Consider the following 108494-nt stretch of genomic DNA (forward strand, 5'->3'; position numbering starts at 1 on the left):
CGGGCGACGTGACGACGCCCCGGCTGTCGGTGGCCGGAGCGGCGGTCGGGCATGCCCAGGCCACCTGGACGGCCCCCCGACGGCACGGCGAGGACCGGTGTCATCGAGGTCTCGCCCAGCAGACATGCGGGCGAGACGGTGCGCGACGACCGTGCCGACGCGCGGTTCCGCACGGACGAGCCCTTCCCTGCGCAGCTCGGCGAGCGCCCTCGTGGCGGTGGCGAGCGCTACCCCCCACTGCGCGGCCACCTGCCGGGTCGATGGCACCCGATCGCCGGGCGCCAGCTCGCCCTCGATGATCCTGCGCCTGAGTTCGGCGGCGATCCTCGCGTACGGCGGTGTCACGTCGACCTCCTCCCTGTACTAGGACAGAACCTAGCTGTTCTAGTACAGATACTCGCCAAAATCCCAGCTTGCACGATGTGCGCGTACAGCGTACATTCACTGCACATACGGCATCCACACCCCCAAGGGAGCTTCGATGACCAACGTGCTCGTCTCCGGCGCCGGTGTCGCGGGGATCACGCTCGCCTACTGGCTGCGCCGCCACGGCTTCGCCCCGACCGTGGTGGAGCGCGCACCCGGCCTCCGCGCGGGAGGGCAGGCGATCGACATACGCGGCGTCGCGCTGGAGGTCGCCGGCCGCACCGGCGTACTCGACGAGGCGCGCCGCCTGCGCACCACCCACCGCGGCATGTCGGTGTACGACGGCGAGGGCAACGAGATCATGCGTTCGGAGGAGACGACCTACAGCAGCGGTCGGCTCGACAACGACGACATCGAACTGCTGCGCGAGGACCTCACCCGCCTGCTGTACGAGCGGACGCGCGGGGAGGTCACGTACCTGTTCGGTGACTCGATCACCGCGCTGGAGCAGGACGAGCGGGGCGTGCTGGCCCGGTTCGAGCACGCCGAGCCGCGCCGGTACGACCTCGTGGTGGGCGCGGACGGACTGCACTCGACGGTCCGGCGGCTGGCCTTCGGGCCGGAGCAGGAGTTCGTCCACCACCTGGGGACCTACCTGGCCGTGTTCGGCATGGACAACTTCCTCGGGCTGGAGGACTGGCAGGTCTGGATGCAGGACGGCGAGCGCGGATACGGGATCTTCCCGGTCCGGGGGAACACGGAGCTGCGGGTCAGCCTCGGCTTCCAGTCCGAGCCGCTCGACCATCGGGACCCCGCCCGGCTGCGCGCGGCCCTGGCCGAGGCGTTCGCGGGTGCGGGCGGGGAGACGCCGAGGGTGTTGAAGGGCATGGAGGAGGCGGGCGACTTCTACTGCGACTCGATGGCCCAGATCACCATGGACCGGTGGTCGTCGGGACGGATCGCGCTCGTCGGCGACGCCGCCTACTGCCCCTCCCCTCTGTCCGGGCAGGGCACGAGCCTCGCCCTGGTGGGCGCGTACGTGCTGGCCGCCGAGCTGGCGGCGGCGGGAGGCACGCACGAGGCCGCCTTCGCCCGCTACGAGCGGCGGATGCGGCCCTTCGTGGCGCTCAACCAGGCGCTGGCCACGGAAAACCCCGGCCGTGGGGCCTCCGAGGAATCGGTCGATCGCGCCAAGGACGCGATCTCCCTGGACGAGTGAGGGCCTTACGGCGCTTTACCCGCCGCCTACCCGGCCAGCACCCACTACGTACGTATGCCTCGAACAGGTATCGATACGGGTGTTTTCCCCCTCCCCACCCCAAGGCGCGAGAAGGCAGTCTGAAAACGTCTCAAAGAGTGCATGAGAGTCAGGGGGACCGATCATGTGCCAGCACCACCCTCAGTGCCCGCCGGCGGACGCACCCGACCGCGACGCGGCCTGTCTGATCGCCTTCCACCCGGAGCAGGGATGGGGTCTGCTCTGCAACGGCGTGGTGCTCTTCGACGACAGCGGTGAGCTCATGCCGGACGGTCGCAGCATCCCCGCTCGCGCATCTCTGGGGTGTGCCGCATGAGTTTGATCTACTGTCCCGTCCGAGACGAATCACCGTCATCCGCGTCACCGTCATCAGCACAGGACGGCCACGCGCCCGCCGTCCCGTCGCGCCGGCACTCCGCGGTCCGTCACCGCTGGGAGACGCTGCGGCAGCGGGTCGGCGACCTCGCGATCCAGCTCGTGGACGACCCCGACGTCGAGGCGGCGTCCTGGCGGCTGCCCGCCGACGCCACCGCCGCCGGGCGGGCCAGGCGGCTGGTCGGCGAGTGTCTGAGCGCCTGGGGCATGGAGAACCTGTCCGACGTGACGCGGCTGCTGGTGAGCGAACTGGTCACGAACGTGCTGTGCCACACCTGCTGCGGCGACCTCGTCGTACGGCTGTCGGCCGTCGAGGGGCTGCTGCGCTGCGAGGTGGAGGACTGCGACGGCACGATGCCCGAGATGGCCCGGCCGTCCGCCGGCGACGAGCACGGGCGCGGACTGCGGCTGCTGGACTCGCTGGCCTGTTGCTGGGGCGCGGAGCGCACCCGGCAGGGCAAGATCACGTGGTTCGAGCTGCCGGTGTACGCCCTCCGCTGACCGGCCCGCTCGTCGGGCCGCTCGCGCCGTCCGCGGCCGGGCCGGCCGGGTTGGCCGGGTTGGCCGGGCGCTCGCTCAGCCGCTCCTTCAGCCAGGAGGCGACCTGGGCGCGCGACTTGAACCCGAGCTTGTCCAGGATGTGCTCGATGTGGCCTTCCGCGGTGCGCTGGGAGATGACGAGTCTGCCCGCGATGTCCTTGTTGCTCAGTCCCTCGGCGACAAGGTGCGCGATCTCCGTCTCCCTGCGCGTCAGCGGTGCGATCCGGCCCTCGAACGGCGCGGGCGCGCGGGCGGCGGGGGTCCGCTCGCGCAGGGCGTAGGTCAGCGCCTCCTCCCGCGTCAGGGCCGCGCCCCTGGACACCTCGGCGTGGAAGGCGGTCTCGCCCAGCGCCTCTCGGGTGACCGCCTCGCACTCGTCGTGACAGCGGCTCATGTAGCGGAACTCCGCCAGCCGCGCGCCGACGGCCCGCCAGAAGGTCCGTACGACGCCGAGCAGCCGGGCCGCCCGCTCGTACTCCTGCTCGCCGGCGGCGAACCAGGCGTGGGCCTCCAGGTTCATGCCCATGCCGAGCTGGTCGCCGACCGCCGTGTTGTAGCGCAGGCTCTCGTTGTCGATCTCGCAGGCCGCGCGCATGTCGTCCCGGTGCCAGGCGTCCATCGCGAGCGCCAGCAGCGCGTACGCCCGGTGCCAGCCCTCGCCGTACAGGTCGCACAGGGCCACGCACTCCTCGGCGAGGTCACGGGCGGCCGGGCGACCGAGGAACGCGTTGGCCAGGGCGAGCCGGTTGAGTGCGAGCGCGAGACCGATGGGGTTGCCGACGGTGCGGTGGGCGGCCGCCGCCTCCTCGTATCGCCGCATGCCCGTCTCCAGGTCGCCCCCGCACACGGCCGCCATGCCGGACAGGAACGCGATATAGCCGAGCGTCACCCGCAGCCCGAGCCGCTCGGCGATCGCCGTGGCCTCCTTCAGCCGTGCGAGCGTGGTGACGCAGTCGTCCCTCAGCAGGGCGATCCAGGCGCCCGCCCACAGGGCGTGGGCCCGCACCTCGCCGGGTTCCGTCGCGGCGGCCAGGCTCCGGTCGAACCAGCCGGCGCCCTCCGACAGGTGGTAGCCGCTCCAGTGGTAGAGCAGTTCCGCGGTCATCGCCAGGCCCGTCTCGGCCTCTCCCGGCTCGCGCAGCGACCAGTCCAGGGCCTTGCGGAGGTTGGCGTGGTCGCGCTGCAGGCGTTCCACCCACGACTGCTGGGCGGCGCTGAACAGCTCCGCCCAGGCCCGTGAGGTGATCTTCCGGTAGTAGTCGCGGTGGCGCCGGTGCAGCGTCGCCTCGTTCCCTGAGGCGGCCAGCAGCTCACGGCCGAACTGCCGCACCGTGTCGAGCAGGCAGTAGCGGACCGCCCCGTCGTACTCCCGGCGGAGCAGGACCGACTTGTCGACCAGCCCCGCGACGAGTTCGAGCACGTCCTCGCGGGCGATGCCGTCGCCCGCGCACACCTGCTCGGCCGCCTCCAGGTCCAGGCCTCCGGCGAAGACCGAGACCCGCTGCCACAGCAGCCGCTCCTGCTCGGTGCACAGGTCGTAGCTCCACTCGAACAGCGCGCGCAGCGTACGCTGCCGGGGCAGCGCGGCCCGCGATCCGCCGGTGAGCAGCCGGAACCGGTCGCCCAGCCGTTCGAGCACCTGGCTCACCGACAGGACGCGCAGCCGTACGGCGGCCATCTCGATCGCCAGGGGCAGGCCGTCGAGCCGGCGGCAGATCTCGGCCACCGCCTCCTCGTTCTCCTCGGTCACCTCGAACTCGGGGACGACCGCGGCGGCCCGCTCGGCGAACAGCCGTACCGCGTCCGACTCGGCGAGCGGCGCCGCCGGATCGCCCGGGGCGGGCATCGCCAGCGGCGCCAGCTCGACGATCTGCTCGCCGTCGATGCCGAGCGCCTGCCTGCTGGTGGTGAGGACCCGAAGGTCGGGAAGCGCCCGGACCAGCGTGTCCACGAGCACCGCGCACTCGGCGAGGACGTGCTCGCAGTTGTCGAGCACGATCAGGGTCTGGCGGCCCCGCAGGCGTTCGACCAGCGCGTCGAGCGGCGGCCGGGTGGAGTGGTCGTTGACCGACAGCACCTCGGCCACGGTCTGCACGAGCAGGGCCGGATCTTCGAGCGCGGCCAGCTCGACCAGCCGTACGCCGCCGGGGAAGCTCCGGCGGACGTCCTCGGCCGCCCGCAGCGCGAGGCGAGTCTTTCCCACCCCGCCCGCGCCGATCAGCGTGACCACGTGCGAGGTCCCCAGCAGGCGCTTGAGCTCGGCCAGCTCGTGCCGGCGCCCCACGAAGCTGGTCACCTCCGCGGGCAGACCGGCCGGTTCCCCCCTGGCAACCCTCGTTCGCATCGCGGTCATGACGCCCACGCCGCCCCCGTCGTCCGGTACGCCACCACGTCGTGGCTCATACCAGCGTACAAACGCTGTCCCGCCCGACCGGGGGACCCCGGGGCGGGCTCAGCCCTTCATCCGCCGCAGGATCTGCTCGCGCCTGACCTGCAGGTCGTCGATCAGCGCCTCCTGCTGCTCGACGTTGGTCAGCAGGGCGGACCTCTCCACCATGTCCGTGGGCGCGTCCCAGCTCTGCCCGATCTCCTCACGTATCTGCGCGGTCTCCTTGCGCAGGCGCTCGATCTGGGCGTCCACCTCGTCGAGCTCCTTCTTGAGCTCCGGCTCGTCCATGCCTCACCGTCCCGTCGCGTCACTCACGTTCGTCATGGCGCGTTCGTCCACCCCATTCCACGGGGACGGGAAACTATTCGGCGACGGCGGCAGGGAGGTAGACGGTTTCCCCGGTCGCGCGGGCCCGCTGCGCGGCCGTCAGCCGGGCCACCAGGTAGGCCGGCATGAGGGAGACGGCCTGCTCCGCCGTGAAGAACCCGTAGTCGTCCAGTTCGTCCTCCTGGAGGACCACGCCCGTCCCGTCCTCGAACGTGCCGCAGTCGAACAGGAAGTGGACCAGCGGGATCGGCCGGTCGTCCAGCGGCGGCACCCACTGGACCACGAGCAGGCGGCCCACGGGCCGGGTGAGGCCCAGCTCCTCGGCCAGCTCCCGGCCGCAGGCCGCCTCGGGCGACTCGCCCTCGTCGACGTGGCCGCCCGGCCAGCCCCAGTGGTCGCGGTAGCCCGGCTTCACGAGCAGGACCCGCCCCGAGGAGTCGGTGAGGAAACCGGCCGCCGCGGCGGCCACCTTGAACAGCCCCGCGTAGAAGGCGTCCGCCGGGATCATCGCAGCTCCGATCTCATGCCCCGAGCCTAATAAGGGATGTCCCCTAGATCGCGGGGAGGAGGGCGTACGCCCAGGGCAGTACGCGCGATCTGGTCTGCACGCCCGATGTCCCGCCCGTGATCGCTCCCTAGCGTCGAAGCAGACGTAAAAGGGGAGGTCGTGACTCCTCCGCTACCTGAAGGGAGCGGCTTCTCGCTAGGCCGCTTCCGCAGCGTCGCGAAGGGCAAGCCCTGCCCTGAGAATGTTCTCGGCCGCGTTCGCGTCGGCGTGCGCCTCGTGGCCACACGCCTGGCATCGGAACTGGGCTTGGGTGAGGCGGTTGTCCTTCGCGCAGTGCCCGCACCGCGAGCGGGTGCGGGAGGTGTTGCGGGGATCAACTGCGATCAGCTCGCGACCGGCGCTTTCAGCCTTGTACGCGAGGACCCGCAGGAACACCCCCCAACCCGCGTCCAGGATGCTCCGGTTCAGCCCGGATTTGGCCGCGACGTTCCGCCCGGGGGCGTCGATCGTGCCGGACGCGCTGCGGGTCATGTTCGCGATCCGCAGATCCTCGTGCACGATCACGTCATACGCCCGGACCAGTGCCAGGGCGGCCTTGTGCGCGCCGTCCAAGCGCTGACGCCGGACCTTCGCGTGCAGCGCCGCCACTCTCGCCACCGCCTTGCGGCGCCGCTTGGACCCCCTTCTTAAGGGTGAGGGCCCGCTGGGCCGCGGCCAGACGTCCGGCGGACGCTTTCAGGCGGCGCGGGTTGTCCAGGTGGTCGCCGTCGCTGGTGGTCACCAGCGAGGCGACGCCCATGTCGACACCGGCCGCCGCACCGGTCGAGGGAAGCGGCTGCGCGGGCACGTCATCGCACGACAGGATCACGTACCAGCGGGACGTTTCCCGTTTCACGCTGATCGTCTTCACCCGGCCCCGCACCGGGCGGTGCTGGTGCACCCGAACGTGCCCAACACCCTGCAAGCGCACGAACGTCGGGTGTCCGGGCTGGGAATCCCACCGGCACCCGTCACCATCTTTGGGCCATTCGACCGTGTCGAACCAGCCCCGGCCCTTGAAGCGGGGGAACCCGGGCGTGCTTGCACCGACATTCAGCCTCGCTCGTGGAGCTTCTGCCGCGCTGGCTCGGCTGGCTGAGCTGGCTGGGCTGGCTGGGCTGGCTGCCGCGGTTGTCGCACGGCGACGACGCGGCCGAGGAGGCGCCGGAGGAGCGGGTCCCCGCCCTCGTCTGACACTCCCGTCCTCGTGCGCCGGAACGGTGACCCTACCGTTCCGGCACACGCGTCCCAGGGGTCACGCAAGGGGCAAGAAGTGCATAACGGTAAAATGTGTCCACGTGGTGCACACGGGTGAGAACAGTCGCAAAGCCCTGATCTACTGGATTGCCGGTGTGCTCGCGTACATGGTCGCGGTCTTCCACCGCCAGTCGCTCGGCGTGACGGGGATCGACGCGGCGACGAGGTTCGGGGTCGGGTCGGCGGCGCTGTCCACCCTCGCCATGCTGCAACTGCTCGTTTACGCGGTCATGCAGATCCCCGTCGGCGTCCTGGTCGACCGCCTGGGTTCCAAGCGCATGCTGCTCATCGGCGCGGCGGTCATGGCCCTCGGCCAGCTTCTGTTCGCCGTCGCCACCGGTCTGGGGGCGGCCGTCGCCGGCAGGGTACTGGTCGGCTGCGGCGACGCGATGACGTTCATCAGCGTGATCCGGGTGGTCAACGTCTGGTTCCCGCCCCGCCGCAACCCGCTGATCGTGCAGCTCACCGGCATCCTCGGCCAGTTCGGCGCGGTCGTGTCGGCCGTGCCGTTGATCACCTCGCTGCACGCGTACGGCTGGACGCCGACCTTCCTGTGGGCGGCGGGCCTGGGGGTGGTGGCGCTGGCCGCCGTCGGCCTCTTCCTGCGCGACCGGCGGCCGGAACGCGCGCCCGCGGCGCTCGGCGTGCGGGCGGCCTGGGCGGAGCCGGGCACCCGCCTCGGGATGTGGACCCACGCCGCCACCCAGTGCTCGTCCGCGGCCTTCACGATCCTGTGGGGCTATCCCTTCCTCGTGCAGGGCCAGGGCCTGTCCCCGCGTACGGCCGGCGTGCTGCTGACCACGCTCACGCTGCTGGCGATGGGCTGCGGGCCGCTGCTCGGCCACCTCGCGGGGCGTTTCCCGCTGCGCCGCTCGTGGATGGTGCTCACGATCATCGGCGCCACGGCCGGCGCGTGGACGCTCGTCCTCCTGTGGCCCGGCCCCGCCCCGTTGTGGACGCTCGGGCTGCTCATGCTGGCCCTCGCCACGAACGGCCCGGGCTCGATGGTCGGCTTCGACTACGCCCGCACGTTCAACCCGGCCGAGCGCATCGGCGTCGCGACCGGCATCGTCAACGGCGGCGGCTTCGCCGCCTCGATGTCCCTGATCGCGCTCGTCGGGGTCGTCATGGACCTGCAGAACGACTTCCGCTGGGCGTTCGCCGTGCAGTATCCGATCTGGCTGCTCGGAGCCGTACAGGTGATCCGTTACCGGACTCGTGCCCGCCGCCGCGCCACCCTTCACCCCGCCCCCGCCCCGGCCCCCGCCTGACCACGAGCCCCGCCTGCGTCGGAGCAGGTTCAGCGCCGGCTGTCGCGGCTGCTCTCCACGTCCACCGGGAGGGCCCTCCGCAGGTCCTTCATCAGCAGGAGGAGGTGCAGAGGATCGCTCGGGCTCTGCTCGAACGCGGCGAGCCGCAGGTAGAAGGCCCGCGCCGTCTCGCTCTCACAGTGGATGAGCACGGCTCGAACACCGATCTGGTCGGCCACCCGTGCCACTCTGCGGAAGGCGTCCACCACGAGTGCCCGTCCCAGCCCGATGCCCTGCGCGCCTTTGTCCACGCCCAACCGGGCAAGGATGACCACCAGCTGATCGTGACGCCCGGCCCCCTTGAGCAGCCGCGCGGGAGCCACGGCCGGGCCGACGCTTCCGGCCGCGAGTGCGTAGTAACCCACAACCCTGCCGGCCTCGATGTCACGCACGACGTAGACGCGACATCCTCCACTCGCGTGCGCTTGCAGCGCATGGCGCGTCAGCCACTCGCTCTGGGCCGGAGAACCGCAGTCGAAGCCGTCGAGGTCGTCACCCCTGGTTACGGGGGACACCGAAGACAGCTTCACGGGTTTTCGTCCAAGATCGTCGGGGTCCTCATGAGCTCGGCAAGCCCCGGCACGTCACGAGACTCCCGGGACAGGGCCGCGTCGAAGGCCTGCCATTGCTCCTCGGCAAGCCGGAAAACCGTTCGATCAGCCAGCAACTCGCGGGCGGCCGTGGTAGCCGCACCGAGAACGAACGATGAGACGGTGCCCCCGGCCAGCTCGCTCGCGTTCTCCAGCAGCCGCTTGGTCTCCGTGTCCACGCGCAGGTTGATGCGCTCCTCCTTGGCACCCACGACCAGAGCGTACGTACGTTGTGCACCTATAGCCAAGAGCTTAACAAGGAGATGAGCGAAGAGCGACCGATCGATTACTTGATGTGCACGAAGGGGTCGGGGAAGTGGGAGGGGGCGAGGACGGCGGCCCGGGCGAGGATGTCCTCGCGCGTCCGTACGGCGAGGTCGGGGTCCTCGTCGTACACGTAGGGGATCGAGGGATCGGCGACTTGGACGGGGTGGAGCACGGCGTCGCCGCTCATCACCAGATCTCCCACCTCGACGCACTGGTGGCCGGGCGTGTGGCCGGGCGTGTGCAGCACCCGGACCCCGGGCACGGGTTCGGCGTCGCCGTCGACGACGTCGAGCAGGTCCCGCAGAGGGTCGAGGATCAGCGCGCGCACCGGCTCGGCGGCCCACTCGGTCTCCGCCCGCTGCACGACGTATCGGGCGTTCGGGAAGGCGGGAGCGCCGTCCGCGACCGCGCCACCGGCGTGGTCGCTGTGCAGGTGGGTCAGCACGACGACGTCCACGTCGGCCGGGGCGGCCCCGGCGGCGGTCAGTTCCCCGCCGAGGCGGCCGGGCAGGGGCGCCCAGGTCGCGGGCGAGCCGGCGCCGCCGATCCCGGTGTCCACCAGGACCGTACGGCCCGCCGCCCGCAGCAGGTAGCAGTGGAAGTGCAGCACCCACTCCTCGCCGGGCTCGAACACCGCACCGGCGAACATCTCGGGCAGCGGCTTGCGGACCGGTTCCTTCATGGGACCCACGGCATCGCAAAGCGGGATGATCTCGACACCGGCCACGATTCTCGGCTCATGCGGCATCGCACCACGATAGAAGAGACCCGGGTTTCAGCGGGCGCCGGCCTGGACGGGCGTGTAGTCGACGTCGAGGTCGGCCGCGTAGACGGCGCGCTCGCAGTGGGCGCAGCGGTAGAGGATCGGGCCCTCGTCAAGCTCGGTACGGCAGCGCGGGCAGCGGCGGCGGGTGCGGGTCATCGCGATCTCCCCCTTCGAAAAGCTCCTTGCGCGTCCATGGAACCTCCGCCGGCTTGCCGTACTCCTGCAGCCGACTTGCCGACGGTTCGCAGTCCCGCACGGGGTGGATGATGGACGGGTGCTCGCCGACGTCATCGACCACCTCGTCTGCCCGGCCTGCCGTACGGCGGTCCACCTGGCCGGCGGGTCGGTCAGGTGCGTGCACGGCCACTCCTACGACGTGGCGCGGCAGGGGTACGTGAACATGCTCACCCGCCCGGCCGGCACGGCCGACACGCCCGCCATGGTGGCCGCGCGGGCCCGCTTCCTGGAGGCGGGCCACTACGGCCCGCTGGCCCGCCGCCTCGCCCGGATGTGCGAGGGCGCCGCCGTGGTCGCCGACGCCGGCGCGGGCACCGGTTACTACCTGGCCGCGGCACTCGGCGACGACGCGGTGGGCATCGCGATCGACGTGTCCAAGCACGCGCTGAAACGGGCCGCCCGCGCGCACCCCCGCATCGGCGCCCTGGTGGCGGACGTGTGGCGGCCGATCCCCGTCGGCGACGACCGCGTGGACGTGCTGCTCAACGTCTTCGCGCCGCGCAACGCGGAGGAGTTCGCCCGGGTGCTGCGGCCCGGCGGCTCCCTGGTCGTCGTCACGCCCGGCCCCGGCCATCTCAGCCCGCTCGTCGAGCGTCTCGGCCTGCTGAGCGTGGACGAGGACAAGGACCGCCGCCTGGAAGACACCCTGGGCGGCCACTTCACCCGCGCCGCGGAGGAGACCGAGGAGATCGCGCTCTCCCTCGGCCACGACGAGGTCGAGGCGGTGGTCGGCATGGGCCCGAGCGCCTGGCACACGCGCCCGGAGGAACTGGCCGCGAAGATCGCCGCACTGCCCGACCTCGTGCCGGTGACCGCGTCCTTCCACGTCACCCGCTGGACCGCTTCGGCTTGACACGCCCGCGTAGCGCGGTTCACGAGCGCGGGATCGCCGCGCCCCCGGTGCGGATGGTGCGGATCGCGGGGGCGACCGCCGCGACCGCCCCCAGCAGGAAGCAGATCCCGATCACCAAGGCGACCGGCCGCCATGGCGCCTCGAAGGCGAACAGCCCGGCCAGGCGCAGCAGGGCCGCCTCCAGCCCCAGCAGGCCGAGCGCCGTGGCCGCGAACCCCAGCACCACTCCGACCGCCACCACCGCCAGCGCCTCGGCCACGACGTATCGCAGCACCTGCGCCCGCGTCGCTCCCAGCAGCCGCAGACCGCCCCGCTCGGCCGCCCGGTCGGAGGCCGCCATCAACAGCGTGTTGACCAGCGCGATCACGGTGTAGCAGAGCATGATCCCCAGCACGGCCAGCAGGCCGAGCCGGCTGGCCGAGGCCTGCCTGTCGCCGGACTCCCGCACCCACTCGGCCCTGCTCACCGCGCGGGCGTTGTGGCCGCGTACGGCCTGTTCGAGCGCGGCGCGTACGTCCGGGGCCGCCGCCCCCGAGCGCGCCGTCACGTACGCGACGGAGGGCAGGGCGGAGAAGGCGTGGGCGGTCGTGACGTAGGAGTCGGCGGGCGAATCGTCCCCGAGCACGCCTGTAACCGTCAGCGTGACCGGGCTGCCGTCGGCACGCCACATGCGCACCCGCTGCCCCAGGCTCAGCTCCCACGTCCGGGAGGCGACGATCGTGTCGTCGCGCAGCCCGGCCGTCGATCCGGCGACCAGCGGGACCGACAACGCCGTGGACAGCGTGCCCGGCTCGACGGCCTGGGCGGGCCTCCGGATGAGCTGGGTGTCGCCTTCGAGCGTGTACACGCTGGTCTCGGTCTCGGTGGCGACGTCCGCGCCGGGGATGGCCCGCAGCCGCTGGACGAGTTGCCTGTCCAGTCCGGCATCCCCGTCGGGGAGCACCAGATAGTCGGCGCGTACCGGCCGGGTCCGCAGCGCCGACTTGGCGGCGTCGGTCATCGCGGCCCCGCCCAGCAGCGAGGCCGCCAGCGCCACGGTGACCAGGACAGGCGCCGCCGCGGCGGCGGTGCGCGCGGCCGAGGCCGCCGTCCCGCCCGCCACCACGACGCCGCCGGCGCCGCGCAGCCGCTCCAGCGGCGCGACGAGCAGGCGGGTGACGGGCCGCACGAAGACCGGCGCGAGCAGGCCCAGTGCGGCGATGAGCAGCATGACGATCGGCATGAAGGTCTTGTTGTTCGTGGCCGACGCAGGATCGCCGATGGCGTTCACCGCCATGCCGACCACCGCCGTGCCCAGCAGGCCCAGCCCGGCGATCCACCGGCCCCAGGTCATCGCACGGGGTTCCACCGCCGCCTCGCGCAGCGCCTCGGCGGGCCGCACCCGCCCGGCCCGCCGCGCGGCCACGGCCACGCCGGCCAGGGCGACCAGTACTCCGGTGCCGAAGGCCACCCAGGCGGGCACGGGCGACTGCGACGGTGTCAGCCACTCCGGCGCCATCCCGAGCGCGGCCAGCCGGTCGAGGATCGACGGGGTCGCCAGGGGGCCGAGGAACGCGCCCACCGCGGAGGCGGCCACCGCGACGAGGGCCGCCTCGCCGTACATCATCCGCCTTACCTGGCGCGCCGTCGCGCCGATGGTCCGCAGCAGGGCGAACTCGCGCCGCCGCTGCCCCACCGCGAACGCGAACGTGGACGAGACCACGAAGATCGCGATGAACGCCGCGAACCCGGCGGCGATGCCGACGATCGTGTTGGCGTTGTTGCGCGCCCGCTCGTCGGCCTCGCGGGACGGATCGGCCAGCGCCCGGTCCTGCCCGCTCAGCACCCGCGCCGCCCCCGCCACCGCCTTCGTCACCTCGGCGGCGGGCCGCCACAACGCGAGCGCGTCCACGCGTGGCGACAGCCGGGCGGCACGCGCGTCGGCGAAGAACACCGTGGGCTGCGGTCCCGCCGTCGTGACGCCCACGACCCGGTACGTCTCGATCCCGGTCGCGGTGACCACGGGCACCCGCGTCCCCAGCAGCGCCCGCGCCCTGGCGAGCGCGGGCTTCCGAGGCTGGGTCCCGGCACTGATCGCGATCTCGCCGTCCCCCGAGGGCGCGTGGCCCGCGACGAGCGCCTGCGGGGCCGTACGAGCGGCCGACCAGGGCCTGCCCACCGCCGCCGGCCCGTCCGAGAGCCGCGCGGGGAAGACCCGGTCCACCACCGCGCCGGGGAAGCCGGGCGACCAGGTCGTCCCCGAGGCCGCGCGGCTCGGCCAGGGGCGCGCTGCTGCCGCCCCGCCAGGTGTCCACGGTGAGCCTCTCGTCGGGCACGACCACGACGGGCGCGGCGGCGTACCGCTGCGGCCCCCGCGCCGGTGACGTGATGCTGGAGGCCAGCACCTGCCCGAGCGCGGCGATCAAGGCGGCGCCCAGCGCCAGCGCGGTGAACGTGCCCGCGAAAGAGATCCAGCGCGTACGCAGCGTGGACCAGGCGATCCTCAGCACGACGCCTCCAACTGCAGCATCCGGGTGGCGACCAGTTCGGCGGTGGGCTCGTACAGCTCGCCGTACACCCGGCCGTCGGCCAGGAACACGACCCGGTCGGCGTACGATGCCGCCACGGGGTCGTGGGTGACCATGACGATGGTCTGGGCCTGCCGGTCCACCAGCGTGCGCAGCAGGCGCAGCACGTCGCGGCTGGTGTTGGCGTCAAGGGCGCCGGTCGGTTCGTCGGCGAAGAGCACGGCGGGGCGGGTGACCAGCGCCCGCGCGATGGCCACCCGCTGCTGCTGCCCGCCCGACATCTCGGCGGGCCGGTGCCCGGCGCGCTCGGCCAGGCCCACGGCGCCCAGGCTCTGCCGCACCAGCTCACGGTCGGGGCGCCGCCCGGCGAGCCGCAGCGGCAGGCCCACGTTCTGCTCCGCGGTGAGCGAGGGCAGCAGATTGAACGACTGGAACACGAAGCCGATCCGGTCCCTGCGCAGCAACGTCAGCTTCCGGTCGCCGAGTGCGGCCAGGTCGCGGCCGTCCACGACCACCTGCCCCGCACTGGGCCGGTCCAGCCCGGCAGCGCACTGCAGCAACGTCGACTTGCCCGACCCCGAGGGCCCCATCACGGCCGTGAACGTGCCGGCGCCGAAGGCGATCGTGACGTCGTCCAGCGCCGTTACGCCGTGTGCGTAGTGTTTGGTGACCCCGATGAGATCGACCGCTTGCGTGTTGTTCACCCGGAAAACGCTAGAAACGCCGATGTCCGGGCGGTATCGGACACATGACCAGTGCTGTCACCGGACGGGTTCACCGAGTCCCTCCGGCACCGCTCACCGCCTCGGAGCACCGATGGGGCCCCGATCGCCTGATCACGGCGACCGCGTACGTGGCACACTTGCGATCCGTGTCGGTTCAGGACAGCACGGAAGCCCAGGAAAGCCGCTTCAGATCGCATCCGGCACGATGATCAAGGATGCCGGGGTGCTGTGGGGGCGTGCGGCCGATCAAGCGGTGATCGACGGCGCACTCGACCGGGCGCGTGCCGGACGCTCCGGCGTGCTCGTGGTCGAGGGCGATCCGGGCATCGGCAAGACGTCCCTGCTGGCGTACGCCGCAGAACGCGCCCAGGACATGCGCGTGCTGCGCGGCGTCGGTGTCGAGACCGAGGCGGAGATCCCGTTCGCCTCGCTCCACCTGCTGCTCGGGCACGGGCTCGACCGGCTGGACGCGCTGCCCGAGCCGCAGGCTGCCGCCCTGCGCGGCGCCTTCGGCCTGGCCTCGGTGACCAACCGGCTCCTGGTGGGCCTCGCCGTGCTGTCGCTGCTGGCCGAGCTTGCCGAGGGCGGGCCGCTGCTGTGCCTGGTCGACGACGCGCAGTGGCTCGACCAGGAGTCGGCGCAGGCGCTGCGGTTCGCGGCGCATCGGCTGCACGCCGAGGGCATCGTCATGATCTTCGCCGCGCGCGCCGGCTTCGACCCCGCCGGCCTGCCCGAGCACCGGCTGTCGGGCATCGACCAGGGCAGCGCCGCCGCGCTGCTCGCCCGCGCGGCCCCCGGGCTCGCCCCCGGCACGCGCGACCGCGTCATCGAGGAGAGCTGCGGCAACCCGCTCGCCCTGCTCGAACTCCCGCGTACGGACCTGCCCGCCTACGACCGGAGCCCGCTGCCGTTGCCCGCCCGCATCCAGCGGGCGTACGAGGCCCGCATCGCCGAACTGCCCCCGGACGCCCAGAAGGCGCTGCTGGTCACCGCGCTGACCGACGGCGGCGACCTGGACGTGATCGTACAGGCGGGTAGGGAGCTGGGGATCGCGCCCGCCGCCCTGGGCGTGGCCGAGAGGTCCGGCCTGGTCAGGATCGACGGCGGACGGGTGACCTTCACCCATCCCCTCATGCGCGCGGCGGCCTTCCGGCACGGCACCTACGATCTGCGGCTGGAGGTCCACGCGATCCTGGCGAGGCTGCTCGAACACCAGCCGGACCGGCGGGCCTGGCACCTGGCCGCCGCCGCCACCGGCCCCGACGAGACGGCGGCGCTGGCGCTGGAGCAGGTCGCGCGGCGCGCCCGGGAGCGCGACGGCAACGCCGGGGCCTGCGCCGCACTGGAACGGGCCGCCGAGCTCACCGAGGACCACGCGCTCAGGGCGGGGCGGCTGACCGAGGCCGCCGTCGCCGCCGCGGACGCGGGCCAGGCCGGCCGGGCCAAGGAGTTGGTCGAGCGCGCCGCCGCGCTGGTCACCGACCCCCGTTCCCGCGCGCGGCTCTGCGACCTGCGCGCCAGGATCGCGTTCGACGAGGGCGCCCCGCACCTGGCCCACGACCTGCTGATGGCCGGCGCGGAGGAGCTGACCGCGCTCACGACCGGGGAGGGTTCCGACGGGCAGGCGCGGCAGGACCGGATCGCGGCCGGGCTGATGCTGACCGACGCCGCGCGCAACGCCTGGCAGCTCAGCGACCCGGCCAGGGTCGCCGAGGCGGCCGAACGCCTCCACAAACTCGGCCTGCGTCCGGAGGACGGCCTCGATCCCGCCGTCCAGGCCGTGACCGGCGCGTCGGTGCTGCTGCGGCAGGGACCGGCGGAGGGGATCCCCATCATGCGCGACTTGGTCGCCAGGGGTGGCCGGATCGCCTCCGGCGCGCACACCTTCCGGATCAACGCGGCTTTCGTCGCCCCGCTCGTCGGCGACTTCAGGACCGGGCACGACATCTCGGCCGCCATGGCGGCGGAGTGCCGGACCGCGGGCGACATCGGCAAACTCCCCCTGGTCCACGTCACGCTCGCCGCCGCCGAGCTGTACCTGGGCAGGTTCAGGGACGCCGAGGCCACCGCGGTCGAGGGCCTGCGGCTCACCTCCGGCACCGGGCAGCGCAACCGGGCGGGCTACCTGGAGGGCACGCTGGCGTGGCTGGCCGCCGTACGCGGAGAGGCGGACCGGTGCGCCGAACTGGCCGCCCGCTCGCGCGACCGCTTCGACGCCAACCACATCGTCAACGGCCTGGCGTGGGCCGAGTGGGCGCTGGCCCTGCTCGACCTCGGGCAGGGCCGGTTCGCCGAGGCTCTTGACCGGCTCGACGCCGCCATGACCGGCCCGGTGCGCCACCAGATCCAGGCCGTCTACTTCGCCCCCGACCAGATCGAGGCGGCCGTACGGCTCGGGCTGCCCGCGCGCGAGCCGTTGCGCCGGTTCGAGGAGTGGGCGACGGCGTCGGGACAGGACTGGGCGCTGGCCGTCCTGCACCGCTGCCGCGCCCTGCTCGAAAGCGACTGGGAGCGGGCGCACGAGGACTTCATCGCCGCCGTACGGCTCCACGCCGGCAGCGGCCGCCCCTGGGAGGCGGCCCGCACCAGGCTCGCCTTCGGGGAGCGCCTGCGCAGGGAGCGCGACAAGGGCAGCGCCCGGCCGCACCTGCGGGCCGCGTGGGAGACCTTCGAGCGGCTGGGCGCCCGTCCGTGGGCCGAGCGCGCCCGCACCGAGCTGCGTGCCACCGGTGACACCAGCTCCCCGGCCGCCCGTACGGAAGCGCTGTCCGCGCTGTCCCCGCAGGAGCTGCAGATCGTGCGGCTGGCCGCCAGGGGTCTGACCAACCGGGAGATCGGCGCGCAGTTGTTCCTCAGCCCGAAGACCGTCAGCTACCACCTCTATCGGGCGTTTCCGAAGCTCAACGTGGCCAGCCGTGCCCAGCTCGCCGGCCTGGACCTGTCCTGACCGGCGCACCGCCCGAACTCGTGGCCCGACATCGCCTGTTTGTCAGGCATTGTCGCGTCTGGCGGGACATACTGAACCCGACCCCGTAGGAGCGCAGGGGAGGGCCGGCATGAAGGCCGAGGAACGCTGGCAGGCCAGGTTCCGGGCACCGCGGGTGACCCTGCCGACCTGGGCGCGCCAGGCGCCGCACCGCGCCGTCTACCGCGGCACCGCCTCGGGCTGCTGGGAGATCTACGCCTGGGACCGGTCGAGCGGCCAGACCCGCCAGGTCACCGACCGCCCCCACGGCACCCGGTATGGCGCGATCGACCCCACCGGCCAGTGGATCTGGTGGTTCGGCGACATACACGGCGACACGGACGGCGACGGGCACGGCGTGTGGTCGCGCCAGCCGTTCCACGGCGGCCCGGACGTGCCCCTGGCCATGCCGCCCGGCCACCCCTGCGGGCTCGCGCTCGCCTCGGACGGCACCGCGGCCGTCGGCCGCTCCTCCCGGGACGGCTTCGAGATCCTGCTGGCCAGGCCCGGAAACGAGCCGGTCACGGTGTATCGCCACGACGAGTACGCCGCGGTCGCCGACATGTCGCTCGACGGCTCGCTCATCGCCGTCAACCACAGCGAGCACGGCGACGTCCTGCACCCGGCCGTACGGGTCGTCAGGGCGAACGGCTCGACCGTCGCCGAGCTGAACGACGGACCGGGCAGGGGCGTGACCGGCGGCAGATTCGCCCCCCTCCCCGGCGACCGGCGCCTGCTCGTCCTGCACGAGCGCCGGGGCCGCCGCGAACCGCTCGTGTGGGACCCGGTGACCGGCGAGCAGCGGGAGATCTGGCTGCGGGTGCGCGGCGAGATCTCCGCGGACTGGTACGACGACGGCCGGGCGCTGCTCATCATCCACAACCAGCGGGGACGCACGGAACTGCTGCGCTACGACCTCGCCGGAGGCGGCCTCACCCCGATCGAGAGCCCGCACGGGGTGATCGAGGCGGCCGCGCCGCGCCCCGACGGCACCGTCGAGTACGCCTGGTCGAGCGCCGCCCACCCGCCGGTCGTCAAGTCGAGCAACGGCCACGTGGTCTTCAGCCCCGGGCGCACGCCGCCGCCGTCCGTGCCGCTGGAGGACATCGACGTGGAGGGCCCGGGAGGACGCATCCACGCCCTCGTCTCCCGGCCGGAGCGGGTGGCCGCGCCCTACCCGACGGTGTTCCTCCTGCGCAGCGGTCTCCCGGGGTTCGGCGGCGGCCAGGACGACGACTCGTTCCAGCCGCAGGTCGCGGCGTGGGTCGACAGCGGTTTCGCGGTGATCCGGGTGAACCACCGGGGCTCGGCCGGGTACGGCTCGGCCTGGCGCGACGCCCTGCGCGGCGAGGTCGGCCACATCGAGCTGGCCGACGTGGCGGCGGTGCGCGACTGGGCGGTGGAGCGCGGCATCGCCGACCCCGACCGCCTCGTGCTCGCCGGCACGGCGTGGGGCGGTTACCTGACCCTGCTGGCGCTCGGCACCCAGCCGAAGTCGTGGGCGGCGGGGATCGCCGCCGTGCCCATCGCCGACCACGCGGCGGCGTACGTGGACGAGGCAGAAAGCCTGCGCGCGGCGCACCGGGCGCTGCTGGGCGGCTCCCCGGCCGAGGTGCCCGAGCGGTACGCCGCGTCCTCCCCGATCACCTACGCCGACATGGTGGAGGCCCCGCTGCTGATCCTCACGGGGGCGAACGACCCACGCTGCCCGGCGCGGCAGGTCGAGCACTACGTGCGGGCCCTGGCGGACCACGGCAGGGAGGCCTCCGTCTACCGGTACGACACCGGACCGGGCACGCCGATGGTGGAGGAGCGGGTGCACCAGATGGCCGCGGCCATCGACTTCGCCGTCCGGGCCATAGGGGGTGTCTAGGGCGCGCGCAGGACGAGGATGGCCAGGTCGTCCGCGCTCGGCTCGGGCGCGAAGTCCTGCACGGCGCGGCGGATGCGCTCGGCCACCGCGCGGGCGGACAGATCCACGCACTCCTCCAGCAGCTTGGCCAGGCCGCCGTCGTCGTCGAGCAGCCGGTCGCCCGACCGCCGCTCGGTGACCCCGTCGGTCACGCCCAGCAGCACGTCGCCGGGGGCGAGCCGCAGGCTGTCCTCCTGGAACTTCGCCTCGGGGAACACACCGAGCAGCGACTGCGGCGAGGCGACGACCTCGACGAGGCCGTTCGGCCGCAGCCGCAGCGCCTCCGGGTGCCCGGCCGAGACGAGGCGGATGTCGAGGCCCTCCGGCACCACCGTGATCTGGCCGTGCAGCAGCGTCAGGAAGCGGGCGCGCTCCCCCTCCTCCAGGATGGCCTGGTTGAGCCGGCCCACGACGGCGGCCACGCCGTACCCCTCGCGGGCGAGCAGCCGGAGCGTGTGACGGGCCAGTCCGGTGACCGCGGCGGCCTCGGGCCCGGTGCCGCAGACGTCGCCGATCGCGAAGCGCCAGACCCCGTCCGCGATCGGGAACAGGTCGTAGAAGTCGCCGCCGACCTCGTTGTTCTCCCCGGCCGGCTCGTAGATGACATGGAAGTCGAGCCCGGGGGTCGTGGGCTCGTCCGGCGGCAGGAGGCTGCGCTGCAGCGCCCGGTTGGCCGCCGCCTGCTGCGCGTACAGGCGGGCGTTGTCGAGCGCGAGCGCCGCGCGCCTGCTGAGGTCCTCGGCGATCTGCATGGCCTCGTCGGGGAAGCGGTCGCGCCGGCCCAGGCACATCACGCCGAGCCGCCGCCCCCGCGCGGTCAGCGGGTAGGCCAGCGCCTGCCAGTCGCTCATCGGCAGCACGGCGGGGTCGTCGTCCCCCGGCAGCGCGATCTCCTCCAGCTCGTCGCGCATGGCGTCGATCTGCGTCTCGTCCGCGTGCCAGAGGTAGGCGGGCCGCAGCTCCCCCAGCCCGTCCTGGTCGGTGTAGACGGCGCACCAGCTCGCCAGGCGCGGCACCACGATCTGCGCGATGATCGCCGGCACCATCTCCGGGTTGAGCGTGCCCGCGAGCAGGTCGCTCGCGTCCGCGAGGAAGCCCAGCCAGCCGGGGCCGTGCGCGGCCTCGAGCAGCCATTCGTCGCTCTGCACCGGCTCCCCGCCCGGCAGTTCCAGCCGGGCCCAGCGGGTGCGCAGCGACGACGTGAACGTGACGCCCCACGTGATGGCGTCGGCCGGCGGCCCGAAGTCCTGGCCGTCCGTCTTCTCCCGCACCTCCACCTGGATGGACTCGCCGTGGTGCAGCCACACGACCTCGAAGGGCGCGTCGACGGCCTCCGCGACCAGTTCGCCCACCAGGCGTTCGGCCTCGGGGTACACCGACAGCGCGGCCCACGCCGTCATCACCTCGCGCGTGAACCGCTGCACTTCGGGTACGGCCGTCTCACCCGGCGTGAAGGACGCCGCCAGGACGGCTCGAGGGGTAGTTGTCACCACCATTGTGCTTACCACACTTTCGCCTGACCTCGGGTCAAGCAAGGGGGCCCCGCACCCCACGGAACGTGACAGACTGGCATGGAGTCCACGGCTGGACAGGCCGTATGAGGCCCAACGCCTTGGTCGCGTCAGCCCCGTCGGGGTAAAGGAGGCTAAATGTCGCCCGCCAACGCCGAGCTGGCCGGGACCGAACGGGTCTATCGCGAATCCGATCTCGTGCCCTTCCTGGAGACGCTCATCACATGGCGAGACGGCGACTTCCGCCGCCGCGTCTCGCACGCCCCGCCGGGAATCCTCAGCGAGATCCGGCTGCTGCTCAACGAAGTGGCCGACCGGCGCGAACACCTGGCCAACGAGCTGGCCCGGGTGCGCCGCGAGATCGTCAAGGAGGGCCGTTTCACCGAACGGCTGAGCCCCGGGCCGGGCGTCGGCGCGTGGGCGGAGAGCGTGGGCTCGGTCAACGACCTCATCGACGCCATCGTGACACCGGTCAGCGGCGCCGCCGACGTCATCGACGCGGTGGCCAAGGGCGACCTGTCCCGCCGGATCGACGTGGACCGCGCGGCCCGGGGCGAGGTACGCCGCCTGGGCAAGGCCATCAACGGCATGGTCGACCAGCTCTCGCTGTTCACCTCGGAGGTGACGCGGGTCACCCGCGACCTCGGCACCGAGGGCAAGCTGGGCGGCCGGGCCAACCTGCGGGGCATGTCGGGTAGCTGGCGCGACCTCACCGAGGCCGTCAACACGATGTCCGACCGCGTCTCCGCGCAGGTCCGCGACATCGCCGAGGTGACGACGGGGGTCGCGCGAGGCGACCTGAGCCGCAAGGTCACCGTCGACGCCGTCGGCGAGATGCTGGAGCTGAAGCACACCGTCAACACGATGGTCGACCAGCTCTCGGCGTTCGCCGAGGAGGTCACCCGGGTGGCCCGCGAGGTCGGCACCGAGGGCAAGCTGGGCGGCCAGGCGCAGGTGCGCGGCGTGTCGGGGGTCTGGAAGGACCTCACCGACAACGTCAACTTCATGGCCAACAACCTGACCTCGCAGGTGCGGCAGATCGCCGTCGTCTCCACCGCCGTGGCCAAGGGCGATCTGTCCAGGAAGATCACGGTGGACGCCCAGGGCGAGATCCTGGAGCTCAAGGAGACCCTCAACACGATGGTCGACCAGCTCTCGGCGTTCGCCGACGAGGTGACCCGGGTGGCCCGCGAGGTCGGCACCGAGGGCAAGCTGGGCGGCCGCGCCGAGGTGAAGGGCGTGTCGGGCGTCTGGAAGGACCTCACCGACAACGTCAACTCGATGGCCAACAACCTGACCTACCAGGTGCGCAACATCGCCCAGGTCACCACCGCCGTCGCCAACGGCGACTTCACCCGCAAGATCGACGTCGACGCCCAGGGCGAGATGCTCGAACTCAAGAGCACCATGAACACCATGGTCGACCAGCTGTCGTCCTTCGCCTCCGAGGTCACCCGCGTCGCCCGCGAGGTCGGCACCGAGGACGGCTGGGCGGCCAGGCGCAGGTGCGCGGCGTGTCGGGCATCTGGAAGGACCTCACCGACAACGTCAACTTCATGGCGAACAACCTGACGTCGCAGATCCGTCAGATCGCCGTCGTCTCCACCGCCGTGGCGCAGGGCAACCTGTCCAAGAAGATCACCGTGGACGCCCAGGGCGAGATCCTGGAGCTCAAGGACACGATGAACACGATGGTGGACCAGCTGTCCGCCTTCGCCGACGAGGTGACCCGCGTCGCCCGCGAGGTCGGCACCGAGGGACGGCTGGGCGGCCAGGCGCGCGTCCCCGGCGTGTCGGGCGTCTGGAAGGACCTCACCGACAACGTCAACTCGATGGCCAACAACTTCACCTACCAGGTGCGCAACATCGCCCAGGTCACCACCGCCGTCGCCAACGGCGACCTGACGCGCAAGATCGACGTCGACGCCCAGGGCGAGATCCTCGAGCTCAAGAGCACCATGAACACCATGGTCGACCAGCTGTCGTCCTTCGCCTCCGAGGTCACCCGCGTCGCCCGCGAGGTCGGCTCCGAGGGCCAGCTCGGCGGCCAGGCCCGCGTCGAGGGCGTCGAGGGCACCTGGAAGCGGCTCACCGAGAGCGTGAACGAACTGGCCGGCAACCTGACCACGCAGGTGCGCGCGATCGCCGAGGTGACCAGCGCGGTCGCCAGGGGCGACCTCACCCGGTCGATCACGGTGGAGGCGCCGGGCGAGCTGGCCCAGCTCAAGGACAACATCAACACGATGGTCGCCACCCTGCGCGAGACGACCAAGACCAACCAGGAGCAGGACTGGCTCAAGTCCAACCTGGCCCGGATCTCCCGCCTGATGCAGGGCCACCGCGACCTGATGGAGGTCGCCCGGCTGATCATGAGCGAGCTCACCCCGCTCGTCTCGGCCAGCCACGGCGCCTGCTACCTCTACGACGACGGCCGGCTCAACCTCATCGCCGGGTACGGCATCCAGCCGGGCTCGTCCCCCAAGCCGAACTTCGAGCTGGGCGAGGGGATCATCGGCCAGGCCGCCCTGGAGGCCAAGCAGATCATCCTGGAGAACGTGCCGGTCGACTCGATCACGGTCGAGACCGGGCTCAGCCGGTCGAACCCGGCGCAGATCGTCGTGCTGCCGATCCTCTTCGAGAACAAGGTGCTCGGCGTCCTGGAGATGGCCTCGTTCAGGCAGTTCAGCGAGGTGCACCTGGCGTTCCTCACCCAGCTCGTCGAGACCATCGGCGTCACGATCAACACGATCATGGCCAACTCCCGGACCGAGGACCTGCTCACCGAGTCGCAGCGGCTCGCGATCGAGCTGCAGGAGCGCTCCGACGAGCTCCAGCGCCAGCAGGAGGAGCTGCGCCGGTCCAACGCCGAGCTGGAGGACAAGGCGGCGCTGCTGGCCAAGCAGAACCGCGCCATCGAGATCCAGAACTTCCAGATCGAGCAGGCCCGGCGGACGCTGGAGGAGCGGGCCGAGCAGCTCGCGGTGTCCTCGCGCTACAAGTCCGAGTTCCTGGCGAACATGTCCCACGAGCTGCGCACCCCGCTGAACAGCCTGCTCGTGCTCGCGAAGCTGCTGACGGAGAACGCCGAGGGCAACCTGACGTCGCAGCAGGTCGAGTTCGCCCGGACGATCCACGACGCCGGATCGGCGCTGCTGCAGCTGATCAACGACATCCTCGACCTGTCCAAGGTCGAGGCCGGCCGCATGGACATCCACCCGCAGGCGATGTCGCTGTCCGCGCTGGTCGACTACATGGAGGCCACCTTCGCGCCGCTCGCACAGGACAAGGGCCTGTCGTTCACGGTCCAGGTCGATCCCTCCGTGCCGAACGAGCTGCGCAGCGACGAGCAGCGGCTCCAGCAGGTGCTGCGCAACCTGCTGTCCAACGCGGTGAAGTTCACCCACGAGGGCGAGGTCAGGCTGGAGGTCACCCACGCGCCGGCCGACGTGCCGTACGTGGACGAGAAGCTGCAGGGCTCCCAGGAGGACATGCTGGCCTTCAGGGTCGTGGACACCGGCATCGGCATCGCGCCGGACAAGCTCGAAGTGATCTTCGAGCAGTTCCGCCAGGCCGATGGCACGACCAGCCGCAAGTACGGCGGCACCGGCCTCGGCCTGTCGATCTGCCGGGAGATCGCCCGCCTCCTCGGCGGTGAGATCCACGTGCAGAGCGCCCCCGGAGAGGGCAGCACCTTTACGCTGTACCTGCCCCCGAACTACTCCGGGCCGCTCGCCGCGCCCGACGGCGGCGCGATCGCCACACCCCTGGAGCCGGAGGGCCGGGACGCCGAGGTGCCCGACCTGCACATCAAGGACATCCTCCCGGAGATCCCCCTCCCGACCGACCTGCCGGTCCCCCAGTACGCGCCGCTCGTGGACGGCCACGACTGGCAGGGGGACGACCCGCTGTCCGGAGCCAAGATCCTCATCGTGGACGACGACATCCGCAACGTCTTCGCGCTGACCAGCGTGCTGGAGCGGCACGGCTCGACCGTCGTGTACGCCGAGAACGGCCGCGAGGGCATCGAGCAGCTCGAACGCAACGAGGACGTGGCGCTCGTGCTGATGGACATCATGATGCCCGAGATGGACGGCTGGGCCACGACCTCGGCGATCCGCACGATGCCGCAGTTCGCCGACCTGCCGATCATCGCGCTGACGGCGAAGGTCATGCGGGGAGACCGCGAGAAGAGCATCGCGTCGGGCGCCTCCGACTACGTGCCCAAGCCCGTCGACGTCGACCGCCTGCTCGAACGGCTGCGCGGATGGCTCATGCGCGGCCGCAACGGGGGCACAGAACGAACGAGGGGCGTGCCGTCCCCAGAGTCCCGAGACTCCCAGGAGGCATGATCGATGCCTGACCGCGCCAGGGTCCTGCTGGTCGACGACCGCGAGGAGAACCTGATCGCCTTGGAGGCGATCCTCAGCTCGCTCGACGTCGTGCCCGTACGGGCCCGGTCCGGAGAGGAGGCGCTGAAGGCCCTCCTGTCGACCGACTTCGCGCTGATCCTGCTCGACGTGCGCATGCCGGGCATGGACGGCTTCGAGACCGCCGCGCACATCAAACGGAGAGAGCGCACCAGGAACATCCCGATCATCTTCCTGACCGTGGTCGACAGCGCCCCCGACTACGCCTTCCGGGGGTACGCCGCCGGGGCGGTGGACTACCTCACCAAACCGTTCGACCCCTGGGTGCTGCGCGCCAAGGTCGCCGTGTTCGTGGAGCTGTACACGATGAACCGGCGGCTCACCGAGCAGGCGGCGCTGCTGCGCGATCGCCTGTCGAACGAGTTGCCGCGCGGCGGCGACCACGCCTCCGTACTGGCCGAACTGGCCGGTCGCGTCACCGCCGTCGAGGACGAGCTACGGCGAGTGCGGGAGCTGGCGGACAAGTCCGGCGACCGGCCCCTGAACGGCGCCGTCGCCGAGCTGAGCGAGCGCGTCTCCCATCTGCGGGCCGGCTTCGACGCCCTCGGCTGACACCACGCGCCGCGACCGGCTCAGGCGCGGCCGGTCGCGGGTGGTGGGAGGACGGGTCAGCGGCGGGCGCGCTCCAGGGCGTCCCAGAAGCCGCGGCGCAGGGCGTGCCTGACCTCGTCGTGCAGCAGGAAGTCGATCGGCAGCGAGGACCCCTGCAGCAGGCGGGCCTCCAGGTCGGACGGCATCCGGGGCTTGCGGGCGAGCACGGCCTCCAGCCACAGCGCGGGGGCGTCCCGGGCGACCGACTCGCCGAAGTCGTGGCCCTCCTTGTGCGCGGCCGTCACCGCCTCGGCGAGCGTCGTGGTGCCTCCTGTCTGGATCGGCACAGGCGCGGGCTGTGGACCGGTGTACGGCCCCAGCTGGGAGGGCGAGTAGCCGGCGGGGCCGGAGCCGTACTGGCTCTGCGCCGGGCTGCTCGGCGGCGTCTGGACTCCCGAGGAGGGCGGTGAGGGCGGCGACGGCGGCGGAGTGGCGCCGGCGGGGCCGGCAGCGGACGCTCGCGGGCGGCTGAGCCTGCCGCTGCGGCAGAGACGGCTGGCCGGGCGGCTGCTGGGACTCCGGGGAGTAGCCGTTGTAGACCGGTGGAGACGGCTGCGCGGGAAGGGCCGGACGTGCGTGGGCGGCGGACGACCGCCCGCCGCTGTGTGCCCCAGTACCGTGTGAGCCCGTGCCGTGTGAGCCGGTACCGAGCGAGCCAGGGCCGTGTGAGCTCGTGTCTTGGGCGCCGCTTGCGGGGGTGCCGCCTCCTGAGGTGCCCGTGCCGTGCGATCCGCCGCTGTGGATGCCCGCGCCGGGTGTCCCCGTGGCGTGCGGTTGGGTGACGTTCGACGCCGCACCGGATGCGCCCAGGTCGTGCGACGCGCTCTGCGACGGGCTGCCGTGTGGTCCCGTCACCGGGGTCGCCCCGCCGTGGAGGCCGGTGGCGTGGCTCCCCTGCGACTGGGTGCCGTTCTGCTGCGTTCCGTTCTGCTGGGAGCCGTTGAAGTGCGTCCCGTTGGACAGCGAGCCGTTTCCGTGGGGGACGAGGCCGTTGCCGTGGGACTGGCCGTTGCCGAGGCCCGGGCCCGGGTCCGCCCCGGTGAGCATCGTGACGTACGGCCGGAGATGGCCGCTCGCGATCTCGACGAGGTCGTCGCACTCCTGCCGCAGGGTGCGCGCCGACGACCAGGCGCCGTCGGTGGCGATCTGCATGACGGTCACGCGGATGCCGAGGTCCTGCGCGTCGCTCACCACCTGGGCGAGGTCCTCGTCGCCGCTGACCACGACCGCGTCGCAGACCGCGTTGTTGCGCGCCAGGGTCATGAGGTCGCGGTGGACCTGGGCGTCCACGCCCTCACGCCGGCCCGGCCGGATCCGGCCGAGACGGAGCTTGAGCCCGGGGATGTCCGCCAGCACGTCGTGCTCGGGCGTACGGCGGCCCTCGACGGTCGCCTCGTACCAGTAGCAGCGCAGGAGCGGCAGGCCCGTGCGCTCTCTTGACAGGTTCGTCAGGAGCTGCAGCAGGCCCGGATAGTCCCAGGAGACGGCCTCGCGATGGCGGGTCCCATGGACGGCCATCGCGCCGTCTGCCAGCAAGTAGCCGGCGTCAACGAACAGCGCGCAGCGATCCACGCGACACCGCCCTTCCTACGTGGCTCTCTCAGGGTAGTCAAGGGTGTCTTCCCGCGAGGGTGATTCCCGGCGATTCAGCCCTCGCCCGCCTGGTGGGGGATCGGGACGCCCACGACCCTGGGACCGGAAGCGTTCATGCCGACCGTACCAGTTTGTCCAGGTATCGCCTCCCACCAATTTGTTATGGGGAACGTACGGGGGACATCCGCTTTCCGGCGAGACAGCAAGGGAGGATGTCAAGACCACGTTCTGGCGCTCACCACCGCGACGCCGAAGAACACGGGGTCGCGCCGGGTGGCGAGCTGGAGTGCGGGGTGGGGTCCCAGGAGGGCGTGGAGCGTGTCGACCGCGACACCTCCGGCGTCTCCCTGGCCCAGGACATCCGCCCGGCTCCGGTCCTCCCGGCCCCCGCGATCATTCATCGTGATGACCCCCGCCCTGACCCCCTCGCCGTTCCACACCATCAGGTCGATCCGCGCGGGTGCGCCGCCCGGAGCGAGGCCGTCGAGGGGGAGCCGCAGGGCCTTGTCCTCGCTCCCGACGACCGCCGCGGCGTCCAGGACCACGGCCCGTGTGTACGGCTGCCGCGCGTCCTCGGCCATCACCACCAGGCCCCAGGCCGCGTGCCGGACCGTTCCCGTACGCGCCGGGGCACCCGCGACCCACCAACGACCTCCACCCGCCGTACGGACGAAAGAGGTCACGTCGGCGAACGCCTGATAACCGGACCCGGTGGGCAGATTTCGCCGGGCGACCTCGGCGGCGTGCAGCGTCGTGTATCCCGGCATCCCCGGAGCGCGCACCCGGATGTCCTCCGCGGGAACCGCTCCCTGGCCGCCGCCGGACCAGTAGAGGCCCGCCCACAACACCTTGCCGCCGGCGGGCAGGTCGAGATCGGCACAACTGGACGTACGCGTCGAGGGGTCCCTGTCGAGGTCGACCGGCACGCTCACGCCCGAGTCCCGCTCCCGGTCGCCCGCTGCCGCTCCGCAGGGAGCGGCCGGCGCGGCGGAACTCACGAGCGCGTTGCCGACGACCCGCGCGGCGAGGCGACCGTCGGCGGCGAAGCGGGCCGCCGCGCCCGAGGCGCGCACCCCCACGGACGATTTGGCGGTGGTCTCCAGCCGCCCCGACCGTACCCGTACCGTGAAGGGCCGTCCCGCGGGCGCGTCCGCGGCCACGGCCACCTTGAGGAAGATCGCCGTCACCTCACCGGCGGCGAGCGGTCCCCGGACGCACCGCACCGCGCTCGTTGACACCCCGCTGGTTGACCCCCGGCTACTCGGCGCCTGACTGCTCGGCGCCTGACTGCTGGATACCTGGCGACCCGACGCCGCACACGACCAGCCGTCGCCGCGCCGCTTCCCGGCCGTGCGCGGTCCGCGCGCCGCCCGCCGCATGGCCCCGGCCTCCGTGCCCGCCCTGATCCAGGTAGCGGACGCCGGGCGGGAGGGTCACCGTCGCGGTGACGTCGCCGGTGGCGGCGTCGCCCGCGTTGCGCAGCCGTACGGCGACGAGCCCGGACTGACCGCGCAGCAGGGCGCCCAGCGGATCGACGGCGGCGACGAGGGCCTCCTTCGCCTTCTTCCCGTTCCTTCCGGCCTTCGGGGCTCCACTGCTGTCGCTCTGGCCCGATCGGGCATGCTCACGGGCCTCACGGCCACGTTCCCCGGCCTGCGGGCGGCCCTGTACGTCCCCGGGCCGCACAACCGGGGTGCGACCGGTGGCCGGACGGTGGGGGCTGTGGCTCGCGCCGGTCACGAGCCCGCTCCGGCGCCTGCCGCATCCCGCCCTGCGCACGGGTCTGGCCGCTCTCCTGGGTACTGCCCTGCGCGCGGGCCTGGGCGCGGGTCTGACCGCTGCCCTGGGCACTGCCCTGAGCACGGGCCTCGGCGCCGTCCTGGGCACTGCCCTGGGCGCGGGTCTGGGGGCGATGGTCCTGGTAGGGATGCCGGGAGATCTGGCCGCGCACCGGTTGCCGTTCGGGAGCCGAGCCTCCGGAGGCGTTCGTGTGGCGGGAGCCCTGACCGCGTTCGGCGAGGACGGTAGTCGTATCCGGCTCGCTCACCGGGCGTCTGTCCGCCTGCCCGTTGCTGTCCTGCCCCCCGCTGTCCTGCCCCGCACCGGTGAGACGGCCGCTCTCGCGGCCGGCGCCCGGGCGCTCTCCGCCTCCACGGCCTTGGGCGCCGGAGATCGCCGGTCGTCCGTCGTGACGTGCGGCCGGATGATCCTCGCCCGCCCTGCCGGCGCCGGGCAGCGACCCCGTGGCCTCCTGCGCCGTGTCTTCCTGCGCGGTGTCTTCCTGTGCCCTGGGCTCCTCGCGTGGCGACTGCCGATCGCCACCAGGCGTGACCCTGCCGGTGATCCCGGGCATGCCGAGCGCGATGCCCGCGCTCGGCTCGTCGGTATCGCCCCCGGCCGCCGGATCGTCCGCGGTCTCCGGCGTGGGGGAACCCACGGCCGCCCGGGACGTGTGGCCGGTGGCGGCCCGCGAACGCGAGGCCGCGCTGTCCGCGGGCTGCGGGCGGTCCAGGGCCCGCGTCCCGCCCTGTCCCCCCGAGCCGCCGGTGAAGAGCATTCCCGTCGGCTGGGCGACGAGCAGGAAGGCGGCCGTCGCGAGGGCGGCGACGGCGATGCCTCCCAGCACCGCCCGATGCGGCGTCGGCACGCTCCGCACCAGTGCGGACAACCACGCCAGCGCCGCCCGCGCCCGGACGAACGCCGCCCGCGGCAGCGCACTCACCTTCGGGCCCACCTTCGCGTACACACGCCTGGTCGCCATCCGCGCGCGGCCGTACATCGCTCTCGGCGCCGCGCCGACCTTCGCGCACGCGCGCCGGGTCGTCGTCCGGGCCCGGCCGTACGCCCCGCGGAGCAGGGCGTCCGCCCGCCCGCGTGCACGCCCCGCCGGGCCGTCCCGTCCTGGCCGGCCCGAACGGCTCCCCTCATGCGGCGGTCCGCGCGGCTCGTCAATCCCCCCATGTGATGGCGAACGGCTTCCAGTCGCGCCCGCGCCCTGCCGCTCACCCCGCCGCTCACCCTGCCGTCCGGCCCGCGTCCGCTGGTGCCGCTCGTCATGCCGCCGCCGTACGACCGTGAGCCCGCGGCGGTCGTGGTGGCGAGGTCGGCGAGATAGTCGTCCACGGCCGGGCCGGCGATGAGCTGGCCGACGACGGCCCGCAGTTCCTGCGTGAGATCGACCATCTGGAGGAAGACCGACCGGCAGTCGATGCACTCGGCCACATGGGCGTCGACCGCGCCGGCCTCCTGCTTGGGCAGGCCGTTCTCGACGTAGCGGAGGATCATGGAGAGGATCGGCCGGCACTCGGCACGGGGACCGTTCTCCAGGTGCAGCCGCACGTACGCCTCCCGCAGGCCCTGACGGGCCCTCCGGGTGAGAAGGGCCGCGGCCCTGCCCGACAGGCCGAGCAGCGGGCCCGCGTCGGCGGGCCTGCCGCCCTCGACCTCCACGTGCCACAGCAGCATGCGCCAGCGTTCCGGCAGCGAGCGGTACGCCCGGGCGAGCGGCGAGCGCTCCAGCCCGGCGAGTTCGGGGTCCACGTAGAGCGAGTCGCCGTCGGCCAGATCGGCCACTCCGGCGGCGGCGTAGCGGCGCAGCGACGCGAGGAGATAGGGCCGGAACGCGGAGGCGGGGCCGCCGCCCCGCCGCACCACCTCGAGCACTCGGGCGAAGGTCTCGACGAGGAGGTCCTCGACCGCGTCCTCGCTCTGCACGACCTGCCGGGCCAGCGACCGCGCGGCGGGCGAGTGCCGCCGGTAGAGCGTCCCGAAGGCCGCCGTGTCGCCTCCCCGCACGGCCTCAAGCAGTTCCATGTCGGTATGCCGGACTTCTCTACGCATTGCGACCTCGCGATTACGATGAGTTGCACGGCGATACATTCCGCAGTCCATGTCCTGGCTAAACCGCTGGAGCCTCTTTACTCTCAGTAGTCTTCGCACGCCACGCGCGGCCCCCGGGCCCGTACGGCCCGCACCACGGGACCGGCCGTACGCTGAGCCTCATGAGTGACCGCGAGAGACTGCTGGACGAGATCAAGAACAAGGGCATCGTGCACGGCCGGGTCGTACTGTCCTCCGGCAAGGAGGCCGACTGGTACGTCGACCTGCGCCGCATCACCCTGGACGGCGTGGCGGCGCCGCTGGTGGGCCGCGTGATGCTGGACCTCACCGAGGACCTGGACTACGAGGCGGTCGGCGGTCTCACGCTGGGCGCCGACCCGGTGGCGACGTCGATGCTGCACGCCGCGGCGGCCCGTGGCCGCACGCTCGACGCGTTCGTGGTGCGCAAGGCGGGCAAGGCCCACGGCCTGCAGCGCAGGATCGAGGGTCCGGACGTCGCCGGACGCCGGGTGCTCGCGGTGGAGGACACCACGACGACGGGCGGGTCCGTGCTCACCGCCGTGGAGGCGTTGCGCGAGGCCGGTGCCCAGGTCGTCGGCATCGCGACGATCGTGCACCGGGGCGGCGACGAGGCGCTGGCCGCGACCGGCGTGCCGTACCGCTCCGCCTTTTCGCTCACTGATCTGGGGATCGCCTCACACTGAACGCCTGCCGCTCGCCGGCCGGCCCGGGGGACCTGGCGGTTCCGTTCTCGAAGACCTGGACCGTGCTCGCGTCGTCGAGGACGACGTCGAGTTCGGGCTGGAAGTAGGACGCCTCCTCGCCCCGGGCCAGGTCCCGGTCGATGAGCACGTCGCCGCCGGGCACCCGGACGAACACGGGACACCGGTCGGCCCGGCAGACCACGCGGACGGTGGGCACGCGGGGCGTGGCGGACGCGGCGGAAGGCTCGGCGGAGGGCCGCGCCGACGGGGCGGAGGACGCGCCCGCGGCGGCCTCCTCCGAGCCGAACGTGGACAGCAGCGCTCTCGCGCCGACCACGATGACGGCGAGCAGCAGCACGACCACCAGACCGACCAGCGCCAGCCTGGCGATGCCGAGGGGATCAGACCTGTGGCGTCCCACATTCGGGAGAGTAGCGGGTGTGAGGCATATCTCAGTACTGACCGGTCACTTCTTGTGCGGCAGCACTTTCCCGCAGGTCATCCGCCGACTCCCCGTAGGCACTCGCCCACGGCCGGAGCGTCCCACCGTCGGCTTACCGGGGGGCGTGGTGGCGTCCCTTGGGGACGGCGGAGGCGGCCCGGCGGTTCTTCATGACCTCGCGCACGATCGGGATCACCGACAGAAGGACCACGACGAAGACTCCGGGAAGGATGTACTTGTCGATGCCCTCGACCTTGCTGCCGAGGAAATAGCCGAGCAGGAGCAGGGCCTCGACCCAGACGACACCGCCGAGGACGTTCCAGACGAAGAAGCGGCGCGCGTCCATCTCCAGCACGCCGGCGACAGGGTTCATGAAGGTGCGGACGATCGGCATGAACCGCGCGGCGACCACGGCCTTCGCCGGGCCGAACTTCTCGAAGTAGAACTCCGCCTTCTCGACGTGCTCCCTCTTGAACAGCCGGGAGTCCGGCTTGTCGAACATCTTCCTGCCGACCTTCGCCCCCAGGAAGTGGCCCAGCTGCGCCCCCGCGATCGCCGCCAGCGGCGCTCCGATCAACAGGGTGGGCAGTGACAGAGGCGCGATCCCGAATCCCTGTGCGGCGGCGGCGGTGCTGAAAATTCCAGCGGTCACCAACAGCGAGTCACCGGGCAGGAAGAACCCGACGAGCAGCCCCGTCTCGGCGAATACGATGGCGATGACGCCGATCGTCGCGAAGGCGCCGAGCATGCTCAGCCACCACTTCGGGTCAAGAAGGTCCAAGAGCACGTCCACGGGGCGAGCCTACCTGTCCCGGATGAGATGAGACTGAGAAGCGGCAGGGCTGTGGAAAACCGTGAATCGCGGAATCACCGCGTCTTTCCCGGCGGCCCCACATACCCGGCTTTCCCGATCGGCCCGGCCTTCGGGATACTTGCCACGCCGCATACCGTCAGAAGGAGATGACTTCGCATGCCTATCGCGACTCCAGAGGTCTACGCCGAGATGCTCGACCGCGCCAAAGCGGGCGGCTTCGCGTACCCGGCGATCAACGTGACCTCGTCGCAGACCCTGCACGCCGCGCTGCGCGGCTTCGCGGAGGCGGAAAGTGACGGGATCATCCAGGTGTCGACCGGTGGCGCGGAGTTCCTCTCCGGCACCACCGTGAAGGACATGGTCACCGGGTCGGTGGCGTTCGCCGAGTTCGCCCGTGTGGTCGCCGAGAAGTACCCGGTGACGGTGGCGCTGCACACCGACCACTGCCCGAAGGACAAGCTCGGCTCGTTCGTCCGCCCGCTGCTGGAGATCTCCGCCGAGCGCGTCGCGCGCGGCCAGGACCCGCTGTTCCAGTCGCACATGTGGGACGGCTCCGCCGTGCCGCTCGACGAGAACCTCCAGATCGCCAGCGAGCTGCTCGACAAGACCGCCGCCGCCAAGGTCGTCCTCGAGATCGAGATCGGCGTGGTCGGCGGTGAGGAGGACGGCATCGTCGGCGAGATCAACGAGAAGCTCTACACGACGCCGGAGGACGCGCTGGCCGTCGCCGAGACCCTCGGCCTGGGCGAGCGCGGCCGCTACATCGTCGCCGCCACCTTCGGCAACGTCCACGGCGTCTACAAGCCGGGCCACGTCAAGCTGCGCCCGAGCGTGCTCAAGGAGATCCAGGACGCCGTCGGCGCCAAGTACGGCAAGGAGAAGCCGTTCTCGCTGGTCTTCCACGGCGGCTCCGGCTCCGCCCTTGAGGAGATCCACGAGTCGATCTCGTACGGCGTGGTGAAGATGAACATCGACACCGACACGCAGTACGCCTTCACCCGCCCGATCGTGGACCACGTGTTCCGCAACTACGACGGCGTGCTGAAGGTCGACGGCGAGGTCGGCAACAAGAAGGCCTACGACCCGCGTGCGTACGGCAAGGCGGCCGAGGCCGGCATGGCCGCGCGCGTGGCCGAGGCCTGCCAGCAGCTCAAGTCCGCGGGCACCAAGATCAAGTAAGGGAACGGCCCGGCGGGAAATCGGAAGATCCATTCTTGTATCGATCTTCTGTTCCCGCCGGGACGCCCATACCCCTGCGGCTCCTGGACAGGTAAGACTGTGGCCATGGAATCGCACGAGAACCTCCTTGCCGGCCCGCCGCCCACCTTGCTGCCGGACAACCCCGAGGCGCGGCAGATGCTCGAGTCGGGCGCCAAGGCGGCAGACGTGGCCGCCCGCTTCCCCGCCTACTCGGCGGCCTGGGCCGCTCTCGCCGACGACTACTTCGCCGCGGGTCACGCCGTCACCTCGTACGCGTTCGCGCGCACCGGTTACCACCGGGGTCTCGACCAGCTGCGCCGCGCGGGCTGGAAGGGGCACGGGCCGATCCCGTGGGAGCACGAGCCGAACCAGGGGTTCCTGCGCTGCCTGAACGCCCTCGCCCGGGCGGCCCAGGCGATCGGCGAGAAGGACGAGGCCGAGCGCTGCGCCCAGTTCCTGCGCGACAGCAGCCAGGCCGCCGCGGAGGCGCTCACCGCGAACTCCTGAACGACCTCCTGAACGACCTCCAGGACGAACTGCCTGAACGGAGCCGTTACACACGGAGCCGTTACACGGGGTCGTACGCGGACGGCCGGGCCCGTCTCGGGACTTAAGACTCCGTTCACCGTCGGCATGCCCCTCAGGTAGTCTCTGTGTGCAAGAGGCCCCTGCCGCGCTTGCGTCAGGGGCTTTCGTCTTGGTGCAGGAGTTGAACCATGCCGGCTGTCGTTCTCGTTGGCGCCCAGTGGGGCGATGAGGGCAAGGGGAAGGCCACCGACCTGCTGGGCGGTGACGTCGACTACGTCGTGCGTTACCAGGGCGGCAACAACGCGGGCCACACCGTCGTCATCGGCGACCAGAAGTACGCGTTGCACCTGCTGCCGACCGGTGTGCTCTCACCCGACGTGGTGCCGGTGATCGGCAACGGCGTGGTCATCGACCCGGGCGTGCTGCTCAGCGAGATCGACGGGCTGGCCGAGCGCGGCATCTCCTGCGACCGGCTGCTGATCTCGGCCAACGCGCACCTGATCATGCCCCAGCACAAGGCCATCGACAAGGTCAGCGAGCGTTTCCTCGGCAAGGCCAAGATCGGCACGACCGGCCGCGGCATCGGCCCGGCGTACGGCGACAAGATCTACCGCATGGGCATCCGGGTCCAGGACCTGCTCGACCCCGGCATCCTCGGCAAGAAGATCGAGGCCGCGGTGGGCGAGAAGAACCAGATCCTCACCAAGATCTACAATCGCCGAGGGCTCGACCCGGCGAAGGTGCTGGAGGAGTACCTCGGCTACGCCGAGCGGCTGCGCCCCCACATCGCCGACACCTCACTGGTGCTCTCGCAGGCGCTCGACCAGGACAAGGTCGTGCTGCTCGAGGGCGGGCAGGGCACGCTGCTCGACATCGACCACGGCACCTACCCCTTCGTGACCTCCAGCTCCCCCACCTCGGGCGGCGCCTGCGCCGGTTCCGGCATCCCGCCGACCCGCCTGACCAGGATCATCGGCATCCTGAAGGCGTACACCACGCGCGTGGGGTCGGGGCCGTTCCCGACCGAGCTGCTGGACGAGCAGGGCGACTGGCTGCGCCAGACCGGCGGCGAGTACGGCGTGACCACCGGCCGCAACCGCCGCTGCGGCTGGTTCGACGCGGTCATCGCGCGGTACGCCACGCGGATCAACGGCGTGACCGACTTCTTCCTGACCAAGCTCGACGTGCTGTCCGGCCTGGAGCGGATCCCGGTCTGCGTGGCGTACGACGTGGACGGCGTCCGCCACGACGAGATCCCGATGACGCAGACCGACTTCCACCACGCCACGCCGATCTACGAGGAGCTGCCGGGCTGGCAGGAGGACATCACCAGCGCCAAGACGTTCGAGGACCTGCCGCCGAACGCGCAGGCGTACGTCAGGGCGCTGGAGGAGATGAGCGGCGCCCCGATCTCCGCCATCGGCGTCGGCCCGGGCCGCACGCAGACCATTCAGATTCGCTCCCTCATCTGAGGACCATCCAGATCCGTCCCCTCATCTGATGATTCGTGGCGTACGCGCCCGGAACCGGAGGGTTCCGGGCCGCGGACGGGCGAGGCGGTAAGGTACGCCGCTGTGCATGGATACGTTGAGCTGCACGGACACCGTGGAGCGCGGGGCCTGAGGCCCGAGAACACCCTGCCCGGCCTGGCCTTCGCGCTGGAGCTGGGGGTCGACGCACTCGAGTTCGACGTCGCCATGTCCGCGGACGGGCAGCTCGTGCTCACTCACGACCTGCACGTGTCCGCGGTGACCAGCGCCGACACGGGCATGGCCGTTCCCGGGGACGAGATGTTCCCCTACGTCGGCAAGCCGATCATCGCGCTCACGCTGCCGCAACTGCGCACCCTCGACGTCGGCGTACGGCTGCCCGAGCGGCCGGACGACCGCTTCGCGCTCACGCAGGTGCCGCTGCCGGACACCCGGATGCCGACGCTCGGCGCGGTGCTCGGCCTGATCGGCGCCCTCGGCGCCGACCACGTGCGCCTCCACGTCGAGCTGAAGTCCGATCCCACCCGTCCCGACCTGTGCGCCGACCCCCGCCGCTTCGTGGAGGAGGTCGTCAACGAGCTCGACCGGCACGACCGGTTGTCGAGGGCGGCCCTGCTCAGCTTCGACTGGCGGATCCTGGAGATCGCCAGGCCTCTGATCGAACGGCGGTACGCCCTGGTCGAGCGCGACACGATGACCCCCGCCTGGATGAACGGCATCCGGCTCGGCGAGGCCGGCGGCGACCTCGCGGCGGCGGCAGCGGCGGTGGGGGCGACGACGCTGTCCCCCGACCGCGTGCTCGTCGACGAGGCGCTGATGACCGGGGCGGCCCGGCAGGGCCTGCCGGTCGTGGTGTGGACGGTCAACGAGCCCGACGAGGCAGCCCGGCTGATCGACATGGGCGTGGCCGGCATCGTCACCGACTACCCCGACCGCATGCGCCGTCTCTGGAAGGCCCGCGGCCTGCCGCTGCCCGACCCGGTGACCCCGCTCCGGCCGGTCGGAGCCTGACGCACATGGGAGGAGCCCCGCCTGCGGCAAGAGGCGGGGCTCCAGGGTCACCCACAAGAATGGCTTTCACAGCCGATTACCAGCCAAGCCCATCGGACCGTGCCCGTCAAGTAGCTGAGCGTCACCCGGCCCAGCGTGTCGCCGTCACACGGCCCGTACGGGCTCACTCCTCCACGGACAGCGCGCCGGACGGACAGAGCTGCACGGCCCTGTTCACGGCGGGCGCGAGGTCGGACGAGGGCTCGGCGTCGAGCACCACGACCGTCCCGTCGTCCTCGCTCTGATCGAACACCTGGGGCAGCGTGAGCACGCACATCCCCGCGCCGATACACCGTCCGGTGTCCGCCTTGATCTTCATCGTTCCCCCAGCGACTTTCCTCACCACAGCACCGGCAGGCGGTGCACACCGTAGATCGCCATATTGGACCGCAACGGTACCTCCCGCGCGGGCACGGCCAGGCGCAGGTTGGGGAAGCGGCGCAGCAGCGCGGGATAGGCGATGCGCATCTCGATCCGGGCGAGCTGCTGGCCCAGGCACTGGTGGATGCCGTGCCCGAAGCTCAGGTGCCCGTGCGCCGGCCGGGTCACGTCGAGGGCGTCGCCGCCCTCGAACCGCTCGGGATCCCGGTTCGCCGCCCCGACGGACATCGTCACCGACTCGCCGGCCCTGATCAGGGCGCCGCCGACCTCCACGTCCTCCAGGGCCGTACGGGTCGGCCCGATGTGCACGATGCTGAGGTAGCGCAGCAGTTCCTCCACCGCGTTCTCGACGGCGGCCGGGTCGTCCCGCACGACGGCGAGCTGGTCCGGGTTCGTCAGCAGCGCGAACGTGCCGAGGCCGAGCATGTTGGCGGTCGTCTCGTGCCCCGCGATGAGCAGCAGCAGCCCGATGCCGCCGATCTCCTCGGTCGTCAGCTCCCCGCCCGCGACCAGGCCGCTCAGTATGTCGTCGGCGGGTTCCTCCGCCTTCATCGTGACGAGACCGTGCAGGTAGGAGTACAGGTCCTGCACCGCCGCCCGGACGTCCTCGATGGAGGAGTCCAGGTTCAGCAGCACCGCCGAGTCGCGCTGGAACTTCTCCCGGTCCTCGTACGGCACGCCCAGCAGTTCGCAGATCACCAGGGAGGGGATGGGCAGCGCGAAGGACTCGACGAGGTCGGCGGGGGCGCCCTCGCGCTCCATGGCGTCGAGGCGGCTCTCGGTGATCTCCTGGATCCTCGGTTCGAGCGTCTTCATCCGCCGTACGGTGAACTGCCCGGTCAGGAGGCGGCGGTAGCGGGTGTGCGCGGGGGGATCCATGCGGATGAAGAACCCCGGTGTCAGCGGCTCACGGCGGAACTCCCCGCGCTGGGGGATCGGCGAGTGCAGCAGTTCGGGGCGGCTGCTGAAGCGGTTGTCGGCCAGGATGGCGCGCGACTCCGCGTACCCCGTCACCAGCCAGCCCTCGTGCCCGTCCGCGTACGTCATCCGCTGGATCGGCGCCTCGGCGCGGCGGCGTGCCAGTTCGTCCGGCGGATCGAAGGCACGTTCCCGAGTGAGAGGATAAGTCGCCAGCCGGGGTGTCGCCTCTGTCATGACACGCTCCTGCGAGAGTGGAAACGGTCGATGTGTCGAGCGGCCCGCTCCCCCCACCTAACAACATCATCTGACATATCGCAATGACTGATTGCTCATGATTGCGGTCACGAAGCGTACGCATCCGGATCCCGCCGGCCGAACGGATGCCACGGTTGTCAGCCCGTCGTCCAAGGCCGGAGCTTGTCGGGGTTGAGTACCGCCCAGATGTGCGTGATCCGGTCGCCTGCGACGTCGAACGCCATCACCGACACGGTGACGCCGTCCTGCCGGCCCACCAGACCGGGCTGGCCGTTGACCGTGCACTCCAGAATCGTCACGCCGGGCACCGCCCTGGCCCGGTCCGCGAAGAAGCGCGCGATCTGCTCGGCGCCTTCGACCGGACGGAGCGCGGCGCCGACGAGTCCGCCGCCGTCGCCGGTCGCCGTGGCGTCGGGGGCGAGGAGGCCGATGAGGGCGTCGATGTCCTTGGCTTCCCACGCCTGTTTGAATTCCCTCACGATGCCGGCACGCCGGGCCGCCGGGGTCGCGGGGACCTGTGAGTCGCGGATGCGGCGGCGGGCCGATGAGGCCAGCTGGCGGCATGCCGCCGGGGTGCGGCCGACGATCTCGGCCACCTCGGCGAAGGAGTAGCGGAAGACGTCGTGCAGGATGAACGCGACGCGCTCGGCCGGGGTCATCGAGTCGAGCACGACGAGGAAGGCCATGTTGACGGACTCGTCGAGGGTGACCCGGTCGGCCGGATCGACCGTGGCACCGCCCGGCCGCCCGTCGATCCACTCCGCGGGCTCGGGCAGCGGCTCCGGGATCCATTCGCCCACGTAGCGCTCCCGCCGGGCCCGCGCAGAGCCGAGCATGTCCAGGCAGATGCGACTGGCGACCGTGGTCAGCCAGCCGCCGGGGGACTCGACGGCATCCTGCCGCTGCCGCGGCATGGCGTACCAGCGGGCGTAGGTCTCCTGCACGACGTCCTCGGCATCGGCCAGGGAGCCGAGGAGCCGGTACGCGAGGTTGATCAACCGGCGCCGCTCGCTCATGATCACGCTCAGGCTGGGGTCGGCCGGCCGCGTCCCGGCCCGGATGGGTTGGTCATGGTGTCGCCGACTCCCTTGGTCGCATCCGTCCTCACTCGGTTCGACGAGACATCCCGCCGAAGTGTGAGGTCGCGGCGTCGCCTCACATTCCGACGGGGTGTGTCGTCCTACCGCTGAGACCGACCCTGAGGAAGGAAACCGATCATGGAACCCGTCAACGTCGCGATCGTCTACTACAGTGCCACCGGCACCGTGCACGCCTTGGCGCAGGCCGCCGTCGAGGGCGCGGAGAAGGCCGGCGCACACGTGAGACTGCGCAAGGTCGCGGAGACGGCCCCGCCGGAAGTCGTCGGCTCCAGGCCGGAGTGGGCCGCGCACCTCCGGGACACCGCCGACGTCGCCGTGGCCGGCCTCGACGACCTGGAGTGGGCCGACGCGGTGCTGTTCGGCACCCCCAGCCGCTTCGGCAACCCGGCCGGTCAGCTCAGGGCGTTCATCGACACCACCGGCCCCCTGTGGTATCAGGGCAAGCTCGCGGACAAGGTGTACTCGGCTTTCACCGCCTCCAACACCGCCCACGGCGGACAGGAATCCACCCTCCTGGCGCTGGGGAACACGTTCTACCACTGGGGCGGCATCATCGTGCCCCCCGGCTACACCGACCCCATCCAGTTCCAGTCAGGCAATCCGTACGGCACCTCGCACGTGGCCGGTGACGGTGCACCCGGCGAGGTGTCCCTGCAGGCGGCCCGTCATCAGGCCCGCCGCGTCGTCGACACCGCGGCCTTGCTGAAGGCCGGTCGCGCCGCCTGATCGGGCACACGCGCGTCCTGGCGAGCAGGAGACGCCCGCCGACGCACGTGGGGCGGCGTCCCGGGGGGAAGGGCGGTCAGGTCAGAGCCAGCCGTTGCGGCGGAAGGCGCGGTGCAGGAGCGTGCAGGCGACGACCATGACGCCGATCACGACGGGGTAGCCGTAAACGGACTTGAGCTCGGGCATGTGGTCGAAGTTCATGCCGTAGATGCCGGCGATCATCGTGGGGACCGAGATGATCGCCACCCAGGAGGAGATCTTGCGCATGTCCTCGTTCGCGAGGGCGTTGGAGCGGGCCAGCGCGGCCTGGAGGATCGAGTCGGACAGCTCGTTGGACGCCTGGACCTGCTCGCACACGCGGGACAGGTGGTCGCCGACGTCGCGGAAGTACTCACGCATCTCGGAGGGGATGCTGCGCCGCTGGGGAAGGGCGTTGAAGGGGGTCTGGAGCGGTCCGACGGCCCGCTTGAGCTCCAGCATCTCGCGCTTGAGCTGGTAGATCCTGTTGATGTCGCGGGAGCTGACCTCGGCGAAGACGGCCGCCTCGACCTCTTCGAGCTCGGCCTGCATGAGGTCGGCGACCTGCAGGTACTTGTCCACGACGTGGTCGGCGATGGCGTGGAGGACACCCGTGGGGCCGCGGCCGATCAGCTTCGGCTTCGACTCCAGCTTCTCGCGGACGTCGCCGAGCGGACAGTGCCGCCCGTGCCGTACGGTCACGACGAAGTCGGGCCCGACGAACACCATGATCTCGCCGGTGCCGATGATCTCGCTACTCGCCGCCGACACCTCGTGGTCGAGGAACGCGACGGTCTTGAGCACCACGAACAGCGAGTCGCCGTAGCGCTCGACCTTGGGCCGCTGGTGGGCCTTGATGGCGTCCTCGACGGCGAGGGGGTGCAGGCCGAACACGTCGGCGAGCCACTCGACCTCGGGCGCGGCGGGCTCGTGCAGCCCGACCCAGACGTACGCGTCGGGCACCTCGTTGGCCTCGTTGTGCTCCCGGACCAGGCGCACGGCCTCGGGAATGCCGGCGGCGTCGACCTTCTTGCCGCCGATGTACGCGCCGAACTCGACGAGGGAGTTGCTCGGCGGCACGCAGCGGACGACCGGATCGGCGTTCACCGGCGCGGCGCCGAGGTGCGTGGACATGACGCGGGTGTGCCTGTTGATGCGGGGAAAGAGCAGAGAGGAGCGCATGGCGGTCCCTTCCCGCCCGAGCCGGCACGCTCTACGCGCGACGTGATGTCACCCCTTCATACAGGCGTGAGCTGCCCCTCGGGCTTCAGTTTCGGAGTGGTCGGGAATGCGCACGACGTACGTGCGCGAGCACGTACTGACGGGATCACCAGAATTCATCCCAGACCACCTCCAATCGCCACGAGACAGCGCGAAGCCTATCCAACCTACCACACGGCCGTTGGACACCTGTTCCAGGGTACCCGCGTCAAGTCCCACCGATCATGCACTTCTTGCCAAAAACAGCCCGAACAAACTGGCCATCGGTGTGTATCCACCCGCAAAACGGGGCATCCCCGCACGCCAGCCGTCGGGCGCCGGGCGTTACGTCGGCGTCCGTCAACCGGCGGAAGCCGCGCCGCCGTGCGGATAGGGACTCCTCATCACGCCGGAATAGGCCTCGACCGTGCCGTCGATGTGCTCGGGCAGTTCGGCCATGAAGGCGCGCAGCAGCGGGGTCGCGTTGTGCCTGGCGAGGTCCTCCTGGGAGCGCCAGACCTCGTAGAGGAAGAACCTACCGTCGTCCTGCTCGTGGAGGTGGTACTGAAGGTTGCCCACGTGCCCGCGGGACGGCTCGACCAGGTCCAGCAGGAGCTTCCGGAGAGCGTCGGCGTGTCCGGGCCGGGGAGTCAGGAATCCGTAGAGCGAAACGGGGATCTGTGGCGTCGATGTCGTCGTCATGCCCTCGACCGTAGAATGTCACATCCATGTGAGATTCAAGTCTCTCGCGTATGAGGTGCGTCACATGAAGATCGGAGAACTGTCCCGTGAGACCGGCGTGCCCGTGCGCCTTCTCCGTTACTACGAGGACCAGGGGCTGCTCGCCTCCCACCGCACCGAGGGCGGCCACCGCCAGTACGCTCCCGAGGCCCCCGCCGTCGTCGCCCGCATCCGCACCCTGCTCGCCGCCGGACTCCCCACCAGGGTCATCCGCGACCTCATGCCCTGCTTCGCCGGCGACGGCATCGAGCTCCAGGCGTGCGTTCTCGACCACCTCACCACCCAGTTGGCCGAGCTGGACTCCCGCATAGCCGACCTCACCCAGGCCCGCACCGCTCTCGGCGACATCCTCGACGCCTCCGTCCGGGCGCTCGCCCGCACCTGAGGACGTGCGACGGCCGACCGCTGCGACAATGGTCGGGTGCGCGTACTTGTCATCGGTTCCGGGGGTCGCGAGCACGCTCTGTGCCGGGCCCTGCGGCTCGACCCCGCCGTCGAAGAAGTCCACTGCGCCCCCGGCAACGCCGGGATCGCGGAAGTGGCCACTCTGCACCAGGTCACACCGACCGACGGCGCGGCGGTTACGGCGCTCGCCGAGCGGCTGGGCGCCGGCCTCGTCGTGATCGGCCCCGAGGCGCCGCTGGTCGCCGGCGTCGCCGACGCCGTCAGGGCCGCCGGGATCGCCTGCTTCGGCCCGTCGGCGGAGGCGGCGCGGATCGAGGGGTCCAAGGCCTTCGCGAAGGACGTGATGACCGCCGCCGGGGTGCCGACCGCGCGCGCGTACACCTGCACGACGGAGGAAGAGGCCGCGGCGGCGCTCGACGCGTTCGGCCCGCCGTACGTCGTGAAGGACGACGGCCTGGCCGCGGGCAAGGGCGTGGTCGTGACCGACAGCCGCGAGGAGGCCCTGGAGCACGCCGGGGCGTGCGGGCGGGTCGTCATCGAGGAGTACCTCGCCGGTCCCGAGGTGTCGCTGTTCGCGCTGTGCGACGGGACGGACGCGGTGGCGCTGCAGCCGGCCCAGGACTTCAAGCGGGCCTACGACGGCGACAAGGGCCCCAACACCGGCGGCATGGGGGCCTACACCCCGCTGCCGTGGGCGCCGGAGGACCTGTCCGAGCGGGTGATGGCCGAGATCGTGCGCCCGACCGTGGCGGAGATGGCGCGGCGCGGCACGCCGTACACGGGAGTGCTGTACGCCGGGCTGGCGCTGACCGCGGACGGCCCCCGGGTGATCGAGTTCAACGCGCGGTTCGGCGACCCGGAGACCCAGGTCGTGCTCGACCGGCTGGAGACCCCCCTGGGAGAACTGCTGCTCGCGTGCGCGACCGGCACGCTCGCCGGGCACCCGCCGCTGCGGTGGCGTGACGGGGCCGCCGTGACCGTGGTGCTCGCCGCGGAGAACTACCCGGCCGACCCGGTGAAGGGCGACCCGATCGCGGGGCTCCCGGTGACGGTCGAGGGCGCGTACGTGCTGCACGCGGGCACGACGCTGGACGAGGACAACCGGCTCGTGTCGAACGGCGGGCGGGTGCTCAACGTGGTCGGCACGGGCGCCGACGTCGCCCAGGCCAGGGCCCGGGCCTACGAGGCGCTGGAGCAGATCACCCTGCGCGGCTCCCACCACCGCTCCGACATCGCCCTGACCGCCGCCTCCTCCTGACACCTCCTGACGCTCGGCTGTCCCCGTGCGCTCCCCCTGCTTCGGGCGCACGGGAGAGCTGGGAAGATGGAACGGTGAAGCACCTGCACTCCGGTAAGGTACGCGACCTCTACGAGACCCCCGACGGGCTGCTGCTGATGGTCGCGTCCGACCGCATCTCGGCCTTCGACTACGTGCTCGAACCCGGCATCCCCGACAAGGGGGAGATCCTCACCCGGCTGTCGCTGTGGTGGTTCGAGCAGCTCAAGGACGTCGTCCCCAACCACGTGGTCTCGACCGACGTCCCGGCGGAGTTCGCCGGTCGCGGAGTGCTGTGCCGCAGGCTGCGGATGGTGCCGGTGGAGTGCGTGGCCCGCGGCTACCTCACCGGCTCCGGGCTCGTGGACTACCGCAGGGAGGGCGTCGTCTCCGGCGTACGGCTCCCTGAAGGGCTCACCGACGGGTCCCGACTGCCCGAGCCGATCTTCACCCCGTCGTCCAAGGCCCCCATGGGCGAGCACGACGAGCCCATGACGTACGAGGAGGTCGCGGCGGAGGTGGGCGAGGACGTGGCCGAGCGGCTGCGCCGGATCACCCTCGACGTCTACAGCCGCGGGGCCGAGATCGCTTTGGAACGTGGCATCATCCTGGCCGACACGAAGATCGAGCTGGGCTGGGACGCCGACGGCGTGCTGACGCTCGGCGACGAGGTGCTGACGCCCGACTCCTCCCGCTTCTGGCCGCTGGACCAATGGGAGCCGGGCCGCTCCCAGCCATCGTTCGACAAGCAGTTCGTCAGGGACTGGCTGCTGTCCCCCGAGTCGGGCTGGGACAGGTCGTCGGGTGAGGCGCCCCCGCCGCTGCCCGACGAGATCGTCGAGCGCACCCGCAGCCGCTACGTCGAGGCGTACGAGCGGCTCACCGGCGAGCGCTTCCGCGGCTGAATCACACAGGTCACACAAGTAGCCTCAAGTGACCCGTTCCCCCATCCGTTCTGGGGTAGTTCCTCCCCGAAGCTCCCGGGACAGCGGCTACTCTAGGCCGATCGTCCTCGCCGACGACTCGGCTGCCGGCTGACGGGAGTCCCCCACCCTTCCCCCGAAATAGGAGTCGAATTCATGGTCCGTTACCGCGTGCGCGGTGGCAACGTACTGCGTGGAACCGCCTTCATCCAGGGCGCGAAGAACGCCGTACTGCCCATGATCGGGGCGGCGCTGCTCGCGGCCGAGGGCCGCACGGTGCTCCGCAACGTGCCCGTCATCGAGGACGTGCGCCGGGCGGTGGAACTCGCCCAGGCCGTCGGCGCGAAGGTGGAGTTCCACGAGAGCGAGCGGACGCTCGTCATCGACGCCTCCCGCCTGACCAGCCCGGTCCTGCCCGCGGAGATCGCCCGCCGGTTCCGGGGATCGGTGCTGTTCGTCCCCGCGCTGCTCCACCGCCTCGGTGAGGCGATCATCGAGGGCATCGGCGGATGCAACCTCGGCAGCCGCAACCTCGACTTCCACTACCTGGGCTACAAGCGCCTGGGCGCGATGGTGGACGAGGGCGAGGCCGTCATCCACATCAAGGCCGGCGGCCTTGTCGGCGCTCCGCTGTACCTCGACACCCCGTCGCACACCGGCACCGAGAACCTGATCATGGCGGCCTCGCTGGCGCGGGGCACCACCGTCATCGAGAACGCCGCCCTCGAACCCGAGGTGCTCGACGTCATCACGATGCTGACCCGGATGGGCGCGCGCATTCGCGGCGGCGGCACGGGCTTCATCACGGTCGAGGGCGTGGACGAGCTGACCGCGGTCGAGCACACGGTCATGCCCGACCGGCTCGACGCGGGCGTGTTCGCCATGGCCGCGGCGATCACCGGAGGCGAGGTCAGCCTGGTCGGCGCCTCCCTGGAGCACCTCGGGGTGGTCCGGTGGAAGCTGGAGCAGATGGGCGTCGAGTTCGAGAACCACGGCGCGGTGCTCCAGGTCCGTCGCAACCGCCCGCTGCGCCCGATCAACGTCATCACCGACACCTACCCCGGCTTCGCGACCGACCTGCAGTCGCCGCTGATGACCGTGGCCTGCCTCGCGGAGGGCTCCAGCTACATCCACGAGCGCATCTTCGACGGCCGCTTCGCGCTCGCGGGCGAGCTGAACAAGATGGGGGCGAACGTCGAGGTCGAGGGCAGCCGGGCGGTCGTGCACGGTCCGACGCCGCTGCACGGCACCGAGGTGACGGCGCACGACCTGCGGTCGGGAATCGCACTCGTGCTCGCCGGTCTCGCGGCGGAGGGCGAGACCACGATCGGGTCCGGATATCTCATCGACCGCGGTCACGCCGCGCTCGCACAGCGTATGCAGGCCCTTGGTGCAGATGTGGTGCGTGAAATTTCCACTTCGGACGAGGGCTGAGTCCGGAAACCTTTACTAATGCCCTGACCAGCGGGGACCGTCCGATTTACGGAACCGCCGAGACCACCCAGAATGGTATTCCGGCAAATCTGGGCGTGACATTACGGCCTTAACCAGCGATCGTTCCAAAGAGAAGCCACAACAACGAGGGCGACGTGGGATGGGACGAACATTGGTCGAGCGCACGGAAGACACTCCGCGCGGGTCACGTCTGGGCACGGTGACACCCGACCTCACTATCGGAGTGGTGGGGTCGCACGATCTGGTCGAGCGGGTGATGCTCATGGGGCACTCGGCTGCCCCGGTGCCCTGCCGGCTGGTCGCCGCCGCGTACCGGGACGAGCAGGAGGCGGCGGACAAGGTGACCCGGCTCGGTCCGGGTGTGGACGCGTGCCTGTTCGCGAGTCCGGTGCCTTTCGAGCTCGCCCGGCGGGCCGGCGTGCTGACGATGCCCGCCACGCACGTGCAGCTCGGCGGGGCCGCGCTCGTGGCGGCGATCGCGCGGGCAGCGCTGGACGAGCGGATCGATCCGCGCCGGGTGAGCCTCGACGTGCTCGGCCGGCCGGACATCGACGAGGCGTACAGCGACCTCAACCTCTCCTCGGGCGAGGTGCACAGCCGTGACGAGCCGGGCCCGGTCGGTACGATCACGGCCTTCCACGAGCGGCTGTTCCGCCAGGGGGCCACGACGGGCGCGCTCACGTGCGTCCAGGGCGTGGCCGACCGGCTGAGCGCCGCCGGGGTGCCGGTGGTGCCGATCCGGCCGACCTCCGCGGCCGTCCGTACGGCACTGCACACGGCGGCGCTGCTCGGCGCCCGGCACCGGCTGGAGGAGTCGCAGCTCACGGTCGTGCTGGTCGAGGTGCCGACGCTGCGCGAGCCGGTACGGCGGGCCGCGCCGCGTTACTGGCGCGACGAGCTGCGGCTGTCGCTGCACCGCCTGCTGGTGCAGGAGGCCAACCGGATCAACGCGAGCGTGTGGCCGATCGACGACCACAGCTACCTCGTGGTGGCGACGAAGGGCTCGATCGCGACGGCCACGGACGGGTTCCGGGTGCTGCCGTTCGCCGCGCGGATCCGCGAGGAGCTGGGCCTGGCCGTCGAGGTGGGTGTGGGGATGGGCCGCACCACGCACGAGGCCGAGACGCACGCGAGGGGCGCGCTCGCCCGCACTCAGGGCGGCAAGCAGCCGCAGGGCTTCGCGGTGGACCGGGAGGGCCGCGCACTGGTGCCGCCGCCCCGGATGCCGCCCCAGCCGGGCGGGCCGGTGAAGCCCAAGGGGGTCGAGGTGCTGGCGCGCCTGGCCGCCAAGCTGGAGGGCGGGGACACGGTCGTGGACGCGGAGGGCGCCGGGCGCATGCTCGGAGTGACCCCGCGCACGGCCAGGCGGTTGCTGCGCACGCTGGTTGACGAGGGACTCGCGTGGCCGCTCCCGCCCAACCGCACCCCCCAGCCCGGCCGGCCGCGACAGCTCTACCGGCTGATCGTGGAGAAGCTGAACCGGTAATCACCGTCCATAAGCGACAGGTCTATTGTCATGACCTATGGAACGAAACGGTCATGACGTACGGGTGTGGCTGGCGCTGGCGGCCGTGTACGTGGTGTGGGGCTCGACGTACCTCGGCATCGCGATCGCCATCCGGACCCTTCCGCCGATGACGAGCGGCGGGCTCCGTTTCGTCGCGGCGGCGCTGGTCCTCGGCACGGTCCTGCTCGTCAGGGCCGTGCCGTTCCGGATGACGTGGCGGCAGTTCGGCGGCGCCGCGCTGGTCGGACTCCTGCTTCTCGCCGGAGGCAACGGCATGGTCGCCGTGGCCGAGCAGCACATCTCCAGCGGCCTGGCCGCGCTGCTCGTCGCCTCCACCCCGCTGTGGCTGATCGTGCTCAGGACGGTCTTCAGGGACCGGCCGCACGTGCTGACGCTGGCCGGCGTGCTGGTGGGCTTCGCCGGAGTCGCCTTCCTCTCGCTCCGGGGCGGCGGCGCGTCCGGCAGCGGGGTGGGCATCACCGTGGTGCTGCTGGGCTCGCTGTCGTGGTCGGTGGGGTCGTTCATCTCCCCGCGGATCCCGATGCCGGCCAACCCCTTCGTGGCCAGCACGGTCGAGATGGCGGTGGGCGGCGGCGCACTGCTGGTCATGGGCCTCGTGCAGGGCGAGCGGCTGCACGTCGGCGCGGTGAGCGGGCAGTCGTGGGCGGCCCTGGCCTACCTGGTGCTGGTGGGTTCCCTGGTGGGCTTCACCTCGTACATCTGGCTGCTCGGCCACGCGCCGATCTCGCTCGTGTCCACCTACGCGTACGTGAACCCGGTGGTGGCGGTGATCCTCGGGATGGCGGTCCTGTCCGAGCCGGTCACCGCGGCCATGCTCGTGGCGGGAGCCCTGATCGTCGTGGGGGTCGCGCTGGTGGTCTCCACCGAGCGCCGTGGCCGGACCGCGACGCCGGCGGCGGAGGCAACCCCCGCGGATTCCGGACGCGTCGCGGCGTCCCGGCCGACCACCGAATCGTGAAACCGAACCGGCTCGATGAAGCGCGAGAGCGAGACCGGTAATTCGAGGCCGTGACCGAATCGGCCGATTGATTTCGCTGCGATCCGCCGATTATCCCGCGATATTCGCATTGGTAAATCCACGGGCCCCGCGCGCCTCGCGGAGCCGGCAGCGGTCGGCCGAAGCGGCAGAGATCTACCGTCAACCACAATCCACTCACGACAGCAGAAACCACGTAGACAACTATCCATCGGACCCGGATGGGTTCACTGACCGCTTTGCGAGGAGCCGCGGATGTTCGAGAAGCTCACCGACCGAGCTCGACGTGTCGTCGCCCTGTCCCAAACCGAGGCCAGGATGCTCGACCACGACTCCATCGGCACCGAGCACATCCTCCTCGGTCTGATCCACGAGGGTGAGGGCGTGGCCGCCCAGGTTCTCCTGGGCCTGGGCCTGACCCTCGAGGACGCGCGCCTCCAGGTCAAGGAGATCGTCGGACACCGCCGGCACGCCACGCCGGAGCCCCTTCCGTTCACCCCGTCGGCCGGCGAGGTCCTCCGGATGTCGAACCAGGAGTCCGAGCAGCGCGGCCTCGACTACATCGGCACCGAGCACATCCTGCTCGCGCTCGTCCGCGATCGCGAGAGCGTGGCGGCCCAGGTCCTGGTCAAGCGTGGCGCCGACCTCGACCAGGTGAGGCGGATCACGGACGAGCTCGTCCAGCAGTACCTGGCCCGTTAGGACGCCTGCCGGAACGCCTCGGCGGCGGCGAGGAAGACGTCGTTGGCCTCGCGGTCGCCGATGGAGATCCGGGCGCCCTCCCCGTCGAACGGGCGCACGGCGACGCCCACGGCCGCGCACTTCGCGGCGAACTCCATCGTCCGCTCGCCGAGGCGCAGCCAGACGAAGTTGGCCTCGGTGGGCGGGACGGTCCAGCCCTGCGACAGCAGTGCCTCCCTGACGCGGGTGCGCTCCTTGATCACGGTCTCGACCCGCTCCTGCAACTCGTCCTCGGCGTGCAAGGACGCGATCGCGGCGGCCTGGGCGAGGTGGTTGACCGCGAAGGGCAGCAGCGTCTTGCGGACGGCGGCGGCCACCGGCTCGTGCCCGATGAGGTAGCCGACCCGCAGCCCCGCCAGGCCGTACGCCTTGGAGAACGTGCGCAGGACGGCGACGTTGGGGCGCTCGCGGTAGAGCGTGAGGCCGTCCGGCACGTCCGCGTCCCTGACGTACTCCCGGTAGGCCTCGTCGAGGACGACGGTGACGTTCTCGGGCACGCGGTCGAGGAACCGCACGAGCTCGTCGGCCCGGTTCACCGTGCCGGTCGGGTTGTTGGGGTTGCACACGAAGACCAGGCGCGTCTCCGGCGTGATGGCGTCGGCCATGGCGTCGAGGTCGTGCGTCTCGTCGCGCAGCGGCACCTCGACCGCGTTGGCGCCCGAGAGGCCGACCAGCAGCGGGTAGGCCTCGAACGAGCGCCAGGCGTACACCACGTCGGCGCCGGGCTCGCCGACCGCCTCCAGGATCTGCTGGGCGACCGCCACAGATCCGGCGCCCAGCGCGACATGGTCGTACGGCACGCCGAACCGCTCGGCGAGCGTCTCGGTGAGCCGGACCGCGCCGGGGTCGGGGTAGCGGTGGACCTCCGTGGCCGCCCGCGCGATCGCCTCCACCACCGACGGCAGGGGTCCGAAGGGGCTCTCGTTGGAGGACAGCTTGTAGGACCGGCCGTCCGGGGAGACCACGGCCTTGCCCGGCTTGTAGGCCGGCATGGTGTCGAGGATCGAGCGGAATCGAGGCATGTCCTAACGATAGGAGATCCGCCTGTTCGCGCGGCACCCCGCACACCCCCTGTGGATGACGCGCCGGCCCTACTTGTAGTAGGCGTAGAGCGTCTTCCAGGTGCCGGCGTACTGGCAGTTGAGGGACGGCTTGGCGGCCTTGGTCTCGGAGCAGGTCTTGAGCTCGACCTCGCCGACGTTCCTGACGGTGAAGGCGAAGGTCTTCTTCGCGCCGTACGAGCAGGTGCGGTAGTTGCGGTAGGCCAGGTGCGGCTGGTTGGCGGCGTCGAAGTAGCTGACGCGGAACAGGGCCCAGCCGCAGGTGGACGCTTTGTGGGTCAGGCTGGTGACACTGCCGGTGACCTTGACGTACGGCGCGGGCCTGCTCGGGTCGTCCTTGGCCGCGGCGGTCAGCGAGCCGCTCACCTTGGCCGTCGACCCGGCCGCGTAGTAAGGGCCCCAGGGCTTGGGCGCGGCGGCCTGGGCCGCCGTGGCGGTGGCGAGCGGGGCGAGGGCGAGGATGCCGGCCGCGAGCGGGATGCCTGCCAGGGAGCGGGTGAGGGTCATGGCTGGGGTCCTTTCTTCGTTGTTGCCCGCAGTTTGTCCCGGGGTGCTTTCAACGCCCTTGACGCTCGCTGTACCTCGCTGGTGGGCCGGGGATCGCGTGGTTAGGATCACGCGGTAACCGGCGAGCGGGGAGAGCATGACGAGCGGCGCGGAGGACGACGGACCGCGGGACGGCGATCCCCTGCGGATCGGGCCGTTCCGCATCCTCGGCAGGCTCGGCCAGGGCGGCATGGGCACGGTCTACCTCGGCCGGGACGACGAGGGCCGTGACGCGGCGGTCAAGGTGATCCACCCGCAGTGGGCGGCCGACCCCGACTTCCGGCGCAGGTTCCAGCGCGAGGTCGCCGCCGCGCAGCGGGTCGCCCGCTTCTGCACCGCCGCCGTCCTCGGCGCGGGGCTGGACGGCGACGTCGCCTACCTCGCCACCGAGTACGTCCCCGGGCCCACCCTGCAGGAGGTCGTGCGGGAGCGCGGGCCGCTGTCGGGGTCGAGCCTGGAGGCGGTGGCGGTCAACGTGGCCGTGGCCTTACAGGCGATCCACAGCGCGGGGGTGATCCACCGCGACCTCAAGCCGTCGAACGTGCTGCTGTCGCCGGTCGGTCCCAAGGTCATCGACTTCGGCATCGCCCATGTCGCCGACGCCACCGCGGACATCAGCGGCATCGTCGCGGGAACCCCGTCCTTCATGTCGCCCGAGCAGGCGAAGGGCGACCGGCTGACCCCGGCGTCCGACATCTTCGCCTGGGGCGCCCTGGTGGCGTACACCGCCTCGGGCCGGGCGCCGTTCAGCGGCGGGTCGATTCCGAGCATCCTCTATCGGGTGCTGCACGAGCCTCCGCACATCTCGGGCCTCGACCCCCGGCTGCGGTCGATCGTCGACCTGGCGCTGGCGAAGGACCCTGCCCGGCGCCCCACCGCGCAGCGGCTGATCGAGATGCTGACCGGCCACGAGCCCATCGAGCCCGCGCCGGAGAGCGTACGGCAGGACGTCACGCAGCACCGGGCGGACATCGCGGCACCGGCGACGACGGCGGCGGGAGGGACGGGCCGCCGGTCGCGCCTGGGCGTCGGAATCGCCGCCGCCACCACCGCCGTCGTGGTCACGGCGGGCGTGGTCGTCGCCGTCCGGGCGGCGTCGTCCGGGGACCCCGGGCCGTCTCCCCAGCCGCTGGTCGGTCACCACCGCGAGCGCTCCGCGGCAATCCCCTGCGCGGGCGGGCCGTACGGCTCTACGCGAGCCCGACCGGCGACGAGGCGCACCAGGCGGACGTCTGGCAGGCGGCGGGCCGGGCCGGTGACGCCGCGCTGATGCGGAAGCTGGCCGCGGTGCCCAGGGCCGTGTGGCTCGGCCAGACGGACGCGGCCGAGGCCGCCCGTACGGCGAGCGCCGCTCTTGAGGCCGCGGCGCGGCAGGACGCGGTTCCGGTCTTCGTCACCGACCACATCCCGCTGCGGGCGTGCAACGAGGACGGCGGCGCGGCGGACTCGGCGGACTACCTCGCCTGGATCGACGCGCTCGCGTCGGCGGTCGGCGACCGCAGGGCGGTGTTCGTGCTGGAACCGAACAGCCTGGCGGAGTTGCCCGGCTCGCCGGACTGCTCGCTGGGCGACGCCGCCGACCAGCGCGCCAGGCTGCGCATGCTCGCCTCGGCCGTCAAGCGGCTCGGCGCGCTGCCGAACACCGCCGTGTACCTCGACGGCAGCCTGGACGGCTGGCCGTCGCCTGAGGTCACCGCGACTCGGCTGGTCGATGCCGGGATCGCCGGCGCGGACGGCTTCTACCTCAACGTGTCCGGATATCAGAAGACCGACCAGCTCGTCGCGTACGGCACCCGCCTCGCCGCCTGTGTCACGACCAAGTCGTCGGCCCGCGGCCGCGCCTGCGCCGACGCAGGGACGGACGCGGGGACGGCCGGGCTCCCCCACTTCGTGATCGACACGAGCAGGAACGGCAAGGGCGAGTGGACCCCGCCCGCGGGCAGATACAAGGACCCCCAGGACTGGTGCAACCCGCCGGGACGCGGCGCCGGCGTACGGCCGACCACCCACACCGGCAGCGCGCTCGTGGACGCGTACCTGTGGGTGCGGCCGGCCGGCATGTCCGACGACCGGTGCGACCGCGGCGAGGGCGGCCCCACGGACCCGGTGTACGGCGTCGTCCCGCCCTATGGAGGCACGTGGTGGCCCGAACTCGCCCTCCAGCGGGCCAAGAACGCCGTTCCGCCGCTTTGACGAGCGGTTCGGCAAATTTCGGATTCGAAGACAAGCAGTAAGATCCAGCGGCATGTGGCGGAAAGCGAGAATCGTGATGGCCGGCGCCTGCGCAGCCGGCGTGTGCGTCGTCCCTACCGCGGCCGGACCCGCGACCGCCGCGACCACCGAGGTGGCGGCCGTGACCGCGAAGGCCGCGACCCCGGCCGAGGTGAAGAAGGCCGAGGTGGAGAAGAAGGACGAGCCGTACTGCGCCCGGTACAAGTGCATCGCCCTCACCTTCGACGACGGCCCGTGGCCCTACACCCCGGCGCTGCTCGACACGCTGAAGAAGCACAAGGCGAAGGCCACCTTCTTCCTGCTCGGCAGGAAGGTCGCCTACCGTCCCGAGCTCACCCGGCGGATCTACGAGGAGGGGCACGACATCGGCAACCACACGTGGACCCACCCCTCGCTCACCAAGCTGTCCGACAGTGAGGTGCTCGAAGAGGTCTCGAGCACCTCGAACATCATCAATCAGACGATCGGCAAGATGCCGGATTACATGCGCCCGCCGAACGGCGCGACGGACTCCAGGATCGCGAGTCTCATGGCCGATCTCGGGCTGCCGCAGATCCTGTGGACGGGGTCCACGCTCGACTGGCAGGCCCGCGACACCAAGGTGATCGCCAAGCGCACGCTGAAGCTCGCCAAGCGCAACGGCGTGATCCTGCTGCACGACATCGTCCCCGAGACGGTCAAGGCCATGCCGGGCGTGCTCACCGCGCTGGAGAAGCAGCACTACAAGTTCGTCACGCTGACGACCCTGCTGCAGGGCCGCACGCTGCGCCCCGGCGAGGTCTACCCGCCCCGCGGCAAATAGGAGGCTCCGGGCGTCGTCTCCGCGTACGGCGCCGGCGGGGAGACCGCCGCGGGCACCGCTGTGGGCACCGCTGTGGGCACCGCCGCGGGTACCGGCGCGGGTATCGAGGACACGGGAGAGACGGCCGCCGTCTCCATCAGGGGGACGCGGCGGCGTCGGCCGTGAGCGAGCGGTCGAGGGCCGCGCGCATCCGGGGCTGCAGGGGCCGCTCGACCAGCCGGTGCACGCCGTACGCGACCAGGAGCGCGGCGGCCACGGCCAGCGGGAGCGTGAGGCGGTTGCCCAGCGCCGGGTGAAGCCACTGGATCAGCAGGAATCCGACGTGGTGGTGGAAGAGGTACAGCGGGTAGGTCAGCGCGCCGAGGAAGGTGAGCCACCGCCAGTCGATGCGGTCGAACGCGCCGAGTGCCACGAGGATCATCACCAGGAAGATCAGTGAGATCACGCCCACCACGAGCGCCGAGCCCAGCGCCTGCCCGTATTTCCGGACCGCCGTGGGCTCCCCGTCCAGCGCCGTGTAGAGCCCGAGCGTCCAGCCCACGCCCACGAACAGCCAGGGGAACAGCGACCCGCCGAAGCGGTGGACGAGATAGAGGGCCATCCCCGCGATGAAGTACGGCGCGCCGAACGGGACGAGCACCGCCTGCAGCAGGTCGGCGTTCACCCGGTCGGCGATCGCCAGCAGCAGCACCCACGCCCCCATGAACGCCAGGCACCGGCGGTAGGTGATCCCCACGGCCGCGAGGCAGGCGATGAGGGCGTAGAAGACCAGTTCCTGCCACAGCGTCCAGTAGACGATCTCCAGGTCGCGTACGCCGAAGCCGTGCTGGAGCATCGTGATGTTTGCCAGCAGTTCGGTGAGGCTCGGCCGGTGATCGGTGATCAGCCCGCCGACGGCCAGGCCGCCCAGGGCCAGCACGCTCGCCCAGTACGCCGGGAACAGCCGGGCGATCCGCGACGCCGCGAAGTGGCCGGGCGTGCGGCCCCAGGCGCTCATGAGGATCACGAATCCGCTGATCAGGAAGAACAGGCGCACGCCGTACACGCCGAACATGGTCACGGCGCTCAGCGCGGGGAAGGCGTTGGGCGTGCCCCAGGCGCGCGTCTCGCCGAAATGGAAAAGGACGACGCCGAGGGCCGCGCAGAACCGCAGCAGGTCGAGCACGCGCAGCCGGGACGGTCCGGGGGGAATGGCCTGCGCATCGGAGATGCGGGGGGCCGCAGCCAGCATAGGCCGGAATATATCCTGAAAGATCCCTGTGAGTCGGACCATTCATCATCGACTGTCCGGGTCTCCCGGTCCGGATGCTCAGGAAACCTGAGGACGGTCACGGGCAGAACGGCGCCTGGTCACCGCCTGCAAGGAGCGTCTGCCTGCCAAGTCGACCAGAGGGGCGGGGCGGAGCGGCTGGGAGCGAGGACCGCAGCGAAGGTCCAACCCGGGCCCCGCGGAAATTCCGAGCTTGCGAAGGAATTTTCGTGGGTGGAGCGGAGCGGACTTCGCGAGGACCGGAGCTTCCAGGCGGCGCAGTCCCGCGAACCCGCCCATGAAGCACGTCCACCCGCCCGGCCAGGCGGCCGGTCCGGCGGCCGGTCAGGTGCGCAGCATGGGCGGGTGCAGCAGCACGGCGGGGCCCCGGCGGTAGAGCATGGCGGGACGGCCGCCGTCCCGGGTCGTGGTACGCCCGGTGGGCACGAGGAAGCCCTCCGTCTTGGTGACCTTCCGGTGGAAGTTGCGCGGGTCGAGCGGTCGTCCCCAGACGATCTCGTAGACGCGGCGCAGCTCCGCGACGGTGAACTCGGGCGGGCAGAAGGCGGCGCCGAGCGAGGTGTATTCGAGCTTGCCTCTGGCCCGCTCCACGCCGTCGAGCATGATCCTGCGGTGGTCGAAGGCCATCTCCGTCAGCTCGGCCACCGGCTGCCAGCTCATGTGGGCCTCCGTGGACGCGGGCAGGTCGGGGGCGAGGCCGAGGTAGGCCACGCTGACGACCCGCTGGCGCGGATCGCGGTCCGGATAGCCGTAGGTCTGGAGCTGCTCCAGGTGGACCGGCGCCCCGGGAAGGCCGGCCCGTTCGGCCAGCACGCGGGCCGCCGCGGCGGGAAGATCCTCCTCCAGCTTGATGAAGCCGCCGGAAAGCGCCCACCGGCCCTCGTACGGCGGCCGGTCGCGCCGCCAGACGAGGGCGCTGAGCTGCTGGGACCTGACGGTGAGCACGACCAGATCCACGCTGACCGGGATGCGTGGGATCATGTCCAGCACGCTACAGGACGCGGGCCGCGACTCGGGCCGTCCGGAGCCAGCCGCCCCGGCCCCGCGCGGGAGCTTCATCACCGCTCCACATCCCCGTAACCCGAATGCGCGCCCCCGGACGTCGCCCGGCCCAGCACGATCGATACAGCGCGATCGATACAGCGCGGCCGATGCCGGGCGACGCATCGCCGGGAACGTCAGAGCGCCTGCGTGGGCTTGACGTAGGTCACCCGGAGGTTCAGGTAGGCCGCCACGCCGGCGTCGTGGCCGCGTACGGCGAGCAGGTTGCAGCAGTCGAGGTAGGTCGCGGGCACCACGACGTCGATCGCCCCGGCGGCGCACTTGCCGCTCTTGACGCTCTGCACGAGCTGGCCGTTGAAGTAGACCTGCGCGTCGTTGTCCACCGTGCCCTGGATGCGCACCGCCTGCGCGTCCCGCGGCAGGTGCAGCCAGTGGCGCACCAGGATGTCGGTGTCGACCGCCCACGGGGTCTTGACGTTGGTCTGGTTGTTCCACGGGCAGGTCCCGTTGGTGGTGCCGAAGCCCGCCTGCCCCGTCGGCCACGCGCTGTCGTCGAATCCCCGCTGGGCGAAGCCCGGCACCTGGGTCGTGGGGGGCACCTGCAGGTAGGTCCAGCCCGTGCTGTAGTAGTCGAGCGCGGTGACGACGGTCGCGCGCCCGCTCGCGGCCTGGGCGGCGGTGGCCGCCGGGGCGGCCAGGGCCGTCGCGGCCACCAGCGCGCCTGCCGCGAGACCTGCGGGCAGGAGGTGACGAAGTCGGTTCATGTGCGGTCTCCTTGTCGATCGTCGGACGCCCTGTGGACGACGCCGTGCGGCGGGCATCTCGAAGCCGGCGTGGACGGGCCGGACGTCGCGCCGCCATCGGCGGCGGCGCAGGCAAAGGAGATCAGCGGGCGGAGCCGGGCCAAGGCGAGCCCCGCCGCGGCATTGTCCGTTCCTTGCGCGGACATTGCCCGGCCCAGGGGGACGGATTCGGGAACGCGCGTCCGGCTGGGCCCGCGGCAGGAGGCGGCTCCGGAGGGAGACCCTCCCGGTCAGCCGGTGTTGTGGTAGTAGACCGGCTCGGCGGACTTCCTGCCGTCGGCGGAGGTGACCTCCACCCGGATCCAGACGCCGTCGGGGACCGTGGCCCAGTCGACCGGGATCCAGATCTTCTCCGTGCCCGCAGGCAGCCCCTGGATCGGCGTGGTGTCGTGCCAGCCCACCGTGGCCGAGTCGACGACCCGCGGCGTGTCCAGGCCCGGCCAGCTCAGCGTGACGTTGGCCCCGCCGAGGTGGTAGCCGCGGATCTCCAGGCCGTCCTGGATCTGCCGCGCGCGCCGCTGCGCCTCGATCGGGATCGGGCGGTCCCAGTCCGCGGCGATCTCCTCCGACAGCGACGGCGAGCCGCAGGTGAAGAAGTCGCTCCACATGTACGAGATGATCTTCGACACGTACGGCGCGGCGAGCGTCACCTGCGTGTCCAGCCTGGGCTTGTCGGTGCGCCCGCGGGTGCCCTGACGGCCGCACGCCTCGGTGGAGGTGGACGGCTCGAACGCCTCGACGTTGGCCCACAGCTCCACCTGGACGCCCTCCTGGACCAGTTCCTGCCGGGCCAGCGACATCGCGCGGTAGTAGTCGCGTGTGCTGCCGTAGTAGGCCGTGGCGTACGTGCTCTCCCCGACGACCGGCTTGAGGCTGTCGTCCACCGGCTTGTTCTTCCAGTTGGGCCAGAACAGGCCGACCTTGCCCGTGCCCCGGCCGTCCTGCGGGGCGATGATCTCCACCCCGGTGCGCGCGAGGGCCTTGAAGCCCTGGGCCACCTGGGTGGGCGTGGAGGTGTACTTCACCCGCCTGCGGCTGTCGATGTACGGGCTCACCAGGATCGGCTTGTCCGGCAGTTCCTGTTCGACGATCAGGTGCTGCTCGGCGTACACCTGGAGCGTCTGGACCTTGCTCGGGTCGGGCCAGTCCCGCAACTGCAGCTCGAACGGCTGGTAGACGCCGCCCAGCGACTCGCGGCCCTTGAAGCGGTCGCCGTAGTCCTGGAGGACCCGCCGGGTCAGCGTGGTGAGCGTGCCGATGTGCCGGGGGTCGGCCCGGGTGGACTCCTCGGGGTCGCGCGGCGCGAGCGGCAGGGCGGGGAAGACCTTGATGCCGAACCGGTCGCCGAGGTCGAGCAGTTCGCTGAGGCTGTCCTTGACGCCCGCCGAGACGAGGATCAGGTGGTAGCCGCGCCCCTCGCGGGCGAAGTCGCAGGTGGGGTCGTCCGAGCCGTCCTCGGGCGCGAGGAGCCGGAAGAAGACGGCGTCCCCCACGACGACCTCGTGTTCCATCTGGGGACAGCGGAAGATGCCGGGGCCGAACCGCTCGTCGGTGCGGTAGACGTACGTCCCCGTGATGCGATTTCCCGGGTTGGCCGCCTGAAGGTCCTTTTCCGCCGCCTTCATGCAGGACAGCCCGTTCTCCACGCAGCGGGCGTACCTGGCGTCGGGCTTGGGGTCCTTCCCCTCGGGTGTCGACGCCTCCAGGATCTGGCCCGCGTCGTCGGTCTCGCGCGGCGACAGGCCGAAGCCGAGGCGCACGACCGTGTCCCCGCCGAGGCGGTGGATGGCCTCCAGCTGGCGCCGCCAGGTGCAGGGGTCGGAAGCCGGGATCAGCCAGTAGCCGCTCACGGCGTACGGCGTGGTCGCCGCGGTCTCGAACGTCCCGCAGGGGTCGGTGAACTCGCTGTGCGCGGGCGACCCGATCAGGGGGGTCGAGGGGGCGGTCTGCCCGGCGCTGGCGGTGCCGGAACCGGTGCTCCCGTCACGAAGAACGATCACCACTGATGCGACACCGGCGAGAATCGCCACGCCCAGGATCAGAGTGAGCCAGCGCACTTTCAGGACACTACCGCCCGTCGTTCAAATGATCTTGCCGCGCCCAGACTACCCGGAGGTTCGCACTGCGCGACCGGCGTCGTGGGCCGCCGCGGCAGTGTTCACCCCGCGTTCAGCTCTTGACGCCCGCCCACGCCTCCAACTGCGTGACGAACCGGCGTGCGGAGTTGGGCCAGTGGTGGTTCGCGCGTGCGGCGGCGTAGCCGCGCCCACCGGTCCCGATCCGTTCGAAGGGGTTGTCCCTGAGCTGGAGCACCGCCCGCGCCACCGCCTGGGGGTCCTGCCAGGGGACGACCAGGCCGCACTGGTAGCGCTCCACCAGCTCCACGGCCCGCGGCGAGGGGGTGGTGATGACCGGGATGCCGTGCGCCATGTACTCCACGATCTTCGTGGGCATCGAGTGGCGGTAGTTGGGCTCGTCGTGCAGCAGCGAGAGCCCGGCGAGCGCGCCGTCGAGCCGCTTGAGCGCCTCGTCGTTCGGCATGAAGTCGCGCCACTCGAGCACGCCCTCGGCGACGGCCTCGTTCAGCAGGGGGCGGCTCTGCGGGTCGGCGTAGCCGATGAGCTCCACGGCCACCCGGTGCGGCTGGAGCAGGCGGGCCACCTCGACGGCCTCCTGGACGCCCCGGGCCTCCGACAGCCAGCCGAGGTAGACGACGCGGTCGTCGCCGGGCTGGCTGACCCGGTCGGGCACCCATGTCTCGTTCGGCACCACGAGGTGCTGCTGTTTGAACCGGCCCGCGTACGCCGCTCGGCCAGCAGCAGGTGCAGCCGGCGCTCGGCGGTGGTCTCGAGGAGCCGGGCGAGGAAGCGCATCGGCGGGCGCAGGAACGCCGGCAGCCACGGCTTGAGCGACAGCGTCGCGGGGGTGTCCTCGTGGACGTCCCAGACGACCGGCGGGCGACCGCGCACCCCGGCGACCGCGAACAGCAGCTCGGGGTCGTGGATGAGGGCCAGGTCGACCTTGCCGCGCATGCTCTTGAAAAGCTTGCGGGCCGCCCGCACCGCCGCCAGGCGGCGCCGCTCGGCGGCCCTCGGCAGGTCCACACCCGTCACCCACGAACGCGGCACGACTCCCCGCGCGGTGTACGGCGCGGCGTACGTGACCTCATGACCGGCGTCGACGAGCGCCCGGATCTGCCGGTGCAGGATCCGGGCGTCCTCGGGGTGATGCACCACGGTCATGACGAGCACGTGCACGCGCGAAACCCTTCCTACAACCGCTCGACGCGTTCGCTCGTGGCCAGCACGCCGCGAGTGTCCAGGACGAGAGAGGCTCGTTCCTCCACGACGTCGAGGTCGAAGGCCGAGTGCTGCTGGAGCAGCACCACCACGTCGGCGGCGGCCACGGCCTCGGCCAGGTCCTCCTCGCGGGGGATCGCCCTGCCCTCGACCGACCACTCCTTCACGTACGGGTCGCAGAAGGACAGGTCGGCGCCCAGCTCCAGGAGCGCCTCGGCCACGGGAATGGCCGGGGTCTCCCGCTCGTCGGCGATGTCCGGCTTGTACGTCACGCCGAGGAGCAGCACGCGCGAGCCGTTCACGGGCTTGCGGGCTCGGTTGAGCAGCCGCTGCACGCGGGCCACCACGTACGACGGCATCCGCTCGTTGATCTCCTGGGCCAGTTCGACGAACCGGAAGGGATAGCCGAGCTTGCGCACCGTGTAGGACAGGTACGACGGGTCGACGGGGATGCAGTGCCCGCCGACGCCGGGGCCCGGCAGGAACTTCTGGAAGCCGAACGGCTTGGTGGAGGCGGCCTCGATGGCCTCCCACAGGTTCACGCCGAGTTCGTCGCAGAAGATCGCCATCTCGTTGACGAGGGCGATGTTGACGTGCCGGTAGGTGTTCTCCAGCAGCTTGGCCATCTCGGCCTCGCGGGTGCCGCTGACCGGCACGACCCGCTCGACGAACTGGGCGTAGAACGCGGCGGCCCGCTCCTTGCAGGCGAGAGTGAAGCCGCCGACGACCTTGGGGGTGTTGCGCAGGCCGAACTTGGGGTTGCCCGGGTCGATCCGCTCCGGCGAGAACGCCAGGTGGAAGTCCTTGCCGGCCACCAGGCCGGACTGCTCCAGGATCGGCCGCGCCAGTTCGTCGGTGGTGCCAGGCCACGTGGTGGACTCCAGCACGACGAGCGTGCCCGGCTGAAGGTGCTCTGCGACGGACCTGGTGGCGCCCTCGACGGCCGACAGGTCCGGACGGTGGTCCTCGTCCAGCGGCGTCGGGACGCAGATGACGATCGTGCGCGACCGCGACAGCACGGACGCGTCCAGCGTGGCCGTGAATCCGCCGGTGAGCATCGCGTCGAGGTCGGCGTCCGTCAGGTCGTCGATGTAGGAGCGACCGGCGTTCAGGGCCTCGACCTTGCGGGGGTCGACGTCCAGACCGGCCACTCGCAGGCCCGCCGCCGTGGCCTCCTTGGCCAGCGGCATGCCCACGTATCCCAGCCCGATGATCGTGAGATCGAAGGCTGTCACGACGAGGCCTTGGGGGGAACCTGGGGGCGGAAACAACACTTCATGGTGGCAAAGGTTATCTCAACTCGGAACCAAGCATGCCTGATGCAACACATCCGACTTTCTGCTGTTTATCGACTTTCGGTCAAGGACTGGTAGATCCCTTGGTAGGTGCGGGCCAGGCTGCTCCAGGTCCGGTGCGCGGCGACCTCGGCCTTACCGGCCTCGCCCATGACGCGCCGGCGCTCCGGATCGTCGCGCAGCGCGGCGAGCGCCTTCGCCAGCGCGGCCGGATCGCCGGGCGGCACGAGCAGACCGGCGCCCTCGCCGCCGACGAGTTCCGACAGCGCGGGCAGGTCGCTCAGCACGACGGGCTTGCCGAGCGCCATCGCCTCGACCGGCTTCAGCGGGGTGACGAGGCGGCACACGCGCAGGTCCTCGCGTGGGCAGACGAAGATGTCGATCGCCGCCTGCGCCTGCAAGGCCTCGTCCGGGCCCACCCGGCCGGGCAGGATCGCCTCCTTCAGCCCGAGCCGTTCGACCTGTTCGAGCAGCGCGGGCCGCTCGGCCCCGTCTCCGACCAGCAGGACCTTCACCGGCGTACCCGCGTCGCGCAGCAGCGCAGCGGCGCTCAGCAGCGTGGCGAAGCCCTCGTAGGCGACGATGCTCGACACCGAACCCACGACGATCTCGTCCCGGCCGATCCCGAACCGGTCGCGGAACGCCTCACCGTCGTAGTCGGCCGTCAGCAGGGAGTCGTCCACGGCGTTGGGCGCGAGGAAGATGCGCTCCCTGGGCACGCCGCGCTCCACGATCTCGGCGGCCATCGTCTCGGCGAGCGTGACGACCGCGTCGGCCTCGCGCATGATCTGCGCCTCACGCTCACGCTGCAGCTTGTGCCGCTCGCTGCCGACCCTGGCGGGGTCGCGGGAGACCCAGGTCTCCTCCAGGAAGCCGCGCACCTCGTACACGAAGGGCGTGTTCGTCCGCTCGCGCACGGCGAGCGCGACCGAGCCGTTGCGGTGGTCGGTCGCCGCGTGCAGGACCTGCGGGCGGAGGGTCCGCACCAGCTCCGAGACGTCCGCGGCGCCGCGGATCATCCGCCCCTGGCTCTCGAACGGCACCTCGTCCTTGGGCAGCAGCCGGTAGTAGGGGATGCCGTCGATCTCCTCGTACGGCTCGGCGTCGGTGTGCCCCTGGAGCATGGGCCAGCCCCAGCTCGTCACGACGTGAGGGTCGAGCCCGGCCGCCTTCTGGGCGGTGACGATGCGGTGGGTGCGCACGGTGTAGCCCGCCTGCGTGTACGGCAGGGCGTTGGTGACCATGTGCAGCACCCGGCCGGGCATCCGCTCGCCCATGATGATCTTCGGCTTGGGCGGGATCGGGTTCGGTCCGAGCGCGGCCTTCTCGCCCTCGTAGTAGGCCATCCTCCGGCGGACGAACGGCCAGCGGGCATGCGGCTGGAGCACCCCGACCGCGTCGGACATCCGGCCGGCGTCGAAGTGGGCCTTGGCGTCCCGCAGCGGGCCCTTGGCCGCGCGCTGCAGGATCTTGCGGGTCCTGACCTTGACGAACCGGGCCGCGGGCCAGGCGACGCGGCCGACGACCGGGCGTACCCCGGCGGGCATGGCGTCGGCGGCGGCCTGCGCGACCCGCATGGGGTCGGACTTGACCTTGCTCACGAAGATCCGGGAGACGAGAACCGGGTTCTTCGCGAACCCCCGGAGGAAGCCGCCGAGGCCGGCCTTCGCGGACGCGGCGGACACGGCCTTTGCGGGCTTGTTGGCCTCGGTTTCCACGGCGCGACCGTACCATAGGCAACGTTTGTCCCAGCCCGGAGAGAAGACGAAAGGCGAGGTAGATGAGAGACAACCCCCTCGTCCTGCACGTACTGGGCGCCCGGCCCAACTTCGTCAAGGCGGCCCCGGTCGTCAGGGGGTTGGCCGAGCTCGGAATCCGGCAGGGCATCATCCACACCGGCCAGCACTACGACGCGCTGATGTCGGACGTGTTCTTCGCCGATCTGGGGCTGCCCGAGCCGGTCGCGAACCTCGGCGTCGGCAGCGGCACCCACGCCCGGCAGACGGCCGCCCTGCTCACCGGGCTGGAGGACGTCGTGCTCGAACACCGCCCGGCGCTCGTGGTGGTGTACGGCGACGTGAACTCGACGCTCGCGGCGATCCTCGTGTGCGCCAAGCTGCACGTGCCGACCGCGCACGTCGAGGCGGGCCTGCGCTCCTTCGACCGGGCGATGCCGGAGGAGGTCAACCGGGTCGTCACCGACGCGCTGTCGGACCTGCTGTTCGCCACCTCGCCCGAGGCGCTGTCGCACCTGGCCAACGAGGGCGTGGACCCGGCGAAGGTGCACCTCGTCGGCAACCCGATGATCGACAGCCTGTTCGCCGCGCTGCCGAAGCTCGACCCGGCGCCCGTCCAGGAGCGACTGGGCATCGACGGCAGGTACGCGGTGGCCACGCTGCACCGCCCGGCGAACGTGGACGATCCGGAGGCGGCCCGCGAACTGGTCGACGCCGTGCTCGGGGTGGCCGAGCAGGTGCCGGTCGTCGTCCCCCTGCACCCGCGCGGCCGTCAGCGGCTGGCGGAGGCCGGGCTCGTGGACCGGCCGAATCTGAAGATCGTGGACCCGCTCGGCTACGTGGACTTCCTGTCCCTGGTGCGCGGCGCCGCCCTGGTGGTGACCGACTCCGGCGGCGTCCAGGAGGAGACGACCATGCTGGGCGTGCCCTGCCTGACCGTCCGGCCCAACACCGAGCGGCCGATCACCGTGACCCACGGCACCAACCGGCTCGTCACCCCCGCCTCGCTCCCCGCCGCGGCGTCCAAGGCGCTCGGGGACGGCGCGGCCACACCGAGCGGCGAACTGCCGCCGCTGTGGGACGGCGCGGCCGGGCCGCGGATCGCCCCGCGTCATCGAAGCCTGGCTCCGCGACGACAACCTCTCCCCCGCCGCCAAGGGCCGGGCGCGCTAGCGACCAGCCCTGAATCTCCCTATATAGGCATAAAGGCCGCGTTGACCCCCGTACGATGACCCTTCCGTAAAGGGGAGAGGTATGGCTGAGACCGAAGAGACTCCTGAAGAGCCCCGCTTCCAGCGGCTGGGGCCGGTGAACTGGCTGCCCGAGGAGCGCAAGCACGTCGAGCAGTACGAGCAGCGGATCCGCGACCTGGAGAACCGGCTCGCCTACCAGGAGGCCCGTGCCGACTACGCCCTCTGGAGGCTTCAGGCCACCCAGACCCAGAAGCCCTACCGGGTCGCGCAGGTCCTGACGAACGCGGCGAAGCCCAAGAAGATCGTCCGGCTGCCGCGCGACCTCAGCAAGGCGATGAAGGACGGCAAGAAGGCCCCCAAGGCGCCGCCCTCCGCCATCGAGGTCGCCGCCGCCGCCGAGGCGCGGGGTCCCGAGGTCAAGATCCCGAGCCTCAAGTGGCCGGACGGCCCGGTCGTACGGCCGGACCTGCGGGTCGCGGTGATCCTCGACGACTTCTCCCGCATGGCGTTCAAGTACGAGTGGGACCAGATCGAGTTCGGCCTGAACGACTGGCGCGAGGTCTTCGCAGAGAAGCGTCCCGAGATGCTGTTCTGCGAGTCGGCCTGGCACGGCAACCAGGGCCGCTGGCGCTACCAGATGACCGGGACCAACGCGCCGAAGCAGGAGCTGCGCGACCTGATCGCCTGGTGCCGCGAGGAGGGCATCCCCACGGTCTTCTGGAACAAGGAGGACCCGCCCAACTTCGACTTCTTCATCGACACGGCCAAGCTGTTCGACTACGTGTACACGTGCGACGGCGACATGATCCCGAAATATCGCGAGATGCTGGGTCATGACCGTGTCGGCGTGCTGCAGTTCGCCGCCCAGCCCCGGATCCACAACCCGATCCAGACCAAGCAGGGCCGGCCGTACGACGTCGTCTTCGCGGGCATGTACTTCCGCGACAAGCACCCCGAGCGGCGCGAGCAGATGGAGACGATCCTCGCGCCCGTGCGCCCGCTCGGCCTGCACATCTACGCCAGGAACGCCTCGGTGGCCGACAAGTACGCCTGGCCGGAGGAGTACCGCCCCCACATCGTGGGCGAGCTGCCGTACGAGCAGATGCTGGCCGCGTACAAGATGTACAAGGTCTTCCTGAACGTGAACTCGGTGATCGACTCGCCGACCATGTGCGCGCGCCGGGTCTTCGAGCTGTCGGCCTGCTCGACCACCGTGCTGTCGGGGTGGTCGCGGGCCATCGAGGAGACGTTCGGCCCGCTCATCCCGGTCGCGCACTCCCAGGAGGAGGCGTACAACCGGGCGATCTACCTGATCAACAGCCCCGAGCTGCGGGCGCGTCAGGGCCACCTGGCGATGCGCGAGGTGTTCGACAAGCACCTGTTCTCCCACCGCGTCGACCAGATCCTCACCGACCTCGGCCTGCCGGTCGTCTCGCGCTCGCGGTCGATCTCCGTGGTGCTGCCGACCAACCGGGCCGGCCAGCTCGAACACGCGATCAGCCAGGTGGCGCGGCAGCGGCACCGCAACCTGGAGCTCGTGCTGGTCATGCACGGCCTGTCGGAGGACCCCGCGGTCGTGCGCGACAAGGCCCTCGCGGCGGGCATCCCGGCCGTTAAGGTGCTGACCGCCGACCCGTCCTGGACGCTCGGCGAGGTGCTCAACCACGGCATCGCCCACGCCGAGGGCGAGCTGATCTCCAAGATGGACGACGACAACATCTACGGCGAGCACTACCTGTCGGACCTGGTCCGCGCCTTCGACTACGCCGACGCCGAGATGGTCGGCAAGGGCGCCCACTACACGTACTTCCCGGACCAGAACGTCACGATCTTCCGCCTGCCCGGGCTGGAGCACCGCTACGCCCACCTCATCCAGGGGGCGACGATCCTGGCCAGGACCGACCTGCTGCGGGCGTTCCCGTTCGAGGCGGTCAACGCGGGTGAGGACACCCGGCTCGTGCGGCGCTGCAAGGAGGAGGGCGTCCGCATCTACTCGGCCGACCGGTACAACTTCATCTACATGCGCGGCTCGGACGCCACCGCCCACACCTGGCAGGCGGCGGACTACAAGCTGACGCGCAACGCCCAGTTCTGCTTCGCCGGCAACCCCGAGCCGCACGTGCTCATCTGAGTGGAAGATCGTCGAGGGCTCGTCGTGGTCCTCGGCGGTTCGCCTCCGGCCTGCTCCGCAGTCCTCTCACCGTCTCCTGGCCCGCTGCTCTGACCTGGTCGTTCTCTCCTTGGTACCCCTGGCTGTACCGCCATTGGGGTGCACGCGGGAGCGACCGGGAGGGCCCGCGGCTGATGTGCTGATTGCTGTCAGTCGAGCGATCCCGCAGGAGAAGGTGAAATGGCAGTCGACAGCCAGCCGGAGGCCGGGCACCACACGAGTCGGACCGGGATCCGGGGCTTCATCCGCCGCCGTCCGCTGATCGGTTTCTTCGCCCTGGCCAACCTCATGAGCTGGGCGGCCTGGTTACCCTACGTCCTCTCGAACAACGGCCTGGGGGTCTGGGACTTCGACTTCCCCTCGCTGCTCGGCACGACCCAGTTCGCCGGCGTTCTCCCCGGCGCCTACCTCGGCCCGATCTTCGCCGCGTACATCGTGACCAGGGTGGCGGACGGCAAGGAAGGCGTACGCCGGTGGGTCGGGCGGATGACCAAGTGGCGGGTCGGCTGGGCCTGGTATCTCGTGACCGCCCTCGGCGTCCCCGCCGTCCTCATCGCCACCGGTCTCGCGCTCTCCGGCGAAGACGTCCACATGCCGCCCGTCGCCGCGCTGGTCGCCTACGTGCCCGGCCTGCTGCTCCAGATGGTCACCACCGGTCTGGCCGAAGAGCCCGGCTGGCGTGACTTCGCCCTGCCCCGCATGCAGCGGAAGTTCGGCCCGCTGGGCGCCACCGTCATCCTCGGCCCGCTGTGGGGCGTCTGGCACCTGCCGCTGTTCCTGAGCCAGTGGGGCGGGTGGCCGGACGTCACCTGGACGAGGGTCGGCGAGTTCATCGCCTTCGCCTCCATCTTCAGCGTGGTCGTCACCTGGGTGTTCAACCGGACCGGCCAGAGCCTGCCGCTGATCATGCTGCTGCACGTCAGCGTCAACAACTTCATGTCGATCGTCTACTCGGACATGTTCCCGTCCATCGGCACCCCCGAGCATGCGAGCCATGTCACCCTGCTCGCGGCCACCACGGCGGCGGTCGTGGTGCTCGTCGCGACCCGCGGCCGCCTCGGCTACCGCCCGTCCGAGGAACCCGCGCCGGAGCTCACCCCGCAGCGCTGAACCAGCTCCGTGGAAAGACCTCAGTTGGGATCTTTGTTCTAAGCTCGTCAGCCCGAGGGGGTGCATGGTGGCGGCGCGCCAGCGGAAGCAGGCCGACATCCGGCGAGACGGCCGGAGGGGTGTCGCCGCGCGTGCCCGTGGCGTCCTCGGCGCGTTCGGACACCTCGTCGGCGGCCTCAGCACGGCGCTGCCGGCGTTCGCCGCCCTGTTGTGGATCGTCGTGGCCGGACTCACCTGTGTGATCGGTGTGGGCCTGCTCCTGGTGCCCACCGTGCCGCGGGTCGTACGGTCCGTCGCCGACCGGGAGCGTGACCGGTTGTCCCGCTGGGGGCCGGAGATCGTCGGCTTGGGGCCCGCGCCGGCCGGCGTACGCGCCGCGCTCGCCGATCCGGCCATGCGGCGGGAGCTGCGCTGGCTCCTCGTGCACGGCACGCTGGGCCTGTTCCTCGGCGTGGCCGGAGTGACCCTGGTGGCAGACGCCGTGCAGAACATCACATACCCACTGTGGTGGCGGACGCTGCCCGCGGAGGATTCCACCCCGACCCTGGTGTTCTGGGACGTGCACGACGACGCTGACGCCCTGGCGGTCGCGATCCTCGGCGTGGGGATGGCCGTCTGCTTCCTGGCACTCGGGACGGGAATGGCCCGGTTGCAGGCATGGCCGGGACGCCGGCTTCTGGCGCCCGCCGCCGACGCCGACCTGTCCCTGCGGATCGCACAGCTGTCGGCCACCCGCGCGGCGGCGCTGGACGCCCACGCCGCGGAGTTGCGGCGGATCGAACGCTCGCTGCACGACGGGGCGCAGAACCGGCTGGTCGCGGTCACCGTGCTGCTCGGCGCGGCCCGCCGCGCGCTGGCCCGTGACCGGGCGGACGCGGAGGACATGCTCGAACGCGCCCAGGAGACCGCCGAGCAGGCACTGGCCGAGCTGCGTACGGTCGTCCGCGGCATCCTGCCGCCCGTGCTGGCCGACCGGGGGCTCGCCGGTGCGCTCACCGGGCTCGCGGCGAACTGCGGCGTGCCCTGCCGGGTCGACGTCGACGCGCTCGGCAGGTGCCCCGCCTCCATCGAGGCCACCGCCTACTTCGTGACCGCCGAGGCACTCACCAACATCTCCAGGCACAGCCGGGCCCGGCACGCCACCGTGACCGTACGGCGCGCAGGCGACCGGTTGTCCCTGCGGATCGAGGACGACGGCGTCGGCGGCGCGGACGAACGGCACGGCTCCGGGCTCACCGGCATTCGCAGCCGGGTCGAGGCGCACGACGGCCGTCTCACCCTGACCAGCCCGCCCGGCGGGCCGACCGCTCTCGACGTGGAGTTGCCATGCGGATCGTGATAGCCGAGGACGACCCGCTGCTGCGCGAAGGGGTCGCGCTGCTGCTGCGCGCGGAGTCCTTGGACGTGGTGGCCACGACCGACTCCCCGGACGCCTTCCTGGCGGCCGTCGCCACCCACCGGCCCGACGTGGCCATCGTCGACGTCCGGATGCCTCCGACCCACACCGACGAGGGCATCACCGCGGCCGTCGAGGCCAGGCGCCTTCACCCCGGCCTGGCGGTGCTCGTGCTGTCCGCCTACGTCGAGCAGGCGTTCGCCACCGAACTGCTCGCCGGCGGAACCGACGGGCTCGGATACCTGCTCAAGGAGAGAGTCGGCCGCGTCGACCAGTTCCTCGACGCCCTGCACCGGGTAGCCGCAGGAGGCACGGCCATCGACCCCGAGGTCGTCACACAACTGCTCACCCGCACCCGCACCGACAGCGGGCTGGAACGGCTGACCGCCCGGGAACACGACGTGCTCGCCCTGATGGCCGAGGGACTGGGCAACACCGCCATCTCCGAACGGCTCTTCGTCTCCGAAGGCGCCGTCCACAAGCACATCCGCAGCATCTTCGCCAAGCTCGACCTGGCCCCCACCGACCGGGCGGACCGGAGGGTCACGGCCGTCCTGCGCTACCTGGAGGAGACCCAGCGGCGTGCCTGACGCCTGCACCTGCTGTACGGGCGACAGGAATGCCGGAGAGTTTGCGATGGTTGCCCTGTTCCGGGATCTTCCCGCCCACCGGCGGGAGGGTCCCGTGTACGTGCACGCCGGACAGGGGAGCCTCACACGTGACCACGACGACCACATCGAAAGGCATCGGGCTACGGTCGGAGCGCGGTCCCGTGCTCGCCGCCATCATGCTCTGCACCGCTCTGGTGGCGCTGGACAGCACGATCATCGCCACCGCGGTGCCGTCGGTCGTCACCGACCTCGGCGGGTTCTCCCAGTTCCCCTGGCTGTTCTCGATCTACCTGCTCACCCAGGCCGTGACCGTGCCCATCTACGGCAAGCTCGCCGACGTGTTCGGGCGCAAGCCGGTGATGTTCTTCGGCATCGCGGCGTTCCTGCTCGGGTCGGTGCTGTGCGGGGTGGCCTGGAGCATGCCCGCGCTGATCGCCTTCCGGGCGATCCAGGGCATCGGGGCCGGCGCGGTGCAGCCGATCAGCATGACGATGGCGGGCGACCTCTACACGGTCGAGGAGCGGGCCCGTGTCCAGGGCTACCTCGCCAGCGTGTGGGGCATCTCGGCGGTGGTCGGCCCGACGCTCGGCGGCGTGTTCTCCGAGTACGTCTCCTGGCGCTGGATCTTCTTCATCAACCTGCCGCTCGGCGCGGTGGCCGCCTGGATGCTCGCGCGGCGCTTCAAGGAGCAGGTGAAGCGGGGCTCCCACCGGATCGACTACCTGGGCGCCGTGCTGCTCACCGCCGGCTCCTCGCTGCTCATCCTCGGCCTCCTGGAGGGCGGCGTCGCCTGGGACTGGAACTCGGCGCCCAGCTTGCTGATCTTCGCGGCGGGCCTCCTCCTGATCGTCGGCTTCGTGCTCGTGGAGCGCCGCGCGGCCGAGCCGGTGCTGCCGCTGTGGGTGTTCCGCCGCCGCACGCTGACCGGAGGCAACCTGACCTCTCTCGGCATCGGCGCCCTCACCATCGGGCTCACCTCGTACGTCCCGACGTACGCGCAGGGGGTGCTGGGCACCGGCGCGCTGGTGGCGGGCTTCGCCCTGGCCGCCCTCACCGTCGGCTGGCCACTCGCGGCGACGTTCTCCGGGCGCTTCTACATGCGCATCGGGTTCCGCGACACCGCGCTGATCGGCATCGTCGTGGTGGTGGCCGGCACCGTGCTGTGCGCGCTGCTCGGGCAGAACGCGATGATCTGGCAGGTCGCGGCCGCCTGTTTCGTCGTCGGCGTCGGCCTCGGACTGTCGGCCAGCCCCACGATGGTCGCCGTGCAGTCCGTCGTCGGCTGGGAACGCCGCGGCGTGGTCACGGCGACCAACATGTTCTGCCGCTCGATCGGCAGCACGGTCGGGGCCGCCGTGCTCGGCGCCATCTCCAACGCGACGCTGTCGGACCGCTTCGCCCACCCGCCCGCCGACGTCGCGGGACGGCTGCCCGACAGCCTCGACGCCACGAGCCTGGTGCTGAACGCCCAGGACGCGGCGGCCCACTCGGCCACCGCGTCCTTCGTCCGGGGCGCGCTGTACGACGCCGTCCACCACATCTTCATCGCGCTCGTCGTCGTGGCCGTGCTCAGCGTCGCCGCGCTGCTGCTCATGCCCCGCCGTACGACCGAGCTCTCGTTCGACTGACGGCCCGCGTGCGGCGCCGCCATGCCGTACGGGCGGCGGCGGCGCTCAGCGCCCCGGCCACGAGCAGCGCGGCGACGACCGCCAGGGTGAAGCCGGGACCGGTGCTCAGGTAGAGGCCGCCGAGCCCGGCCACGGCGCTGACGGAGGCCAGCACCGGCCCGGTCGAGTTCAACGCCGACAACGCCGACGCGCGGTCAGGACCCACGATGGCGGCCACCTGCGCCACCAGCGGGCTGTAGCCGGCGGCGTGCCCCGCGCCCGCCAGGAACAACACCGGGAGCGTGAGCGCCGGGGCCCATCCGTCACCGGCGAACACGGCCACGACCAGGGCTCCCGCGGCGAAGACGGCCGGTCCGGCGACCGGGAGGTCCGACTGGACCCTCTCCGGCAGCCGGGCCCAGGTCAGGCTCAGTGCGGCGAACCCGATCGCGTACGGCACGAAGGCGAGCCCGGCGGCGAGCGGGCCGAAGCCGAGATCGCCCTGGAGATGCAGGGTCAGCACGAACAGGAACACGCTGTAACAGCCCATCACCATGACACAGGCGATGAGGGCGGCGCGCACGCCTGCGGGCCGCAGCACGGAGAGATCGAGGAGCGGCAGGCCGCCGCCGCGGACGACCCGGCCTTCGAATCGCACGAAGACCACCAGCAGGACCAGGCCGGCGAGCAGTGAGGCCCAGGCCCACCCCGGCCAGCCGTACTGCCTGCCGAAGATCAGCGGAACGATCAGGGCGGTCATCGCCGCGGTCAGCAGCGCGACCCCGCCCAGGTCGAGCCTGCGCGCCACCGGCGGGCTCTCCGGGAGGGCGCGCAGGCCGACGACCATCAGCAGGGCTCCCACCGGGACGTTGACCAGGAAGACCGGCCGCCAGGTCAGCCCGAACAGATCGGCCCCGACCACCAGTCCGCCGATCACCTGGCCGAGGGCGACGCCCAGGGCGAGCACCATCGAGTACAGGCCGATGGCCTGCTTCCGGGCGGCGCGTCGAAGCGAAGCTGGATCAGCGAGAAGACCTGCGGCACCATCAGCGCGGCCGCCGCCGCCTGGGCGACCCGGGCCGCCACCAGCACCGGCGCGGCCGGGGCGAGCCCGCACAGCAGCGACGCCAGGGTGAAGGCCGCGAGCCCTCCGAGGAAGGCCCGCCGGTGGCCGATCAGGTCGCCCGTACGGGCGCCGGTCACGTTGAGCAGCCCGAGCGTGAGCAGGTACGCCGACGGAACCAGTTGCAGGACGACTCCGCCGCCGCCCAGATCGTGCTGTATCGACGGCAGGGCGACCGTGACGATCGAACCGTCCATCGACGCCATGGTCTGCCCGGTCAGGAGCACGGCGAGCACCGTCCCCGGCCGCGGCCTCGTCAAGGGAGACATGGCCCTCAGGCTCCGCGATCGCGGGCCCCGAGGTCTTGAAGATATTTGCTCGTACAGTGGACCGGTGCGGACATCGAGGACAGTGGTCGAGACGCCGGATTTCTCCGTCCACCTGGTTTCCTGCACGGCCCGGCATCGCACGTGGTCGACGCCGGAGCCAGGCGGGTCGTACGGCGTCGTCCTCGTACGCCGTGGAATGTTCGGTGTGCGTAGTGACGGCCACCGTGTGGTCGCCGACCCCACGATGGGCTATGTGCAGAGGCCGGGCGGCGAGTACGCGTTCGCGCATCCCGCCGGCGGGGACGTCTGCACGTTCGTCCTGGTGCGGCCCTCGCTGTGGCACGCCGTGGTGGGGGACGAGCCGCCGCACCCGCGGGTGGCGGTCGACGGCCGGGTCGAGCTCGCGCACCGGCTTCTCCTGCGTACCGGGCACGACTCGGCGGACCCCGCCGAACGGCTGGTGCACACGCTCGCGGCGGCGGTCCGTCCGCAAACCGACCGGCGTAACCCGGACCGCGGCGGCGGCCTGGCGGATCGGGCGCGGGAGGCCATCGTGGCGGACGACCCCGAAGCGGTCGATCTCGTACGGCTGGCCCGGGCGCTGGGGGTCTCACCCTCCCACCTGAGCCGGACCTTCCGTCGGCACGTCGGCATGACGGTCAGCCGCTACCGCAACCGGGTCCGGGTCAGCCGCGCCCTCGCCGGCATCGAGGAGGGGGAGCGGGATCTGGCGGGCCTGGCCACCGCACTCGGCTTCGCCGACCAGGCGCACCTCACCCGTACCATGCGAGCCGAACTCGGCCGTCCTCCCGGCCACCTGCGGCGGCTGCTGTCCGAGTAGAGCGGCTGTCGTCCGAGCAGAACGGGCCGCGGGGCCGGCCGGCGGCGTGCGCGGGCCGGCCCGGTGGCCGTCAGGAGGCGGCGTCGATGGCGTTCTTCGTGGTGGGCTCGGCGCCGTTGACGCTCGCGCCGTCCTTGGTGGCCGCCGCGGGGGTGCCGCCGGCCAGCAGGGAGCGGGCCAGGCCCAGCCCGGTGCCGCCCAGCGTGAGCGCCTTCGCCAGCATCTCCTCGATGCCCTGGGCGCCGTTGAGCACCACCATGTGGTCGACGTTGCCGAACGCCTTGGAAGCGGCCTCCACGATCTGCGGCCAGTTCTCGGCGAGCTGCTGGGCGATGACGGCCTCCTGGTTCTCCCGCAGCGCCTCCGAGCGGGCCCTGATCGCCTCGGCCTCGGCCAGACCCTTGGCCTTGGCCGCCTCGGCCTCCGCGAGACCCTTCGCCCTGGCCGCCTCGGCCTCCGCGAGACCCCGCGCCTTGGCCGCCTCGGCCTCGCCCAGACCGGTCGCCTTGGTCGCCGCGGCGGCGGCCTCACCGCGCACCCGCACCGACTCGGCGTCGGCCGCCGCCGCCTGCTTGACCTGGGACGCCTGGGCGGCCGCGCGCAGCTCGGTCTCCTTGGCCTCCGCCTCGGCCTGCGCGATGCGCGCGTCGCGCTCGGCCTGGGACAGCGTGACGGTCTCGTACGCCTTGGCGTCGGCGGGCTTGCGGACCTGCGACTGGAGCCGCTGCTCGGCGAGCTGGGCCTCCAGCTCCGCGGCCCTGGTCTCCTGGACGACGACCTCCTGGCGCGCGGTGGCCTCCGACAGCGGGCCGGCCTGCCGGGCCTTGGCCGCCGCCTGGTCCACCTCCGCCTGGTAGCCGGCCTGCTGGATCTGCGACTCGCGGATGGCCGAGGCCTTCTTGGCGGCCGCGACCTGCTCGGCCTCGGTGGCCTCCTGGTCGCGCTGCGCCTCGGCGATGCGGGCCGCGGCGGCGATCTTCGCGGCGTGCGGCTTGCCGAGGTTGGTGATGTAGCCGGTCTCGTCCTCGATCTCCTGGATCTGCAGCGAGTCGACCACCAGGCCGAGCTTGCTCATCTCGTCGGCCGCGGAGCTGCGGGTCTCGCTGGTGAGCCGCTCGCGGTTGAGGATGAGGTCCTCGACGGTCAGGTTGCCGATGATCGAGCGCAGGTGACCGGTGAACAGCTCGTGGATTGCCCCGTTCATCGAGTCCTGCTGGTCGAGGAAGCGGCGGGCGGCGTTCGCGATGCTGGTGAAGTCGTCGCCCACCTTATAGATGATCACACCACGTACCTGGACCGGGATGCCCTGCTGGGTCACGCAGTTGACCTGGAGATTCGTCGCCCGGCTGTCGAGCCGCAGCCGCCGGGCGGTCTGGAAGCCGGGCAGCACGGCGGTGCCCTTGCCGGTCACGATCTTGAAGCCGAGGCTGTCGGCCAGCTCGTTCTTCGTGTGGGCGCCGAGGCCCGAGATGATGAGCGCCTCGTTGGGCTCGGCCACCCGCCAGATGGCCTTGAACAGGAGGATGAGGACGATGAGGGCGACGACGGCCACACCGCCCACGACCAGGATCTCCGGGGACATGGGAGCCTCCGCGTAGTGGGGGGACAGGAGGAGGGAGCGAGTCAGACGACCGCGCGAGCGACGTAGACAGTGCGCGGGGGCGAATACTCCACGACGACGACGATCGACCCCACCGGGATCTCCTCGTCCGGAATGCTTGGATAGGCGTAGAACGCCTCGACACCCCCGCGGATGGGCACCATCACCTCGCCGACAAGGCCCGGGCCGATCCTGCCCGTGACCCTGCCCTGTCTGCCGACCACCCGCGTCACCCCGTCGTTCGCACCGCTCCTGGCTGCACCGCGAATGCGCAGGTTACCCCGTATCACCCTGCCGTGACAGAGCCGGTTTCCGTACCCAGCCCCGCTGGCCGCGCGATTCGCCCTACTCTGCACCATCACCCTGCAGAACGGGGAGGTAATGACAGAAGTTCCGCATTCCGCAATGCCGTACGCGACCGCCGGGCCGGGGCCGGAATCGGCCCCGGCGGCGGCGACCCGGAGTGGCGGCGGAGGTCAGTAGCAGACCTGCATGCCCTGGGAGATCCAGTCGTAGTAGCCGCCACCGCAGCCCAGGTGGTAGAGGTGCCGTGGGCGGGCGTTCTGTCCGCCGTACACCCCGCCCGCGGCGGTGATGGAGGCGTTCTTCATCAGAGAGAAGTGCAGGTGGGCCTCGGACGTGCCGGTGGCCCCGACCGCGCCGATGATCGTGTCGTTCGTGATGGTCTGACCTGCCTTGACGTAGACGGCGCTGAGGTGACACACGACGCTCCACCACCCGCCGCCGTGGTCCACGATGATGTACTGGCCGCAGCTCTCCCACCCGGAAGGCGCCCACCCGGCGTACTTGACCGTGCCGGCGCCGCCGGGGGACAGCACCGGGTCACCCGCACGCATGCCCAGGTCGACCGCGTAGTACTGGTTCATGTGATCGGTGGTGTTGCAGTTGACGTGGTAGTCGGTGCCGTAGTGCGGATTGGCGACGACGGATCCGGTTCCCCCGTTGGCCGCCGAGGTCAGCGGGGTCTGCAGGAACTTCGAGCTCGGCCAGTCCACGCAGCCGCTCGCCAGCGCCGGCAGCGATCCCGCGTCGCAATGCGGGATCCCCGGTGAGTAGCCGTCGGTGGCCACCGTCGGGGTGTCCATGTACCAGTCGTACACCCAGGTTCCGTCCGCGAGCCGGTCCCAGGTGCGGAACGGCCTGCCGTACTGGACCCGTCCGTCGACCTGGTCCCCGTTGTTGACCTGGCAGCTCACGTTCAGAGCGGTGCCGTTGGGCACGTAGCGGATCACATGGTTGACGTGGGGCTCGCTCTGGATGGCGAGGCCCTGAGCATCGGCACCCGTCACGTGGTAGGTGGCCGCCTGTGCGGGACCGGCGACCCCGAGCACGCCTACGACCAACGCGGCGAGCAGGATCAGGCTTCTCACCGCTGTCGACGAAGCTTTCATCGCTGTCCTTTCTGCTTCCCGTGCGCCTCCTGTGGACTGAGTTCCGGTTGTAGGAGCGGGATCGTTGGTGCGCACCCGCCGCGGCGCGAATCGCACCAACGAAACAATCCCGGGGCGCCGCCGATCGGTCCGGCAGTGCGTCGTGTGTCCTTCGCGCGTATCGCTATCGCGCCGGCGCGGCCGGCTCCTTCTTCCCCGGCCGGCGGAGTCTCGTGAAGGCCCAGGAGACGTCGGGCTCCACCGCCCAGCGGAACGCCCTGCGTACCGGGGACGTGCAGAGCAGAGCCGCGAGCACGGCTCCGAGGACCGCCATGGCGGCCACGCCGAGCGGGTTGACGAGGGCGTCGTGGAAGCGCTCGGCGACCTTCACGACGAACCCGTGCAGCAGGTAGGCGTACATCGTGGCGGCGCCCAGGCCGGTGAACCAGGTGCGGCGGCCTGGAGTGACCGCGAGGAACGCCATCACCAGCAGGGCGCCGACCGCCAGCATGGCGAGCCGGATCAGCGTGCCGGTCAGGTCGTCCACGCCGATCTGGTGGTTGGAGTGCCGCCAGCGGATCCACTCCGTCGGCACGAGGGAGTGCACGGCGAACGCCGCGGCGAGCGCCGCCGCCAGCACGGCCCCGCCCGCGATCCTCGCCCGGCGTCCGCGCAGGAGGTCGAGGTGCTCTGGCGTGAGCATGAGTCCGAGCACGTAGAACGGCAGCAGGCCGAACGTGCGGTTCATCGACAACTCGTCGGGCAGGGCGCTCGTGCCCGACAGCAGGCACAGCCCGACCGCGATCACCAGGGGATGGCGCAACTGCTGCCAGACCGGCGTGGACAGCCGCCAGAGGAACAGCGACATCAGGAACCAGGTCAGGTAGTACGGGTCGAGCAGGCTGATTTCGAGCTTGCCGTACAGGAGGAAGCGGGGCAGCGAATAGGCCACCTCGAAGAGGACGTACGGCACCGCGAGACCACTGATGAGCTTGCGCGCCTTACCCGGAGAAAACGTGAAATTTCGAGACAAATAGCCGCTGACGACGATGAAGAGCGGCATGTGGAAGAGGTAGACGAAGAAGTAGAGCGCATGCGCCGCGGGGACGTCCCGCAGGTCCTCGACGAGATGCCCGGAAACGACGAGCACGATGGCCAGGAACTTGGCGTTGTCCAGCAGCGGGTCGCGGGCGACGGCCCTGCCGGACGGGTGGGCGGGAGCGGTCACGATCATGCGGCCGGACCCTAGTCACCCGTCCGTGAGCACCGGCGCAACCGCGGGCGAACAGTGCCCGAACTCTTCCCCCCGGCCCCGGCCCTGCCGCCGCGTACGCGGCGACCCGAGCTCAGACGGCCCGGTAGCGCGTGGCGAGCCGCGGGCTCTGGCCTCCGAAGGCGGCGAGTTCGGCCCGGAAGACCGCGTCCAGGAGTCCGGCGTCCTCGACGCCCGGGGCGCAGACGGTCTCGCCCAGCTCCAGGCCGCGCAGGCTGGCCGTGACGACGTCGTCGGCGCTCATGCGGGGCACGGCGCTCATATCGAGGCCCTGACGCTCGTGGAACTCGGTGGCCACCACGCCGGGGCACAGCACCTGCACGGTGACTCCCGTGCCCTCGAGTTCCGCGCTCAGGGTCTGGGACATCGCGACGAGGTGGGCCAGGGTGCCGGCGTAGACGGCCCGGCGGGGCATCTGGGCGTGCGGCGCGGGGCCGCTGAAGGCGATCATCCCGGCCACGTTGACGATCGTGCCCTCGCCCGCGCCTGCATGCCCGCGACGGCGGCGCGGGTGAGCATCGTCGGGGCGACGACCTTGACGTGCACGAGTTCCCTGGCCTTGGCGGCGGGAAGCTCGGCGAGCGGCATGTAGTGGGACACGCCGGCGTTGTTCACGAGCATGGTCAGCGGCTCGGCCGCGCAGATCTCGGCGACCGTGTCGATGCCCTCGTCGGTCGACAGGTCGGCGGCCACGGTCCGCACCACGACCTCGGGGTGGGAGGCGGCGAACTCCTCCAGGCGCTCCTTCCGCCGGCCCACGATCACCAGGTCGTGGCCGCCTGCGGCCAGGCGCTCGGCGAAGGCCCTGCCGATCCCGGAGGTGGCGCCGGTGACCAGTGCGAGCGTGCTCATGACTGCTGTTCCCTTTCCTCGAACGGCCGCGAGGGCCGGAGTGCGGCTCTCGTGGAGCCGGGTCGTGTTCCGCATCCGTGACTCCAGGATGCGGAGGCGACCGGGTGAGCAGCCAGATGACCCGTCTTCCTGGGACTGGCGATACCAGGCCGGCGCTCCTTCAGGCGGACAGCCCCGTGGCGGCCAGGCTCGCGTCCCACAGGGCGGCGGCGAGGGCGGGGTCGGACATCCGCTCCGGCACTCGTACGGGAGCGTTCTTGACGAAGTATCGGCCCGGGTGATCGACCCCGTCGGCGTGGGTGGCGAGGTGGACGATGCGCTCGGCCCCGGCCTCCGGCGGCTCGCCCATGCCGGGGAGGAGCCACACCAGCTTCATGAAGAACGTGCCCTCGGCGAACGAGGTCTTGAGCACCCCGGGATGGAGGCATGTGGCGGCCAGGCCTCGCTCGGCGAGTGACACGGTGAACAGCGCGTTGGCCTGCTTGGAGTCGCCGTACTGCAGCCAGCCGTTCCAGCGCCGCCGCTCCCTGGACAGGTCGGCGGGGTCGAGGCGGCCCGTCTTCCCGGCCCGCGACGAGGTGGTGACGACCCGGGCGGACGACGCCGTGAGCCGGTCGAGGAGCAGGTTCGTCAGCAGGAACGGCGCCAGGTGGTTGACCTGCATCATCCACTCGTTGCCGTCCTCGGTGGTCCGGCGGTCGGGCGTCATCACCCCGGCGTTGTTGATCAGCACGTCGATGCGCTCGTACCGCGCCAGCAACTCCGCCGCCAGCCGGCGCACCTGATCGAGGGAGGAGAAGTCCGCGAGGAGCGTGTCCGGGCGGCTGCCCCCGGCCTGTTCCGCGCGGTCCGCGACCGCGCGCAGCTTCTCCGGGGTACGTCCGACGAGCACGATTTGGTGACCTCGCCGGGCGAGATCAAGGGCAGAAGCTGCACCGATTCCGGCACCAGCCCCAGTGATCACTGTAATCATCAGTTCCTCCCACTGCGCCAGAACTGTATCGGTGCTAGCCTTCTGTGCGATCTTCCGGAGGTGCATTCCCCCATAAATGCGGCGCGAGCCTCCAGCAATGCAGGAGTGGGCTATGGGTTCAAGAAACCGGTCGATTCGGTTCAAGATCTTCTTGTTGCTGCTCCTACCATTGCTCATGTTGAGCGCTATGTGGGGATTTGCCCTAAAGCTCACGGTCGGGGACGGTCTCGTCCTCCTGCGCTCCAAGACGCTGTACGACACCATCGGCGTGACCTCCACCGACCTGGGCACCCAGATCCAGGCCGAGCGCGCGCTGACCGCCGGCGTCCTGAGCAGCGGCCAGAACACCTCCGCCGCGCTCACCGCCCAGCAGGCCAAGACCACCGCCGCCGCGGACAACTTCAAGCGGTCCGCCAACGACAGCGCGACCCGCGACGCCATGAGCGACGAGCTCGTGGCGCCCCTGGAGTCCCTGCTGTCCTCCCTCGAACGCCTGCCCTCGATCCGTGAGGGCGTCTCGCTCGGCAGGTCCGACCGGCTGACCGCGATCACCGCGTACAACTCGATCATGGACGACCTGTTCGCGCTCTACGAGCGGCTCGTCTCGGTGCCCGACCTGGCCACCTTCCAGCAGGCCAGCGCCATGCAGGGGATGGGCAACGCGCACGAGATGATCACTCGTGAGGACGCCCTCGTGCGCGGGGCGCTCGCCAGCGGCACGATGACGGCCGACGAGCAGAACGCCTTCAGCGAGTGGGTCGCCACCCGGCGGTTCCTCTACGGCAAGAACCGGCCGGTCCTCAGCGGTGAGATGCGGGCGCCGTACGAGCAGGTGCTCACCTCGCCGCTGTTCGACCGGTTCACCGCCCTGGAGAACCAGATCGTCAACCAGGTGCGCGCCGGCGGCCCGCTCCCCGCGGACGCCGAGAAGTGGTCGCCGACCATCGACCAGCTGATCCTCCGGCTCGACTCGGCCCGGGTGAAGGCCTCGGACGCGCTCAGCGTCTCCGCCACCTCGGTCGCCACCGGCATCATGCTCCGCATCCTGGTCGCAGGCGGCCTGGGTCTCGTGGTGATCATCGCCACGATCGTCTTCTCCGTCCGGTTCGGCCGCCGTCTCGCCCGCGACCTCGCCGGCCTGCGCGACGCCGCGCTCGAACTGGCCGACGTACGGCTGCCGCAGGTCGTCGAGAAGCTGCGGCGGGGCGAGGACGTGGACGTCGAGGCCGAGGCGCCCCCGATCAAGGCGACGGGCTCCAACGAGGTCGAGGACGTCGCGCACGCGTTCAGCTCCGTCCAGCGCACGGCCGTGGAGGCCGCCGTCGGCCAGGCCGCCCTTCGCCGCGGCGTCAGCCAGGTCTTCCTCAACCTGGCCCGCCGCAAGCAGACCCTGCTGCACCGCCAGCTCACGCTGCTCGACACGATGCAGCGCCGCGCCGAGGACCCGGAGAGCCTGGAGGACCTGTTCCGGCTCGACCACCTGACCACCCGCATGCGCCGCCACGCGGAGAGCCTGATCATCCTGTCCGGCTCCGCGCCCGGACGGTCGTGGCGCAAGCCGGTGCCGCTCATCGACGTGGTCCGCGCGGCGATCTCCGAGGTCGAGGACTACACCCGCGTCTCGATGGCCCCGATGCCGAACGCCGCCATCGTCGGCGCGACCGTGGCCGACGTGGTGCACCTGATCGCCGAGCTGGTGGAGAACGCGACGATCTTCTCTCCTCCGCAGACGAAGGTGGCGGTGCGTGGGGAGGTCGTCGCCAACGGGCTCGCGGTGGAGATCGAGGACCGCGGTCTCGGCCTCACGCCCGAGGAGTACGACGAGATCAACACGCGGCTGGCCGACCCGCCGGAGTTCGACCTGGCGGACAGCGACCGGCTCGGGCTCTTCGTCGTCGGCCAGCTCGCCGCCCGGCACGAGATCAGTGTGGTCCTGCGGAGCTCGCCGTACGGTGGCACGACCGCGATCGTGCTCATCCCGCGGACCCTGGTGGTGGATGAGGGCTCGCCCGCGGCGCTCGCGGGCCCGGCCCCCGCGCGGCGCCCACGCGAAGCCCGCGCTGGCCGCAGGCGGCAACGACACCGACATCTCGCTCAGCGACACGCTCCATGCCGACCTCGGACTGGGCGGCCCCGCCCCGGCCGGTGGGCGCCGGGAGGTCCGTACGCTCGCCGGGGAGGTCGCGGAGGACGTTCCGGACGGCGTCCACGGCTCTGCTCTCCGGGAGGTTCCCAGGGAGGTTGTCAGCGAGGTTCCCGGAGAGACGGAGGAGGAGCGTGCGGGCGCGTCCGAGCCGTCCCCGTTCTTCACGCCGGCCTCCCTGCGGACCGAGGCCGTGCCCTCCGCCACGCGCGACGACCTCTCCCCGCGGCCCCTCGGCTCCGGCTTCGAGAGCCCGCGCCCGGCCGCGCCCTCCGCTTCTCCGGCCGTCTCGCCGTCCGTTTCGCCCTCCCCCGCACCGTCGTCCGAGCCGGCGCCCGCCAGCGCGGGGGTGGCGGCGAACGGCCTGGCGCAGCGGACGAGCAAACAGCGGGCCACGAGGCCCCGTCTCCAACGGAACTCACGCCGGCCTGCCGCGCAGGGTTCGCCAGGCCAACATCGCTCCGCAGCTTCGCGCCCAGTCCCCGGAGACGGCGCCGCAGACACCGCCCCTGTCCGCCCCGACCGTGGAAGAGCGGTCGCCGGAGGAGGCCAGGGCGATGTTCAGCGCCTTCCAGCGCGGCGCGCTGCGGGGCCGGGAGGACTCCGATCAGCCGGGTGGGGCCGCACCCGGCGACCACGTACACAACACGCACGGCGAGAAGGGTGACGAATGACCGGCAAAGCGACGTCGACCGGCGAACTGAACTGGCTGCTCGACGATCTCATCAGCAGGGTCGCCGCCGTCCGCCAGGCAGTGATCCTCTCCACCGACGGCCTCGTCGTCGGGGCTTCCCAGGGGCTGAGCCGGGAGGACGCGGAGCACCTGTCCGCGGTCGCGGCCGGTTTCCAGAGCCTGGCGCGGGGCGCGGGGCGGCACTTCGGCGGGGGGCGAGGTCAGGCAGACCATCGTGGAGATGGAGGCCGCGTTCCTGTTCGTCACGGCCGCAGGCCAGGGCACCTGTCTCGCCGTCCTGGCCGCATCCGACGCCGACGTCGGGCACATCGCGTACGAGATGGCGATGCTGGTCAAGCGGGTGGGCCAGCACATCTCCACCAACCCGCGGCGGATCTCCCCATGAGATGGGCGGCCACATGACGGGACCCCAGTGGATGGACGAGGAGGCCGGGCCGTTGGTCCGGCCCTACGCGCTGACGGGGGGCCGGGCGCGGCACTCCGGGGCCAAGCTCGATCTGATCACCATGGTGACCACCACGGGCTCACCGAGGGACGTCCCCGGCATTGGCCCCGAGCAGCGGCGGATCCTCGAGATCGCGCGCCGCGGCGCGTCGGTGGCGGACATCGCGTCCGACATCGACCTGCCGCTGGGCGTGGTCCGCGTCCTGATCGGGGATCTGCACGACCTCGGGCTCGTCGACGTACGGGCTCCGGGCAAGGTGGCGCCGCTGCCAAGCGAGCGCATTCTCAAGGAAGTGATCAATGGCCTTCGCGCCCTCTGAGGAGCCGGTCGCCCTCAAGATATTGGTGGCCGGCGGCTTCGGCGTCGGCAAGACCACGCTGGTCGGCGCGATCAGCGAGATTCGCCCCCTGCGCACCGAGGAGGTGCTGTCCGACCGCGGCGTCGGCGTCGACGACACCGACGGCGTGGAAGGCAAGACGACCACGACGGTGGCCATGGACTTCGGCCGCATCACCATCAGGGAAGGGCTCGTGGTCTACCTGTTCGGCACCCCCGGACAGGAGCGCTTCTGGTTCATGTGGGACGAACTGTCCTACGGCGCGCTCGGGGCCGTCGTGCTGGCCGACACCCGCAGGCTGACCGACTGCTTTCCGTCGATCGACTACTTCGAGCAGCGCGGCACGCCGTTCATCGTCGCGGTCAACTGCTTCGACGGCGCCGACCGGCACGAGCCCGAGGACGTGCGGATCGCCCTCGACCTCGACCCGGACGTCCCCGTCCTGCTCTGCGACGTACGGCGCCGCGCCTCGGCCAAGGTCGTGCTCGTCACGCTCGTGGAGCACGCGCTCAAGATGCTGACCGCCGCCCAGCGCTGACCTGCCCACGCTGATTCGGCTCGGGGACCGGGGCCCGGCTCGGCCGCCCCGGTCGCCGACGATCGGCGACCGACGCGGACGGACAGGGGGCGTACATGATCGACGGATGGGCGGCCGAGGCCGTCGCGCGCCTGGACCGGGAGCGCGAGAACGCGGGCACGACGCCGCTTCGCGAGTTTCCGCTGCCCGGGGCGTGGGGTGTCCGTCTGCGGCTGAAGGACGAGTCGGCGCAGCCCACCGGTGGTCTCAAGCACCGGCTGGCCCGCGCCCTGTTCGCCCAGGCGATCACCTCCGGGCGGATCACCGAGGGGACGACCGTGGTCGACGCCACCGGTGGTCCCATGGCCGTCGCCGAGGCCTACTTCGCCCGGCTGCTCGGCCTGCCGTACATCGCGGTGATGCCGAAGAAGTCCTCCGGGGCCGGCGTCGAGCGGCTGGGCGGCACGTGCCGGTACGTCCATCCTCCGCTCGCCGTGTACGAGGAGGCCGCCCGTCTGTCCGAGGAGATCGGCGGCCACTACCTCGACCACTACCGCACGGCGGCGGAGGTCGACTGGCGTGGCGCGAGCCTGGCCGACGAGCTGTTCGGGCAGCTCGGCGAGTGTCCGCGCTGGATCGTGGTCGGGGCGGGCACCGGCGCGACGTCCGCCGCGATCGGCCGGCGCCTGCGGGCCGACGGCCTCCCGGGAAGGCTGGCCGTCGCCGATCCGGAGAACTCCGCCTACTTCCCCGGCTGGGCCACCGGCGCTCCCGACTACGCCACCGGCATGCCCAGCCGGATCGAGGGCGTCGGCCGGCCGCGGATGGAGCCCGCCTTCGACTCCGCGGTCGTCGACCTGGTCGTCCCCGTGCCCGACGCCGCGAGCGTGGCCGCCGCCCGGTACGTACGGCAGGTGACCGGGCTCGCGGTCGGCGCCGCCACGGGGACGAACCTGTGGGCCGCCCTCGAACTCGTCACCCGGATGCGCGACCGGGGCGAACGGGGCGAGGTGGTCAGCGTGATCGGCGACGCGGGCGAGCGCCATCTCGCCACCTGCCACGACGACGCCTGGGCGGAGGGCAGGGGCCTCGACTGGCGGCCGTACGCCGAGCGCCTGCGCGACCTGCTCGGCGAACCCTGACCCCGCGCTCCGCACACCGCGCCTCTGGGGCCGCACCACCTGCGGATGCGGCCCCTGTCCCCTCTCCGGCCGGCCTTCGGGAGGTTCAGACCACGGTGCAGGGGACGCCGTTGAGGGTGAAGGCGGTGGGTTCGGCGGTGTTGCCGGTATGGGTCGCCTGGAATCCGATGTCGATGGTGGCGCCGGGGGCGATCGTGGCGTTGTAGCTGACGTTGCGGGCGCTCACCTGGCCGCTGGAGGGCGAGTAGGTGGCGTTCCAGCCCGAGGTGATGGACTGCCCGGAGGGCAGGGTGAAGGCCAGCGTCCAGCCGTCGATCGTCGAGGTTCCGGTGTTGGTGATGTTGATGCTCGCGGTGAAGCCGTTGTTCCAGGTGCTCATCGTGTAGGCGACCCGAGGCCCGGTCCCGGTGCCGCCACTCGGCGAGGGGGTCGGCGACGGGGAGGGCGACAGGACGGGCGACGGGGAGGGCGAGGAGCCGCCGCTCAGACTGGTCACGAAGGTCGTCATGCTGCGAGCGGGGAGCGTGACGGTGAGGGAGCCGTTCGACATGCTGGTCGCCGCCTGGGGTGCGACGTTCCTGCTCGCGTCGGTCAGCCAGGACGAGACACCGGCCGAGCCGGCGTTCGCCACGGTGAACTGCTGGCTCACCGCGGAGGTCCCCTTGTTGATGGCGACGATGACGACGGTGTTACCACTCCGGTACGCCGAGACGTAGACGTTCGACGCGGGGTTCGCCGTCGCGTCGATCCGCACGTATCCGGGGCGGACGAACCTGGCGAACTGCGCCATGATGGCGCCGCGCTTGCTGATCTGGCCGTCCTCGCGCATGGGGCCATAGCTGCGCCGGATGTACCACCAGACGTACGTCTGGAACTCGGCGTCCACCATGGCGCGGTGCATGTGCTCGCCCACGTCGAGCGCCTGGGGCCAGGTGTCCGCCGAGTCGGTGCTGTTGGGGTAGTAGACCTCGGTCATCCAGAGTTCCTTGCCCGCGCCCTTCTGTTTGAAGAGGGGGTAGGGGAAGTTCGAGTACGGCGTGCCGTAGAGGTGCGCCCCGATGATGTCCACGTTGGCGAGCGCCGTGGAGTCGTTGAGGATCGGGTCCGACATGCTCTTGACGTACTGGAAGGACTCCGGCGCGATGACCCTGGTGCCGATCGAGCCGGCGTTCTCCCGCAGGAACCGGACGATTTCGGCGGAGGTCCACCACGTCCAGTCCTGCGCGTAGTCGGGCTCGTTCTGCACGGATATGGCGTACAGGTTCACCCCGTTGTTCCGCATGTAGGTGGTGAAGTCGTTCAGGTGCTGGGCGTAGGCGGCGTACGAGCTGTACTTGAGGCGTCTCGCGTTGGTCTGGCTGCCGCGGGTGAAGGTCTCGACCATGCCGGCGGGGGGATTCCACGGCGAGGCGAAGACCGTCGCTCCGAGCTCGACCGCCCGCTTCGCCGTCGCCAGGTCACGACTCCAGTCCGACTGGTTCTCGCCGACGGGGATCCGCAGTATCGAGAACCCCAGCTTGCCGTCGCCGTTGCCGAACGCCGTGTCCCGCTGGGCGGCCGTCAGGTCGCCGGCCCAGGCCGCGTGGGTCATGCCGCCGAAGCCCCGGATCGTCTGCCGCTGCGCCGACGGATTGATGGTCGCGGTGGCCGCCGCGGCCTCCGTGGCCCCCAGAACCGACGTCGCGGCCGTGATGACCGGCAGGGCGCCCATCGTCGCCAGGACGGATCTCCGGCTCAGCAGTCTCCGCTCGCCGCTCACCGGCTCGTTCTGGTCTTGCGCCATGTCTCCTCCTCTTGGCCGTCGGCGCCGATCCGGCGCCTTCTCGGTCCCACCGGCCCGGTCGGCGCCGGTCTCCGGCGTCGCCATTGGAACGGACCTCGGTCGTGTTATCGCTAACACGCTCTGGCCTGATCGACTCCTGTGTATGTTTGCGCTAACAACTCTCCGTGTGGACCTGCACACGAGTGCGACGGGGAATGCGGACCGCTCAGGTGGTCGCGCGAAGGGGTGATACTCCAGCGGAGTGTTGTTGCGCCCCCGACAGGGGTCAAGCCCGAGGCGGCCCCGCGAGCAGGCGAACTGTACGGATGTCTCGCCGAACCTGAAAGTTTCACTTCGGGCCGTGCGGCGCCCCCGCGCCCGCACGACCCGGCCTGCTCCGCACGGTCAGCGGTGGACCATGAAGCCGGCGTGCCGGCCGATCCGCTCCCTGAGCGACGGCCCCCAGGTGAGCTGCGCGAGCCGTACGGCCAGCACTCCGAGGACGGCCACCTCGGCGGTCAGCAGCAGCCGTTCCACCAGGCCGATCATGACGCCGTGGCCGGGCAGCGCGACGTACGTGATGGCCGCGAGGCCGAGACCGGAGGCGAGCGTCAGCCACTCCAGCGGCCGGACGGCGGCCTTCCAGCGCTCGTCCTGTCCCAGGCGGCCCACCAGCTGGATGGCGGCGGCGGGCACGCTCACGAAGGCCGCAACCGACAGGACACCGTGGAGCTCCCCCTGCCAGGCCGTGCTCGACGGGACTACGGCCGCGCCGATGAGCGAGACGCTCCACACGCCGATCAGGCGGGCGGGCCAGCCGTGCACCGGCGCGTCGAGCGCGCGCATCCCGGCCAGCAGCGCGAGCGAGGCCAGGCCGAGGACGGCCATGGCCGTCTCGATGGCCCCGCCCCCGTCATGGGCGGCGTACTGGCTGATCGTCATGGAGACGGGGTCCAGGGAGGCATCCCCGCCCACCTGCGCCGCCACCACGGTGACGACCGCGAGCAGGATGCCGCCGCCGGCGAGCAGGGGATAGAACCTCTTGACCATATGGTGAGAATCCCGCGAATGGCCCCTTCCTAACATCCGGGACAACGCGTAGATCCCCCCGAGAAGGGGTCAGGGTCGTCTCAGGGTGGGGCCCAGGCCGTCGGGGACGCCGCGCCTTCGGGGCGCGGTTCGCGGGCCCCACCCCGGACGTCACTCCTGCGCGGCCTCCTGGTAGCGCTCGCGCAGGCCGGGGGTGGGATCGGCCTCGTAGCGCTCGGCCGCGCCCGTGTCCCACAGCGGCGGTTCCGGCTCCCCCGACAGCAGCCAGGCGGCCTGCTTGGCCGCGCCGTCCGCGACGTACTCCCCGGGGGTGGGCACGAGCACCGGCCGTCCGAAGACGGTCGGCGCGATGCGCCGCACCGCCTCCGAGCGCGCGCCGCCGCCGATGAGCAGCACGCGCTGCGGCTCGACCCCGAGGGCGTCCAGCGCGTCGGCGAGGCCGCAGAGCATGCCCTCGACCACCGCCCTGGCCAGGTGCTCGGGGGTGGACGTGGCCAGCCTGAGACCGTGCAGCGACCCCGTGGCGTCGGGACGGTTCGGGGTGCGCTCCCCCTCCAGGTAGGGCACGAGCACCAGTCCGTCCGCACCCGCCGGCGCCCGCAGGGCGAGGTCGCTCAGCCCCTCGGGGCCGACCCCGAGCATCCGGGCGGCGGCGTCCAGCACCCGTGCCGCGTTCAGCGTGCAGACCAGCGGGAGGTAGCGGCCGGTGGCGTCGGCGAACCCGGCGACCGCCCCGGACGGGTCGGCGGACGGCGCCTCGGAGACGGCGAACGCCGTGCCCGAGGTGCCGATGGACACCACCACGTCACCGGGCCGCATGCCGACGCCGAGCGACGCCGCCATGTTGTCGCCGGTGCCGGGGGCGAGCAGCGCGCCGCCCTGCTCGGCCGTTCCCGCCTGCTCGGCGGGACCGAGCACGCGGGGCAGGTCCGGCACCCTGCCCATGGCCAGTTCGAGCAGGTCCGTACGGTAGTCGCCGGTGGCGGGCGACCAGTAACCGGTGCCGGAGGCGTCGCCCCGGTCGGTCGTGATCACGCCGGGCCGGCCCGCGAGCCGCCAGGTGAGCCAGTCGTGCGGCAGGCAGACCGACCGCGTACGGCGGGCGTTGTCCGGCTCGTTGCGGGCGAGCCAGCGGAGCTTGGTCACCGTGAAAGAGGCCACCGGGACGCTGCCGACGGCCTCGGCCCACGCCTTCGGGCCGCCCAGCTCGGCGACCAGGTCGCCGCCGCCCCGGCCGAGCGGGTGTCGTTCCACAGCAGGGCCGGCCGGACCACCTCGCCGTCCTCGTCGAGGCAGACCATGCCGTGCTGCTGGGCCGCCACGCTCACCGCCGCGACGTCCGCCAGCCCTCCCGCCTGCTCGATCGCGCTCTGCAGCGCGGTCCACCAGTGCTCGGGATGGACCTCGGTGCCGTCGGGGTGGGAGGCGCGGCCCTCGCGCACGAGGGCCCCGCTCTCCGCGTCCCGGATGACGACCTTGCAGCTCTGGGTCGACGAGTCGACCCCCGCGACCAGCGTCACAGTCGTCGTCCCTCCACTCTCACCTGGTCGTTCAGCCGCGCACGCCGAGGAGGTGCTCCAGCGCGAGCTGGTTGAGCCGGGTGAAGTGGAAGCCGCGGGCGGCCACCTCGTCCACGTCGATCGACTCGGCCAGGATGTCCTCGTACGTCTCGCCCTCGGCCAGGGTCGGCTGGGCCAGCTCGGTGAGCTTGCTGGCGGCCAGCGCGTCCTGCACCTCGGGGTCGGCGCGGAAGGCCTTCGACTTCTCCTTGAGGATGAGGTAGGTCCGCATGTTCGCGGCCGCCGAGTCCCAGACGTCTTCCTTGTCCTCGGTGCGCAGCGGCTTGTAGTCGAAGTGGCGGGGGCCGTCGTAGCCGCCGTTCTCCAGCAGGTCGACCAGGAAGAACGCGCTCTTCACGTCGCCGTGGCCGAAGACGAGATCCTGGTCGAACCTCGGGCCGTGCTGGCCGTTGAGGTCGAGGTGGAACAGCTTGCCGTGCCACAGCGCCTGCGCGATGCCGTGCACGAAGTTCATCCCGGCCATCTGCTCGTGGCCGACCTCGGGGTTGAGGCCCACCATCTCGGGGTGCTCCAGCGAGTTGATGAAGGCCAGGGCGTGGCCGATCGTCGGCAGCAGGATGTCGCCGCGCGGCTCGTTCGGCTTGGGCTCGACGGCGAACCGGATGTCGTAGCCCTTGTCGATCACGTACTGGCACAGGAGGTCGAAGCCCTCCTTGTAGCGGTCGAGCGCGACCCGCACGTCCTTGGCGGCGTCGGACTCGGCGCCCTCACGGCCGCCCCAGCACACGTACGTCTTGGCGCCGAGCTCGGCGGCGAGGTCGATGTTGCGCATGACCTTGCGCAGGGCGTACCGCCGGACTTCGCGGTCGTTGCTGGTGAAACCGCCGTCCTTGAAGATCGGGTGGGTGAAAAGGTTGGTCGTGGCCATCGGCACCTTCATGCCGGTGTCGGCCAGGGCCTTCTTGAAGCTCTCGATGGCCTTGGCGCGGTCCTGCTCCACCGCGAGGAGGTCGTCGTCGTGGAAGGTCACACCGTACGCGCCGAGCTCGGCCAGGCGATGGACGCTCTCGACCGGGTCCAGCGGGGCCCGGGACGCGTCACCGAACTGGTCGCGCGCCTGCCAGCCGACGGTCCACAGCCCGAACGTGAAACGGTCCTCGGGAGTGGGGGTGTACATGAGTCGCCTCCGAATTAGTCTATGTTGTGGACTAAATATCCGACGTGATGAGCCGCAGGGTCAAGAGGGTGTGTCCGTGTTCTCAACGCCGGCAGTGGAGGATGTGATGGCGCAGCCCGTACGGCGTGATGCGGCTGGCGCGTGGAGGTGCGGATGACGGGGGCCGTTCGGCGTGAGGCGGGACTCGCGCGGAGGGTGCGATGACGCGGGCCGTCCGGCGTGAGGCGGGACCCGCGCGGAGGGTGCGATGACGCAGGCCCTGCGGCATGACGCGATGCGCGCCCGGAACCTGGCGCTCGTCCTCGGCGCGGTCGGCGCCCGGGGATCGGTGACCCGGGCCGCCCTCGCCGAGATGACCGGCCTGACCAAGACGACCGTCTCCAAGCTCGTCGGCGACCTCATCGAGGGCGGTCTCGTGGTGGAGACCGGCGCCGTCCGGGACGGCGAGCGCGGCAGGCCCGGCGTCGAGATCAGGATCAGCGGGCAGCACGTCGCCGCCCTCGGGCTGGAGATCAACGTCGACTACCTCGCGGTGTGCGTGGTCGACCTCGCCCGGACGGTACGGCTGCGCCGTACACAGGCTGTGGACAACCGGTCCGCGCCCCCTGTGGACGTGATCGCGCGACTTGGGGATTTGGCCGCCGCGGTTGTGGACGAAGCTGTGGAGAAGGGTCTGCGGGTGGTCGCCGGCGTGCTGGCCGTCCCCGGCCCTGTGGACATGACCAGCGGGGTCGTCCACAACGCGCCGAACCTCGGCTGGCGCGACGTGCCGCTGGCGTCGCTTCTGCGGTTCCCCTTCCCCGTACGTGTGGAGAACGAGGCCAACCTGGCCGCGCTCGGCGAGCTGTGGTTCGGGTCGGGACTGCCCGACTTCCTGCACGTGTCGGGAGAGATCGGCATCGGAGCGGGCCTCGTGGTCCGCGGCCGGCTGTTCCGGGGCGCACACGGCTTCGCCGGGGAACTCGGGCACGTCGTCGTCTCCCCCGACGGCCCGCCGTGCCGCTGCGGCGGGCGCGGCTGCCTCGAACAGTACGCAGGCCAGGACGCACTCCTGACCGCCGCCCGCACCACCGCCGCAGCCCGCTCCGCCGCCACAGGCCGCCTCGCCGCCGATGCGCCCCCGGCCAGAACGTCCGGGAACGCGCCAGCCGGGGCATCCGGGAACGCGCCGGCCGGCCCGCCGCACAAAGCGGCCGACGCGGCGCGCCCATCGCACTCGCCCGGGATGCTCCTGCCCGCGCAGCAGGGTGTGTCGTGGATGCTCTCCCGGCTGCGGGAGGGCGACGAGAACGCGCGTGCCGCCTGTGAGCGGGCGGCCTGGGCACTCGGCGTGGCCCTGTCGTCGGCGGTCAACCTCGTGGATCCCGACGCGATCGTCCTCGGCGGTATCTACGCGCCGCTCTTCCCCTGGATCGGCGACATGGTCGCCGACACGCTGAAGGCCCGCCTCGGTCAGATGCGCGGCGCCGTGCCACCCGTGGTCGTGTCACGGCTCGGCGCCGAGGCGGCCGCCCTCGGCGCGGCCGGACAGGTGATCGAGCAGGTCATGGCCGACCCCGCCGCTCACCTGCACGGCTAGATCGACGCACGGGCTCACCGTTCAAAGCGCCGCACCGCCGCCGATCCTTTCGATGATCAGGGAGATGCCGACGGCGATCATCCCGGCACCCGCCAGGCGGCTCACGGTCCGCGCCGCCGCGGGGCGGGAATTCAGGACGGTTCGCGTCACCGAGCCGAGGGCGAGGTAGAAGGCCGCACAGGTGATCGTGAAGACCAGGCCCAGGGCGCCCATCTGGACGGGTAAGGGCCAGTCCCGGTCGGGGCTGGTGAACTGCGGAAGCAGCGCGATGAAGATCAGCAGGCCCTTGGGGTTGAGTCCGCTGACTCCGGCGCCCTGGCGATGGTCGCCCAGCCCGTCCTCGCCTGCGCCTCGGCCGCGGCGTCACCGGTCGCGGTGAGGGGCGCGGAAGGCGAGGCGAGTGTCCGTACGCCGTGCAGCACGAGGTAACCGCCGCCGAGGACGGTCAGCGTCGTGAGCGCTGCGGGATTTTCCGCGACGAAGGCACCGACACCGGCCGCGACGACGACGGTCATGCCCCCGTAGCCGAGCACGAGCCCGCCCACGGCCGGGACCACGGACCGGTCGCGCAGCCCCGCGCTGAGCGTGAACGCCCAGTCCGCTCCCGGCACGACGATCAGCAGCAGGGCGACACCCCAGAAGGCGACGGTGACTCCTCCGCTTCCTGAAGGGAGCGGCTTCTCGCTAAGCCGCTTCCGCAGCGTCGCGAAGGGCAAGCCCTGCCCTGAGAATGTTCTTGGCCGCGTTCACGTCGGCGTGCGCGGTGTGCCCGCACGCCCTACAGGCGAACTCGGCTTGGCTGGGGCGGTTCTCCTTCGCGCAATGCCCGCAACGCGAGCAGGTGCGGGAGGTGTTGGCAGGGTTCACCGCGATCAGCTTACGACCGGCGCTTTCAGCCTTGTGCGCGAGCACACGCAGGAACACCCCCCAACCCGCGTCCAGGATGCTCCGGTTGAGGCCGGACTTGGCCGCGACGTAACGGCCGGGGTTGTCGATTGTGCCCGAAGCCGAGCGGGTCATGTTCGCGATCCGCAGGTCCTCGTGCACGATCACGTCATACGCGCGGACCAGGGTGAGCGCCGCCTTGTGTGCGGTATCAAGACGTTGGCGGCGGACCTTCGCATGCAGCGCCGTCACCCTCGCCACCGCCTTACGCCGCCGCCTGGACCCCCGCTTCTTTCGGGCCAGAGCCCGCTGGGCCGCGCCAGACGGCCGGCGGACGCCTTCAGGTGGCGCGGGTTGGCCAGCGGATCCCCGTCGCTGGTGGTGACCAGCGATGCCACGCCCATGTCCACGCCCACGACCGCGCCCGTCGCGGGCAAGGTCTCGGCGAGGACGTCATCGCACGACAGGATCACATACCAGCGGGTGCCTTCCCGCTTGACGCTGATCGTCTTCACCCTGCCGCGCACCGGGCGGTGCTGGTGCACCCGCACGTGCCCGATGCCCTGCAAACGGACGAACGTCACAGTCGGGTGCTCGGGTTGGGAGTCCCACCGGCAGCCGTCGCCGTCCTTGGGCCAGGTCACGGTGTCGAACCAGCCGCGCCCCTTGAACCTGGGGAACCCGGGTGTGCGCCCCTCACGGACCCGCGTGAAGAACGCACGGAACGCCTTGTCCAACCGCCGCAGCGTGGCCTGCTGGGAGGAGAACGACCACCGGCCCTGACCGGCGGGGTCATCGGCACGAATGTCCTTCAACTCTGCGGACTGGTCACCGTAGCGAACCGTGACCCCAGCCTCGCGGTAGGCCGTCCGCCGGTGCTCCAAGGCAGCGTTGTAGAGCTGCCGGTGATCCTCAAGGCACGCGGCGAGCGAGGCGCCCTGCTTTTCGGTGGGACGCAGCAGGAACGTGAACGACCGGCGCACACCCACCTCCCACGTTCCTCTCACGTTCAGTAATCAGATCACCACGCTATCGGAAGGTGCCGTCAAAACCCGGAGGAGGAAGCGTGGAATCACCGGTCAGCCAAAGCAGGCCGCGGATCAGCTCCTCAAGGCGGGCCTTCACCCGGCCAGCCAGAACGGGACGGCGGTCTTCGGACACCACACCACGTGGTATCCGAGGTCCTGCGCCGCATCGGGGGAGGCGCGCACCTGACGAGTCACACGATCACCATGAAAGAACCGCCCATCGCATCCAGCAGTGAGAGGAACTCGCGATGAGCCCGGAGAGAAACCAGTCAGGGACGGCATTCCCCCGTCGCCTGAAGGCGACGGTCCCCTGCCGAGGTTCTGATGGTGCCGACTTCTTGCCCGTAGGGCCGTTTGAATAGAAAGCTCCACCCCATGGACGCCATCGACCGGAAAATCCTTGCCCTGCTGCAGGAGAACGGTCGCCTCACTGTCACCGAGCTCGCCTCACGGGTCGGGCTGAGCGTGTCCCCCTGCCATCGCCGGCTCCGTGAGCTGGAGCGCAGCAAGACCATCCGCGGCTATCGGGCCATCGTCGACCCGAAGCCGTCGGACTGCCCTTCCAAGCGCTCGTCTTCGTGACCATGCGGCAGGAGGACCGCGACACCCTGCTGAGCTTCGAGGCGGCCGTCGCCGAGATCCCCCAGGTCGTCCAGGCCCAACGCCTGTTCGGCGATCCCGACTACCTCCTGCGCGTCCTCACCGCCGACCTCACCGCCTACCAACGACTGGAAGACGATCACCTCGCCACGCTCCCCGGCATCCAGCGGCTGACATCCACTCTCGTCATGAAGCAGGTCGTCGACAGTCGCCCGGTGCTCGGCCCCGCGCACCGAACCCCGTACAGGTCCTGAAGAGTGCCGTCTCCGCTGTCACCGGCGTCCATGGCAGGAACGGGCGGCCATCGCGGGGGCCGGGCACGCCAAGGGCCGGTAAGGACCTGTGCCGATCTTGTCCAGCTCGGGTCAGCGCCCTGCTCCGGCGGGGTATGAGGCCGCCGTTCCACAGAACCGGACGGGCGACGGTCACCGTCGGCCGTCCAGCGGAAAGGCGAGTACCGAGATGTCCCGCTACTGGACGCGGCCCACCGGCGACACCGTGGTCCGCACGGCCCGGCGGCTGGCCCTGGCCGCGCTCGTGATCCCGGCGACGGGAATCTGCGCCGCGCAGCCGGTGGCGGCGCGTGTCACCCCGCCCGTACGGGAGGGGCTCGCGGCCTTCCGCGTCCACGGGCCGGGTGGAGGCGGAGGTCAGGTGATCGAAGGAGGACGCGCGAGCGGCAGCCAGAGCCGGTCCGGTGCGGGCAGGTTCAACCAGAGCCTCACCGGGGCCGTCTCCCCCACCTTCGTCATGGGACAGACGCAGCTACCGGTCACCAACACCCGCTCGCTCGACCTGCAGGCCGCCTTCTGCGGATCGCAGCCCACTACCTGCGCCATGGGACAGAACATGCCGATCCGCTGGAAGTCCTGACACTCCGCCGTTCGCGCCCCCACCGTTTCGGCGGGGACCGGCTCCACTTCCACCGCGTGCGACCCGAGAGGCCGGGACGGTCCCGCTCAGGCGCTCAGCGGCTCACAGGCCCGAGGGGTCGCGGCCGAGGCTGATCTCCTCGGCGATGCGGCGCAGTTCGTCGGCGGCCAGCCGGGGTGTGCCGGGCAGGCCGGCGGCCAGCGCCGAGATCACCTGGTGGAACGGCGCGCCGGCATGGCGGACCGCGACCTCGTGCACCGCCCGGAACAGGACCAGGTTGTCCTCGTGCTCCCGCGTCGCCCTGTCCACGATCATGACGTCCCCCTCCGCCGGCCTCGTCGCCGGCACGCTACCCGACCCCCTGCTTCCGGCGCCGTGTGTGGCGCGGTGGGCGGTGCGCCACCCCCTGGCGGCTCCGCCCGGTGGCCACCGTACGACCTGCCACCGACAGTTTCCGGGAAACCCACCGAGGTACAATTACTTGAGAGTTCAAGTTTCCAGGAGGGCGTCATGCCGGTCCAGCGACTCAACCACGCCGTGCTGTACGTGCGGGACGTCTCCCGCAGCGTGGCCTTCTACCAGGAGGCCCTGGGGTTCCGCGTCGTACAGGCGTTCCCCGGGGCGGCGTTCCTGCAGGCCGAGGGGTCCTCGAACGACCACGACCTCGGGCTGTTCCAGATCGGGGCGCAGGCGGGGCCATCGTCCGCCGGGCGCGCGACGGTCGGCCTCTATCACCTCGCCTGGGAGGTCGACACGCTCGCCGAGCTGCACCGGATCGCCACCAGGCTGACGGAGATGAACGCCCTGGTCGGCGCGTCCGACCACTCCACCACCAAGGCCCTGTACGCGAAGGATCCGGACGGGCTGGAGTTCGAGGTGTCCTGGCTGGTGCCCGCCGACCTGCTCACCGACGAGGTCCTGAACGGACGCGCCCAGATCAAGCCGCTCGACCTCGCGAAGGAACTGGAGCGGTACGGCGCGCAGACGCGCGGCGGGGTCGGTGTCAGCGTCTGATCCCGGCGACCACGGACGGCCACCCGAGGCAGGGCCGCGAGACGGCCACCCCAGGCACGCGCGTAGCGACGGCCACCCGCCCGTCGCCGCTGTCGGCTCCGCTTCGGGGGCAAGATCACACCCGGCGCCGGCTGTACCAGGCGCAACGCGACCACGACCAGCAAGTACAAGACGCCGCCCGGGAACGCACACCGCGCCTGTCGTGTTCAGGCGTGCTGACGCTCCTCCCGCTGCCGGATCAGCTCCTCGACCGCGCTTGGCAGGGTCGTCTCGAAGTCGATCAGCTTCGCCCACGTCGGGGTCACGACGATCCGGACCATGCCGTCGCGGTAGAGGGAACGCACCTCCGCCTCCCACTCGACTCGTTGCTCGGGCGTCATCTCGTAGGTGCTGGTCTGCTGGAGGTACTCATCCGGGATGCCATCGACGTAGTCCAGCTCGGCCCGGCCGCGGATGAGCAGGATCTTGGGCGGGTGCACCTCGGTGTCGATTGTCAGGGCGACCATAGGGTTCTCGCTCAAGGACCGAAGCTTCGGAGCGTTCTTCGGAGTGGACATGACGATCTCCGTGCCGTTCCAGGCAAAGATGATCGGGATGTTGCGGGGTGTGCCGTCCTTGGCGACGTAGGCCAGGCGGGCCACGTCGCGCGCCAGCAGCTCCTGGCTGATCGGCCGGTTCAGTATCTCGGTGATCTCGTTCGGTCGCACAGTCGCTCCTCCGGTTGTCGTTGGATCGTTGGGGGTGGTCTCGGCCGGCCGCGGCGGGCCGTCAGGCGAGCTCTTCTGCGAGGGCGACGACGATCCCCTCGGGGCCGCGGAGGTAGCAGAGCCGGTAGCTGTCCTCGTACCGGACCACCTCGCCCATGAGTTCGGCGCCGTGGGGGCGCAGGCGGGCGATGACGTCGTCGATGTCGTCGACGGCGAACATGATGCGGCGAATGCCCAGCGTGTTCGCCGGGGCGTCCTCCGGCACGCCGCTGATCGCCGTCGGCGTGTGGTACTTCGCCAGCTCGATCCGCCCGTGGCCGTCCGGGGTCCGCATCATCGCGATGTCGACTCGCTGGTCGTCGAGCCCGACGAGACGTGCCGCCCAAGGCCCCTCGATCAGCCCCTTGCCCTCCAGCTCCATCCCGAGTTCCACGAAGAACGCGATGACCGCGTCGAGGTCGTCGACGATGATGCCGATGTTGTCCATCCGCTTGATCGTCATGCTGGGTCTCCTTCGTCACGCGGCCGGTTCGTGGCCGCTGGTATGCCTGGGACGGGGCCGGAACCGCGTTCTCGACATCCTCGACGGCTCAGTCCCGAATTTTTCGTCAGCGATCGTGGCGCTGTTCGTAGGTGCGGCGCACGCTGGTGCCGTTGCTGAGGTCCGCGCCGTACACGTGCAGCGTGATCGCGATCGTGTCACCGGTGTTGCGGACCCGGTGGATGTCGTCGGGCGGGGCGACGCCGCTGACCGAGCCGGCGGGCCGGTGCCGTTCGCCGATCTCGACCAGGCGGTCGCCGTCGATGTCGTAGAGGGTCTCGGTCTCGGCGCCCTGGAGCACCACGAACGAGCACCACACCAGGTGGTCGTGGATCTCCGTCACCTGGCCCGGCCGCCACACCACCGCGGACACCGAGAACGCCGCCTCGGTGTGCAGCGTGTGCCGGGTGTAGCCATCGGGCGAGCCGGCCCGTTCGGCCACGGTGAGGAGGTCCACGTCCGGTTCGCTCTCTGCCAGGACGTCGGCCACCTGTTCGGCGATGGTGCGCGGGTCCGCCTGGCGGCAGGCGCGCGACCGGATGCGTGCGACCAGCTCGGTCAGGCCGGGCCTGGGCGGCGAGCCGGTGGAGGTGGTGTCGGTGGGGGCAGTGCCGGCGGGGGTGGACATCTGCTCGGTCATGGCAACGATGCTTGCCCATCGGCGGTCATGACGTCTAATGCCAAAGGCGCCGACGTCCCATAGATAAACTTGATACGTGATGAACCTGACACACCTGCGGGTTCTCGAGGCCGTCGCCCGTCACGGGTCGGTGACCGAGGCGGCCAGGGAGCTGCACTACTCCCAGCCCTCGATCAGCCACCACCTCGGGCGGCTGGAGTCCTCGATCGGTGCCCGGCTCATCCAGCGCGTGGGCCGCGGCATCCGGCTCACCCCCGAAGGCGAGGTTCTGGCACAGCGGGCCAGGGAGATCGTCGGGCGGGTGGAGGCGGCCTCCGCCGAGATGGCCGCCCACGTCGGGCTCCGGGCCGGGCGGGTCCGGGTCGCCGGTTTCCAGACGGTCCTCAGCACGATCGTCCCCAAGGCGGCGGCCGAGCTGTCCGCGTCGTACCCCGGCATCGAACTGAACCTGGTCGACGTGCACCCGGTCGAGGGGCTGCGGATGTTGCGCGCCGGGCACGTCGACCTCGCCCTGGTGTTCCGGCACTCCGACACCCCGGATGAGGAGGAGGGCTTCCGGCTGACCCATCTGCTGGACGACCCGCTCTACCTGATCAGCCGCGAGCCAGGCCAGCGTCTGGAGGACCACCGCGACTCAGCCTGGGTCGGCGGGTGCGAGCGGTGCCGCGCGACGATGGTCGCCGCCTGCCGGCAAGCGGGCTTCACGCCGCGGATCGCGTACAGCAGTGACGACATGGTCGTGGTCCAGGCGCTCGTGGCGGCCGGCATGGGGGTCGCCACCCTGCCCGGGCTCGCACTCCAGGCGCACCGCACGCCGGGGGTGCACGCCACCGAGATCCCGGGCAACGCCCGGCACATCTTCGCCGTCACCTATGGCGAGCCGCCGGACCCGCCCGCGACCACCGCGCTGCTCAAGATCCTCAGGACGACCACATAGAGCATGATGACGACCCCCCGGGCCGCACTCTTGGCCCGCGATCCGTACCCACCTCAAGACCCCAGCCGGACCAGGGTTGGGCGGTGTCCGTCGTGTCTTGTCGCGCCCGACACCCCGACCGCAGACATCCGCATCGGCTATGCCCGCTGCTTGCGGGCGGATTGGCCGCGCTGATCTCCGCGTCGGCCGCCATCCACGCGGCGTGCCGCGCCCCGTCGTCGACCCGGATCGTCTCCGCCCGGCGTTCGGCCCGGCGGAGACGACCCGATGCGGCTGGTCTTATCCGTTGACCGACCCGTTCGTGCCACTTATCGCAAACATCCTTCTCCCGGCCCCCGCGGGCCTTACCATGATCGCGATCTGAACCCGTACAGCGAGGGACAGGACGGATCATGGCCGACAACGACCAGCACGCGGGCGACGCCATTGCCGGGCACGACCGGGAGAACGCCAGGATCGACACGAGCAAGCCGAGCATCGCCCGTGTCTACGACTTCTTCCTCGGCGGCAAGGACAACTTCGCCATCGACCGGCAGGTGGGCGAGGCGACGCTGCGGATCGCGCCGGACGCCCCCGCGGCAGGCCGGGCGAACCGCGCCTTCCTCCGGCGCGTCGTCCGCCACCTGGCGGCCGAGGCGGGCATCCGGCAGTTCCTCGACATCGGCTCGGGCCTGCCCACGCAGGGCAACGTGCACGAGGTGGCCCAGGCGGTCGCCCCGCGGGCTCGCGTCGTCTACGTCGACAACGACCCCATCGTGCTCGTGCACGGCCGGGCGCTGCTCGCCACGAACGGGAGCACCACGGTCGTCGAGGCCGACATCCGCGACCCGGAGGCGATCCTGGGGCACCCCGGGATCCGCGCGCTCATCGACTTCGACCAGCCGGTAGCCCTGCTGCTGTTCGCGATCCTCCACCACCTCAACGACCACGAGGACCCCCAGGGGATCGCCGCGCGCTTCCGCGACGCCCTGCCCTCCGGCAGCTATCTGGCGCTGTCCCACTTCCACAACCCGGGGCCGGGCATGCCCGAGGTGTCGGCGCAGGCGGCCTCGGCCGAGAAGCTGTTCAACGAGCACCTGGGCACGGGCCGGTGGCGCACCCGCGAGGAGATCCTCGCCTTCTTCGGCGACCTGCCGCTTCTCGAACCGGGCCTGGTGCCGCTCGCCGAGTGGCGGCCGGACCCCGACGAGTTCGTCGAACGCGGCATCACTTACCACACGTTCGTCGGCGGCGTGGCGCGCAAACCCTGAAACGTTCTTCGTGCGATAAACGTGACTTACGTCACTGCACAGCCGTACGGCCGAGAGGACGTCGTCGCAGGCAGCGGGCCATCCGGCGACGGAGCGGTGATCGGCCGTACGGTCACCCGGGCGGCGGTTCGGTTGACACCGGCGAGCAGCGACGGTGATGCTCGGAGATGGCTGCCCCTCTACAGGAAGGCGGCACCGACATGATGACCGTCAATGGGTCGTTCGAATCCGTGCTGGACAAGAAGAACCTGCTCTACCTCGACAAGCAACTGGTCGTACGCGCCTCCGGAGACGGCTCCGTACGGCTGATCGGGCAGATCGACCTCACCAACGGCGACGCGTTCGCCGACACCCTGCACAAGGAGTGGACGAGGCCGGGGACGGGAACCGTGGACGTCGCCGAGCTCCAGTTCATCGACCTCTACGGCCTGCGCGCCCTGGCCCTGCTGTCCGACATGCCCCTGGGCCGGCCGATCCGGCTGCACAACGTCAAGCCCGGCCTTCGCAAGCTGCTCACCCTGCTCGACTGGCCCGCCTTCACCATCGGGTGACTTCGCGGCCCGACGCGGGCCGCCCACCGCGCCGATCGCGGGCGGCGCGTTTCTCGCACTCCCGCGTTTCTCCTGCTCCGGATGGAGGAAAGGTATCCGAGGACGGTCGTAACGACCGTTATGACCAGCGCCTGAGCCTTCGTTCGGGTTCAGGCGAAATTCATCCGTGAGTTCCCCCCGACTCTCGCGAGGAGGGGTGATGAGGGATTTCCGGGCTCCCGTCTGCTGGAGAGCCGAATGTTCCTGAACCAGGTGCTCACGACGTCCGCGGCCCTGCTGCGCGGCGTGCTGCCCGAGCCGTTCCGGGACCTGCTGCCGAGCCCTCGCGAGGTGCACCTCTGCCCCGGCGGGTTGCGCATCGACCTGCGCGGGATCGGCCGGCCCGGCTCCGAGGCGGCGGCCGGCCGGCTGGAGGAGCGGCTTGAGTCCGTGCCCGGCGTCGAGCGCGCGGAGGTCAACGGCCGCATCGGCGGCGTCTTCGTCGCCTGCGACCCCGACCGGGTCGACCAGGACAAGCTGCTGGCCGTCACCGCGGAGCTCGACGAGCAGGAGGAGCACGCCCACGAGAGCCCCGTCCACCTCGTGGAGGAGCACCTGCGGGCGACCGTGCGGCTGACGGCCGGCGTCACCGGAATCGGGCTGATCTTCCTGGGCAAGGCGATCCGGGCCCCTCAGCTCCCGGCGGTCGTGCCCGCGTTGCTGCAACTGGCCCACGCCACGCCCGCGATCCGCGAGCAGCTCGACCACCGGCTGGGGCGCCGTCCCACCGACGCCCTGTTCACCACGGCCAGCCTCGTCACCCAGACCCTCACGCTCCGCCCCACCGCGCTGTTCGTGCAGGCCGTGGCGAACGTGGGGCGCTACATCGAGACCAGGGCCAGCCGGTACGCCTGGGAGGAGCTGGAGGAGCGGCTGGCCACGCGTCCGGGCGCCTACCACCACATCAGGGCGGAGGCCCGGCCGCGGCCAACCCACCTGCCGCACGGGCCGATCGAGCGCTACGCCGACGTGGTCGCCCCGATCAGCGCCGCCGCGTACGCCGTGACCCGGGTGCTCACGCGGGGCGAACGGGCCGTGTCCATCCTCATCTCCGCCACCCCCAGGGTCGCCGACCTCAGCCGGGAGGCGTTCGCGGGCGCCGTCAGCCGCGCGCTCGGCAAGCACGACACGGTCGTCTTCGACGCCGACTGCCTGCGCAAGATGGACCGCGTCGACACCGTCGTCCTGCACGCCGACGCGCTGACGACCGGCTCGTGGACGATCGACCGCGTCGAACCGCTGCGCGCGGGAGAGGACACCGACGAGCTGTACTCCCGGCTCTACTCCCTCATCGACTTCTCCGACCCCGGCCGCAGCCGGACCGTGGAGGGCTGGTCGGTCCGCCCGCTGCCGGACCCCGATTCCCTGCTCTCGGACGCCGCCCTCTGGCGATCGCGCGGGCTGCGGGCGGTGGAGGTGTCCAGGGACGGAACCCGGGTCGCGGTCGCCGGTCTCGCCCCGGAGATCGACGCCCTGGCCGTACCCGTCGTCGGCGCGGCCAAGGCGGCCGGAAGGGTCTTCCTGGCGGGCGGCGACGAGGGCGGCTACGAGGGCTTGGCGCAGCGCCTCGCGATCGGCCGGACGCTGCCCGGAGGCCCGGAACTCGCCGGGCACGTGCACGACCTGCAGGCGGCGGGCCACTGCGTGGCCGTCGTGTCCAGGGGGGCCCGGCAGGCGCTCGCCCAGGCCGACGTCGGTCTCGGGGTGGTCGATCCCGAGGCCGTCGAGCCAGGACGCATGGTGCCGTGGGACGCCGACATCGCCGGCGAGCTGCACGGCGTCCACCTGTTCCTGCGCTGCCTGCCCCGGGCGCGCGGCAACAGCGGGAACGCCGTACGGCTCGGCGCGGCCGGCGCGTGCGTCGGCACCCTGCTGGCCGTCGCGGGCCCGGGCGGCACCGCCCTGCGCCGGGCGCAGCTCGCCGGCGCCGCCGTCTCGCTGGCCGCCATCGTGCTCGGCGAGTGGGACGGGCGGAGCGCCGGCCGCATCCCCACCCCGCCCCGCGCCGACGCCACGCCGTGGCACGCCATGTCCGCGCGGGAAGTGCTCTCCCGGCTGCGTTCCTCCCCGGAGGGCATCGCCGAGCAGGAGGCGGGCAGGCGCCGCGCGGAGGCCGCGCCCGAGGTGGCGGAGGGGCCGCACTCGCTGGCCCAGGCCACGCTGGAGGAGCTGGCCAACCCGCTCACGCCCGCCCTCGCCACCGGCGCGGGCATCTCGGCCCTCGTCGGCTCGGCCCTCGACGCCGTGCTGATCAGCGGCGTCATGGTCATCAACGCGTTCCTCGGCGGCGTGCAGCGGTTCAAGGCCGACCGGGCGCTGCACCGCCTGACCGAGTCCACCGAGGTCCTCGTACGGCTGCGCCGCCCCGAGGGCGTCGTCGAGACGACGAAGGACGAGCTCGCGCCCGGCGACGTCATCGAGCTGCGCGCCGGGGACGCCGTGCCCGCGGACGCCCGCGTCATCAAGGCCGTGGGCCTGGAGGTGGACGAGTCCACGCTCACCGGCGAGTCCCAGCTCGTCGCCAAGACGGCCGCGCCCACCGTGGCGGCGGCCATCGCCGACCGCAGCTCGATGGTCTACCAGGGCACCTCGATCGCGGCGGGCAGCGGCCGTGCGGTGGTCGTCGCGACCGGTGAGATGACCGAGTCGGGGCGCAGCGCCAGGCTCGCGGGCGAGCCGGGCCCGCCGACCGGTGTCGAGCTGCGCCTGCGGGAGCTGAGCCGCCGAATCCTGCCGCTGTCGATCGCCTCGGGTGTGGTGCTGCTCCTCACCGACCTCCTGCGCGGACGGCCGCTGGCCGCGGCGCTCACGCCGGCCGTCAGCCTGACGGTCGCCGCCGTGCCCGAGGGGCTCCCGTTCGTCGCCACCGTGGCGGAGCTGGCCGCCGCACGGCGGCTGTCCAGGCGCGCCGCCCTGGTGCGCAACCCGTCCACGATCGAGGCCCTGGGGCGGGTCAACGTGCTGTGCTTCGACAAGACGGGCACGCTGACCGAGGGCCGCATCAGCCTGCGGCACCTGTCGGACGGGCGGGCGGGACGCCCCGTCGAGGAGGCCGACACCGGGCTGCGGCGCGTCCTCGCCGCAGCCGTCCGGGCCAGCCCCATGTCCGGCGGGGGACGGGTGATCGCCCACCCGACCGACCGCGCCGTGCTTGACGGCGCGCACCGGCTGGGCGTCACGCCCCAGGAAGGGTTCGAGAGCTGGGAACGTGTGGACGAGATGCCGTTCGAGCCGGGCCGGGGCTACCACGCCGTGCTCGGCCGCACCGAGCACGGGCACCTGCTCAGCGTGAAGGGCGCCCCCGAGATCGTGCTCACCCACTGCACCACCGTGCACCGCGACACCGGTCCGGTCGCCTGCGACGAGTCCGTACGCATGGAGCTGGAGCGCGAGGTGGAGCGGCTGGCCCGGCAGGGCTACCGCGTGCTCGCCGTCGCGCAGCGGCCCGCCTCCGACCGGCGCGACCTCGACGAGTCGCGCATCGAGGAGCTGTGCTTCCTCGGCTTCCTCGGCCTGGCCGACCCGGTCAGGTCGACGGCGGCGGAGAGCGTCAGGCGCCTCATCCGGGCCGGGGTGCGGATCGTCATGGTCACCGGCGACCACCCCAGCACCGCCGAGGCGATCGCGGTCGAGCTGAACGCGCTGAACGGCCAGCGCGTCATGACCGGCCCGGAGCTGGACGAGCTCGACGACGAGACGCTGACCAAGGTGCTGCCCGACGTCGCGGTCTTCGCCCGCACCACGCCCGCGCACAAGGCCAGGATCGTCACCTGCCTGCGCCGGGCCGGGGAGGTCGTCGCCGTCACCGGCGACGGCGCCAACGACGCACCCGCCATCCGCACCGCCGACGTGGGCATCGCCCTGGGGTCCCGCGCGACGCCCGCCGCGCGGGCCGCCGCCGACCTCGTCGTGACCGACGACCGCATCGAGACGATCGTGGACGCCATCGTCGAGGGCAGGGCGATGTGGACCTCGGTGCGCGACTCGCTGAGCATCCTCCTCGGCGGCAACGTCGGCGAGATCGCGTTCACCGTGGGGACCAACCTGCTGGCCGGCGGCAGCGCGCTCAACGCCCGGCAGCTCCTGCTGGTCAACCTCCTCACCGACATGGTGCCGGCCATGGCGGTCGCCGTACGGCCGCCCGCCTCGACCGATCCGGACAAGCTGCTCGCCGAGGGACCCGAGGCGTCGCTGGGCGCGTCGCTGACCCGCGACATCTACCTGCGCGCCGCGGTCACGACGGCGGCGGCGACGGCCGCGTGGATCCTGGGACGCATGACCGGCACCCGCGGGCGGGCGAACACCATCGGCCTGGTCGCGCTCGTGTCCGCGCAGCTCCTGCAGACGCTCGCGGGCGGCGGCCGGGACAGGATCGTCGTGCTCGCGTCGCTGTCGTCGCTGGCCGTCCTGTGGCTCATCGTCACGGTGCCGGGAGTCAGCGCGGTCTTCGGCTGCCGCCCGCTCGGCCCCGCGGGCTGGGTCATCGGGCTGGGCAGCGCGGCCGCCGCCACTCTGGTGGGGATGCTCGTGCAGCGCCCGGTCAGGGAGGCGACGACCCGCGCCGAGGCCGAACGCCGCAGGACCGCGGCCCACCTGCCCGTACCGGCCTGACCGCGCCACCCCCGGCCACGGCTTCCGTCACCCGCCGGCCCCGGCGTGTCTCCGGGAGCCCCGCGCCGCATGGACGTGCCGGTTGAAAATCCGTCAAGTTCGGGAATTGACAGAAGAATGCCAGCGGCGGACATCTTGCTGAGCCGCCTCCGCCTGGTTGCCCCGTCTTTCTTTTCGCACTGTTGAGGGTGGGAGGAAACCACGAGGAGGAAGTCAGGAAAATGACACACACAGTCACGCCAACGGCACGCCCCAACGTCGCCGAGGAACTTTCCATCGTCCCTTCTCCACGGCAGGGCGGGCGGCCCGGGCGGCAGCACACCAATCACCGCGGGTCCACCCGGCCCTTTATCGCCCTCGCCACCGACGAGCCGGGAGTTCGCGGCCTTTTCCGGTTCCGCCCGGAGGCCGCGCTGCCGTTGAACCAACTGGTGGACGTCCTGTTACGCGGGGACAGCACGCTCGGCCGCGGAGAACGAGAATTGATCGCCGCCTACGTTTCCGCGCTGAACCGCTGCCGATTCTGTTTCCACACGCACGCCGCGTTCGCCGCCGTACGACTGCCCGAGGGGATGGACCTGGTCGATCGGGTGCTCGCCGACCTCGACACGGCGCCGGTGACGCCGAAGATACGGGCGCTGCTGCGCATCGCGGCCTCCGTACAGCGCGGTGGCAGGGAGGTGACCGAGGAACAGGTCGCCACCGCCCGCGCCGAAGGCGCCACCGACCTGGAGATCCACGACACCGTCCTCATCGCCGCCGCCTTCTGCATGTTCAACCGGTACGTCGACGGCCTCGGCACGGTGGCCTCCGACGACCCGGAGCACTACCTCGAACGCGCCAGGCTCACCCAGGGATACGTGGCGGTGCTGGCCGAGGCCCTGGCGGCGGGTTGAGGGTGGGGCGGCCGGGCCGGTTCCGCCCGGCCCGGCCGCCCCGCCACCAGACGACGTCAGGCGGAGAACTCGTCGAAGAGATAGGGGTCGTAGGGGTAGCTCCAGCGTTCGGTGATCTTCCCGTCGGCCACGCGGAACACCTGGACGCCGTGGTCGTCGAGGCGGCGGTCGCCGCGCTCGCCGCGGACGCGGACCAGCGCGGCGACCCTGTCGTCTCCGACGAGGAATGATTCCGGCTCGTATGCCAGCGTGTTTTCGGACAATTCACCGAGCCGGGTGAGATAGTTCACCACCTCGTCCTTACCGCGATACGCGCCGGCCAGAGCGCCGCGGCCCGGGACGTGAAATACCACATCGTCGGCGAGCAGGGTACCCCTGAGGTAATCGAGGTCTCCCTTGGCCAGGGCGTCGTAGCTCTCCCGCACCACGATCACATTGGGGTGTTCCGACATTACGCACCCTCCGTATTGGGGTCGTCTTATTCGGGTGATTGCGCCGGCGCCGCGCCTCGATCAGTGTCAGCGAACATCGCGGCGAGAACGGACTAACCACAAGGTTAGATTGCGCTAACCCCACCAGGAAAACGGCCCGGACCTGGCGATTCTTCGACACACCCGAATCGCCCGTTGACATGGAAGCACGAGGGTAAGGATCATGTGTATTCGGCGGGCGTTTCATCCGCAAGACCGCCGGAAATCGTCATTCGACCGGCCCGGAATGGTCCTGATCCCCGCCGTCCCTGTCTGTCACTTCCCGCCCGCCAGTACGAGGAGTGAGGATGCCCCATATCACCCTGCCCACCGACGAGCCCGGCATCGTCGGCCTGTTCGGCTACCGGCCGGAGACCGCCGGGCCGTTGAACGCGCTGGCGGAGGTGCTGCTGCGCGCGGACAGCACGCTGACCAGGGGGGAGCGCGAGCTGATCGCGACCTACGTCTCGTCGCTCAACCAGTGCCGGTTCTGCGCCTCCTCTCACGCCGCGTTCGCCGCCGCGCAGCTGCCCGAGGGGATGGACCTGGTCGATCGGGTGCTCGCCGACCTCGACACGGCGCCGGTGACGCCGAAGATACGGGC

100 protein-coding genes and 7 pseudogenes are annotated in these 108494 nt (G+C 71.4%); 50 read left to right on the forward strand and 57 right to left on the reverse strand.

Annotated elements, in window-relative coordinates:
- Positions 1-345 (reverse strand): GntR family transcriptional regulator (locus tag B1L11_RS45100; RefSeq protein ID WP_143737206.1); only part of this gene is annotated, 345 nt, incomplete at its 3' end.
- 136 nt (positions 346-481) lie between these two features.
- Here B1L11_RS45100 and B1L11_RS12140 point away from each other — a divergent pair.
- The 3 genes from B1L11_RS12140 (at position 482) to B1L11_RS12150 (ending at position 2500) form a co-directional block, all read left to right on the forward strand.
- Positions 482-1585: an FAD-dependent monooxygenase gene (locus tag B1L11_RS12140; protein WP_079314568.1), complete on the forward strand. Its 1104-nt coding sequence runs from the start codon at positions 482-484 to the stop codon at positions 1583-1585.
- Positions 1586-1748: 163 nt separating this feature from the next.
- Positions 1749-1940, forward strand: coding sequence for a DUF5999 family protein (locus tag B1L11_RS50500; protein ID WP_079314569.1), 192 nt, complete (start codon positions 1749-1751; stop codon positions 1938-1940).
- Positions 1937-2500, forward strand: a complete 564-nt coding sequence (locus B1L11_RS12150; protein WP_143737207.1) for an ATP-binding protein — start codon at positions 1937-1939, stop codon at positions 2498-2500. The genes B1L11_RS50500 and B1L11_RS12150 overlap by 4 nt, the downstream gene beginning before the upstream one ends.
- On the opposite strand, the gene B1L11_RS12155 is transcribed toward B1L11_RS12150, so the two are convergent.
- The 5 genes from B1L11_RS12155 to B1L11_RS50510 form a co-directional block, all read right to left on the reverse strand.
- A complete protein-coding gene (locus B1L11_RS12155; RefSeq protein WP_143737208.1) occupies positions 2463-4883 on the reverse strand; it encodes a LuxR C-terminal-related transcriptional regulator in 2421 nt (806 codons plus the stop codon). The genes B1L11_RS12150 and B1L11_RS12155 overlap by 38 nt on opposite strands.
- A gap of 108 nt (positions 4884-4991) precedes the next feature.
- A complete protein-coding gene (locus B1L11_RS12160; protein ID WP_079314571.1) occupies positions 4992-5216 on the reverse strand; it encodes a hypothetical protein in 225 nt (74 codons plus the stop codon).
- A gap of 73 nt (positions 5217-5289) precedes the next feature.
- Positions 5290-5763 (reverse strand): NUDIX hydrolase, encoded by a 474-nt coding sequence (locus tag B1L11_RS12165; RefSeq protein WP_079314572.1) that lies wholly within the window; start codon positions 5761-5763, stop codon positions 5290-5292.
- A 195-nt stretch (positions 5764-5958) separates the two neighbouring features.
- The gene (locus B1L11_RS50505) at positions 5959-6411 is read right to left on the reverse strand and encodes an RNA-guided endonuclease TnpB family protein (protein WP_256862459.1); all 453 of its coding nucleotides are present in this window, start codon (positions 6409-6411) and stop codon (positions 5959-5961) included.
- The gene (locus B1L11_RS50510) at positions 6329-6562 is read right to left on the reverse strand and encodes a hypothetical protein (RefSeq protein WP_256862472.1); all 234 of its coding nucleotides are present in this window, start codon (positions 6560-6562) and stop codon (positions 6329-6331) included. The genes B1L11_RS50505 and B1L11_RS50510 overlap by 83 nt, the downstream gene beginning before the upstream one ends.
- Before the next feature lie 305 nt (positions 6563-6867).
- On the opposite strand from B1L11_RS50510, the gene B1L11_RS50515 reads away from it, so the two are divergent.
- Positions 6868-6996, forward strand: coding sequence for a hypothetical protein (locus B1L11_RS50515; RefSeq protein ID WP_256862460.1), 129 nt, complete (start codon positions 6868-6870; stop codon positions 6994-6996).
- A 104-nt stretch (positions 6997-7100) separates the two neighbouring features.
- On the forward strand, positions 7101-8330 hold the full coding sequence (locus B1L11_RS12175; RefSeq protein WP_256862461.1) for a nitrate/nitrite transporter: 1230 nt from the start codon (positions 7101-7103) through the stop codon (positions 8328-8330).
- A 29-nt stretch (positions 8331-8359) separates the two neighbouring features.
- Here the strand turns inward: B1L11_RS12175 and B1L11_RS12180 are convergent, their stop codons facing one another.
- From B1L11_RS12180 to B1L11_RS46735, 4 genes are all read right to left on the reverse strand, one after another.
- On the reverse strand, positions 8360-8899 hold the full coding sequence (locus tag B1L11_RS12180; RefSeq protein ID WP_079314573.1) for a GNAT family N-acetyltransferase: 540 nt from the start codon (positions 8897-8899) through the stop codon (positions 8360-8362).
- Positions 8896-9171 carry a DUF1778 domain-containing protein gene (locus tag B1L11_RS12185; protein ID WP_256862462.1) on the reverse strand — a complete coding sequence of 92 codons (276 nt, stop codon included), beginning with the start codon at positions 9169-9171 and terminating at the stop codon, positions 8896-8898. Before B1L11_RS12185 ends, B1L11_RS12180 begins: the two co-directional genes overlap by 4 nt.
- Before the next feature lie 74 nt (positions 9172-9245).
- Positions 9246-9908 carry an MBL fold metallo-hydrolase gene (locus B1L11_RS12190; RefSeq protein ID WP_256862463.1) on the reverse strand — a complete coding sequence of 221 codons (663 nt, stop codon included), beginning with the start codon at positions 9906-9908 and terminating at the stop codon, positions 9246-9248.
- Positions 9909-10001: 93 nt separating this feature from the next.
- Entirely contained in the window at positions 10002-10148 is a 147-nt protein-coding gene (locus tag B1L11_RS46735) for a hypothetical protein (protein ID WP_179155103.1), read from the reverse strand.
- Positions 10149-10266: 118 nt separating this feature from the next.
- Between B1L11_RS46735 and B1L11_RS12195 the strand changes: the two genes are divergently transcribed.
- A complete protein-coding gene (locus B1L11_RS12195; protein ID WP_079314575.1) occupies positions 10267-11082 on the forward strand; it encodes a putative RNA methyltransferase in 816 nt (271 codons plus the stop codon).
- A 19-nt stretch (positions 11083-11101) separates the two neighbouring features.
- Here the strand turns inward: B1L11_RS12195 and B1L11_RS12200 are convergent, their stop codons facing one another.
- A complete protein-coding gene (locus B1L11_RS12200; protein WP_143737209.1) occupies positions 11102-13084 on the reverse strand; it encodes an FtsX-like permease family protein in 1983 nt (660 codons plus the stop codon).
- On the opposite strand from B1L11_RS12200, the gene B1L11_RS45105 reads away from it, so the two are divergent.
- Positions 13077-13445, forward strand: a complete 369-nt coding sequence (locus tag B1L11_RS45105) for a hypothetical protein (protein ID WP_143737210.1) — start codon at positions 13077-13079, stop codon at positions 13443-13445. The genes B1L11_RS12200 and B1L11_RS45105 overlap by 8 nt on opposite strands.
- A gap of 119 nt (positions 13446-13564) precedes the next feature.
- Here the strand turns inward: B1L11_RS45105 and B1L11_RS12205 are convergent, their stop codons facing one another.
- Positions 13565-14293: an ABC transporter ATP-binding protein gene (locus B1L11_RS12205; protein ID WP_218671057.1), complete on the reverse strand. Its 729-nt coding sequence runs from the start codon at positions 14291-14293 to the stop codon at positions 13565-13567.
- Positions 14294-14519: 226 nt separating this feature from the next.
- Between B1L11_RS12205 and B1L11_RS12210 the strand changes: the two genes are divergently transcribed.
- Positions 14520-17261, forward strand: a complete 2742-nt coding sequence (locus B1L11_RS12210) for an AAA family ATPase (RefSeq protein ID WP_256862464.1) — start codon at positions 14520-14522, stop codon at positions 17259-17261.
- 109 nt (positions 17262-17370) lie between these two features.
- Complete coding sequence (locus B1L11_RS12215; RefSeq protein ID WP_079314578.1) at positions 17371-19152, forward strand: prolyl oligopeptidase family serine peptidase; 1782 nt, start codon at positions 17371-17373, stop codon at positions 19150-19152.
- Here B1L11_RS12215 and B1L11_RS12220 read toward each other — a convergent pair.
- Positions 19149-20687, reverse strand: a complete 1539-nt coding sequence (locus tag B1L11_RS12220) for a PP2C family protein-serine/threonine phosphatase (RefSeq protein ID WP_079314579.1) — start codon at positions 20685-20687, stop codon at positions 19149-19151. The genes B1L11_RS12215 and B1L11_RS12220 overlap by 4 nt on opposite strands.
- A gap of 153 nt (positions 20688-20840) precedes the next feature.
- Between B1L11_RS12220 and B1L11_RS12225 the strand changes: the two are divergent.
- Both B1L11_RS12225 and B1L11_RS12230 read left to right on the forward strand, forming a co-directional pair.
- Positions 20841-25051, forward strand: a pseudogene (locus B1L11_RS12225) (HAMP domain-containing protein).
- A 3-nt stretch (positions 25052-25054) separates the two neighbouring features.
- Positions 25055-25681, forward strand: a complete 627-nt coding sequence (locus B1L11_RS12230; RefSeq protein WP_079314580.1) for a two-component system response regulator — start codon at positions 25055-25057, stop codon at positions 25679-25681.
- A 56-nt stretch (positions 25682-25737) separates the two neighbouring features.
- Here B1L11_RS12230 and B1L11_RS53885 read toward each other — a convergent pair whose 3' ends face one another.
- From B1L11_RS53885 to B1L11_RS12255, 6 genes and pseudogenes are all read right to left on the reverse strand, one after another.
- On the reverse strand, positions 25738-26007 hold the full coding sequence (locus B1L11_RS53885; protein WP_306291641.1) for a hypothetical protein: 270 nt from the start codon (positions 26005-26007) through the stop codon (positions 25738-25740).
- 853 nt (positions 26008-26860) lie between these two features.
- Positions 26861-27238, reverse strand: a pseudogene (locus tag B1L11_RS53890) (NYN domain-containing protein); the annotation flags it as partial.
- 290 nt (positions 27239-27528) lie between these two features.
- Complete coding sequence (locus B1L11_RS12240; RefSeq protein WP_143737211.1) at positions 27529-28551, reverse strand: hypothetical protein; 1023 nt, start codon at positions 28549-28551, stop codon at positions 27529-27531.
- Positions 28552-28570: 19 nt separating this feature from the next.
- Positions 28571-28999, reverse strand: coding sequence for a hypothetical protein (locus tag B1L11_RS12245; RefSeq protein WP_079314582.1), 429 nt, complete (start codon positions 28997-28999; stop codon positions 28571-28573).
- The gene (locus tag B1L11_RS46740; protein WP_179155104.1) at positions 28947-30035 is read right to left on the reverse strand and encodes a hypothetical protein; all 1089 of its coding nucleotides are present in this window, start codon (positions 30033-30035) and stop codon (positions 28947-28949) included. Before B1L11_RS46740 ends, B1L11_RS12245 begins: the two co-directional genes overlap by 53 nt.
- Positions 30032-31126 (reverse strand): sigma-70 family RNA polymerase sigma factor, encoded by a 1095-nt coding sequence (locus B1L11_RS12255; protein WP_179155105.1) that lies wholly within the window; start codon positions 31124-31126, stop codon positions 30032-30034. Before B1L11_RS12255 ends, B1L11_RS46740 begins: the two co-directional genes overlap by 4 nt.
- Positions 31127-31314: 188 nt before the next feature.
- Between B1L11_RS12255 and pyrE the strand changes: the two genes are divergently transcribed.
- A complete protein-coding gene (gene pyrE / locus B1L11_RS12260) occupies positions 31315-31857 on the forward strand; it encodes an orotate phosphoribosyltransferase (protein ID WP_079314585.1) in 543 nt (180 codons plus the stop codon).
- Here the strand turns inward: pyrE and B1L11_RS12265 are convergent.
- Both B1L11_RS12265 and B1L11_RS12270 read right to left on the reverse strand, forming a co-directional pair.
- On the reverse strand, positions 31829-32278 hold the full coding sequence (locus tag B1L11_RS12265; RefSeq protein ID WP_079314586.1) for a hypothetical protein: 450 nt from the start codon (positions 32276-32278) through the stop codon (positions 31829-31831). The two genes, pyrE and B1L11_RS12265, sit on opposite strands and share 29 nt — an antisense overlap.
- Positions 32279-32411: 133 nt before the next feature.
- Positions 32412-33092 carry a DedA family protein gene (locus B1L11_RS12270; RefSeq protein ID WP_239108439.1) on the reverse strand — a complete coding sequence of 227 codons (681 nt, stop codon included), beginning with the start codon at positions 33090-33092 and terminating at the stop codon, positions 32412-32414.
- Positions 33093-33269: 177 nt separating this feature from the next.
- On the opposite strand from B1L11_RS12270, the gene fbaA reads away from it, so the two are divergent.
- From fbaA to B1L11_RS12290, 4 genes are all read left to right on the forward strand, one after another.
- Positions 33270-34292, forward strand: a complete 1023-nt coding sequence (gene fbaA, locus B1L11_RS12275; RefSeq protein WP_079314587.1) for a class II fructose-bisphosphate aldolase — start codon at positions 33270-33272, stop codon at positions 34290-34292.
- Between the two features lie 105 nt (positions 34293-34397).
- Positions 34398-34820 carry a DUF3151 domain-containing protein gene (locus B1L11_RS12280; protein WP_079314588.1) on the forward strand — a complete coding sequence of 141 codons (423 nt, stop codon included), beginning with the start codon at positions 34398-34400 and terminating at the stop codon, positions 34818-34820.
- Between the two features lie 209 nt (positions 34821-35029).
- The gene (locus tag B1L11_RS12285) at positions 35030-36313 is read left to right on the forward strand and encodes an adenylosuccinate synthase (protein ID WP_079314589.1); all 1284 of its coding nucleotides are present in this window, start codon (positions 35030-35032) and stop codon (positions 36311-36313) included.
- A 102-nt stretch (positions 36314-36415) separates the two neighbouring features.
- Positions 36416-37342 carry a glycerophosphodiester phosphodiesterase family protein gene (locus B1L11_RS12290; RefSeq protein ID WP_079314590.1) on the forward strand — a complete coding sequence of 309 codons (927 nt, stop codon included), beginning with the start codon at positions 36416-36418 and terminating at the stop codon, positions 37340-37342.
- A 163-nt stretch (positions 37343-37505) separates the two neighbouring features.
- Here the strand turns inward: B1L11_RS12290 and B1L11_RS12295 are convergent, their stop codons facing one another.
- From B1L11_RS12295 to sigJ, 3 genes are all read right to left on the reverse strand, one after another.
- On the reverse strand, positions 37506-37700 hold the full coding sequence (locus B1L11_RS12295) for a ferredoxin (protein ID WP_079314591.1): 195 nt from the start codon (positions 37698-37700) through the stop codon (positions 37506-37508).
- Positions 37701-37720: 20 nt separating this feature from the next.
- Positions 37721-38917, reverse strand: coding sequence for a cytochrome P450 (locus B1L11_RS12300; protein ID WP_079314592.1), 1197 nt, complete (start codon positions 38915-38917; stop codon positions 37721-37723).
- 158 nt (positions 38918-39075) lie between these two features.
- The gene (gene sigJ, locus B1L11_RS12305; protein ID WP_079314644.1) at positions 39076-39954 is read right to left on the reverse strand and encodes an RNA polymerase sigma factor SigJ; all 879 of its coding nucleotides are present in this window, start codon (positions 39952-39954) and stop codon (positions 39076-39078) included.
- Positions 39955-40155: 201 nt separating this feature from the next.
- Here sigJ and wrbA point away from each other — a divergent pair, with 201 nt between their 5' ends.
- Positions 40156-40764 (forward strand): NAD(P)H:quinone oxidoreductase, encoded by a 609-nt coding sequence (wrbA, locus tag B1L11_RS12310; protein ID WP_079314593.1) that lies wholly within the window; start codon positions 40156-40158, stop codon positions 40762-40764.
- Between the two features lie 81 nt (positions 40765-40845).
- Here the strand turns inward: wrbA and corA are convergent, their stop codons facing one another.
- Together corA and B1L11_RS12320 are read right to left on the reverse strand one after the other, a co-directional pair.
- A complete protein-coding gene (corA, locus tag B1L11_RS12315; protein ID WP_079314594.1) occupies positions 40846-41964 on the reverse strand; it encodes a magnesium/cobalt transporter CorA in 1119 nt (372 codons plus the stop codon).
- A gap of 378 nt (positions 41965-42342) precedes the next feature.
- A complete protein-coding gene (locus B1L11_RS12320) occupies positions 42343-42684 on the reverse strand; it encodes a putative quinol monooxygenase (protein WP_079314595.1) in 342 nt (113 codons plus the stop codon).
- Between the two features lie 64 nt (positions 42685-42748).
- Here B1L11_RS12320 and B1L11_RS12325 point away from each other — a divergent pair, with 64 nt between their 5' ends.
- From B1L11_RS12325 to B1L11_RS12355, 7 genes and pseudogenes are all read left to right on the forward strand, one after another.
- A complete protein-coding gene (locus B1L11_RS12325; protein ID WP_079314596.1) occupies positions 42749-43108 on the forward strand; it encodes a MerR family transcriptional regulator in 360 nt (119 codons plus the stop codon).
- Between the two features lie 36 nt (positions 43109-43144).
- Positions 43145-44386, forward strand: a complete 1242-nt coding sequence (gene purD, locus B1L11_RS12330) for a phosphoribosylamine--glycine ligase (protein WP_079314597.1) — start codon at positions 43145-43147, stop codon at positions 44384-44386.
- 74 nt (positions 44387-44460) lie between these two features.
- On the forward strand, positions 44461-45309 hold the full coding sequence (locus B1L11_RS12335; protein WP_079314598.1) for a phosphoribosylaminoimidazolesuccinocarboxamide synthase: 849 nt from the start codon (positions 44461-44463) through the stop codon (positions 45307-45309).
- 174 nt (positions 45310-45483) lie between these two features.
- The gene (murA, locus tag B1L11_RS12340; protein WP_079314599.1) at positions 45484-46761 is read left to right on the forward strand and encodes a UDP-N-acetylglucosamine 1-carboxyvinyltransferase; all 1278 of its coding nucleotides are present in this window, start codon (positions 45484-45486) and stop codon (positions 46759-46761) included.
- Positions 46762-47023: 262 nt separating this feature from the next.
- Positions 47024-48268, forward strand: coding sequence for a transcriptional regulator (locus tag B1L11_RS12345; RefSeq protein WP_179155111.1), 1245 nt, complete (start codon positions 47024-47026; stop codon positions 48266-48268).
- A gap of 37 nt (positions 48269-48305) precedes the next feature.
- On the forward strand, positions 48306-49268 hold the full coding sequence (locus tag B1L11_RS12350; RefSeq protein ID WP_079314600.1) for an EamA family transporter: 963 nt from the start codon (positions 48306-48308) through the stop codon (positions 49266-49268).
- A 273-nt stretch (positions 49269-49541) separates the two neighbouring features.
- Positions 49542-49976, forward strand: a pseudogene (locus tag B1L11_RS12355) (Clp protease N-terminal domain-containing protein); the annotation flags it as partial.
- An 8-nt stretch (positions 49977-49984) separates the two neighbouring features.
- Here B1L11_RS12355 and hisC read toward each other — a convergent pair.
- Both hisC and B1L11_RS12365 read right to left on the reverse strand, forming a co-directional pair.
- The gene (gene hisC, locus B1L11_RS12360) at positions 49985-51049 is read right to left on the reverse strand and encodes a histidinol-phosphate transaminase (RefSeq protein WP_079314602.1); all 1065 of its coding nucleotides are present in this window, start codon (positions 51047-51049) and stop codon (positions 49985-49987) included.
- Between the two features lie 69 nt (positions 51050-51118).
- Positions 51119-51595, reverse strand: coding sequence for a hypothetical protein (locus B1L11_RS12365; protein ID WP_079314603.1), 477 nt, complete (start codon positions 51593-51595; stop codon positions 51119-51121).
- 136 nt (positions 51596-51731) lie between these two features.
- On the opposite strand from B1L11_RS12365, the gene B1L11_RS12370 reads away from it, so the two are divergent.
- The 3 genes from B1L11_RS12370 to B1L11_RS12380 all read left to right on the forward strand — a co-directional run bounded on the left by B1L11_RS12370 (position 51732) and on the right by B1L11_RS12380 (position 54668).
- A complete protein-coding gene (locus B1L11_RS12370) occupies positions 51732-52904 on the forward strand; it encodes a serine/threonine-protein kinase (protein ID WP_079314604.1) in 1173 nt (390 codons plus the stop codon).
- Positions 52904-53827 carry a glycoside hydrolase family 6 protein gene (locus B1L11_RS12375; protein WP_079314605.1) on the forward strand — a complete coding sequence of 308 codons (924 nt, stop codon included), beginning with the start codon at positions 52904-52906 and terminating at the stop codon, positions 53825-53827. The genes B1L11_RS12370 and B1L11_RS12375 overlap by 1 nt, the downstream gene beginning before the upstream one ends.
- Positions 53828-53987: 160 nt before the next feature.
- Complete coding sequence (locus B1L11_RS12380; protein ID WP_179155106.1) at positions 53988-54668, forward strand: polysaccharide deacetylase family protein; 681 nt, start codon at positions 53988-53990, stop codon at positions 54666-54668.
- 136 nt (positions 54669-54804) lie between these two features.
- On the opposite strand, the gene B1L11_RS12385 is transcribed toward B1L11_RS12380, so the two are convergent.
- From B1L11_RS12385 to B1L11_RS12415, 8 genes are all read right to left on the reverse strand, one after another.
- Positions 54805-55899 (reverse strand): acyltransferase, encoded by a 1095-nt coding sequence (locus B1L11_RS12385; RefSeq protein WP_179155107.1) that lies wholly within the window; start codon positions 55897-55899, stop codon positions 54805-54807.
- Positions 55900-56262: 363 nt separating this feature from the next.
- On the reverse strand, positions 56263-56919 hold the full coding sequence (locus tag B1L11_RS12390; protein ID WP_079314646.1) for an NUDIX domain-containing protein: 657 nt from the start codon (positions 56917-56919) through the stop codon (positions 56263-56265).
- A 197-nt stretch (positions 56920-57116) separates the two neighbouring features.
- Positions 57117-57704 carry a hypothetical protein gene (locus tag B1L11_RS12395; protein ID WP_079314608.1) on the reverse strand — a complete coding sequence of 196 codons (588 nt, stop codon included), beginning with the start codon at positions 57702-57704 and terminating at the stop codon, positions 57117-57119.
- Between the two features lie 269 nt (positions 57705-57973).
- The gene (locus B1L11_RS12400) at positions 57974-59800 is read right to left on the reverse strand and encodes a DUF4434 domain-containing protein (RefSeq protein WP_079314609.1); all 1827 of its coding nucleotides are present in this window, start codon (positions 59798-59800) and stop codon (positions 57974-57976) included.
- 112 nt (positions 59801-59912) lie between these two features.
- The gene (locus B1L11_RS53895; protein ID WP_306291639.1) at positions 59913-60440 is read right to left on the reverse strand and encodes a glycosyltransferase; all 528 of its coding nucleotides are present in this window, start codon (positions 60438-60440) and stop codon (positions 59913-59915) included.
- On the reverse strand, positions 60326-61000 hold the full coding sequence (locus B1L11_RS53900; RefSeq protein WP_306291642.1) for a glycosyltransferase: 675 nt from the start codon (positions 60998-61000) through the stop codon (positions 60326-60328). The genes B1L11_RS53895 and B1L11_RS53900 overlap by 115 nt, the downstream gene beginning before the upstream one ends.
- Before the next feature lie 14 nt (positions 61001-61014).
- Positions 61015-62277: a nucleotide sugar dehydrogenase gene (locus B1L11_RS12410; protein ID WP_079314610.1), complete on the reverse strand. Its 1263-nt coding sequence runs from the start codon at positions 62275-62277 to the stop codon at positions 61015-61017.
- A 110-nt stretch (positions 62278-62387) separates the two neighbouring features.
- The gene (locus B1L11_RS12415; RefSeq protein WP_079314611.1) at positions 62388-64055 is read right to left on the reverse strand and encodes a glycosyltransferase family 4 protein; all 1668 of its coding nucleotides are present in this window, start codon (positions 64053-64055) and stop codon (positions 62388-62390) included.
- A gap of 62 nt (positions 64056-64117) precedes the next feature.
- Between B1L11_RS12415 and wecB the strand changes: the two genes are divergently transcribed.
- From wecB to B1L11_RS12445, 6 genes are all read left to right on the forward strand, one after another.
- Entirely contained in the window at positions 64118-65305 is a 1188-nt protein-coding gene (gene wecB / locus B1L11_RS12420; protein ID WP_079314612.1) for a non-hydrolyzing UDP-N-acetylglucosamine 2-epimerase, read from the forward strand.
- A 22-nt stretch (positions 65306-65327) separates the two neighbouring features.
- Positions 65328-67397 (forward strand): glycosyltransferase, encoded by a 2070-nt coding sequence (locus B1L11_RS12425; RefSeq protein ID WP_079314613.1) that lies wholly within the window; start codon positions 65328-65330, stop codon positions 67395-67397.
- A gap of 219 nt (positions 67398-67616) precedes the next feature.
- Positions 67617-68546 (forward strand): CPBP family intramembrane glutamic endopeptidase, encoded by a 930-nt coding sequence (locus B1L11_RS12430; RefSeq protein WP_079314614.1) that lies wholly within the window; start codon positions 67617-67619, stop codon positions 68544-68546.
- A 64-nt stretch (positions 68547-68610) separates the two neighbouring features.
- Complete coding sequence (locus B1L11_RS12435; RefSeq protein WP_079314615.1) at positions 68611-69885, forward strand: sensor histidine kinase; 1275 nt, start codon at positions 68611-68613, stop codon at positions 69883-69885.
- Positions 69873-70532 carry a response regulator transcription factor gene (locus B1L11_RS12440; protein ID WP_079314616.1) on the forward strand — a complete coding sequence of 220 codons (660 nt, stop codon included), beginning with the start codon at positions 69873-69875 and terminating at the stop codon, positions 70530-70532. Before B1L11_RS12435 ends, B1L11_RS12440 begins: the two co-directional genes overlap by 13 nt.
- Positions 70533-70660: 128 nt before the next feature.
- Entirely contained in the window at positions 70661-72181 is a 1521-nt protein-coding gene (locus B1L11_RS12445) for an MDR family MFS transporter (RefSeq protein ID WP_218671058.1), read from the forward strand.
- On the opposite strand, the gene B1L11_RS12450 is transcribed toward B1L11_RS12445, so the two are convergent.
- Positions 72144-73130, reverse strand: a complete 987-nt coding sequence (locus B1L11_RS12450) for an MFS transporter (protein ID WP_218671059.1) — start codon at positions 73128-73130, stop codon at positions 72144-72146. The two genes, B1L11_RS12445 and B1L11_RS12450, sit on opposite strands and share 38 nt — an antisense overlap.
- Positions 73094-73552: an MFS transporter gene (locus B1L11_RS48140; protein ID WP_218671060.1), complete on the reverse strand. Its 459-nt coding sequence runs from the start codon at positions 73550-73552 to the stop codon at positions 73094-73096. The genes B1L11_RS12450 and B1L11_RS48140 overlap by 37 nt, the downstream gene beginning before the upstream one ends.
- A gap of 205 nt (positions 73553-73757) precedes the next feature.
- Here B1L11_RS48140 and B1L11_RS12455 point away from each other — a divergent pair, with 205 nt between their 5' ends.
- Positions 73758-74393, forward strand: a complete 636-nt coding sequence (locus B1L11_RS12455) for an AraC family transcriptional regulator (protein WP_256862465.1) — start codon at positions 73758-73760, stop codon at positions 74391-74393.
- 70 nt (positions 74394-74463) lie between these two features.
- On the opposite strand, the gene B1L11_RS12460 is transcribed toward B1L11_RS12455, so the two are convergent.
- The 6 genes and pseudogenes from B1L11_RS12460 to B1L11_RS12485 all read right to left on the reverse strand — a co-directional run bounded on the left by B1L11_RS12460 (position 74464) and on the right by B1L11_RS12485 (position 80482).
- Positions 74464-75975, reverse strand: coding sequence for a flotillin family protein (locus B1L11_RS12460; protein WP_079314619.1), 1512 nt, complete (start codon positions 75973-75975; stop codon positions 74464-74466).
- A gap of 41 nt (positions 75976-76016) precedes the next feature.
- Positions 76017-76217 carry a hypothetical protein gene (locus tag B1L11_RS12465; protein WP_030507699.1) on the reverse strand — a complete coding sequence of 67 codons (201 nt, stop codon included), beginning with the start codon at positions 76215-76217 and terminating at the stop codon, positions 76017-76019.
- Positions 76218-76469: 252 nt separating this feature from the next.
- Positions 76470-77405, reverse strand: a complete 936-nt coding sequence (locus B1L11_RS12470; RefSeq protein ID WP_079314620.1) for a M23 family metallopeptidase — start codon at positions 77403-77405, stop codon at positions 76470-76472.
- A gap of 163 nt (positions 77406-77568) precedes the next feature.
- Positions 77569-78618 carry an acyltransferase family protein gene (locus tag B1L11_RS12475; protein WP_079314621.1) on the reverse strand — a complete coding sequence of 350 codons (1050 nt, stop codon included), beginning with the start codon at positions 78616-78618 and terminating at the stop codon, positions 77569-77571.
- A 112-nt stretch (positions 78619-78730) separates the two neighbouring features.
- Positions 78731-79584: pseudogene (locus B1L11_RS54750) on the reverse strand (SDR family NAD(P)-dependent oxidoreductase).
- Positions 79585-79669: 85 nt separating this feature from the next.
- Positions 79670-80482: an SDR family NAD(P)-dependent oxidoreductase gene (locus B1L11_RS12485; RefSeq protein WP_079314647.1), complete on the reverse strand. Its 813-nt coding sequence runs from the start codon at positions 80480-80482 to the stop codon at positions 79670-79672.
- A 187-nt stretch (positions 80483-80669) separates the two neighbouring features.
- On the opposite strand from B1L11_RS12485, the pseudogene B1L11_RS50530 reads away from it, so the two are divergent.
- The 5 genes and pseudogenes from B1L11_RS50530 to B1L11_RS12520 all read left to right on the forward strand — a co-directional run.
- Positions 80670-82454: pseudogene (locus B1L11_RS50530) on the forward strand (nitrate- and nitrite sensing domain-containing protein); the annotation flags it as partial.
- 841 nt (positions 82455-83295) lie between these two features.
- Positions 83296-83704: pseudogene (locus B1L11_RS12505) on the forward strand (roadblock/LC7 domain-containing protein).
- Positions 83705-83735: 31 nt separating this feature from the next.
- A complete protein-coding gene (locus B1L11_RS12510) occupies positions 83736-84083 on the forward strand; it encodes a DUF742 domain-containing protein (protein ID WP_179155108.1) in 348 nt (115 codons plus the stop codon).
- Positions 84064-84639: an ATP/GTP-binding protein gene (locus B1L11_RS12515; protein ID WP_079314623.1), complete on the forward strand. Its 576-nt coding sequence runs from the start codon at positions 84064-84066 to the stop codon at positions 84637-84639. The genes B1L11_RS12510 and B1L11_RS12515 overlap by 20 nt, the downstream gene beginning before the upstream one ends.
- Positions 84640-84734: 95 nt before the next feature.
- On the forward strand, positions 84735-85760 hold the full coding sequence (locus B1L11_RS12520) for a PLP-dependent cysteine synthase family protein (RefSeq protein ID WP_079314624.1): 1026 nt from the start codon (positions 84735-84737) through the stop codon (positions 85758-85760).
- A gap of 85 nt (positions 85761-85845) precedes the next feature.
- Here the strand turns inward: B1L11_RS12520 and B1L11_RS12525 are convergent, their stop codons facing one another.
- From B1L11_RS12525 to xylA, 4 genes and pseudogenes are all read right to left on the reverse strand, one after another.
- Positions 85846-87543: a cellulose binding domain-containing protein gene (locus tag B1L11_RS12525; RefSeq protein ID WP_079314625.1), complete on the reverse strand. Its 1698-nt coding sequence runs from the start codon at positions 87541-87543 to the stop codon at positions 85846-85848.
- 384 nt (positions 87544-87927) lie between these two features.
- Entirely contained in the window at positions 87928-88572 is a 645-nt protein-coding gene (locus B1L11_RS12530) for a DUF998 domain-containing protein (protein ID WP_079314626.1), read from the reverse strand.
- Positions 88573-88722: 150 nt separating this feature from the next.
- Positions 88723-90092 (reverse strand): annotated as a pseudogene (gene xylB, locus B1L11_RS12535) (xylulokinase).
- Between the two features lie 31 nt (positions 90093-90123).
- On the reverse strand, positions 90124-91269 hold the full coding sequence (gene xylA / locus B1L11_RS12540) for a xylose isomerase (protein WP_079314627.1): 1146 nt from the start codon (positions 91267-91269) through the stop codon (positions 90124-90126).
- Between the two features lie 247 nt (positions 91270-91516).
- On the opposite strand from xylA, the gene B1L11_RS12545 reads away from it, so the two are divergent.
- Positions 91517-92848, forward strand: a complete 1332-nt coding sequence (locus B1L11_RS12545) for an ROK family transcriptional regulator (RefSeq protein WP_079314628.1) — start codon at positions 91517-91519, stop codon at positions 92846-92848.
- 21 nt (positions 92849-92869) lie between these two features.
- Here B1L11_RS12545 and B1L11_RS50540 read toward each other — a convergent pair whose 3' ends face one another.
- Genes B1L11_RS50540 through B1L11_RS50555 form a run of 4 tightly spaced genes read right to left on the reverse strand, consistent with a single transcriptional unit; the run spans position 92870 to position 94740 of the window.
- Positions 92870-93181 (reverse strand): LysE family translocator, encoded by a 312-nt coding sequence (locus B1L11_RS50540; RefSeq protein ID WP_306291640.1) that lies wholly within the window; start codon positions 93179-93181, stop codon positions 92870-92872.
- Complete coding sequence (locus tag B1L11_RS50545; protein WP_256862467.1) at positions 93124-93564, reverse strand: LysE family transporter; 441 nt, start codon at positions 93562-93564, stop codon at positions 93124-93126. The genes B1L11_RS50540 and B1L11_RS50545 overlap by 58 nt, the downstream gene beginning before the upstream one ends.
- The gene (locus B1L11_RS50550; RefSeq protein ID WP_256862468.1) at positions 93533-93994 is read right to left on the reverse strand and encodes an RNA-guided endonuclease TnpB family protein; all 462 of its coding nucleotides are present in this window, start codon (positions 93992-93994) and stop codon (positions 93533-93535) included. The genes B1L11_RS50545 and B1L11_RS50550 overlap by 32 nt, the downstream gene beginning before the upstream one ends.
- The gene (locus B1L11_RS50555) at positions 93982-94740 is read right to left on the reverse strand and encodes a transposase (protein WP_256862469.1); all 759 of its coding nucleotides are present in this window, start codon (positions 94738-94740) and stop codon (positions 93982-93984) included. Before B1L11_RS50555 ends, B1L11_RS50550 begins: the two co-directional genes overlap by 13 nt.
- Positions 94741-95136: 396 nt before the next feature.
- Here B1L11_RS50555 and B1L11_RS50560 point away from each other — a divergent pair, with 396 nt between their 5' ends.
- From B1L11_RS50560 to B1L11_RS12565, 3 genes are all read left to right on the forward strand, one after another.
- Positions 95137-95343 (forward strand): Lrp/AsnC family transcriptional regulator, encoded by a 207-nt coding sequence (locus tag B1L11_RS50560; protein ID WP_256862470.1) that lies wholly within the window; start codon positions 95137-95139, stop codon positions 95341-95343.
- 2 nt (positions 95344-95345) lie between these two features.
- Complete coding sequence (locus B1L11_RS50565) at positions 95346-95615, forward strand: Lrp/AsnC ligand binding domain-containing protein (RefSeq protein ID WP_256862477.1); 270 nt, start codon at positions 95346-95348, stop codon at positions 95613-95615.
- 208 nt (positions 95616-95823) lie between these two features.
- Positions 95824-96234 carry a hypothetical protein gene (locus B1L11_RS12565; protein WP_079314629.1) on the forward strand — a complete coding sequence of 137 codons (411 nt, stop codon included), beginning with the start codon at positions 95824-95826 and terminating at the stop codon, positions 96232-96234.
- 102 nt (positions 96235-96336) lie between these two features.
- Here the strand turns inward: B1L11_RS12565 and B1L11_RS12570 are convergent, their stop codons facing one another.
- Complete coding sequence (locus tag B1L11_RS12570) at positions 96337-96549, reverse strand: hypothetical protein (RefSeq protein WP_079314648.1); 213 nt, start codon at positions 96547-96549, stop codon at positions 96337-96339.
- Positions 96550-96744: 195 nt separating this feature from the next.
- Between B1L11_RS12570 and B1L11_RS12575 the strand changes: the two genes are divergently transcribed.
- On the forward strand, positions 96745-97248 hold the full coding sequence (locus tag B1L11_RS12575; protein WP_079314630.1) for a VOC family protein: 504 nt from the start codon (positions 96745-96747) through the stop codon (positions 97246-97248).
- Between the two features lie 206 nt (positions 97249-97454).
- Here B1L11_RS12575 and B1L11_RS12580 read toward each other — a convergent pair whose 3' ends face one another.
- The 3 genes from B1L11_RS12580 to B1L11_RS12590 all read right to left on the reverse strand — a co-directional run bounded on the left by B1L11_RS12580 (position 97455) and on the right by B1L11_RS12590 (position 99136).
- Positions 97455-97955: a pyridoxamine 5'-phosphate oxidase family protein gene (locus B1L11_RS12580; RefSeq protein ID WP_079314631.1), complete on the reverse strand. Its 501-nt coding sequence runs from the start codon at positions 97953-97955 to the stop codon at positions 97455-97457.
- 61 nt (positions 97956-98016) lie between these two features.
- On the reverse strand, positions 98017-98457 hold the full coding sequence (locus tag B1L11_RS12585) for a VOC family protein (RefSeq protein ID WP_079314632.1): 441 nt from the start codon (positions 98455-98457) through the stop codon (positions 98017-98019).
- Between the two features lie 106 nt (positions 98458-98563).
- Positions 98564-99136 (reverse strand): cysteine dioxygenase family protein, encoded by a 573-nt coding sequence (locus tag B1L11_RS12590; RefSeq protein WP_256862471.1) that lies wholly within the window; start codon positions 99134-99136, stop codon positions 98564-98566.
- 79 nt (positions 99137-99215) lie between these two features.
- Here B1L11_RS12590 and B1L11_RS12595 point away from each other — a divergent pair, with 79 nt between their 5' ends.
- The 5 genes from B1L11_RS12595 (at position 99216) to B1L11_RS12615 (ending at position 107420) form a co-directional block, all read left to right on the forward strand.
- Positions 99216-100073 carry a LysR family transcriptional regulator gene (locus tag B1L11_RS12595; RefSeq protein WP_256862478.1) on the forward strand — a complete coding sequence of 286 codons (858 nt, stop codon included), beginning with the start codon at positions 99216-99218 and terminating at the stop codon, positions 100071-100073.
- Positions 100074-100465: 392 nt separating this feature from the next.
- The gene (locus B1L11_RS12600) at positions 100466-101323 is read left to right on the forward strand and encodes an SAM-dependent methyltransferase (protein WP_079314634.1); all 858 of its coding nucleotides are present in this window, start codon (positions 100466-100468) and stop codon (positions 101321-101323) included.
- Between the two features lie 200 nt (positions 101324-101523).
- The gene (locus B1L11_RS12605) at positions 101524-101874 is read left to right on the forward strand and encodes an STAS domain-containing protein (RefSeq protein ID WP_179155109.1); all 351 of its coding nucleotides are present in this window, start codon (positions 101524-101526) and stop codon (positions 101872-101874) included.
- Positions 101875-102111: 237 nt separating this feature from the next.
- Entirely contained in the window at positions 102112-106524 is a 4413-nt protein-coding gene (locus B1L11_RS12610; protein ID WP_079314636.1) for a cation-translocating P-type ATPase, read from the forward strand.
- Positions 106525-106745: 221 nt separating this feature from the next.
- The gene (locus B1L11_RS12615) at positions 106746-107420 is read left to right on the forward strand and encodes a carboxymuconolactone decarboxylase family protein (protein ID WP_079314637.1); all 675 of its coding nucleotides are present in this window, start codon (positions 106746-106748) and stop codon (positions 107418-107420) included.
- A gap of 56 nt (positions 107421-107476) precedes the next feature.
- On the opposite strand, the gene B1L11_RS12620 is transcribed toward B1L11_RS12615, so the two are convergent.
- The gene (locus B1L11_RS12620) at positions 107477-107872 is read right to left on the reverse strand and encodes a nuclear transport factor 2 family protein (RefSeq protein WP_079314638.1); all 396 of its coding nucleotides are present in this window, start codon (positions 107870-107872) and stop codon (positions 107477-107479) included.
- Between the two features lie 326 nt (positions 107873-108198).
- On the opposite strand from B1L11_RS12620, the gene B1L11_RS12625 reads away from it, so the two are divergent.
- The coding region (locus B1L11_RS12625) for a carboxymuconolactone decarboxylase family protein (protein ID WP_179155110.1) at positions 108199-108494 on the forward strand (296 nt) is incomplete at its 3' end.

This window comes from Microbispora sp. GKU 823 (assembly GCF_002027145.1).
Classification (GTDB): domain Bacteria; phylum Actinomycetota; class Actinomycetes; order Streptosporangiales; family Streptosporangiaceae; genus Microbispora; species Microbispora siamensis.

Excerpts from the sequence above, each read along its gene's own strand:
- B1L11_RS12425 (WP_079314613.1), top strand. The coding sequence starts at position 65,328 with ATGGCTGAGACCGAAGAGACTCCTGAAGAGCCCCGCTTCCAGCGGCTG.
- B1L11_RS12440 (WP_079314616.1), top strand. The coding sequence starts at position 69,873 with ATGCGGATCGTGATAGCCGAGGACGACCCGCTGCTGCGCGAAGGGGTC.
- B1L11_RS12165 (WP_079314572.1), bottom strand. The coding sequence starts at position 5,763 with ATGATCCCGGCGGACGCCTTCTACGCGGGGCTGTTCAAGGTGGCCGCC.
- wrbA (WP_079314593.1), top strand. The coding sequence starts at position 40,156 with ATGGAACCCGTCAACGTCGCGATCGTCTACTACAGTGCCACCGGCACC.
- B1L11_RS12450 (WP_218671059.1), bottom strand. The coding sequence starts at position 73,130 with ATGGTGCTCGCCCTGGGCGTCGCCCTCGGCCAGGTGATCGGCGGACTG.
- B1L11_RS12140 (WP_079314568.1), top strand. The coding sequence starts at position 482 with ATGACCAACGTGCTCGTCTCCGGCGCCGGTGTCGCGGGGATCACGCTC.
- B1L11_RS12160 (WP_079314571.1), bottom strand. The coding sequence starts at position 5,216 with ATGGACGAGCCGGAGCTCAAGAAGGAGCTCGACGAGGTGGACGCCCAG.
- pyrE (WP_079314585.1), top strand. The coding sequence starts at position 31,315 with ATGAGTGACCGCGAGAGACTGCTGGACGAGATCAAGAACAAGGGCATC.
- B1L11_RS12575 (WP_079314630.1), top strand. The coding sequence starts at position 96,745 with ATGCCGGTCCAGCGACTCAACCACGCCGTGCTGTACGTGCGGGACGTC.
- B1L11_RS12610 (WP_079314636.1), top strand. The coding sequence starts at position 102,112 with ATGTTCCTGAACCAGGTGCTCACGACGTCCGCGGCCCTGCTGCGCGGC.
- B1L11_RS12475 (WP_079314621.1), bottom strand. The coding sequence starts at position 78,618 with ATGATCGTGACCGCTCCCGCCCACCCGTCCGGCAGGGCCGTCGCCCGC.
- B1L11_RS50560 (WP_256862470.1), top strand. The coding sequence starts at position 95,137 with ATGGACGCCATCGACCGGAAAATCCTTGCCCTGCTGCAGGAGAACGGT.
- hisC (WP_079314602.1), bottom strand. The coding sequence starts at position 51,049 with ATGCCTCGATTCCGCTCGATCCTCGACACCATGCCGGCCTACAAGCCG.
- murA (WP_079314599.1), top strand. The coding sequence starts at position 45,484 with ATGGTCCGTTACCGCGTGCGCGGTGGCAACGTACTGCGTGGAACCGCC.
- B1L11_RS12600 (WP_079314634.1), top strand. The coding sequence starts at position 100,466 with ATGGCCGACAACGACCAGCACGCGGGCGACGCCATTGCCGGGCACGAC.
- B1L11_RS12155 (WP_143737208.1), bottom strand. The coding sequence starts at position 4,883 with ATGCGAACGAGGGTTGCCAGGGGGGAACCGGCCGGTCTGCCCGCGGAG.
- wecB (WP_079314612.1), top strand. The coding sequence starts at position 64,118 with ATGAGAGACAACCCCCTCGTCCTGCACGTACTGGGCGCCCGGCCCAAC.
- B1L11_RS12325 (WP_079314596.1), top strand. The coding sequence starts at position 42,749 with ATGAAGATCGGAGAACTGTCCCGTGAGACCGGCGTGCCCGTGCGCCTT.
- B1L11_RS12370 (WP_079314604.1), top strand. The coding sequence starts at position 51,732 with ATGACGAGCGGCGCGGAGGACGACGGACCGCGGGACGGCGATCCCCTG.
- B1L11_RS50500 (WP_079314569.1), top strand. The coding sequence starts at position 1,749 with ATGTGCCAGCACCACCCTCAGTGCCCGCCGGCGGACGCACCCGACCGC.
- B1L11_RS12510 (WP_179155108.1), top strand. The coding sequence starts at position 83,736 with ATGGACGAGGAGGCCGGGCCGTTGGTCCGGCCCTACGCGCTGACGGGG.
- B1L11_RS12395 (WP_079314608.1), bottom strand. The coding sequence starts at position 57,704 with ATGAACCGACTTCGTCACCTCCTGCCCGCAGGTCTCGCGGCAGGCGCG.
- B1L11_RS50510 (WP_256862472.1), bottom strand. The coding sequence starts at position 6,562 with ATGGGCGTCGCCTCGCTGGTGACCACCAGCGACGGCGACCACCTGGAC.
- B1L11_RS12255 (WP_179155105.1), bottom strand. The coding sequence starts at position 31,126 with ATGGAACTGCTTGAGGCCGTGCGGGGAGGCGACACGGCGGCCTTCGGG.
- B1L11_RS12620 (WP_079314638.1), bottom strand. The coding sequence starts at position 107,872 with ATGTCGGAACACCCCAATGTGATCGTGGTGCGGGAGAGCTACGACGCC.
- B1L11_RS12230 (WP_079314580.1), top strand. The coding sequence starts at position 25,055 with ATGCCTGACCGCGCCAGGGTCCTGCTGGTCGACGACCGCGAGGAGAAC.
- B1L11_RS12365 (WP_079314603.1), bottom strand. The coding sequence starts at position 51,595 with ATGACCCTCACCCGCTCCCTGGCAGGCATCCCGCTCGCGGCCGGCATC.
- xylA (WP_079314627.1), bottom strand. The coding sequence starts at position 91,269 with ATGTACACCCCCACTCCCGAGGACCGTTTCACGTTCGGGCTGTGGACC.
- B1L11_RS46735 (WP_179155103.1), bottom strand. The coding sequence starts at position 10,148 with ATGACCCGCACCCGCCGCCGCTGCCCGCGCTGCCGTACCGAGCTTGAC.
- B1L11_RS12435 (WP_079314615.1), top strand. The coding sequence starts at position 68,611 with ATGGTGGCGGCGCGCCAGCGGAAGCAGGCCGACATCCGGCGAGACGGC.
- B1L11_RS12525 (WP_079314625.1), bottom strand. The coding sequence starts at position 87,543 with ATGGCGCAAGACCAGAACGAGCCGGTGAGCGGCGAGCGGAGACTGCTG.
- B1L11_RS50565 (WP_256862477.1), top strand. The coding sequence starts at position 95,346 with ATGCGGCAGGAGGACCGCGACACCCTGCTGAGCTTCGAGGCGGCCGTC.
- sigJ (WP_079314644.1), bottom strand. The coding sequence starts at position 39,954 with ATGAGCGAGCGGCGCCGGTTGATCAACCTCGCGTACCGGCTCCTCGGC.
- B1L11_RS12565 (WP_079314629.1), top strand. The coding sequence starts at position 95,824 with ATGTCCCGCTACTGGACGCGGCCCACCGGCGACACCGTGGTCCGCACG.
- B1L11_RS12430 (WP_079314614.1), top strand. The coding sequence starts at position 67,617 with ATGGCAGTCGACAGCCAGCCGGAGGCCGGGCACCACACGAGTCGGACC.
- B1L11_RS12530 (WP_079314626.1), bottom strand. The coding sequence starts at position 88,572 with ATGGTCAAGAGGTTCTATCCCCTGCTCGCCGGCGGCGGCATCCTGCTC.
- corA (WP_079314594.1), bottom strand. The coding sequence starts at position 41,964 with ATGCGCTCCTCTCTGCTCTTTCCCCGCATCAACAGGCACACCCGCGTC.
- B1L11_RS12515 (WP_079314623.1), top strand. The coding sequence starts at position 84,064 with ATGGCCTTCGCGCCCTCTGAGGAGCCGGTCGCCCTCAAGATATTGGTG.
- B1L11_RS12220 (WP_079314579.1), bottom strand. The coding sequence starts at position 20,687 with ATGGTGGTGACAACTACCCCTCGAGCCGTCCTGGCGGCGTCCTTCACG.
- B1L11_RS12615 (WP_079314637.1), top strand. The coding sequence starts at position 106,746 with ATGACACACACAGTCACGCCAACGGCACGCCCCAACGTCGCCGAGGAA.
- B1L11_RS12295 (WP_079314591.1), bottom strand. The coding sequence starts at position 37,700 with ATGAAGATCAAGGCGGACACCGGACGGTGTATCGGCGCGGGGATGTGC.
- B1L11_RS12210 (WP_256862464.1), top strand. The coding sequence starts at position 14,520 with ATGATCAAGGATGCCGGGGTGCTGTGGGGGCGTGCGGCCGATCAAGCG.
- B1L11_RS12320 (WP_079314595.1), bottom strand. The coding sequence starts at position 42,684 with ATGACGACGACATCGACGCCACAGATCCCCGTTTCGCTCTACGGATTC.
- B1L11_RS12585 (WP_079314632.1), bottom strand. The coding sequence starts at position 98,457 with ATGACGATCAAGCGGATGGACAACATCGGCATCATCGTCGACGACCTC.
- B1L11_RS12590 (WP_256862471.1), bottom strand. The coding sequence starts at position 99,136 with ATGACCGAGCAGATGTCCACCCCCGCCGGCACTGCCCCCACCGACACC.
- B1L11_RS12390 (WP_079314646.1), bottom strand. The coding sequence starts at position 56,919 with ATGATCCCACGCATCCCGGTCAGCGTGGATCTGGTCGTGCTCACCGTC.
- fbaA (WP_079314587.1), top strand. The coding sequence starts at position 33,270 with ATGCCTATCGCGACTCCAGAGGTCTACGCCGAGATGCTCGACCGCGCC.
- B1L11_RS12570 (WP_079314648.1), bottom strand. The coding sequence starts at position 96,549 with ATGATCGTGGACAGGGCGACGCGGGAGCACGAGGACAACCTGGTCCTG.
- B1L11_RS12350 (WP_079314600.1), top strand. The coding sequence starts at position 48,306 with ATGGAACGAAACGGTCATGACGTACGGGTGTGGCTGGCGCTGGCGGCC.
- B1L11_RS12520 (WP_079314624.1), top strand. The coding sequence starts at position 84,735 with ATGATCGACGGATGGGCGGCCGAGGCCGTCGCGCGCCTGGACCGGGAG.
- B1L11_RS12300 (WP_079314592.1), bottom strand. The coding sequence starts at position 38,917 with ATGACAGAGGCGACACCCCGGCTGGCGACTTATCCTCTCACTCGGGAA.
- B1L11_RS48140 (WP_218671060.1), bottom strand. The coding sequence starts at position 73,552 with ATGTCTCCCTTGACGAGGCCGCGGCCGGGGACGGTGCTCGCCGTGCTC.
- B1L11_RS12485 (WP_079314647.1), bottom strand. The coding sequence starts at position 80,482 with ATGATTACAGTGATCACTGGGGCTGGTGCCGGAATCGGTGCAGCTTCT.
- B1L11_RS12460 (WP_079314619.1), bottom strand. The coding sequence starts at position 75,975 with ATGTCCCCGGAGATCCTGGTCGTGGGCGGTGTGGCCGTCGTCGCCCTC.
- B1L11_RS12545 (WP_079314628.1), top strand. The coding sequence starts at position 91,517 with ATGACGCAGGCCCTGCGGCATGACGCGATGCGCGCCCGGAACCTGGCG.
- B1L11_RS12150 (WP_143737207.1), top strand. The coding sequence starts at position 1,937 with ATGAGTTTGATCTACTGTCCCGTCCGAGACGAATCACCGTCATCCGCG.
- B1L11_RS12385 (WP_179155107.1), bottom strand. The coding sequence starts at position 55,899 with ATGCTGGCTGCGGCCCCCCGCATCTCCGATGCGCAGGCCATTCCCCCC.
- B1L11_RS12470 (WP_079314620.1), bottom strand. The coding sequence starts at position 77,405 with ATGAAAGCTTCGTCGACAGCGGTGAGAAGCCTGATCCTGCTCGCCGCG.
- B1L11_RS12595 (WP_256862478.1), top strand. The coding sequence starts at position 99,216 with ATGAACCTGACACACCTGCGGGTTCTCGAGGCCGTCGCCCGTCACGGG.
- B1L11_RS12375 (WP_079314605.1), top strand. The coding sequence starts at position 52,904 with ATGCGGAAGCTGGCCGCGGTGCCCAGGGCCGTGTGGCTCGGCCAGACG.
- B1L11_RS12605 (WP_179155109.1), top strand. The coding sequence starts at position 101,524 with ATGATGACCGTCAATGGGTCGTTCGAATCCGTGCTGGACAAGAAGAAC.
- B1L11_RS12280 (WP_079314588.1), top strand. The coding sequence starts at position 34,398 with ATGGAATCGCACGAGAACCTCCTTGCCGGCCCGCCGCCCACCTTGCTG.
- B1L11_RS12285 (WP_079314589.1), top strand. The coding sequence starts at position 35,030 with ATGCCGGCTGTCGTTCTCGTTGGCGCCCAGTGGGGCGATGAGGGCAAG.
- B1L11_RS12215 (WP_079314578.1), top strand. The coding sequence starts at position 17,371 with ATGAAGGCCGAGGAACGCTGGCAGGCCAGGTTCCGGGCACCGCGGGTG.
- B1L11_RS12190 (WP_256862463.1), bottom strand. The coding sequence starts at position 9,908 with ATGAAGGAACCGGTCCGCAAGCCGCTGCCCGAGATGTTCGCCGGTGCG.